At 55.7% G+C, this 95,894-nt stretch carries 101 protein-coding genes, 1 tRNA gene and 5 pseudogenes; 77 read left to right on the forward strand and 30 right to left on the reverse strand.

Features of this window, described 5'->3' with window-relative positions:
• Nucleotides 1–280: 280 nt before the first annotated feature.
• Nucleotides 281–622, reverse strand: coding sequence for a RidA family protein (locus tag AC2FHX_RS19420; RefSeq protein WP_142639802.1), 342 nt, complete (start codon nucleotides 620–622; stop codon nucleotides 281–283).
• 256 nt (nucleotides 623–878) lie between these two features.
• Between AC2FHX_RS19420 and AC2FHX_RS19425 the strand changes: the two genes are divergently transcribed.
• The 8 genes from AC2FHX_RS19425 to AC2FHX_RS19460 all read left to right on the forward strand — a co-directional run bounded on the left by AC2FHX_RS19425 (nucleotide 879) and on the right by AC2FHX_RS19460 (nucleotide 5,810).
• Nucleotides 879–1,631, forward strand: a complete 753-nt coding sequence (locus tag AC2FHX_RS19425) for an FkbM family methyltransferase (protein ID WP_271951961.1) — start codon at nucleotides 879–881, stop codon at nucleotides 1,629–1,631.
• Between the two features lie 280 nt (nucleotides 1,632–1,911).
• A complete protein-coding gene (locus AC2FHX_RS19430) occupies nucleotides 1,912–2,106 on the forward strand; it encodes a hypothetical protein (RefSeq protein WP_282022291.1) in 195 nt (64 codons plus the stop codon).
• A gap of 276 nt (nucleotides 2,107–2,382) precedes the next feature.
• Nucleotides 2,383–2,697: a 30S ribosomal protein S10 gene (gene rpsJ, locus AC2FHX_RS19435; protein ID WP_008756422.1), complete on the forward strand. Its 315-nt coding sequence runs from the start codon at nucleotides 2,383–2,385 to the stop codon at nucleotides 2,695–2,697.
• A gap of 18 nt (nucleotides 2,698–2,715) precedes the next feature.
• A complete protein-coding gene (gene rplC, locus AC2FHX_RS19440) occupies nucleotides 2,716–3,441 on the forward strand; it encodes a 50S ribosomal protein L3 (RefSeq protein ID WP_142639796.1) in 726 nt (241 codons plus the stop codon).
• Nucleotides 3,438–4,055 (forward strand): 50S ribosomal protein L4, encoded by a 618-nt coding sequence (rplD, locus tag AC2FHX_RS19445; protein WP_050605826.1) that lies wholly within the window; start codon nucleotides 3,438–3,440, stop codon nucleotides 4,053–4,055. The genes rplC and rplD overlap by 4 nt, the downstream gene beginning before the upstream one ends.
• Nucleotides 4,052–4,348, forward strand: a complete 297-nt coding sequence (locus AC2FHX_RS19450; RefSeq protein ID WP_142639794.1) for a 50S ribosomal protein L23 — start codon at nucleotides 4,052–4,054, stop codon at nucleotides 4,346–4,348. Before rplD ends, AC2FHX_RS19450 begins: the two co-directional genes overlap by 4 nt.
• 170 nt (nucleotides 4,349–4,518) lie before the next feature.
• A complete protein-coding gene (locus AC2FHX_RS19455) occupies nucleotides 4,519–5,553 on the forward strand; it encodes a fatty acid desaturase (RefSeq protein WP_496691897.1) in 1,035 nt (344 codons plus the stop codon).
• An 80-nt stretch (nucleotides 5,554–5,633) separates the two neighbouring features.
• The gene (locus tag AC2FHX_RS19460) at nucleotides 5,634–5,810 is read left to right on the forward strand and encodes a hypothetical protein (protein ID WP_496703490.1); all 177 of its coding nucleotides are present in this window, start codon (nucleotides 5,634–5,636) and stop codon (nucleotides 5,808–5,810) included.
• 143 nt (nucleotides 5,811–5,953) lie between these two features.
• Here AC2FHX_RS19460 and AC2FHX_RS19465 read toward each other — a convergent pair whose 3' ends face one another.
• A complete protein-coding gene (locus AC2FHX_RS19465; protein WP_496703488.1) occupies nucleotides 5,954–7,066 on the reverse strand; it encodes a DUF262 domain-containing protein in 1,113 nt (370 codons plus the stop codon).
• Nucleotides 7,063–7,809: an FRG domain-containing protein gene (locus AC2FHX_RS19470; RefSeq protein WP_496703486.1), complete on the reverse strand. Its 747-nt coding sequence runs from the start codon at nucleotides 7,807–7,809 to the stop codon at nucleotides 7,063–7,065. Before AC2FHX_RS19470 ends, AC2FHX_RS19465 begins: the two co-directional genes overlap by 4 nt.
• Nucleotides 7,810–8,125: 316 nt before the next feature.
• Between AC2FHX_RS19470 and rplB the strand changes: the two genes are divergently transcribed.
• From rplB to rpmD, 19 genes are all read left to right on the forward strand, one after another.
• Nucleotides 8,126–8,968 carry a 50S ribosomal protein L2 gene (gene rplB, locus AC2FHX_RS19475; RefSeq protein ID WP_271951974.1) on the forward strand — a complete coding sequence of 281 codons (843 nt, stop codon included), beginning with the start codon at nucleotides 8,126–8,128 and terminating at the stop codon, nucleotides 8,966–8,968.
• Between the two features lie 3 nt (nucleotides 8,969–8,971).
• Entirely contained in the window at nucleotides 8,972–9,250 is a 279-nt protein-coding gene (gene rpsS, locus AC2FHX_RS19480; RefSeq protein ID WP_005980699.1) for a 30S ribosomal protein S19, read from the forward strand.
• Between the two features lie 3 nt (nucleotides 9,251–9,253).
• The gene (gene rplV, locus AC2FHX_RS19485) at nucleotides 9,254–9,634 is read left to right on the forward strand and encodes a 50S ribosomal protein L22 (protein ID WP_039538267.1); all 381 of its coding nucleotides are present in this window, start codon (nucleotides 9,254–9,256) and stop codon (nucleotides 9,632–9,634) included.
• Nucleotides 9,634–10,344, forward strand: a complete 711-nt coding sequence (rpsC, locus tag AC2FHX_RS19490) for a 30S ribosomal protein S3 (RefSeq protein ID WP_037311761.1) — start codon at nucleotides 9,634–9,636, stop codon at nucleotides 10,342–10,344. The genes rplV and rpsC overlap by 1 nt, the downstream gene beginning before the upstream one ends.
• Before the next feature lie 12 nt (nucleotides 10,345–10,356).
• On the forward strand, nucleotides 10,357–10,770 hold the full coding sequence (gene rplP / locus AC2FHX_RS19495; RefSeq protein WP_085823145.1) for a 50S ribosomal protein L16: 414 nt from the start codon (nucleotides 10,357–10,359) through the stop codon (nucleotides 10,768–10,770).
• A gap of 142 nt (nucleotides 10,771–10,912) precedes the next feature.
• Nucleotides 10,913–11,533: a 2OG-Fe(II) oxygenase family protein gene (locus AC2FHX_RS19500; protein WP_142639790.1), complete on the forward strand. Its 621-nt coding sequence runs from the start codon at nucleotides 10,913–10,915 to the stop codon at nucleotides 11,531–11,533.
• 203 nt (nucleotides 11,534–11,736) lie between these two features.
• A complete protein-coding gene (locus tag AC2FHX_RS19505; RefSeq protein ID WP_010437077.1) occupies nucleotides 11,737–11,943 on the forward strand; it encodes a cold-shock protein in 207 nt (68 codons plus the stop codon).
• A gap of 171 nt (nucleotides 11,944–12,114) precedes the next feature.
• Nucleotides 12,115–12,726 carry a hypothetical protein gene (locus AC2FHX_RS19510; RefSeq protein ID WP_142639789.1) on the forward strand — a complete coding sequence of 204 codons (612 nt, stop codon included), beginning with the start codon at nucleotides 12,115–12,117 and terminating at the stop codon, nucleotides 12,724–12,726.
• A 244-nt stretch (nucleotides 12,727–12,970) separates the two neighbouring features.
• Nucleotides 12,971–13,177, forward strand: a complete 207-nt coding sequence (gene rpmC, locus AC2FHX_RS19515; protein ID WP_074736205.1) for a 50S ribosomal protein L29 — start codon at nucleotides 12,971–12,973, stop codon at nucleotides 13,175–13,177.
• Nucleotides 13,178–13,181: 4 nt separating this feature from the next.
• Nucleotides 13,182–13,412, forward strand: coding sequence for a 30S ribosomal protein S17 (gene rpsQ / locus AC2FHX_RS19520; protein WP_037311742.1), 231 nt, complete (start codon nucleotides 13,182–13,184; stop codon nucleotides 13,410–13,412).
• 76 nt (nucleotides 13,413–13,488) lie between these two features.
• Nucleotides 13,489–13,857: a 50S ribosomal protein L14 gene (rplN, locus tag AC2FHX_RS19525; protein WP_005621870.1), complete on the forward strand. Its 369-nt coding sequence runs from the start codon at nucleotides 13,489–13,491 to the stop codon at nucleotides 13,855–13,857.
• Between the two features lie 2 nt (nucleotides 13,858–13,859).
• Nucleotides 13,860–14,171: a 50S ribosomal protein L24 gene (gene rplX, locus AC2FHX_RS19530; protein WP_142639787.1), complete on the forward strand. Its 312-nt coding sequence runs from the start codon at nucleotides 13,860–13,862 to the stop codon at nucleotides 14,169–14,171.
• Nucleotides 14,164–14,724 (forward strand): 50S ribosomal protein L5, encoded by a 561-nt coding sequence (rplE, locus tag AC2FHX_RS19535; RefSeq protein ID WP_142639786.1) that lies wholly within the window; start codon nucleotides 14,164–14,166, stop codon nucleotides 14,722–14,724. Before rplX ends, rplE begins: the two co-directional genes overlap by 8 nt.
• A 19-nt stretch (nucleotides 14,725–14,743) precedes the next feature.
• Entirely contained in the window at nucleotides 14,744–15,049 is a 306-nt protein-coding gene (gene rpsN, locus AC2FHX_RS19540) for a 30S ribosomal protein S14 (RefSeq protein WP_142639784.1), read from the forward strand.
• Nucleotides 15,050–15,062: 13 nt separating this feature from the next.
• Nucleotides 15,063–15,455, forward strand: coding sequence for a 30S ribosomal protein S8 (gene rpsH, locus AC2FHX_RS19545; RefSeq protein ID WP_142639782.1), 393 nt, complete (start codon nucleotides 15,063–15,065; stop codon nucleotides 15,453–15,455).
• Nucleotides 15,456–15,467: 12 nt separating this feature from the next.
• Nucleotides 15,468–16,001, forward strand: a complete 534-nt coding sequence (gene rplF / locus AC2FHX_RS19550) for a 50S ribosomal protein L6 (RefSeq protein WP_058272374.1) — start codon at nucleotides 15,468–15,470, stop codon at nucleotides 15,999–16,001.
• Between the two features lie 11 nt (nucleotides 16,002–16,012).
• Nucleotides 16,013–16,372 carry a 50S ribosomal protein L18 gene (rplR, locus tag AC2FHX_RS19555; RefSeq protein ID WP_142639780.1) on the forward strand — a complete coding sequence of 120 codons (360 nt, stop codon included), beginning with the start codon at nucleotides 16,013–16,015 and terminating at the stop codon, nucleotides 16,370–16,372.
• A 116-nt stretch (nucleotides 16,373–16,488) separates the two neighbouring features.
• Nucleotides 16,489–17,058 (forward strand): 30S ribosomal protein S5, encoded by a 570-nt coding sequence (gene rpsE, locus AC2FHX_RS19560; RefSeq protein WP_142639778.1) that lies wholly within the window; start codon nucleotides 16,489–16,491, stop codon nucleotides 17,056–17,058.
• A gap of 12 nt (nucleotides 17,059–17,070) precedes the next feature.
• Nucleotides 17,071–17,259: a 50S ribosomal protein L30 gene (gene rpmD / locus AC2FHX_RS19565; protein ID WP_008757946.1), complete on the forward strand. Its 189-nt coding sequence runs from the start codon at nucleotides 17,071–17,073 to the stop codon at nucleotides 17,257–17,259.
• Between the two features lie 121 nt (nucleotides 17,260–17,380).
• Here rpmD and AC2FHX_RS19570 read toward each other — a convergent pair whose 3' ends face one another.
• A complete protein-coding gene (locus tag AC2FHX_RS19570) occupies nucleotides 17,381–18,394 on the reverse strand; it encodes a radical SAM/SPASM domain-containing protein (protein WP_496703483.1) in 1,014 nt (337 codons plus the stop codon).
• Between the two features lie 512 nt (nucleotides 18,395–18,906).
• Between AC2FHX_RS19570 and AC2FHX_RS19575 the strand changes: the two genes are divergently transcribed.
• The 9 genes from AC2FHX_RS19575 (at nucleotide 18,907) to rplQ (ending at nucleotide 25,511) form a co-directional block, all read left to right on the forward strand.
• Nucleotides 18,907–19,119, forward strand: coding sequence for a DUF1127 domain-containing protein (locus tag AC2FHX_RS19575; RefSeq protein WP_496691902.1), 213 nt, complete (start codon nucleotides 18,907–18,909; stop codon nucleotides 19,117–19,119).
• A 177-nt stretch (nucleotides 19,120–19,296) separates the two neighbouring features.
• Complete coding sequence (locus AC2FHX_RS19580) at nucleotides 19,297–20,124, forward strand: hypothetical protein (RefSeq protein WP_496703481.1); 828 nt, start codon at nucleotides 19,297–19,299, stop codon at nucleotides 20,122–20,124.
• Between the two features lie 153 nt (nucleotides 20,125–20,277).
• Nucleotides 20,278–20,751: a 50S ribosomal protein L15 gene (gene rplO / locus AC2FHX_RS19585; protein WP_142639772.1), complete on the forward strand. Its 474-nt coding sequence runs from the start codon at nucleotides 20,278–20,280 to the stop codon at nucleotides 20,749–20,751.
• 109 nt (nucleotides 20,752–20,860) lie between these two features.
• Nucleotides 20,861–22,225, forward strand: coding sequence for a preprotein translocase subunit SecY (gene secY, locus AC2FHX_RS19590; protein ID WP_142639770.1), 1,365 nt, complete (start codon nucleotides 20,861–20,863; stop codon nucleotides 22,223–22,225).
• Nucleotides 22,222–22,866 (forward strand): adenylate kinase, encoded by a 645-nt coding sequence (locus tag AC2FHX_RS19595; RefSeq protein ID WP_142639768.1) that lies wholly within the window; start codon nucleotides 22,222–22,224, stop codon nucleotides 22,864–22,866. The genes secY and AC2FHX_RS19595 overlap by 4 nt, the downstream gene beginning before the upstream one ends.
• Before the next feature lie 200 nt (nucleotides 22,867–23,066).
• Nucleotides 23,067–23,435 carry a 30S ribosomal protein S13 gene (gene rpsM, locus AC2FHX_RS19600; protein ID WP_142639766.1) on the forward strand — a complete coding sequence of 123 codons (369 nt, stop codon included), beginning with the start codon at nucleotides 23,067–23,069 and terminating at the stop codon, nucleotides 23,433–23,435.
• Nucleotides 23,436–23,449: 14 nt separating this feature from the next.
• The gene (gene rpsK / locus AC2FHX_RS19605) at nucleotides 23,450–23,839 is read left to right on the forward strand and encodes a 30S ribosomal protein S11 (RefSeq protein ID WP_037311698.1); all 390 of its coding nucleotides are present in this window, start codon (nucleotides 23,450–23,452) and stop codon (nucleotides 23,837–23,839) included.
• 115 nt (nucleotides 23,840–23,954) lie between these two features.
• A complete protein-coding gene (locus tag AC2FHX_RS19610) occupies nucleotides 23,955–24,971 on the forward strand; it encodes a DNA-directed RNA polymerase subunit alpha (RefSeq protein WP_281995981.1) in 1,017 nt (338 codons plus the stop codon).
• 117 nt (nucleotides 24,972–25,088) lie between these two features.
• Nucleotides 25,089–25,511, forward strand: coding sequence for a 50S ribosomal protein L17 (gene rplQ, locus AC2FHX_RS19615; protein ID WP_142639761.1), 423 nt, complete (start codon nucleotides 25,089–25,091; stop codon nucleotides 25,509–25,511).
• Between the two features lie 76 nt (nucleotides 25,512–25,587).
• On the opposite strand, the gene AC2FHX_RS19620 is transcribed toward rplQ, so the two are convergent.
• Complete coding sequence (locus tag AC2FHX_RS19620; RefSeq protein ID WP_496703479.1) at nucleotides 25,588–26,565, reverse strand: TAXI family TRAP transporter solute-binding subunit; 978 nt, start codon at nucleotides 26,563–26,565, stop codon at nucleotides 25,588–25,590.
• A 145-nt stretch (nucleotides 26,566–26,710) separates the two neighbouring features.
• Here AC2FHX_RS19620 and AC2FHX_RS19625 point away from each other — a divergent pair, with 145 nt between their 5' ends.
• From AC2FHX_RS19625 to AC2FHX_RS19665, 9 genes are all read left to right on the forward strand, one after another.
• Nucleotides 26,711–28,096 (forward strand): trypsin-like peptidase domain-containing protein, encoded by a 1,386-nt coding sequence (locus tag AC2FHX_RS19625; RefSeq protein WP_496703477.1) that lies wholly within the window; start codon nucleotides 26,711–26,713, stop codon nucleotides 28,094–28,096.
• Between the two features lie 4 nt (nucleotides 28,097–28,100).
• Complete coding sequence (locus tag AC2FHX_RS19630; RefSeq protein WP_496703475.1) at nucleotides 28,101–29,414, forward strand: replication-associated recombination protein A; 1,314 nt, start codon at nucleotides 28,101–28,103, stop codon at nucleotides 29,412–29,414.
• A gap of 108 nt (nucleotides 29,415–29,522) precedes the next feature.
• Nucleotides 29,523–30,566, forward strand: a complete 1,044-nt coding sequence (locus AC2FHX_RS19635) for an RluA family pseudouridine synthase (protein WP_496703495.1) — start codon at nucleotides 29,523–29,525, stop codon at nucleotides 30,564–30,566.
• A complete protein-coding gene (locus tag AC2FHX_RS19640; RefSeq protein WP_496703473.1) occupies nucleotides 30,563–31,234 on the forward strand; it encodes an HAD-IA family hydrolase in 672 nt (223 codons plus the stop codon). Before AC2FHX_RS19635 ends, AC2FHX_RS19640 begins: the two co-directional genes overlap by 4 nt.
• Nucleotides 31,235–31,238: 4 nt before the next feature.
• Nucleotides 31,239–31,946 carry an ATP12 family chaperone protein gene (locus AC2FHX_RS19645; RefSeq protein ID WP_496703472.1) on the forward strand — a complete coding sequence of 236 codons (708 nt, stop codon included), beginning with the start codon at nucleotides 31,239–31,241 and terminating at the stop codon, nucleotides 31,944–31,946.
• A 206-nt stretch (nucleotides 31,947–32,152) separates the two neighbouring features.
• Nucleotides 32,153–33,169, forward strand: a complete 1,017-nt coding sequence (locus AC2FHX_RS19650) for an amino acid ABC transporter substrate-binding protein (RefSeq protein ID WP_142639749.1) — start codon at nucleotides 32,153–32,155, stop codon at nucleotides 33,167–33,169.
• Between the two features lie 127 nt (nucleotides 33,170–33,296).
• Nucleotides 33,297–34,565, forward strand: a complete 1,269-nt coding sequence (locus AC2FHX_RS19655; RefSeq protein WP_496691910.1) for an amino acid ABC transporter permease — start codon at nucleotides 33,297–33,299, stop codon at nucleotides 34,563–34,565.
• A 1-nt stretch (nucleotide 34,566) separates the two neighbouring features.
• Nucleotides 34,567–35,871: an amino acid ABC transporter permease gene (locus AC2FHX_RS19660; RefSeq protein ID WP_142639745.1), complete on the forward strand. Its 1,305-nt coding sequence runs from the start codon at nucleotides 34,567–34,569 to the stop codon at nucleotides 35,869–35,871.
• A 12-nt stretch (nucleotides 35,872–35,883) separates the two neighbouring features.
• Nucleotides 35,884–36,675, forward strand: coding sequence for an amino acid ABC transporter ATP-binding protein (locus AC2FHX_RS19665; RefSeq protein ID WP_142639743.1), 792 nt, complete (start codon nucleotides 35,884–35,886; stop codon nucleotides 36,673–36,675).
• Nucleotides 36,676–36,722: 47 nt separating this feature from the next.
• On the opposite strand, the gene AC2FHX_RS19670 is transcribed toward AC2FHX_RS19665, so the two are convergent.
• The 12 genes from AC2FHX_RS19670 to rpmH all read right to left on the reverse strand — a co-directional run bounded on the left by AC2FHX_RS19670 (nucleotide 36,723) and on the right by rpmH (nucleotide 47,221).
• Nucleotides 36,723–37,220 carry a SixA phosphatase family protein gene (locus AC2FHX_RS19670; RefSeq protein WP_271951999.1) on the reverse strand — a complete coding sequence of 166 codons (498 nt, stop codon included), beginning with the start codon at nucleotides 37,218–37,220 and terminating at the stop codon, nucleotides 36,723–36,725.
• Nucleotides 37,217–37,891: a ferredoxin gene (locus AC2FHX_RS19675; RefSeq protein WP_496703470.1), complete on the reverse strand. Its 675-nt coding sequence runs from the start codon at nucleotides 37,889–37,891 to the stop codon at nucleotides 37,217–37,219. The genes AC2FHX_RS19670 and AC2FHX_RS19675 overlap by 4 nt, the downstream gene beginning before the upstream one ends.
• A 20-nt stretch (nucleotides 37,892–37,911) precedes the next feature.
• Nucleotides 37,912–38,775 carry an acetylglutamate kinase gene (gene argB / locus AC2FHX_RS19680; protein WP_142639737.1) on the reverse strand — a complete coding sequence of 288 codons (864 nt, stop codon included), beginning with the start codon at nucleotides 38,773–38,775 and terminating at the stop codon, nucleotides 37,912–37,914.
• 60 nt (nucleotides 38,776–38,835) lie between these two features.
• Nucleotides 38,836–39,489, reverse strand: a complete 654-nt coding sequence (gene yihA / locus AC2FHX_RS19685) for a ribosome biogenesis GTP-binding protein YihA/YsxC (RefSeq protein WP_142639735.1) — start codon at nucleotides 39,487–39,489, stop codon at nucleotides 38,836–38,838.
• A complete protein-coding gene (locus tag AC2FHX_RS19690; protein WP_496703467.1) occupies nucleotides 39,486–40,223 on the reverse strand; it encodes an MOSC domain-containing protein in 738 nt (245 codons plus the stop codon). Before AC2FHX_RS19690 ends, yihA begins: the two co-directional genes overlap by 4 nt.
• Nucleotides 40,220–42,049, reverse strand: coding sequence for a membrane protein insertase YidC (gene yidC, locus AC2FHX_RS19695; protein ID WP_496703465.1), 1,830 nt, complete (start codon nucleotides 42,047–42,049; stop codon nucleotides 40,220–40,222). The genes AC2FHX_RS19690 and yidC overlap by 4 nt, the downstream gene beginning before the upstream one ends.
• 123 nt (nucleotides 42,050–42,172) lie before the next feature.
• Entirely contained in the window at nucleotides 42,173–43,717 is a 1,545-nt protein-coding gene (locus AC2FHX_RS19700; protein ID WP_496703463.1) for a putative bifunctional diguanylate cyclase/phosphodiesterase, read from the reverse strand.
• Between the two features lie 73 nt (nucleotides 43,718–43,790).
• On the reverse strand, nucleotides 43,791–44,684 hold the full coding sequence (gene ttcA, locus AC2FHX_RS19705) for a tRNA 2-thiocytidine(32) synthetase TtcA (RefSeq protein ID WP_281973743.1): 894 nt from the start codon (nucleotides 44,682–44,684) through the stop codon (nucleotides 43,791–43,793).
• Nucleotides 44,685–44,728: 44 nt separating this feature from the next.
• Nucleotides 44,729–46,336, reverse strand: coding sequence for an acyl-CoA dehydrogenase family protein (locus AC2FHX_RS19710; RefSeq protein WP_281973742.1), 1,608 nt, complete (start codon nucleotides 46,334–46,336; stop codon nucleotides 44,729–44,731).
• A gap of 66 nt (nucleotides 46,337–46,402) precedes the next feature.
• Nucleotides 46,403–46,639: a membrane protein insertion efficiency factor YidD gene (gene yidD / locus AC2FHX_RS19715; RefSeq protein WP_281973741.1), complete on the reverse strand. Its 237-nt coding sequence runs from the start codon at nucleotides 46,637–46,639 to the stop codon at nucleotides 46,403–46,405.
• A complete protein-coding gene (rnpA, locus tag AC2FHX_RS19720; RefSeq protein WP_496703460.1) occupies nucleotides 46,636–47,061 on the reverse strand; it encodes a ribonuclease P protein component in 426 nt (141 codons plus the stop codon). The genes yidD and rnpA overlap by 4 nt, the downstream gene beginning before the upstream one ends.
• Before the next feature lie 25 nt (nucleotides 47,062–47,086).
• Complete coding sequence (gene rpmH, locus AC2FHX_RS19725) at nucleotides 47,087–47,221, reverse strand: 50S ribosomal protein L34 (protein WP_005632162.1); 135 nt, start codon at nucleotides 47,219–47,221, stop codon at nucleotides 47,087–47,089.
• Between the two features lie 296 nt (nucleotides 47,222–47,517).
• Between rpmH and AC2FHX_RS19730 the strand changes: the two genes are divergently transcribed.
• From AC2FHX_RS19730 to AC2FHX_RS19745, 4 genes are all read left to right on the forward strand, one after another.
• The gene (locus AC2FHX_RS19730; RefSeq protein ID WP_271952047.1) at nucleotides 47,518–48,249 is read left to right on the forward strand and encodes a TVP38/TMEM64 family protein; all 732 of its coding nucleotides are present in this window, start codon (nucleotides 47,518–47,520) and stop codon (nucleotides 48,247–48,249) included.
• A 2-nt stretch (nucleotides 48,250–48,251) separates the two neighbouring features.
• Nucleotides 48,252–49,670 carry a dihydrolipoyl dehydrogenase family protein gene (locus AC2FHX_RS19735; RefSeq protein ID WP_496703459.1) on the forward strand — a complete coding sequence of 473 codons (1,419 nt, stop codon included), beginning with the start codon at nucleotides 48,252–48,254 and terminating at the stop codon, nucleotides 49,668–49,670.
• Between the two features lie 18 nt (nucleotides 49,671–49,688).
• A complete protein-coding gene (locus AC2FHX_RS19740) occupies nucleotides 49,689–51,071 on the forward strand; it encodes an ATP-binding protein (RefSeq protein WP_282022302.1) in 1,383 nt (460 codons plus the stop codon).
• Between the two features lie 64 nt (nucleotides 51,072–51,135).
• A tRNA-Arg gene (locus tag AC2FHX_RS19745) sits at nucleotides 51,136–51,212 on the forward strand.
• Nucleotides 51,213–51,978: 766 nt separating this feature from the next.
• On the opposite strand, the gene AC2FHX_RS19750 is transcribed toward AC2FHX_RS19745, so the two are convergent.
• Entirely contained in the window at nucleotides 51,979–52,866 is an 888-nt protein-coding gene (locus AC2FHX_RS19750; RefSeq protein ID WP_496691936.1) for a LysR family transcriptional regulator, read from the reverse strand.
• A 122-nt stretch (nucleotides 52,867–52,988) separates the two neighbouring features.
• Here AC2FHX_RS19750 and cuyA point away from each other — a divergent pair, with 122 nt between their 5' ends.
• Together cuyA and cuyB are read left to right on the forward strand one after the other, a co-directional pair.
• Nucleotides 52,989–54,002 carry a D-cysteate sulfo-lyase gene (gene cuyA / locus AC2FHX_RS19755; RefSeq protein WP_496703456.1) on the forward strand — a complete coding sequence of 338 codons (1,014 nt, stop codon included), beginning with the start codon at nucleotides 52,989–52,991 and terminating at the stop codon, nucleotides 54,000–54,002.
• Nucleotides 54,003–54,005: 3 nt separating this feature from the next.
• A complete protein-coding gene (cuyB, locus tag AC2FHX_RS19760) occupies nucleotides 54,006–54,707 on the forward strand; it encodes a cysteate racemase (RefSeq protein ID WP_496703454.1) in 702 nt (233 codons plus the stop codon).
• A gap of 61 nt (nucleotides 54,708–54,768) precedes the next feature.
• Here the strand turns inward: cuyB and AC2FHX_RS19765 are convergent, their stop codons facing one another.
• Nucleotides 54,769–55,668 (reverse strand): LysR family transcriptional regulator, encoded by a 900-nt coding sequence (locus tag AC2FHX_RS19765; RefSeq protein WP_496703452.1) that lies wholly within the window; start codon nucleotides 55,666–55,668, stop codon nucleotides 54,769–54,771.
• Between the two features lie 254 nt (nucleotides 55,669–55,922).
• Between AC2FHX_RS19765 and AC2FHX_RS19770 the strand changes: the two genes are divergently transcribed.
• The 4 genes from AC2FHX_RS19770 to AC2FHX_RS19785 all read left to right on the forward strand — a co-directional run bounded on the left by AC2FHX_RS19770 (nucleotide 55,923) and on the right by AC2FHX_RS19785 (nucleotide 60,265).
• The gene (locus AC2FHX_RS19770; protein WP_142639707.1) at nucleotides 55,923–56,888 is read left to right on the forward strand and encodes an ABC transporter substrate-binding protein; all 966 of its coding nucleotides are present in this window, start codon (nucleotides 55,923–55,925) and stop codon (nucleotides 56,886–56,888) included.
• Between the two features lie 67 nt (nucleotides 56,889–56,955).
• Nucleotides 56,956–58,011 (forward strand): quaternary amine ABC transporter ATP-binding protein, encoded by a 1,056-nt coding sequence (locus AC2FHX_RS19775; RefSeq protein WP_142639705.1) that lies wholly within the window; start codon nucleotides 56,956–56,958, stop codon nucleotides 58,009–58,011.
• Nucleotides 58,008–59,549, forward strand: coding sequence for an ABC transporter permease (locus AC2FHX_RS19780; protein ID WP_142639703.1), 1,542 nt, complete (start codon nucleotides 58,008–58,010; stop codon nucleotides 59,547–59,549). The genes AC2FHX_RS19775 and AC2FHX_RS19780 overlap by 4 nt, the downstream gene beginning before the upstream one ends.
• Nucleotides 59,546–60,265, forward strand: a complete 720-nt coding sequence (locus AC2FHX_RS19785) for an alpha/beta fold hydrolase (RefSeq protein ID WP_496703449.1) — start codon at nucleotides 59,546–59,548, stop codon at nucleotides 60,263–60,265. The genes AC2FHX_RS19780 and AC2FHX_RS19785 overlap by 4 nt, the downstream gene beginning before the upstream one ends.
• Before the next feature lie 354 nt (nucleotides 60,266–60,619).
• Here AC2FHX_RS19785 and AC2FHX_RS19790 read toward each other — a convergent pair whose 3' ends face one another.
• Nucleotides 60,620–61,381, reverse strand: coding sequence for an IclR family transcriptional regulator (locus tag AC2FHX_RS19790; RefSeq protein WP_496703447.1), 762 nt, complete (start codon nucleotides 61,379–61,381; stop codon nucleotides 60,620–60,622).
• Nucleotides 61,382–61,453: 72 nt separating this feature from the next.
• Between AC2FHX_RS19790 and AC2FHX_RS19795 the strand changes: the two genes are divergently transcribed.
• The 12 genes and pseudogenes from AC2FHX_RS19795 (at nucleotide 61,454) to AC2FHX_RS19850 (ending at nucleotide 72,631) form a co-directional block, all read left to right on the forward strand.
• Complete coding sequence (locus tag AC2FHX_RS19795) at nucleotides 61,454–62,809, forward strand: selenium-binding family protein (protein WP_496703445.1); 1,356 nt, start codon at nucleotides 61,454–61,456, stop codon at nucleotides 62,807–62,809.
• Nucleotides 62,806–63,174, forward strand: a complete 369-nt coding sequence (locus AC2FHX_RS19800) for a 2Fe-2S iron-sulfur cluster-binding protein (RefSeq protein WP_142640391.1) — start codon at nucleotides 62,806–62,808, stop codon at nucleotides 63,172–63,174. Before AC2FHX_RS19795 ends, AC2FHX_RS19800 begins: the two co-directional genes overlap by 4 nt.
• On the forward strand, nucleotides 63,175–63,639 hold the full coding sequence (locus AC2FHX_RS19805; RefSeq protein WP_142640390.1) for a CoA-binding protein: 465 nt from the start codon (nucleotides 63,175–63,177) through the stop codon (nucleotides 63,637–63,639). It begins immediately after the preceding gene.
• Between the two features lie 121 nt (nucleotides 63,640–63,760).
• Nucleotides 63,761–64,123: a rhodanese-like domain-containing protein gene (locus AC2FHX_RS19810; protein ID WP_496703443.1), complete on the forward strand. Its 363-nt coding sequence runs from the start codon at nucleotides 63,761–63,763 to the stop codon at nucleotides 64,121–64,123.
• Between the two features lie 63 nt (nucleotides 64,124–64,186).
• Nucleotides 64,187–65,050 carry an MBL fold metallo-hydrolase gene (locus AC2FHX_RS19815; protein WP_496703441.1) on the forward strand — a complete coding sequence of 288 codons (864 nt, stop codon included), beginning with the start codon at nucleotides 64,187–64,189 and terminating at the stop codon, nucleotides 65,048–65,050.
• Nucleotides 65,051–65,057: 7 nt separating this feature from the next.
• Nucleotides 65,058–65,858, forward strand: a complete 801-nt coding sequence (locus AC2FHX_RS19820; protein ID WP_496703439.1) for an enoyl-CoA hydratase — start codon at nucleotides 65,058–65,060, stop codon at nucleotides 65,856–65,858.
• Nucleotides 65,855–67,042: pseudogene (locus AC2FHX_RS19825) on the forward strand (AMP-binding protein); the annotation flags it as partial. The gene AC2FHX_RS19820 and the pseudogene AC2FHX_RS19825, both read left to right, overlap by 4 nt.
• The gene (locus AC2FHX_RS19830; RefSeq protein WP_496703493.1) at nucleotides 67,040–67,465 is read left to right on the forward strand and encodes an AMP-binding enzyme; all 426 of its coding nucleotides are present in this window, start codon (nucleotides 67,040–67,042) and stop codon (nucleotides 67,463–67,465) included. The pseudogene AC2FHX_RS19825 and the gene AC2FHX_RS19830, both read left to right, overlap by 3 nt.
• Nucleotides 67,466–67,494: 29 nt before the next feature.
• Complete coding sequence (locus AC2FHX_RS19835) at nucleotides 67,495–68,649, forward strand: glycine cleavage T C-terminal barrel domain-containing protein (protein ID WP_496703437.1); 1,155 nt, start codon at nucleotides 67,495–67,497, stop codon at nucleotides 68,647–68,649.
• A 277-nt stretch (nucleotides 68,650–68,926) separates the two neighbouring features.
• Nucleotides 68,927–69,652: pseudogene (locus AC2FHX_RS19840) on the forward strand (IS5 family transposase); the annotation flags it as partial.
• A 302-nt stretch (nucleotides 69,653–69,954) separates the two neighbouring features.
• Complete coding sequence (locus AC2FHX_RS19845) at nucleotides 69,955–71,592, forward strand: hypothetical protein (RefSeq protein ID WP_496703433.1); 1,638 nt, start codon at nucleotides 69,955–69,957, stop codon at nucleotides 71,590–71,592.
• Between the two features lie 205 nt (nucleotides 71,593–71,797).
• Nucleotides 71,798–72,631, forward strand: a complete 834-nt coding sequence (locus AC2FHX_RS19850; protein WP_496691949.1) for a class I SAM-dependent methyltransferase — start codon at nucleotides 71,798–71,800, stop codon at nucleotides 72,629–72,631.
• A 271-nt stretch (nucleotides 72,632–72,902) separates the two neighbouring features.
• Here the strand turns inward: AC2FHX_RS19850 and AC2FHX_RS19855 are convergent, their stop codons facing one another.
• Nucleotides 72,903–73,745: an SDR family NAD(P)-dependent oxidoreductase gene (locus AC2FHX_RS19855; RefSeq protein WP_496691950.1), complete on the reverse strand. Its 843-nt coding sequence runs from the start codon at nucleotides 73,743–73,745 to the stop codon at nucleotides 72,903–72,905.
• A gap of 36 nt (nucleotides 73,746–73,781) precedes the next feature.
• Nucleotides 73,782–74,594 (reverse strand): SDR family oxidoreductase, encoded by an 813-nt coding sequence (locus AC2FHX_RS19860; RefSeq protein WP_496703431.1) that lies wholly within the window; start codon nucleotides 74,592–74,594, stop codon nucleotides 73,782–73,784.
• A 158-nt stretch (nucleotides 74,595–74,752) separates the two neighbouring features.
• On the opposite strand from AC2FHX_RS19860, the gene AC2FHX_RS19865 reads away from it, so the two are divergent.
• The gene (locus AC2FHX_RS19865) at nucleotides 74,753–75,643 is read left to right on the forward strand and encodes an AraC family transcriptional regulator (protein ID WP_496703429.1); all 891 of its coding nucleotides are present in this window, start codon (nucleotides 74,753–74,755) and stop codon (nucleotides 75,641–75,643) included.
• Nucleotides 75,644–76,188: 545 nt separating this feature from the next.
• Here AC2FHX_RS19865 and AC2FHX_RS19870 read toward each other — a convergent pair.
• On the reverse strand, nucleotides 76,189–76,554 hold the full coding sequence (locus tag AC2FHX_RS19870; protein WP_496703427.1) for a hypothetical protein: 366 nt from the start codon (nucleotides 76,552–76,554) through the stop codon (nucleotides 76,189–76,191).
• A 12-nt stretch (nucleotides 76,555–76,566) separates the two neighbouring features.
• The gene (locus AC2FHX_RS19875) at nucleotides 76,567–77,199 is read right to left on the reverse strand and encodes a hypothetical protein (RefSeq protein ID WP_496703425.1); all 633 of its coding nucleotides are present in this window, start codon (nucleotides 77,197–77,199) and stop codon (nucleotides 76,567–76,569) included.
• Between the two features lie 105 nt (nucleotides 77,200–77,304).
• On the opposite strand from AC2FHX_RS19875, the gene AC2FHX_RS19880 reads away from it, so the two are divergent.
• From AC2FHX_RS19880 to AC2FHX_RS19895, 4 genes and pseudogenes are all read left to right on the forward strand, one after another.
• Nucleotides 77,305–79,992: a hypothetical protein gene (locus AC2FHX_RS19880; protein ID WP_496703423.1), complete on the forward strand. Its 2,688-nt coding sequence runs from the start codon at nucleotides 77,305–77,307 to the stop codon at nucleotides 79,990–79,992.
• 343 nt (nucleotides 79,993–80,335) lie between these two features.
• Nucleotides 80,336–80,539 (forward strand): annotated as a pseudogene (locus AC2FHX_RS19885) (IS6 family transposase); the annotation flags it as partial.
• A gap of 572 nt (nucleotides 80,540–81,111) precedes the next feature.
• Entirely contained in the window at nucleotides 81,112–83,172 is a 2,061-nt protein-coding gene (locus AC2FHX_RS19890; protein ID WP_496703421.1) for an adenylate/guanylate cyclase domain-containing protein, read from the forward strand.
• 514 nt (nucleotides 83,173–83,686) lie between these two features.
• Nucleotides 83,687–84,148 carry a hypothetical protein gene (locus AC2FHX_RS19895; RefSeq protein ID WP_142640399.1) on the forward strand — a complete coding sequence of 154 codons (462 nt, stop codon included), beginning with the start codon at nucleotides 83,687–83,689 and terminating at the stop codon, nucleotides 84,146–84,148.
• Nucleotides 84,149–84,328: 180 nt separating this feature from the next.
• Here AC2FHX_RS19895 and AC2FHX_RS19900 read toward each other — a convergent pair whose 3' ends face one another.
• The 3 genes from AC2FHX_RS19900 to AC2FHX_RS19910 all read right to left on the reverse strand — a co-directional run bounded on the left by AC2FHX_RS19900 (nucleotide 84,329) and on the right by AC2FHX_RS19910 (nucleotide 86,723).
• Nucleotides 84,329–85,405: a DUF2652 domain-containing protein gene (locus AC2FHX_RS19900; protein WP_496703419.1), complete on the reverse strand. Its 1,077-nt coding sequence runs from the start codon at nucleotides 85,403–85,405 to the stop codon at nucleotides 84,329–84,331.
• 201 nt (nucleotides 85,406–85,606) lie between these two features.
• Complete coding sequence (locus tag AC2FHX_RS19905) at nucleotides 85,607–86,020, reverse strand: ester cyclase (RefSeq protein WP_496703417.1); 414 nt, start codon at nucleotides 86,018–86,020, stop codon at nucleotides 85,607–85,609.
• 124 nt (nucleotides 86,021–86,144) lie between these two features.
• The gene (locus AC2FHX_RS19910) at nucleotides 86,145–86,723 is read right to left on the reverse strand and encodes a TetR/AcrR family transcriptional regulator (RefSeq protein WP_496703415.1); all 579 of its coding nucleotides are present in this window, start codon (nucleotides 86,721–86,723) and stop codon (nucleotides 86,145–86,147) included.
• Between the two features lie 775 nt (nucleotides 86,724–87,498).
• Here AC2FHX_RS19910 and AC2FHX_RS19915 point away from each other — a divergent pair.
• Nucleotides 87,499–89,016, forward strand: a complete 1,518-nt coding sequence (locus tag AC2FHX_RS19915) for an AMP-binding protein (protein ID WP_496703413.1) — start codon at nucleotides 87,499–87,501, stop codon at nucleotides 89,014–89,016.
• A gap of 211 nt (nucleotides 89,017–89,227) precedes the next feature.
• Here the strand turns inward: AC2FHX_RS19915 and AC2FHX_RS19920 are convergent.
• A pseudogene (locus AC2FHX_RS19920) lies at nucleotides 89,228–89,857 on the reverse strand (tyrosine-type recombinase/integrase); the annotation flags it as partial.
• A gap of 145 nt (nucleotides 89,858–90,002) precedes the next feature.
• Nucleotides 90,003–90,860 carry a LysR substrate-binding domain-containing protein gene (locus AC2FHX_RS19925; protein ID WP_496691959.1) on the reverse strand — a complete coding sequence of 286 codons (858 nt, stop codon included), beginning with the start codon at nucleotides 90,858–90,860 and terminating at the stop codon, nucleotides 90,003–90,005.
• A gap of 85 nt (nucleotides 90,861–90,945) precedes the next feature.
• Here AC2FHX_RS19925 and AC2FHX_RS19930 point away from each other — a divergent pair, with 85 nt between their 5' ends.
• Complete coding sequence (locus AC2FHX_RS19930) at nucleotides 90,946–91,968, forward strand: permease (protein WP_496703411.1); 1,023 nt, start codon at nucleotides 90,946–90,948, stop codon at nucleotides 91,966–91,968.
• Nucleotides 91,969–92,689: 721 nt separating this feature from the next.
• On the opposite strand, the gene AC2FHX_RS19935 is transcribed toward AC2FHX_RS19930, so the two are convergent.
• Entirely contained in the window at nucleotides 92,690–93,259 is a 570-nt protein-coding gene (locus AC2FHX_RS19935; protein WP_496703409.1) for a hypothetical protein, read from the reverse strand.
• A gap of 112 nt (nucleotides 93,260–93,371) precedes the next feature.
• Between AC2FHX_RS19935 and AC2FHX_RS19940 the strand changes: the two are divergent.
• The 3 genes and pseudogenes from AC2FHX_RS19940 to AC2FHX_RS19950 form a co-directional block, all read left to right on the forward strand.
• Nucleotides 93,372–93,671 (forward strand): annotated as a pseudogene (locus AC2FHX_RS19940) (Tn3 family transposase); the annotation flags it as partial.
• Between the two features lie 179 nt (nucleotides 93,672–93,850).
• The gene (locus AC2FHX_RS19945) at nucleotides 93,851–94,270 is read left to right on the forward strand and encodes a hypothetical protein (protein ID WP_496703407.1); all 420 of its coding nucleotides are present in this window, start codon (nucleotides 93,851–93,853) and stop codon (nucleotides 94,268–94,270) included.
• A gap of 434 nt (nucleotides 94,271–94,704) precedes the next feature.
• On the forward strand, nucleotides 94,705–95,715 hold the full coding sequence (locus AC2FHX_RS19950; protein ID WP_496703405.1) for an autotransporter domain-containing protein: 1,011 nt from the start codon (nucleotides 94,705–94,707) through the stop codon (nucleotides 95,713–95,715).
• Nucleotides 95,716–95,894 lie beyond the last annotated feature (179 nt).

Raw genomic sequence — 95,894 nt, forward strand, 5'->3', positions numbered from 1 at the left:
GGCGTTGTGTCGAAAATCGTCGAGTAATTCGCGCAAGCGAATGATCAAATGGAAAGGGCGCCCATCCGGCGCCCTTTCTCGTTTGATCTCGACAAGCCCGCGACGCGCCCATGTCGTACACCAAAGAGTGTTGAGTGATCGGAGGCGGTGATGAGATCGTTCGTCGAATAGTCTCAGACCTAACCGTCGAAACAAAAAAAGCCCGCCCCAAACGGGGCGGGCTTTTTCTGTTTGAATTTGGTAGTTCAAGACGGGGGAATTCCTAAAGAAGCAGCATGCTTCAGTCGTATGCGGCGTCCACTATGAATTCCACCTTCAGTTCGGGCCGCGCTAGTTTTGCTTCGCCACACGCCCTCGCAGGTGCGTATCCTGCAGGAACCCAAGCATTCCAGACCTCGTTCAAACCAGCAAAGTCCTTCATATCGGCCAGCCAGATGGTCACACGCAGCATCTTTTCCCGTGATGAACCTGCGCGCTCTAGCAGGTCGTCAATTTTCCCAAGGCAAATACGCACCTGTTCCTGAATGGTATCACCTTCGGCGACTTGCCCGGTCAAATAGGCCACACCATTATGTTTAACGATTTTGGACGATCTCTCGCCGGTTTCGATGCGTTCTATCATTGGAGTGATCTCGCTGTTTCCTGTTTGATGCACGCGTTCATGGTCATAAGATGCCCCGCATGGCAAACGGAAACCGCTTGAGTAACTTTCAGAAAAGTTGAACTGGTCGGGGACGGCCCGGGTCGATAGCATTTCGCCACGCCTAGGCTAGCTTGCCAGCGACACAGTATACCAGATTGCGCTTTTGCCGTTGAAGTGCTCTCTAGTTGGTTTCAGTGGATTGCATCGGGCGAAACCGCAAGAAGGATACTTCGACATGGACGAAACCGTAGAACGACTGTCCAAACGCCTGAAGCGGCGAGGATATCAGGTTTCGCCAATGAAGGAGACGGGTGCCTATATCGGTAATCTGGGTTTTGAGGTCGAGACAGTATTCGATGTCGGGGTGGCCTCGGGAACCGAGCATTTGTACGAAGCTTTCCCTGCAGCCAAGTTTGTGTTGGTTGAGCCCATTTCGGATTACGAAACCAAGGTACGGAAAAACTGGGGCGACAAGATCGATTTTGATTTCCATGCTTGCGGAGTTGGTGCCGAAAGCGGACAGACGACTCTTCGAATTCCAACAGTTGGCGATCGTTGGCTCGGCACACGGGCAACGATGCAGGAGTTTGACGAAGCGGCAATCCAGCACACCTCGCAAGTTGAAGAGCGACAAGTCCCGGTAAAAACACTGGATGAGATTGCGTCTTCCTACAAGGAACCTTTCGGATTGAAAATCGACACGGAAGGTTTTGAAATCGAGGTTATTAAAGGTGCATCGGAGATGCTGAAAAAATGCACCTTTGTATTGGCTGAAGTCTCTGTACGGCGCCGGTATCACGGCGGTTATAGGTTCAGCGATTTTGTCGCCGCGATGGCAGATCACGGGTTTGAGCTACACGAATTCGTCAGGCCACCGTCTGCAGAAGCGACCGATTGCGATGCCATTTTTGCCCCATTCGAAAGCTCAGTGTTCGACTATCAGGATACCAGACTGTCTCGTATGGCGGCACGGGTAGCCAAGACATAGTCTAAGGGCATCTTTCCGCATGCAACGCGAGTTGTGTTGCCCGCGAAGGCGTTGAGCCAATCGCGCTGGGAGACGCCCCGCTTTTCGCTATCCGTGAAAGTGGCCGCTCCTCAAAGGACGGCCTTTACAGAGGTTCGGATCGAGATGAGGTTACTCTGCGCCCACAAATCTGAAAGAGGTCGTGCAAGCCTCAAACAATTTGAAGTTAGAAACATGTATCGCCTCAGTTGCACTGATGACATATCGAACGTTACGAACAAGGGCAGAGTGAAGACACACGATGGAAGCAATATTCATCCTCTTGTTTTTGGCCTTTTTGCTCTGGGCGATCTGGCAACTGTTTGCGCTAGTGGGGGATATGGCAGAGCGGCGCGGACAAAATCGATTACTTTGGCAAGTGGCAGCACTGTTTATCAACCCGTTTGGGGCAATTATCTTGCTTTGGCTTTTTGTGTCTGTCCAAGAAAATCCCTAAGCATTCAGTACAGGAATCTGGTGGACCATTTTAGATTGAGTTGATCTTGTCACGACACCCAAATTCAGAAAATCTACGCATAGGGTATGAGCCAGGTGAGCGCATTCGACTTGTTTGAACTTCCCCCCTTGCCAAACCCCTCACACCCCTGTAGATCGCGCGAGTTCTCTATAAGAACATCAAGGCGGGGTGATTCCCGCCTTTTGGGTTCGATGAGGGTTGGCGATGCGCGCTTGTCCTCCTCTCAACCTCAACGCCTGATAAAAGGCTGTTATTATGCAAAGCCAAAATATCCGTATTCGGCTGAAGGCATTTGACTATCGCGTTCTGGATGCCAGCACGCAAGAGATCGTCAACACTGCCAAGCGGACCGGCGCGAACGTGCGCGGCCCGATCCCGCTGCCGAACAAGATCGAGAAGTTCACGGTTCTCCGTGGCCCTCACGTTGACAAGAAATCCCGCGACCAGTTCGAGATCCGCACGCACAAGCGTCTGCTCGACATCGTTGATCCGACCCCCCAGACCGTTGACGCGCTGATGAAGCTCGACCTCGCTGCTGGTGTGGACGTCGAGATCAAGCTGCAGTCGTAAGATCGGAGGGTATAGATTATGCGCTCTGGTATTATCGCAAAAAAAGTCGGCATGACCCGCCTGTTCATGGAAGACGGCAAGCAGATCCCTGTGACCGTTCTTCACCTGGACAACCTGCAGGTTGTTGCACAGCGCACGGACGAGAAGGACGGCTATACTGCTGTTCAGCTGGGTGCCGGTGCTGCCAAGGCAAAACGCACCTCGAAAGCCATGCGCGGTCACTATGCCGCTGCCAAGGTTGAACCCAAGCGTAAGCTGGTCGAGTTCCGCGTCTCCGAAGATGGCCTGATCGAAGTAGGTGCCGAGATTTCGGCAGAGCATTTCCTGGAAGGTCAGAAAGTTGACGTTTCGGGTACTTCGATCGGTAAAGGCTTTGCCGGTGCAATGAAGCGCTGGAACTTCGGTGGTCTTCGCGCCTCACACGGTGTTTCGATCAGCCACCGTTCGCACGGTTCAACTGGCCAGTGTCAGGATCCGGGCAAGGTTTTCAAAGGCAAAAAGATGGCCGGTCACATGGGTGCTGCCCGTGTAACCACCCAGAACCTGGAAGTCGTCAAAACCGACGCCGACCGTGGTCTGGTCTTCATCAAAGGCGCCGTTCCCGGACCGAAATCCGGTTGGGTTACCGTCAAGGACGCCGTCAAGAAGAAAGCACCGGAAGGCCTGCCTTTCCCGGCTGCTGTGAAATCGGCTGCAACTGAAGCACCTGCGGAAGAAGCTCCCGCGGAAGGTGGTGAAGCATGAAACTTGATGTAATCAAACTGGACGGCGGCAAAGCCGGCAACATCGAGCTGGATGCGGACCTGTTCGGCCTGGAGCCGCGCGCGGACATCCTGCACCGTGTGGTCCGTTGGCAGCGTAACAACGCGCAGGCTGGCACCCACAAGGTCAAGACCCGCTCGGAAGTGTCCTACTCAACCAAGAAGATCTATCGCCAAAAAGGCACCGGTGGCGCACGCCACGGCGCCCGTTCGGCACCGATCTTCCGGGGTGGTGGCGTTTACAAAGGTCCGGTCGTACGTTCGCATGGTCATGACCTGCCGAAAAAGTTCCGTAAACTTGGTCTGCGCCACGCGCTGTCTGCCAAAATGGCAGCTGGTGAACTGGTCGTGATCGAGAACGCCGAAGCCGAAGGCAAGACCGCCGCTCTGGCCAAGCAGGTTGCAAACCTGGGTTGGAAACGCGCTCTGGTCATCGACGGGGCGACCGTGAACGAAGGGTTCCTGAAGGCGTCGCGCAACATCGAAGGTCTGGATATCCTGCCGTCGATGGGTGCAAACGTTTATGACATCCTCAAGCGTGACACTCTGGTGCTCACCAAAGCGGCTGTCGAAGCACTGGAGGCTCGACTGAAATGAGCGCGAAGGCAGAACACTACGACGTGATCCGCAAGCCGATCATCACCGAAAAGTCGACCATGGCGTCCGAAAACGGCGCGGTTGTCTTTGAGGTTGCGATTGACAGCAACAAGCCACAGATCAAAGAGGCCGTTGAGGCACTGTTTGGTGTGAAGGTCAAAGCGGTGAACACCTCTGTGACCAAAGGTAAGGTCAAGCGGTTCCGCGGCCAGTTGGGCAAGCGGAAAGACGTCAAAAAAGCATATGTGACCCTTGAAGAGGGTAACACCATCGACATTTCCACCGGTCTTTGATCGGGCCTGTCTTTGGACAAACCATTAAGACCCCCGCGAAAGCGGGGGTTTTTCTTTAGGTAGTGACACCAAAAGTTGAGCGCCATTCCCAGCGTCTCGAACAGAAAATGATTGCTATGCCGGTGGGGTCGTCTATCCGGTATGGAACAAACAAACGATATGGCAGGCGCATGACCCAATCCACTCTCTCGACCCGGGACAACCCGGATGTGACTGTCGCGCGGGACTGGGTGTCGACGCTGGCCAAATATCGGGAGCCAAGCCAACCGCGTAGCTGGTTCGAGCTGGGGGTTACCTGTGTTCCCTTCATAGCGCTTTGGGCCTTGGCTTGGATGTCTTTGTCGGTGAGCTATTGGCTAGCGCTTGCGATCTCGGTTCTGAACGCGGCCTTTCTGCTGCGCCTGTTTGCCATTCAGCATGATTGCGGTCACGGGGCATTTTTTACGAACCGGACGGTCAGTGACTGGGTCGGTCGGGGGCTCGGGGTGCTGACGCTGACGCCTTACGATGTTTGGCGGCGCACACATTCCTCGCATCACAACTCATCTGGCAATCTGGATAAGCGCGGGATGGGAGACATCCATACGCTGACTGTGGCCGAATACCGGGCGCTGACGCCCTTGAACCGGTTGTTTTACCGGCTCTATCGCCACCCGATCACCCTGTTTGGCTTTGGGCCCGGCTATCTGTTCCTGTTTCAAAACCGCCTCCCGCTTGGCTTGACCGGTATTCCGAAATTCTGGGTCAGCGCGATGGCGACGAACCTGGCCATTCTGGCCGCACTGGGGGCCATCTACTATTTTGGTGGCCTGATGCCGGTTCTGCTGATTTTCCTGCCTTCGACCCTGATCGCTGCAACGGCTGGCGTCTGGCTGTTCTACGTCCAGCACCAATTCGAAGAGACGCAATGGGATCCGGATCAGGACTGGCAACTGCACGAGGCCGCCCTGCACGGCAGCTCGCATTACATCCTGCCATCCGTATTGCAGTGGTTCACGGCCAATATCGGCATCCACCACGTACACCATCTGTACAGCCGTATCCCGTTCTATCGCCTGACCGAGGTGCTGCGGGATCATGACGAGTTGGCCAACAGCAACAGGATGACCATCCGCGAGAGCCTCGCCAACGCGCGGCTGCACCTGTGGGATGAGAAAAACCGCCGCCTGTTATCCTTTGCCGAAGCGCGCGCGCTGTATGGGTGACGGGATCGGTCAGAGGGTGTGAACGATAGCCGGAAATCCGGTCGTTGCCCCCGGCGTGTGATGCGGATACGGTCGCTCTTATGAAACATGTCCCCAAAGAAACGACAGATGAGGCCCTTATTCAGGAGTTCCTGGATAAAGGAGGCAAAGTCAGCGTTGGAAAAACCAAACCCGCGCCCGCTGAGCTGGGTTTGAGCAACAACGTCTGGAACAACAAGCTGACCAAAGAAGAGAAAGCCGCGCGCGACAAGAAGTGATCGTGCGAGGCCAGTTGGGCAAGCGGAAAGACGTCAAAAAGCAAATGTGACCCCGGAAGAGGGGAGCGCCATCGACGTGTCCACCGCTCTCTGATCAGAGGCGTCTTTGGAGAGAGATAAAGGCCTCCACGAAAGCGGGTTTTTCAGTCTGTGACTTGCTCTCTAGTTCTGAATATTGACTTGTCTGGTTCTAGTCCGAGGTAGTTGCTTAGGATTAAATAGCGCTCTTTGATGCTGCTAGCATCATTGGTTCCTTGCTGGTTAAGGCGATCAAACTCAAGTAACTCAAAGGATGCGTTTTCGTAATCTTCGGCGGCGCGGTTACGATTGTCAGCAAGATCTGTGCGAAACCTGCTTAAGCCCTGCCGTGTTATTCGATCAATTTCGTCTGACTGAAGTGCCGTTCTAAAAATCAGGTAATAAACACCTTGGATACCTTGAGCGCTCAACAAGTCGTCTTTATCGGCGAACTTTGATGCCATAGCTTCGAGCACGGTTCCCACTGAGGAAGTGAGATGTTTGATCTTCTCAGAATGGCCGTCTTTGTAACGTTTTGCTAGGCCATCTAGGTATTCTCTTTTTGTGTCAACTAGAGGCAACCCCGACTGCAGCGCATCTTCTAGTAGCAGAATACGTGCTGCAACTTCTCGATGCCTGTATCGTGAGTCGGTAAATTTTACCTTCTCTGTAAAATATGGAGCCTTTGAGATTGAGTTAATAGCCGAAACCAAGTCTCCGCCGATGGCATTTCTTTTTTCGGCAGCATTCAAGGGTACCGCCTCATTCAACCTACTGAACATATCCTCGATTAGGTCTAAATCGTTATCTGTTGTTGTTACCGTCACAATGGGTAGTACGAATGAATCGAACTTTATTCGAATCTTTGGGTACTTCTGGGCTATGTCCTCGTATTTGAACCCCTCCATCTCGACGGTTTTGTCACGCTGATACTCGAAGTCTTGAGACAGTGCGAATTTCCCTTCGATGAAGTTCCATATAGTTTCCAAGCGTTGCCTTCCGTCTATTACTGCGTATCGAAAACCACTTTCTTGGACGTCTTTCTGTGAAAGCTGATGGAAATATAGCTTGGGTATGTCGTAGTCATTCAAAATCGAGTCGATTAGCAACCTACGTTTGGAGAGAGTCCAAACTCCGCCGGATCGTTGGTAGTCGGGGTTAAGATCGATTTCTAATTTTTCGGCATGAAGCAACATAATGGTCGCGTTTTTTAGCGCTGACGTTTCAACGTAGCTCATTCGACCAACTCCTTCAAAGTGCTGCCAATACTCTCAAGTTCTGGGAACAGCGAAAATCGATTTACTCCTAAGATCGCCAATTCCTCGGAGATGTTTTGTCTGCTGTTGTTTGGTATTCTAACCCTGAGTACATGAGAACCGTTGCCAACTTCTTCAATCGGAACCGACTTGTTGTGGTGGATGGTGAAGGTGCCTAGTTGCGCCTGAATCCGTGGGTTGTTTCGGGTAGCTATGGTGGCGATTGGGAAAAGCTCCAATCTGGCTTGTTGCCGTACTGCTTCTGTTTTGTAACCTTGAACTTCATCGTCGTCGAAAGAAGGAATGTAATCTCCTTCGTCTTTGTCCACAATATTTGCATTCTTGTTCAACTCGGCAGGTGACAGAACCCAAAAGGCTGAGTCAGAACCGTTTTCAGGCGGTGAGTTGATTGCAAAGAAAAGCGCGGCCAAGGGGCTTTCCGACCAATCCAATAATCGTGTGGGCACACCATAGTGCTGCATCAGGAACACCCAATCAAAGGAGTTTTCGGGGTGTTTGTCAGCGAGCATAGCAGCGCTTTGTTTAAACCGATTGAGCAGGGTGGTTTCCGAAACGTGGGTCTCTTTTCGCATCAACCCAGGAAGCAAGCGCCACTCTATATCGGCCTGACCTCGAAACCAAAGGGTTCCAGAGGTCGTCTCCTTCAATGACTTAATAACTCCTACTAAATCCCCAACGCTTTCAACTTTATGCTCTTCATTCATAATGGCTTCCGTCTAATGTGCCCTGGCGCCAGTTTTAGAGAATGCCCACAGGCATTCAACCCATGATTGCAGTTTTTAATTAGATCCAGCCTTATGTCTGTCCTGCCGCATGCTATGCAATACATATTACGTCGCTCCCCTATAGACACCCACCCCCAACACAGCTATATGCACCCAATCTTACGGCCTCGGATTCGTTCCGGGGCCTATGATATTTGAAACCGGGGACCTTCGGGGCCCTATACCCTTGGCACCTACGGGGGCCTATCACATAGCGGGGCACTGCCTCGCACTTGCTAAACGGAAGACAGAAAGCATGGCACTCAAGTCGTACAAGCCGACGACGCCGGGCCAGCGCGGGCTGGTGCTGATCGACCGTTCGGAGCTTTGGAAAGGACGTCCGGTCAAGTCTCTCACTGAGGGTTTGACCAAATCGGGCGGCCGGAACAACACCGGACGGATCACTTCACGCCGCCGCGGCGGTGGCGCAAAGCGTCTCTACCGGATCGTTGACTTCAAACGGAATAAATTTGATGTCGCGGCAACCGTTGAACGGATCGAATATGACCCGAACCGGACCGCGTTCATCGCACTGGTAAAATACGAAGACGGCGAGCAGGCCTATATCCTGGCTCCGCAGCGTCTGGCTATTGGTGACAAGGTTGTGGCTTCGGCCAAGGCCGACATCAAGCCGGGCAACGCAATGCCGTTCTCGGGTATGCCTATTGGTACCATTGTCCACAACATCGAGATGAAGCCTGGTAAAGGCGGTCAGATCGCACGTGCGGCCGGTACTTACGCGCAATTCGTAGGCCGCGATGGCGGTTATGCTCAGATCCGTCTGAGCTCGGGCGAGCTGCGCATGGTTCGTCAGGAATGCATGGCCACCGTTGGTGCCGTGTCCAACCCCGACAACAGCAACCAGAACCTCGGTAAAGCCGGTCGTATGCGCCACAAAGGCGTACGTCCGTCGGTTCGTGGTGTCGCAATGAACCCGATCGATCACCCGCACGGTGGTGGTGAAGGCCGTACCTCGGGTGGCCGTACACCGGTTACGCCTTGGGGTAAGGACACCAAGGGTAAGCGTACTCGCAACAAAAACAAAGCGTCCCAGAAGCTGATCATCCGCTCGCGGCACGCCAAGAAGAAGGGACGTTAATCCATGTCTCGCTCTGTTTGGAAGGGTCCTTTCGTCGATGCTTACGTGCTGAAAAAAGCCGAAGCAGCGCGCGAGTCGGGCCGCAACGAAGTCATCAAAATCTGGTCGCGTCGTTCCACCATTCTGCCCCAGTTCGTGGGTCTGACCTTTGGTGTGTATAACGGCCAGAAGCATATCCCCGTCAACGTCTCGGAAGACATGATCGGTCAGAAGTTCGGTGAGTATTCACCGACTCGTACCTATTACGGTCACGCCGCTGACAAAAAAGCGAAGCGGAAGTAAGTCATGGGCAAGGAAAAGAACCCCCGCCGCGTGGCTGAAAACGAAGCAATGGCGAAAACGCGCATGCTCCGTACCAGCCCGCAGAAACTGAACCTGGTTGCGCAGATGATCCGCGGCAAGAAAGTTGAGAAGGCCCTGACCGACCTGACTTTCTCGAACAAGCGTGTCGCGCAGGACGTCAAAAAGTGCCTGCAGTCCGCAATCGCCAACGCTGAGAACAACCACAACCTGGACGTCGACGAGCTGATCGTTGCCGAAGCATGGGTTGGTAAGAACCTGGTCATGAAACGCGGTCGCCCCCGGGCCCGTGGCCGTTTCGGCAAGATCATGAAGCCGTTCTCGGAGATCACCATCAAGGTGCGTCAAGTTGAGGAGCAAGCCTAATGGGTCATAAAGTAAATCCGATCGGCATGCGCCTTCAGGTGAACCGCACCTGGGACAGCCGCTGGTACGCCGACACCAAGGACTACGGTGATCTTCTGCTGGAAGATCTGAAGATCCGTGAGTTCATCAACAAAGAGTGCAAGCAAGCCGGCATCGCTCGTGTGATCATCGAACGTCCGCACAAGAAGTGCCGCGTTACGATCCACACTGCACGTCCGGGTGTCATCATCGGCAAGAAAGGCGCGGACATTGAAGTTCTGCGCAAGAAAATCGCCCTGATGACAGACAGCGAATTGCACCTGAACATCGTCGAAGTGCGCAAGCCCGAGCTTGACGCGCAGCTGGTTGCCGAGTCTATCGCTCAGCAGCTGGAGCGCCGGGTTTCGTTCCGTCGCGCGATGAAGCGGTCTGTTCAGAACGCCATGCGTATGGGCTCTCTGGGTATCCGGGTGAACGTCGCTGGCCGTCTGGGTGGCGCCGAAATCGCACGGACCGAGTGGTACCGCGAAGGCCGTGTGCCTCTGCACACGCTGCGCGCCGACATCGATTACGCACAAGCCGAAGCGATGACTCCTTATGGGATCATCGGGATCAAGGTCTGGATCTTCAAAGGTGAGATCATGGAGCACGATCCGCAGGCACGTGACCGTAAAGCACAGGAACTCCAGGACGGCCCTGCACCTCGTGGTGCTGGTGGCGGTCGTCGCTAAGGAGGGAAAGATATGCTTCAACCAAAGCGTACTAAATTCCGCAAGATGCACAAAGGCCGGATCAAGGGTGAAGCCAAGGGCGGCTCTGATCTGAACTTTGGCACCTATGGACTGAAAGCTCTTGAGCCTGAGCGTGTAACTGCACGCCAGATCGAAGCTGCACGTCGTGCCATGACGCGTCACATGAAGCGTCAGGGTCGCGTCTGGATCCGCATCTTCCCCGACACTCCGGTTACGGCTAAGCCGATCGAAGTTCGTATGGGTAAAGGTAAAGGTTCGGTCGACCGCTGGGCATGCAAAGTCAAGCCTGGCCGCGTGATGTTCGAAATCGACGGCGTCAATGACGACATCGCCCGCGAGGCCCTGCGCCTGGCTGCGATGAAGCTGCCGATCAAGACTCGCGTCGTGGTTCGCGAAGACTGGTAAGCGACCCGGGGGCGACCCCGCTCGCGACAAGATTGACCCCCGTCGGGAAACCGGCGGGGTTTTTTGGTTTGATGGCGTTGCTCCGCCACAGCCTCGCAAAACACCCATCGCCTTCATCGAGAGGCTGGTTTAAGACAGACCCATGGCACAGATTGAATCACTTTTTGTCACCCGTCTCTATCGTGCAGCTTTGTCCGAGTTTGATCCCAAGATCGACCCGGAGGAGCTGGAAAGCTCCTGTCTTGTCATCGCCGAGGATGATGAGGCCGGGCAGGACTGGTGTGAAGAGAACGGGTATCCCGGCTACACCAGCTATGCCTCGCTGACCGATCTGCCCTGGCGGTTTCCGATCTTTGCCGATCTGGTTAAGGTGCTGGACCAGCACGTTGCAGCTTTTGCTAAGGATCTGGAGTTTGATCTGGGTGAGGGTGAACTAAAGCTTGAAGACCTTTGGATCAACATTTTGCCCGAGGGCGGAATGCACTCCAGCCACCTGCACCCACACAGCGTGATCTCGGGCACGACTTATGTTTCGATGCCCGAAGGCGCTAGCGCGCTGAAGCTTGAAGACCCGCGCTCGGGCCGCATGATGGCAGCGCCCACGCGTATGAAAGGGGGGCGTCGGGACCTGCAGCCATTCATCTATGTGAAGCCTCAGGTTGGCGATGTCTTGCTATGGGAGAGCTGGTTGCGCCACGAGGTGCCGATGAACATGGCCGAGGATGAGCGGATTTCCGTCAGCTTTAACTATAAATGGGACTAGCACGGTCGTTTAAGGGACTCTGATTCAAAGGAATGTGTGAAAAGTTCTTGCATTGTGTCGTCAGATAAACGATGTGGGGGGCGCTTACGTTTTTCTTTTTCGACCACTGTCTCCCGAATATCGGCGTTCAGTCTTTCGATCCAGACCGACAACGCCGCGCTGTCGCAATTCCGCGGACAGCAATTTACTAGGAGACTACGGATATGGCCAACGGCACCGTAAAATGGTTCAACACAACTAAAGGTTTTGGCTTCATCGCACCGGAGACCGGTGGCAAAGACGTGTTTGTACACATCTCTGCTGTCGAGCGCTCGGGTCTGACCGGCCTGGCCGACGACCAGAAAGTAACGTTCGACATCGAACCCGGCCGTGACGGTCGTGAGTCGGCTGTGAACATCGCTCTGGCGTAAGTCACTCAGACTTAGACAGTTGAAGACGCGGTCTCGTGCAAACGAGGCCGCGTTTTGCGTTTGTGAGTGGGATGTCTACATGCTGTAATGGCTGGTGCATTCAACGCACCTGTCAACGAGGCCTAGGGTGGCGGGATTAATGCCAGCTTTTCTATTTTGTGGGAGTAAACCATGGGCGCGCCAAAACCAGCAAAGGTTGTACTAGCGGTTTCACTTTTTTTGGCGTTGGCCGTCGCACCTGCACTTGCGACGTGCCCAACCCGTGTAGATGTCGGTAAAGGCGTCTGGTTGGACTATGGCGGAACATGGCTTTTACGAGTTCAAACCGTTGTTGAGACGGGGTTTGTCGTTGAGTTGAGAACCGAAGACTCTAGGCGCATAGGTTTCGCTAGCCACTACGCGCATCCTTTGCTGTTCGGCGAGACCTTTATGAAGTTCACCGCCTCAAAGCGTTCATACGAGCAATCAGTTAGTTCCTTAGATGACCTAGAGCAGCAAAAAGAGTGGCAGTCAGGCTTCACGATACAAGATGGCGATAAAGAAGCCTTACTCGGCACTGTAACGGTTGAGTTCCAGAAAAATCGAATTGAACGGGTTGGAACGTGTAAATACAAAGTTTGGGAAGTTCTGGTGCGTGAGCATGTATCAGGGGATGACGAACGAACGGTAAAGGTGCTGTATTCTCCAGAGCTAAAGATAGTTTTGAAGCAGGCGCATATGCTGCCGAACTCTGGATTGGTTTGGGGAAGAGGTTTCGATGGAATTCGCTCCAAGAGCGAATAGGCTTCCAAATTCGGTTCAAACATCTCGTGCCCGCCGCTGGTTGCTCAAGTGAGCAGAGCGCTAAAAACGGCCTCTCGATCAATCCTCCATACTTTCCCTTGCCACCCACCCCAGAACCCCCTATAGAGCGGCATCTTGCGTTCCCCCGGCCGAGTCGGGGGATTCGTATGTCTATCATTCATCCACCAGGTCAAAGGTGACCCTGCATAGGGGCCTTCTGGTGTTTTGAGCAAAGGAAAAGGCGATGAACGCCCAAGAACTGCGTGACAAGACCCCTGACCAGCTCCGCGAGGAACTGGCCAACCTGAAGAAAGAAAGCTTTAACCTGCGCTTTCAACAGGCAACCGGTCAGATGGAAAGCACCGCTGGCATCAAAGCGGCCCGCCGCAACGCCGCCCGCGTTAAAACCATCCTGAACGAAAAGGCCGCTGCTGCGGCATCGGAGGAGTAATCCTATGCCTAAGCGTATCCTTTCCGGCACCGTAACGAGCGATGCCAACGCACAGACTGTAACCGTATCCGTCGAGCGCCGCTTTACGCATCCGGTTCTGAAGAAAACCATCCGTAAGTCCAAGAAATACCGGGCTCACGATGAAAAGAACGCCTTCAAGGTCGGCGATACAGTTCGCATCATCGAATGCGCGCCGAAATCGAAGACGAAACGTTGGGAAGTTCTGGAAGCGTAAGCCTCCGGGATTTTCCCATTTGTCGAAACCCTGGGGGATCTAACAAGACCAGCCCCCACAGGTCGGGAGAAACCACATGATCCAGATGCAGACCAATCTGGATGTCGCTGACAACTCCGGCGCACGCCGAGTTCAGTGCATCAAGGTCCTGGGTGGTTCCAAGCGTAAATACGCCTCTGTAGGCGACATCATTGTCGTCTCGGTGAAGGAAGCCATCCCACGCGGCCGCGTAAAGAAAGGTGACGTCCGTAAGGCCGTCGTCGTACGCACCGCCAAAGAAGTCCGTCGCGAAGACGGCACCGCGATCCGTTTCGATCGCAACGCCGCCGTCATTCTGAACAACAACAACGAGCCCGTAGGTACCCGTATCTTTGGCCCTGTTGTTCGTGAACTGCGCGCGAAGAACTTCATGAAAATCATCTCGCTTGCTCCGGAGGTGCTGTAATCATGGCTGCTAAACTCCGCAAAGGCGACAAGGTCGTCGTGCTGGCTGGCAAGGACAAGGGCAAAGAGGGAACTATCACCTCGGTCGACCCGAAAGCCGGTAAAGCCGTTGTTGATGGCGTGAACATCGCCATTCGCCACACCCGCCAGTCGCAGACCTCGCAAGGTGGTCGCCTGCCTCAGGCAAACCCGATTGAGCTGTCGAACCTGGCTCTGCTGGACAAAAACGGTAAAGCAACCCGCGTTGGCTTCCGCATGGAAGGTGACAAGAAGGTTCGTTTTGCCAAGACCACGGGGGACGTGATCGATGCTTGATACCGCAACCTACACCCCGCGTCTGAAAGCTCAGTACGCTGAAACCATCCGTGCCGCTCTGAAAGAAGAGTTCGGTTACAAGAGCGATATGCAGCTGCCCAAGCTGGAAAAGATCGTTCTGAACATCGGTTGTGGTGCAGAGGCCGTCAGAGACTCGAAGAAGGCGAAAGCCGCTGTTGAAGATCTGACCGCGATTGCAGGCCAAAAGGCTGTTGCAACACTGGCGAAGAAGTCGATCGCGGGTTTCCGCGTCCGTGAAGACATGCCGCTGGGTGCGAAAGTTACCCTGCGCGGTGACCGGATGTATGAATTCCTGGATCGTCTGATCACCATCGCGCTGCCGCGCGTTCGTGACTTCCGCGGTGTTAAGCCTTCTTTCGATGGTCGTGGCAACTTTGCCATGGGCATGAAAGAGCACATCGTGTTCCCGGAAATCGACTTCGACAAGGTCGACGAGGTCTGGGGCCTGGATATCGTAATTGCCACCACAGCGAAAACCGACGCTGAAGCGAAAAGCCTGTTGAAAGCGTTCAACATGCCGTTCAACGCTTAAGCGCCGGGAGGATTGAGACATGGCTAAAAAAGCAATGATCGAACGCGAGAAGAAGCGCGAACGCCTGGTGGCCAAATATGCCGCAAAGCGTGCCGAGCTGAAAGAAATCGCGAATGACGAGAGCAAGCCGATGGAAGAGCGTTTCAAAGCGCGTCTGAAACTGGCGAAACTGCCGCGCAACAGCTCGGCAACTCGTCTTCACAACCGCTGTCAGCTGACAGGTCGTCCTCATGCTTACTATCGTAAGCTGAAGGTCAGCCGTATCATGCTGCGCGAGCTGGGTTCTGCAGGTCAGATCCCCGGCATGGTGAAATCGAGCTGGTAAGGGAGACATAGATATGAACGATCCTATCGGCGATATGCTCACCCGTATCCGCAACGCGCAAATGCGCGGCAAGTCCACTGTAAACACTCCGGCGTCGAAACTGCGCGCTTGGGTTCTGGACGTGCTGGCGGACGAAGGTTACATCCGTGGCTACGAAAAGATGACCGGTGAAAACGGTCATCCGGCCATCGAAATCAGCCTGAAATACTACGAAGGCACCCCTGTCATTCGCGAGTTGAAGCGGGTCTCCAAGCCCGGTCGTCGCGTATACATGGGCGTCAATGACATCCCGCAGGTCCGTCAGGGTCTGGGTGTGTCGATTGTCAGCACTCCGAAAGGTGTGATGTCGGACCAGAATGCACGCTCCAACAATGTTGGCGGCGAAGTGCTCTGCACCGTCTTCTAAGGAGGTCTGTCAATGTCTCGTATTGGTAAACGTCCGGTCGAACTGCCCAGCGGTGTAACCGCCTCGGTTTCCGGCCAGACCATCGAAGTCAAAGGCCCGAAAGGTGCCCGTAGCTTCACTGCGACTGATGACGTTACGCTGTCGGTCGAAGACAATGTGGTTCAAATCAACCCGCGTGGCATGTCCAAACGTGCCCGTCAGCAATGGGGCATGAGCCGCACCATGGTTGCCAATCTGGTAACCGGTGTGACCGAAGGCTTCAAAAAAGAGCTGGAGATCCAGGGTGTTGGTTACCGGGCTCAGATGCAGGGGAACACCCTGAAGCTGAACCTGGGCTACAGCCACGACGTTGATTTCGTTGCTCCGGAGGGTGTCACCATCACCGCACCGAAGCAGACCGTGATCATTGTGGAAGGTAACGACCAGCAGCAGGTGGGCGAAGTCGCGGCGAAAATCCGCGAATGGCGCCGTCCCGAGCCGTATAAAGGCAAGGGTATCCGCTATAAGGGCGAATTCATCTTCCGCAAAGAAGGCAAGAAGAAGTAAGGACGCAAACAATGGCAAACAGCAAAAGAACCCTGTTTCTGAAGCGCCGCCTGCGCGTTCGGAACAAACTTCGCAAGGTCAATGCAGGTCGTGTACGCCTGTCGGTTCACCGTTCGAACAAGAACATCAGCGCTCAGCTGATCGACGACGTTCGTGGCGTGACCCTGGCCTCGGCCTCGACCCTGGAAAAAGATCTGGGTGTAGTTGGCACAAACAACGTCGAAGCGGCTACGAAAGTGGGCGCAGCCATCGCCGAGCGTGCCAAGAAGGCAGGCGTCGAAGAGGCTTATTTCGATCGTGGCGGCTTCCTGTTCCACGGCAAAGTGAAGGCTGTCGCCGACGCTGCGCGTGAAGGTGGTCTGAAGATCTAAGACTTGCGGGCAGCGCCTCAGCTGCCCCGATGATCCGGGGGCCTCGGCAATAGTCGAGGCTCACTTGGATTGAAACAACGGCGCCGCAATGCGCCACATGAGAAAAGGGATGCCAAATGGCAGAACGTGAAAACCGTCGGGGCCGTGGCCGCGACCGCGACGAAACTCCGGAATTCGCAGACCGTCTGGTCGCGATCAACCGCGTGTCGAAAACCGTAAAAGGTGGTAAGCGCTTTGGCTTCGCCGCTCTGGTGGTTGTCGGCGATCAGAAGGGCCGCGTCGGCTTTGGCAAGGGTAAAGCAAAAGAAGTACCCGAGGCCATCCGTAAGGCAACTGAACAAGCCAAGCGTCAGATGATCCGCGTGCAGCTGCGCGAAGGTCGGACCCTGCACCACGATATCGAAGGCCGTCACGGCGCCGGTAAAGTGGTTATGCGCTCGGCACCTGAAGGTACTGGTATCATCGCCGGTGGTCCGATGCGTGCTGTGTTCGAAATGCTGGGCGTCAAGGACGTTGTGTCCAAGTCGTTGGGCTCGCAGAACCCGTACAACATGATCCGCGCCACCATCAACGGCCTGCAAAAAGAGCAGAGCCCGCGTTCGGTTGCACAGCGTCGCGGCAAGAAAGTTGCTGACATCCTGCCCAAGCGGGACGAAGCGCCTGTTGCTGCTGAAGCAGAAGCATAAGGAGAGCGACCCATGGCAAAAACCATCGTCGTCAAGCAGATCGGTTCCCCGATCCGCCGCCCCGCCGAACAGCGCGCGACCCTGATCGGTCTGGGCTTGAACAAGATGCACAAAACCCGTGAGCTGGAGGATACTCCTTCGGTCCGCGGCATGGTCAACAAGATCCCGCATCTGGTAGAGATCATCGAAGAACGCGGCTAATCGCGAGTTCTTTGAAGACTTAAAAACGCCTCCGATCTGATCGGGGGCGTTTTCTTGTTTGGCCGGTCGTTTTTTTCCGGCTCGTCTTATGGTGCTGTTCAGTGCCTCGGCGCAAACTCGGCTATGACCCGAGCGCCTTTTTTTCTGCAAACTCAATGTCGACTTCATGGCGCAACGAAGGTTCTCTGCCTGGCTTTTCGTACAGCCTGGGGCATCCATCGCAAAAACTGGCTGCTGCCTCGCGTTTGGAATGAGCACGCGGGTTCCAGACCTGCCGGCGCAGAGCTTTGTATTTTTCGTTGTTCCAGATGGTTTCAAGTGGTTCGTCGAAAACATTTCCCAACACATGCGGATCACGGTTCTTGTCGGAAACATATTGGCGGCCGGATCGCCAGAGACAGCAGGGAATCACATCGCCATCAAAGCGAATGACCGTGCTGCTGTGGGGCCAATGGCACCTTGGGGTGAGGGATGATGACAGGGGCGGGCCATTTTCAATCCGATCGGGATCGTCGTCTACGACGTTGTACAGATCTCCATTTGCATCGAACCGTAGCCCTTCAAACGTGGTAAAGGCGTCGATACCAATCTCGTCTACGATGGCCTTGACCTGATCCAGTTCATCCACGGCGTGATGGGGGAAAGAGATATGCTGTATTTCTACGAACGGAGATTTCAGACCCTTCCTCTTTTTATAGCCAGCCAGTAGTCGCAGGTTGTTCAGAACGAAATCCAGGCGTCCGCGAACACGGGTAACCTGAAAGCTTTCCTGCGTCGCGCCATCAACTGAGATTGTGATATGGCTAAGCCCGGCATCGACCAGGTCATGAATCCTCTCGGCTTTTAGCCGATAGCTGAAATGGGTGGTGATATGGCTTTCCAAACCGGCTGCGGTCGTGGCCCGGATCATGTCGTTGAGGTCCGGGTGTGCCAGAGGATCGCCATAGTAGAACAGGCTTACACCAAGCGCGCGATCTTTGATCTGGCCAATGATATGCCGGTACTGCTGAAGGCTGAGTTTGTCCTGCTTTCCGAAATTCTGATCGCTGAGTAATGGCCGGTTGCGTCGGGACGGGTTCGCATGGACGCAATGTGGACAGGCTAGTGAGCACAGCGGCGAAATATCAATTTTCACCAGAGACGGCAGCGGGGCGGCTTGTTGAGAGTGAAGAAGATAGCCCCGAACGTTGCGCAACAGGTTTGCCGATTGCTTCAAGGAAGGACGGCGCTGAATCCAGCGCAACCTTCTAATAACGCTTGAAACCAAAGGCATGGAGTATCCTCATTCATGAAGTCGAGGACGCCCTAAACGTGCGAGGCGAAAATGGTAAAACAGGCCGAAATAGCCCGATAGTTCACGGATATGTGATAGAATAGTGAAAATATGGGTCCGTAAAAGAAAAAAGATATTAAAATATATAAATTTGATAGATCTTATCTTTAGCCGAGAAATCCACAGGTCTATTTCAACGAAAGCCTGTAGTGGGATGTCTAAACAGTGTTTTCACTGCCATTCCCCCAATGCATACCGGCCAGACCGAATCTTCTGTTGTTAGCGTTATCTGGCGTTCTTATTTGAGCTTTGTCCCAAATAGGAACGCAAACGAAATCTGGAGAATACGCTCCGGTTTAGAAAGGAATATAGAAATGGCAAACACAGCAACTTTTTCCCGCGAAGGCTTTGGTCTGACCGCCCGCATCGCAACTCTGATCGCACGCGTGAAAGAGGCCTATGCCCTGCGCGCCGAATTCGGCCGCACCTATTCAGAGCTTCAGAACCTGACTGATCGTGAACTGAACGACATTGGTATCCGCCGGTGCGATATAAGTGATATTGCGCATAAGCACGTCTACTGCTGAGAACCTGGCAGGCTGAACAACACCGAGGCGCCATTTGGCGCCTCTTTTGATTCTGCGTGCTTGAAAGGCACAGGCACGGTGAAATTGGTCGCTCTGCATTGTGGATCGTTTGGAAATTTTCCATGAGAATTATTCGAGGGGGCTATGTCCCAATAACGCGATGACGAGGCTGACACAGTGCGAGACTACCAGATCGGCATGTTGTGGGTGGATGGCCCGCTGAGCTTTCTCGAGCAGCTCTGCATCAAATCCTATCTGGATACCGGTCAATCCGTTCGCCTCTACACCTATGGGAATGTCTCCGGGATACCTGAAGGTGTGGATACCCGCGATGCGCGCGATGTGATGCCTGGCACAGAATTCATTGCGCATAGCCGTACTGGTAGCCCGGCGCCGCATTCGGACAAGTTCCGATACCGCATGTTGGCGCAGGAGCCCGATTTGATATGGGCGGATACGGACGCCTATTGCATGCGTCCTTTCACAACGGAGACCGGGCATTTTTACGGAATGCTCGAAGGAGAGATTGCGATCGGCGTATTGGGCATTCCGTCAGACAGCCCGGCGCTGGATCTGCTCATCGAATATACAACGGACCCGTATCGGATTCCGCCATGGCTGCCCAAACGATATCAGGAACCCCTTCGTGCGGCACAGGATGCAGGTGATCCGATCAATGTGCCCTCGCAATATTGGGGCGCATGGGGTCCGTCAGCCTTTGCCTGGGCTTTACGGCAAACCGGCGAACACCAATTTGTTCTGCCTGAGCATGTGTTCTATCCGGTGAACTTTACCAGACGGCGCGCTTTGGCACGCCCAAACGCCGATTTATCCAGGTTCTTCCACGAGGACACAGTTTCCATTCACTTTTATGGTCGCCGGATGCGTTCGATCCTTAGGAACAGGTATAATGGCCTGCCAGATCCAGATAGCCTGGTGGGTAAGCTTCTGGCCAAACACCGGATTAATCCACTGGACGCGCCAATCCAAAATGCTGAAGGCTAGACAGTTTGGGTGTTGTTCACTTCAAAACTTGCATCCTCAGCCACAAAGCTGTATCGGGCTCCGGTGGCGTACTGCGCCGCAAGAATCAAAACCAAGAAATGCCGTGTTTGACCCATCACGCTTCGGGGTCATTTCCGGCGAAGGAGAAGCGAAATGAAACTGAATGAATTGCGCGACAACCCAGGCGCCACACCGAAACGGACCCGCGTCGGCCGTGGTCCCGGTTCCGGTAAAGGTAAAATGGGTGGCCGTGGTATCAAAGGTCAGAAATCCCGTTCGGGTGTGGCCATCAATGGCTACGAAGGTGGCCAGATGCCGCTGTACCAACGCCTGCCCAAGCGTGGCTTTAACAAGCCGAACCGCAAGGCGTTTGCCGTTATCAACTTGGGCCTGATCCAGAAATTCGTCGACGCCGGTAAGCTGGACGCCAAAGCCGCGATCACCGAGGACGCACTGGTTGCATCCGGTCTGGTTCGCCGTAAACTGGACGGTATCCGCGTTCTGGCCAAAGGCGAAATCAGCGCCAAGGTGACCCTGGAAGTAACTGGTGCTTCGAAAGCTGCCGTTGAGGCAGTCGAAAAAGCGGGCGGTTCACTGACGGTCACAAAAGCCGCTGCGGCAGAGTAAGCGCTTGTGAGCGGGCCAAGACCCGCTTACATAGACCTCAGAGTTTTCCAAGACGCCGCCCGAGCCGGAAAACGGTTCCGGGCGGTGTTTTCATAAGAGAGACCGATTTATGGTATCAGCAGCAGAACAAATGGCAGCCAACACTAGCTGGGCTGCTTTGGGCAAAGCCACCGATCTGCGCAACCGCATCCTGTTCACACTGGGTTTGTTGATCGTCTATCGCCTTGGCACTTTTATACCGGTGCCGGGGATCGACGGACAGGCCCTGCGTGAGTTCATGGAGCAAGCGGGGCAGGGCATCGGCGGTATGGTTTCGATGTTCACCGGCGGGGCGCTTGGGCGGATGGGTATCTTTGCCCTCGGCATCATGCCTTACATCTCGGCCTCGATCATCATTCAGCTGCTGACCTCGATGGTTCCCGCGCTCGAACAGCTCAAGAAAGAGGGCGAGCAGGGTCGTAAGAAGATCAACCAATATACCCGTTTCGGCACCGTGGCGCTGGCCACCGTTCAGGCCTATGGCTTGGCCGTTTCGCTGGAGTCGGGCGATCTGGCGACCGATCCGGGCCTCTATTTCCGTCTGTCGACTATGATTACACTGGTTGGCGGCACCATGTTCCTGATGTGGCTGGGTGAGCAGATCACCGCGCGCGGCATCGGCAACGGTATCTCTCTGATTATTTTCGTTGGCATCATCGCCGAGGTTCCGGCAGCGTTGGCTCAGTTCTTCGCAAGTGGCCGCAGCGGCGCAATCAGCCCCGCAGTGATCATCGGAGTGATTGTCATGGTCATCGCCGTGATCACCTTTGTGGTGTTCATGGAGCGCGCTTTGCGTAAGATCCACATTCAATACCCGCGCCGTCAGGCCGGTATGAAGATCTATGAGGGCGGCTCGAGCCACCTGCCGGTCAAAGTGAACCCGGCCGGCGTTATCCCGGCGATCTTCGCCAGCTCGCTGCTGCTGCTGCCGGTCACGATCTCGACCTTCTCGTCGGGCGCCACCAACGGTCCGGTCATGTCCTGGCTGCTGGCCAACTTTGGTCCGGGTCAGCCGCTGTACCTGCTGTTCTTTGCGTCGATGATCGTGTTCTTTGCCTATTTCTACACGTTCAACGTGTCGTTCAAGCCGGATGACGTGGCGGATAACCTGAAAAAGCAGAACGGTTTTGTGCCGGGTATCCGTCCGGGCAAGAAAACCGCCGAGTATCTGGAATACGTGGTCAACCGCGTTCTGGTTCTGGGTTCGGCTTATCTGGCGGCGGTTTGTCTGCTGCCTGAGATTCTGCGGGGCCAGTTTGCCATTCCGTTCTATTTCGGTGGTACTTCGGTTCTGATTATCGTCTCTGTGACCATGGATACGATCCAACAGGTTCAGAGCCACCTGCTGGCGCATCAATACGAAGGGCTTATCGAAAAGTCCCAACTGCGCGGGAAGGGTAAGAAACGCGGCAGGAAGGGACCCGCTCGTCGATGAACATCATTCTTCTGGGCCCCCCGGGGGCGGGTAAAGGAACGCAAGCGCGTCATCTTGTTGAAACACGCGGCATGGTGCAGCTGAGCACCGGAGACATGCTGCGCGAAGCCAAAACCTCGGGCACCGAGATGGGCCTGAAGGTTGCAGCCATCATGGATGCCGGCAAGCTGGTCACCGATGAGATTGTCATCGGCCTGATCGAAGAGAAGCTGACCACCGAAACCGGTGCCGGTTTCATCTTTGACGGTTTCCCCCGCACATTGGCACAAGCCGACGCATTGGCGGCTCTGCTGACCAAGTTGGGCCAGTCACTGCACACTGTGATCGAGATGCGGGTGGATGACGATGCCCTGGTGGATCGGATCACCGCACGTTCGACCTGTTCGGGCTGTGGCGAAGTTTATAATGACAAGACCAAGCCGATCCCGGCAGATGGTCGCTGCACCAACTGTGGTGAGCAAAAAGAGTTCACGCGTCGCGCCGACGACAACGAAGACAGCCTGCGCACGCGGTTGATGGAGTACTACAAAAAGACGTCGCCGCTGATTGGTTATTACTACGCCAAAGGCGATCTTCGCCCGGTCAATGGGTTGGCCGATATCAAGGAAGTGACTGCGTCGATCGAGGCCGTACTCGGCTAGCTCCAATATGGCCTTGACGCCAAGCGCAAAAGCCCATATCGACCCCCATCCCTAAAGGGAATCAAGATCGCAGGCGGGATTCGTCCTAACTGCCCCAACCACCTCGAATAATACTGGGCCCTCTGGCGTCACTGCCACGGTCAAGTGTTGTGAAAAAAGGTTCCGGAGCTACGGAACCGCAACAAAAAGGAAAGTGACACGTGGCACGTATTGCCGGCGTAAACATCCCGACTGCAAAGCGGGTACCTATCGCCCTCACATATATCACCGGTATCGGCAACACCTCGGCGCAGGCCATCTGCGAAGCCGTAGGCATTGAAGCGCACCGTCGCGTCAATGAGCTGTCGGATTCCGAAGTTCTGGCCATCCGCGAACATATCGACGCAAACTTCACCGTCGAAGGTGACCTGCGTCGCGAAGTTCAGATGAACGTCAAGCGCCTGATGGATTTGGGTTGCTACCGCGGTCTGCGTCATCGTCGTAACCTGCCCGTTCGCGGTCAGCGTACCCATACCAACGCTCGTACCCGCAAAGGCCCCGCAAAGGCCATTGCTGGCAAGAAGAAATAAGGAGGGTCTGACCGATGGCACGCGAAAAGACTCGTACCAAGAAAAAAGAGCGCAAGAATATCGCATCGGGCGTGGCCCATGTGAATTCGACCTTTAACAATACCAAGATCCTGATCTCAGACGTGCAAGGCAACGCCATTGCATGGTCGTCGGCCGGGACCATGGGGTTCAAAGGGTCGCGTAAATCTACACCGTATGCTGCTCAGATGGCTGCGGAAGACGCAGGTAAAAAGGCGCAGGATCACGGCGTCAAGACGCTGGAAGTCGAAGTTCAGGGCCCCGGTTCGGGTCGTGAATCGGCTCTGCGCGCACTGGCTGCAGTGGGCTTCAACATCACGTCGATCCGCGACGTGACGCCGATCGCTCACAATGGCTGTCGCCCGCCGAAACGCCGCCGCGTCTAAGCGAATTAGAATTGAGCTGGGGCCCGCATTTTCGCACGGCCCCAGCACGTCATTTTGAACCTCGGGCGTCTGCACCTTGTTGGTCATGGGGCGCGGACAGGAATGGAGGGATTACATGATCCACAAGAATTGGGCAGAATTGATCAAGCCAACCCAGCTGGAAAGCAAGCCGGGCAACGACCCTGCGCGCCAGGCAACGCTGGTTGCAGAACCGCTGGAACGTGGCTTTGGTCTGACACTGGGCAACGCCCTGCGCCGCGTTCTGATGAGCTCGCTGCAAGGTGCGGCCATCACCAGCGTTCAGATCGACAACGTCCTGCACGAATTCAGTTCGGTTGCAGGCGTGCGTGAAGACGTCACCGACATCATTTTGAACCTAAAGCAGGTCGCCCTGCGCATGGAGGTCGAAGGCCCCAAGCGTCTGTCGATCAATGCAAAAGGACCGGCAATCGTCACCGCAGGCGACATCAGCGAAAGCGCTGGCATCGAGGTTCTGAACCGCGATCACGTCATCTGTCACTTGGATGATGGTGCCGACCTGTTCATGGAACTGACCGTCAACACCGGTAAGGGCTATGTCTCGGCTGAAAAGAACAAGCCAGAAGATGCACCTATCGGCCTGATCCCGATCGACGCGATCTATTCGCCGGTTAAAAAGGTCGCCTATGATGTTCAGCCGACGCGTGAAGGTCAGGTTCTAGACTATGACAAGTTGACCCTGAAGATTGAGACTGACGGTTCGATCACCCCCGAGGACGCGTTGGCCTATGCTGCGCGCATCCTGCAGGATCAGCTGTCGATCTTCGTCAACTTCGATGAGCCGGAAGCGGCTGGTCGTCAGGACGAGGATGATGGTCTGGAGTTCAACCCGCTGCTGCTGAAGAAAGTAGATGAGTTGGAACTGTCGGTCCGTTCGGCAAACTGTCTGAAGAACGACAACATCGTCTACATTGGCGACCTGATCCAGAAGACCGAAGCCGAGATGCTGCGCACCCCGAACTTTGGCCGCAAGTCGCTGAACGAGATCAAAGAAGTGCTGTCCGGCATGGGTCTGCACCTTGGCATGGATGTCGAGGATTGGCCGCCCGATAACATCGAAGATCTGGCGAAGAAATTCGAAGACGCGTTTTAAGCGCGTCTTCCCCAATGCCCGGGCTGCCGGGGAATCAAGGGCGATCTTGCCCCAAGGAGAGTCGGTGACACGCATCGCCGGCCAGACAAAGCAAAACGCTAAAGAAGGAACTAGAAAATGCGTCACGCACGTGGTTACCGCCGCCTGAACCGTACTCATGAGCACCGCAAGGCTCTGTTTGCGAACATGGCTGGCTCGCTCATCGAACATGAGCAGATCAAAACAACTCTGCCCAAGGCAAAAGAACTGCGCCCGATCGTTGAAAAACTGATCACTCTGGGCAAGCGCGGCGACCTGCACGCCCGTCGTCAGGCCGCATCGCAGCTGAAAGAAGACAAAGACGTCGCAAAGCTGTTTGAAATCCTGGGCCCCCGTTACGCCGAGCGTCAGGGCGGTTATGTCCGGATCCTGAAAGCAGGCTTCCGCTATGGCGACATGGCCCCGATGGCGATCATCGAATTCGTTGACCGCGATCTGGACGCCAAAGGCGCTGCAGACAAAGCGCGTACCGCCGCCGAAGAGGCCGCAGACGAAGAATAAGAAAGCTTGGCTTTCATGTGAAAACCCCCGTGTCTCGGACGCGGGGGTTTTTCTTTTTCACAACTCTATCTCTGGCCTAGTTGATCCAACCGCGCTCTCGATAATATCGGGCCGCCCCTGGATGGAGAGGTGCTGGCATGCCATCGCCGATCATGTCAGTTGGTTGCAAACCTTTCAGCGCCGGGTGTCCGACCGCCAGTTGCGGCAGGTTTTCAAAGGTCGATTTCACAAAGGCATAGATATCGTCATCGGGTACGTTGGCACGGCTTAGAAGACTAGCCTTATAGCCGAATGTTCTGGATGGTGACGTCACCCCTGTATAGGTATTTGCAGGGATGGTCACTTTGCTGAGCGCCTCGGAGCCGGAAACCAGACGGTCGATATCGCGCCCGGAAAGTTCGACCAGTTGAATCGCGCATGTCAGGGCTGTTTTTTGAATCAGGCTTGACGGATAGCCGACGACACTGGCGACGACGTCAATCTCGCCCGCGCACAAAGCCTTTCGCTGGAGGCCCATCTCTCCGAGTTTGATCGTGCTAAATCCCGAGATGTCCCAGCTTCCGGCATAGGGAAGCTTTCTGACCAAGCTGGATGCCGATCCTCCCAATCGGACACGCTTTCCATCCAGTTTATCAATGGAACTGATTCCGGACCCTTTGCGTACAACAACTGTCAGGGGTGCACTGTGGATCGAAAATAATGAGCGCAGAGTTGTGTCCGGCCCTTTGCCTTCGAAATAGGCTGCCCCCAACAGCGCGTCATTGACCCAGTCGGACCGCGCCACGACGATGTCGAACTTGCCACTGCGCAGCTTTGGAAGGTTTTCCTTCGGGCCACCTGTTGGCCGTGCGCGGCATTTATTACCGCTCGTCCCTTTGATAAATGATTTGCACAGCAGCTTGCCGACGTTGAAATAGTACCCGGTTTTACCTCCGGTCCCCATGGTCAGTTTGGTATCCGCCTGTACCGCCGGGGCGACTATCCCAAGGGTTATGATCAACGCGAGCGAGAAAAGCCGCCCGCGCGACAGGCATTTCAGAGTGAATGACCTCAAAACAATTTTTCCTTCAAATGCAATTTGTGTTTGGCGGACATTCCCAGCCCGTCCGCCCCAAGTCAACGCGCCCTGTGCCTTAACATGCTTGCAATCCCTGCGCGGGCCTCGCATATCCGAAGGGCGCCCAATAGACGGATGGATCATGCGGAAAGTCTTGTGTTCACTCTTGCTGACTGTTGCTGCGGTTTCAGCCAAGGCCGAAACAAAAGTACCTCAAACGCAGGCCGAAATCAGCCTTGGTTTTGCGCCCGTCGTGAAACAGGCCGCGCCGGCGGTGGTGAATATATACGCCAAGATTGTGCGCGAAGGGCGCTCGAACTCATTGTTCTCTGATCCGTTCTTTCAGGATTTCTTTGGCGGCGGCTTTGGCGAACCGCGACCGCGCGTTCAGAATTCGCTGGGGTCGGGTGTGATCCTGACGGATGACGGTTATGTGGTCTCTAACTATCATGTTGTTGGTTCAGCGACAGAAATACGGGTCGTCACGACGGACCGGCGCGAGTTTTCGGCCGAGGTGGTTCTGGGCGATCAGGAAAGCGACATCGCCATTCTACGTCTGAAAGATGCCGAGGCGTTGCCTTCGATCGACATGCGGGATTCCGATTTGGTTGAGGTGGGTGAATTGGCTCTGGCCATCGGCAACCCGTTCGGCGTCGGGCAGACGGTATCATCGGGCATTATCTCGGGGCTGGCGCGGACCGGTACGGCGACGGGCAATGCGCGGGGCTATTTCATTCAGACGGACGCGGCGATCAATCCCGGCAATTCGGGCGGGGCGCTGATCGATGTAAACGGTGATCTGATTGGCATCAACACCTCGATCCTGACACGTTCTGGCGGATCGAACGGGATCGGCTTTGCCATCCCTGCCAATCTGGTTGCTGAATTCCTGCGGCAAGCGCAGGCCGGCAATGACAGTTTTGTCAGCCCTTGGGCCGGAATGGCCGGGCAGCACATGAGTGCGGATATCGCTGAGTCTCTGGGCTTGGTTATCCCGCAGGGTGTGGTGATTTCGGATCTCCATGCGCTCAGCCCGTTGGCCGAGGCAGGGTTGCAGGTTGGGGACGTCGTGACCCATGTCGACGGGGATGAGGTGAACTCGCCGGCAGAGATGAAATTCCGCATGTCAGTGGCCGGTGTGGGCGGCACGTCGGTGGTGACGCGGCTGCGCGGCGAGGACCGAGCTGAACTTGAGGTCGCTTTGGTCAAAGCGCCCGAGGTTCCGGCAGCGGAAATGACGACGCTGAACGATGAAACCGTGATGCCAGGCCTGACCGTGTCGCGGATCAACCCTGCTGTTATCGCGCGGCTGGGGCTTTTGCTGTCGCAGACGGGGGTGGTTGTGGTCGACGCCGGCCGCTATGGCGGTCGGTCCGGGCTGCGTCCGGGCGATGTGGTCGATGGGATAAACGGCGCGCGGGTCGAGCGACCTGCTGATGTCGTGAAGGCGCTGACCGATCCGGGGCGTCGGATCAATCTGGATATCCTCAGGGGCGGGCGGCCGGTTTCCCTGCGGTTCAGGCTGTGACCGGATGAGTGACCTTTTCGATACCGGGTCATCTGACCCTGCGCCGCCTGTACATCGCCCGCTGGCCGACAGATTGCGCCCGCAAACGCTGGCCGAGGTGATCGGGCAGGAACAGGTGTTGGGCCCGGATGCGCCTTTGGGCGTGATGCTGGCCTCGGGCAGTCTGTCGAGCCTGATATTCTGGGGGCCGCCCGGTGTCGGCAAGACCACGATCGCGCGGCTTTTGGCGCAAGAGACGGACCTGCATTTTGTGCAGATCAGTGCCATCTTTACTGGTGTACCCGACCTGAAGAAAGTGTTCGAAGCTGCGAAGATCCGGCGTCAGAACGGGCAGGGGACGTTGCTGTTCGTTGACGAAATCCATCGCTTCAACAAGGCGCAGCAGGACGGGTTTCTGCCGCATATGGAGGATGGCACGATCCTCCTGGTCGGGGCGACCACGGAAAATCCATCGTTCGAGCTGAACGCCGCTGTGCTCAGCCGGGCACAAGTGCTGGTGCTGGAACGGCTCAGCCCTGCCGATCTAGAACGCCTGACGCAACGTGCTGAAAAAGAATTGGATCGCGCGTTGCCACTGGACCCGGCGGCCCGAGCTGCGCTGCAAGAAATGGCCGATGGCGACGGGCGCGCGCTGTTGAACCTGATCGAACAGGTGGCCGCGTGGAAAGTGGATGGCCTGCTAGACACTGACGCTTTGTCGACCCGGCTCATGCGCCGTGCTGCGAAATACGACAAGTCGGGGGATGAGCATTACAACCTGATCTCGGCCCTGCATAAATCGGTGCGGGGGTCCGACCCCGATGCCGCCCTGTACTGGTTCGCGCGAATGCTGACGGGAGGCGAGGACCCAAGATATCTGGCGCGCCGGATCACGCGAATGGCGGTCGAGGACATTGGTCTGGCGGATCCGCAGGCGCAGGCGATCTGCCTGCAATCGTGGGAAACCTACGAACGCTTGGGCAGCCCCGAGGGCGAGCTGGCGTTGGCGCAGGCGCTGGTCTATCTGGCGTTGGCGCCGAAATCGAACGGGGCCTATGTGGGCTATAAGGCGGCGATGCGTCTGGCCAAGCAATCGGGCAGCGAGCCGCCGCCCAAGCATATCCTGAACGCGCCGACCTCTTTGATGAAGGATCAGGGCTATGGCGCGGGCTATGCCTATGATCACGATGCCGAGGATGGGTTTTCCGGCCAGAACTACTTTCCCGAAACCATACCGCGCCCGGTTCTGTATCAACCTGTTGAGCGTGGGTTTGAACGTGAGCTGAAGAAACGGCTGGACTACTTTGCCAAGCTGCGTTCGCAACGGAAACCAGACTAGCCCGGCTTGACTCTTTGGCCGATGCGCGCGACAGACGCGCATGTTTTCTGGGACAATGTTTACAGCGTGGTCCGGGCGGGTCTGCCGCGCGGCGCAAGGGGCAATGGCATGAGTGGCGTGCAGATGATAACGGTTGCGGATGGGGATGGCGATCAGCGGGTGGACCGCTGGCTGCGGCGCCTGTTTCCGCATGTCAGCCAAGGGCGCATCGAAAAAATGTGCCGCAAGGGCGAACTGCGTGTGGATGGCGGACGGGCCAAGGCCTCGACCCGGCTTGAGGTCGGCCAGGTCGTACGCGTGCCACCTCTGCCGGATGCGGACCACAAACCGGTCGAGGTGAAACCGCGGATCACAGATGCGGATGCCAAGATGATGCAGGCTTGCGTGATTTATCGCGATGATCACGTGATCGCGCTGAACAAACCGCAGGGCTTGCCGGTGCAAGGCGGCAGCGGCCAGACCCGCCATGTGGACGGCCTGTCCGAGGCGCTGCGCTTTGGATATGACGAAAACCCGCGATTGGTGCACCGACTGGACAAGGATACCTCGGGCGTGCTGTTGCTGGCCCGCACACGCGAGGCCGCCAAAGCACTGACCGCCGCATTCCGTCACCGTGACACGCGCAAGATCTACTGGGCTCTAGTCGCTGGGGTGCCGACCCCTTATCTGGGCGAGATCAAGACCGGTTTGGTCAAGGCCCCGGGCCATGGCAGCCAGGGCGAGGGCGAAAAGATGACCCCCGTTCATCTTAACGAAATCAACGACACGCCAGGCGCGAAGCGGGCGCATACGCTCTATGCCACGCTCTACCGCGTGGCCGGACGCGCCGCCTGGGTCGCGATGGAGCCGATCACCGGCCGCACCCATCAGCTGCGTGCGCATATGTCCGCGATTGGGCATCCGATCATCGGCGACGGGAAATACGGCGGCTCGGGTCAAGAGAACCTGGGCGATGGCTGGGGTGCACAGCTGGGCGGCGTGATCAGCAAAAAGCTGCATCTGCATGCACGGCAAGCGTCGTTTCAGCACCCGGTGACGCGCAAGAAAATCACGGTCACCGCACCCTTGCCTGATCATATGAAACACAGCTGGGACACATTCGGATGGGCCGAAGACCTGGCTGCGGATGATCCGTTCGAGTCTCTGCAATGAGCAGACCCTTGCGTCTGGTACTATTTGATGTGGACGGTACCCTGGTCGATAGCCAGGGCAGCATTATTGCGGCCATGACCGCCAGCTTTGATGCCTTGTCTCTTCCGGTACCGGATAGGGCGGGGATCTTGTCCATAGTCGGATTATCTCTGCCACAAGCCATGGCACAGTTGGTGCCCGAGTGTTCTGCTGTGGATCAGGGGCGGTTGGTAGAGGGCTATAAACAGGCCTATCACGCACATCGGCTGGAACAGGGAATGGCCAGTTCGCCGCTCTACCCCGGAGCCCGTGAGGTTATCGAGGCACTGCATGCAATCCCCGAGATGTTGCTGGGCGTGGCGACAGGCAAATCGCAACGTGGTCTGGATGCTTTGATCGAAGGTCACGGTCTGCAGGGCTATTTCGTGACCCGGCAGGTCGCAGATCACCACCCGTCAAAACCGCATCCTTCGATGATCGACACGGCAAGGGCCGAAACCGGCGTCGATGCGGTTGATACGGTCATGATCGGGGATACCCGATTCGACATGGATATGGCCGCCGCCGCCGGTGTCACCGGAATTGGCGTAACCTGGGGGTATCACGAACAGCCTGCCTTGGCCGCTGCCTCTCGTATTATCGAAACGTTTGACCAGTTGCCGGGCGCACTGGACGATATCTGGACCTGAAGACATGAGTGACTGGAAACCGAAACGATTTTGGACTGCATGTCAGGTGGTAGAGGCCGATGGCGGATTTACGGTCGAATTGGACGGTCGTAGGGTCAAAACACCTGCGCGGGCCGGACTTATCCTGCCGACCTTGCCGATGGCTCAGGCCATTGCGGCCGAATGGGACGCGCAGGAAGAACAGGTTGACCCAGGGACGATGCCCTACACGCGTTCGGCCAATGCAGCCATCGACAAGGTACAGATTCAGCACGCCGAAGTTGCAGACATGCTGGCCGATTATGGCGATTCGGATTTGCTGTGCTATCGCGCCGCTCACCCGCAAGAGTTGCAGCAGCGGCAAGCTGAACAGTGGGACCCGGTGTTGGACTGGGCCGCGGAAGCCATGTCGGTTCGCCTGCGGCCCGTCACAGGTATCCTGCATCAGCCGCAAGACGTGGCGGCGCTGGATCAGTTGCGCCGGCGAGTGCATGATTTCAACAACTTCCAACTGGCTGCCTTCCACGACCTGGTCAGCCTTTCGGGCTCGTTGATCCTTGGGTTTGCGGCCACTTCCGATTGGTGTGATGCGCAAGAGATCTGGCGGATTTCGCGGTTGGACGAGCTGTGGCAAATCGAACAATGGGGCCATGACGACGAGGCGCATGAAGCAGCCGAAGTCAAACGTTCTGCCTTTTTACACGCTAAACGCTTCTACGACGTCTCTGATTGATCTTAGATTTCTGAATTTTTACCGCTCTGATGGACATCTGTGAGTTGATCCATCGTTTTCCCTGATCCGACCCTTGACGTTTGTTTATGAATGCGACCAAACTCGTGCGCACTAAAGGGGAGACACCTTTGGGGAAACCTTTCTGGTACCTGAGGTGCCGGATAGAACCGTCCCTGAACGGGATGGACAATCAGGAAGAGGTAAAAATGAAAAAATCCGTAATCTTGGGCGCGGCCACAGTTGCCGGTCTGGCCGCAGGCGCAGCCATGGCGGGAACCGTGGACGACGTCAAGGCGCGCGGTAAGCTGAACTGCGGTGTGACCACCGGTCTGGTCGGCTTTGCCGCGCCCGACGCAAATGGTGAATGGCAGGGCTTTGACGTTTCGTTGTGCCGCGCCGTTGCCGCTGCGGTTCTGGGTGACGCAAGCGCCGTTGAATTCGTTCCGACCACAGGTAAGACACGCTTTACCGCGCTGGCTTCGGGCGAAATCGACATGCTGGCCCGGAACACCACCTGGACCTTCAGCCGCGACGTAGACCTGAAGTTCGAATTCGTCGGTGTAAACTATTACGACGGTCAGGGCTTTATGGTTCCCAAAGCGCTGGGCGTAAGCTCGGCCAAGGAACTGGACGGCGCGACTGTCTGCATCCAGACCGGCACCACCACCGAGCTGAACCTGGCGGATTTCTTCCGCTCGAACAACATCAGCTACGAGCCGGTTCCGATCGAAACCAACGCAGAAGCGCAGCAGCAGTATCTGGCTGGCGCATGTGACGTCTATACCACCGACGCATCGGGCCTGGCCGCAACGCGCGCCACGTTCGAAAACCCCGGTGATCACATCCTGCTGCCCGAAATCATCTCGAAAGAGCCGCTGGGCCCGCTGGTCCGTCATGGCGACCACGAGTGGGGCGACGTTGTTCGCTGGACACTGAACGCACTGGTTTCGGCTGAAGAGCTGGGTGTGACCTCGGCGAACATCGACGAGATGTCTGCTGGCACCGACAACCCCGAAGTGAACCGTCTGCTGGGCAGCGAAGGCACTCTGGGTGAGATGCTGGGTCTGGACGCACAGTGGGCAATGCGCGCTATCAAGGCGGGTGGTAACTATGGTGAGGTCTTTGCCAAGAACATCGGTGAAGAAACCCCAATCGGTCTGGCACGCGGCCTGAACGGTCAGTGGACCGATGGCGGCCTGCTGTACTCGCCGCCGTTCCGCTAATATCCATTGAAGAGGGCGCAGTTCATCCTGCGCCCTTTTTCAATCCATAAGAAACAGTCCCGGTTAGATTGAACAGAGATCAACTCTGTCTGCGAATAACGGGATGACACGGGGATATACATAGGTCATGTCGACTCTCACTGACCCGCCAAAGGAGCAGTTCCGGCTGTCCATGCTCCTTTACGATACGCGGTACCGATCTGCGACCATCCAGGTCATTGCAATGATCGGTTTCATGCTTTTGGCAGCCTGGATCATTTCCAACACCATTCAGAACCTCGAAGCACTTGGTAAACCCGTAGAATTCGGGTTCTTCGGCGAACCTGCAAGTTACGATATCAACCAACGCCTGCTGGAATACGATTCTCGAGACAGCCACTTGCGTGCTGGGCTTATCGGATTGCTAAACACACTTGTTGTTGCAGTTCTCGGCTGTATCACGGCGACGATTATCGGTGTTTTCGTTGGTGTATTACGGCTTTCAAACAACTGGTTGATCGCGCGGATCATGACTGTTTATGTCGAGATGTTCCGTAACGTGCCTGTGCTGCTTTGGATCGTTCTGGCTATGGCCATTCTGATCGAAGGTTTACCGGCACCCAATGCATTCCGAGGTGAAACCCCGACGGCCACGATGGATTTTTTCAACTCTGTCGCCGTCACCAATCGCGGTGTCTATATCCCAGAGCTCCTGTTTTCACGCAGTCTTGGCGATATCCACTTGTTTGGTGCGTCCAGCTTACGCTTCGACATTTCATTGGATCTGGTCGCCTTTCTGGTCGTTTTGGCGGGCAGCATTTTTGTGATGCGCAAAGTATCCGCTAATGCCGCTGCAAAACAGGAAGCAACTGGTGATCGCCCAACCATCTGGCACATTCAGTTGGGTATACTGTTTGTGCCGATGTTGATCCTGCTGACTGCGTTGGGATTCCATTTGGGATACCCGGAACTGAAAGGGTTCAACTTCAAAGGCGGCACCCATTTGCGGAACTCGCTTATCGCATTGTGGTTGGCCCTGTCCCTTTACACTGCAGCTTTCATCGCTGAGATCGTGCGGGCCGGAATTCTCGCCATTTCCAAGGGGCAGACCGAGGCCGCCGCAGCGCTGGGTATACGCCCGAGCCGGATTATGCGTCTGGTGATCCTGCCGCAAGCGTTGCGCGTGATCATCCCGCCAATGATCTCGAACTACCTGAACCTGACCAAGAACTCGTCTCTGGCGATTGCGGTGGGATATATGGATATCACAGGTACCCTGGGTGGCATCACCATGAACCAAACCGGCCGCGAGCTGGAATGCGTTCTACTGCTGATGCTGGTCTATCTGTGCATCTCGCTGAGCATCTCGGCAGTGATGAACTGGTACAACAATAGTGTCAAATTGGTGGAGCGGTAATATGAGTGATGTTTCATTTGTCCGCGCGGAAATGTTGCCGGAGAAAGCGCCACCAGCGTCCGAAGTGGGAATAGTAGGTTGGGTTAAGCACAATCTGTTTTCTGGTTGGTTCAATTCGATCCTGACTTTGGTTTCGCTCTATGCGATCTACTATGTGTTGTCGGGCGTTCTGCCATGGACGTTCCAATCCGTCTGGAATGCCAATTCACTGACTGAGTGCCGTGAGATCATGATGGCAACCTGGGGAGACACCCATGGTCATGCTTGCTGGGCTGTCATCAATGATCGCTGGCTGCAGCTGTTGTTCGGATTCTACCCGAGCCATCTGTACTGGCGGCCGATTCTGGCGCTTGTTCTGTTGCTGGTTGCTCTGGCACCAGTGCTGTATTCGGACCGTGTTCCGAGCAAGTTGCTGATCTTTAGCGCGATCTACCCCTTCCTGATGCCTTGGTTGATGTGGGGTGGTACCATCTGGGGGCCATTGTCGGCGGCACTTGGATTTGTTGCCGGCTGGGCCGTCTACACCGTCGTCAGCAAGCAACAAAGCGAATTGCTCGGGATGATCGGTGGTGCAGTGGCTGCGTTGATCTGGTGGCTGTTTCTATCTAGCTACTTCGTTGGTGCCATGGATTCGATCCTGCCGATCGGTATCGAAGCCGTGCAAAGTCGTCAGTTCGGTGGTTTCATGCTGGCGATCCTGCTGGGTGTTGTGGCCATCGGTGTCTCGCTGCCGATTGGTATCGTGTTGGCGCTGGGCCGTCAGTCGGACCTTCTTATCGTCAAATACATGTGTGTGGGCTTTATCGAGTTCATTCGCGGCGTACCGCTGATCACGCTACTGTTCGTGGCCTCGCTGCTGTTGAACCTGTTCCTGCCACCAGGCACCAATTTTGACATCATCCTGCGGGTGATGATCATGATGACCCTGTTCTCAGCCGCCTATATGGCCGAAGTGATCCGGGGTGGCCTGGCTGCATTGCCACGCGGTCAGTACGAGGGCGCCGACAGTTTGGGCCTGAACTACTGGCAGGCACAGCGTTTGATCATCATGCCGCAAGCCCTGAAAATCTCAATTCCGGGCATCGTGAGCACATTCATCGGGATCTTCAAGGATACGGTTCTGGTGTCGATCATCGGACTGTTCGACGTGCTTGGCCTTGCCAACGCGATCCGCGCTGATACCGCTTGGAACGGCATCTACTGGGAACTGTTCGCTTTTATCGGCGCGCTGTTCTTCGTCGTCTGCTTCTCCATGTCCCGTTATTCCATGTATCTGGAGCGCAAGCTTCAGACTGGCCATCGTTAAGGAGTTCAACACATGTCTGAACTTGCAATAGACCGCGAAATCGACCGATCCAAGATGCAGGTGAGCGACGAGGTCGCCATCGAAATCAACAACATGAACAAGTGGTATGGGTCTTTCCATGTGCTGCGCGACATCAATTTGACCGTCAATCAGGGCGAGAGGATTGTTATCGCGGGGCCGTCAGGGTCGGGTAAGTCCACCCTGATCCGCTGTCTGAACGCGCTGGAGGAACACCAGCAAGGTACGATCATGGTGGATGGGACGGAACTGTCGAATGACCTGAAAAACATCGACAAGATCCGGTCCGAGGTCGGGATGGTGTTCCAGCACTTCAACCTCTTCCCGCATCTAACCATTCTGGAAAACTGTACGCTGGCCCCGATCTGGGTGCGCAAGACGCCCAGGAAAGAGGCTGAAGAGCGTGCGATGCACTTCCTAGAGAAGGTGAAAATCCCAGAACAGGCCGACAAGTATCCTGGCCAGCTTTCGGGTGGTCAGCAGCAGCGTGTTGCGATTGCCCGTTCGCTCTGCATGATGCCGCGGATCATGTTGTTCGACGAACCTACATCGGCGCTGGACCCTGAGATGATCAAAGAGGTGCTCGACACTATGATCGAGCTGGCCGAAGAAGGCATGACCATGCTTTGTGTGACCCACGAGATGGGTTTTGCCCGTCAGGTCGCCAACCGCGTGATCTTTATGGATGCCGGTCAGATTGTGGAACAGAACGAACCAGAAGAGTTCTTCAACAATCCGCAAAGCGAGCGGACCAAGCTGTTCCTGAGCCAGATTCTGGGCCATTGATCCCGATCGGAAGAACCTTGAAAGGCGGGGTTTTTGCCCCGCCTTTTTTATTCCGGCAACTCGCGTGGAATGACGAACCCCAAGACATCCCCACTGTGCCACCGAAGCGCGGCCCAGGAGTTGATCTCGAACTGTATGACTGTTGTTGCGCAGGTCGGGTAGTCATCGAAACGGCCGTGATCTGGCGCCTGCCGCACAAGCTGTCTGGCGAATTCAGCGATCCCGGGGTTGTGGCCCAGCATCAGCACGGTTTGGCCAGAAGCCTGTGATAGGGCCCGCATCATAAGATCGGGACCGGCCAGATACAGCGAGCGTTCGAACTGGATCAGATCAGCCTGCAGCCCCATTCGATCCCACGTCTCGCGGGTTCTGAGGGCGGTAGAGCTGAGCACCTCATTCGGTAGCCAGCCATTCCTGAGTAGCCAGCCGGACACAGCAGGTGCGGAGCAGCGTCCACGTTTGTTCAGTGGCCGATCATGATCGCTGAGCGTCGGCTCATCCCAACTGGATTTGGCATGGCGGGTCAGGATCAGGGTGCGAGTCATGACGGGTGAAAAGACCTCATGTGGTGGGCGGATTGTTCTGGGTCCCGCCCGGCCCCGGGGCTGAGAGGGCAGGCCAGGCGCGCAAGGCAGCCACCGGTCATGCAGGTTTGGCCCTGCTCTGTGTTCAGATGCCCGTGGCAGGCCTCAACGTCATAGAAGCTGTGGGTGTTCAGGGCCCCGACTGGGCAGGTCTGAGCGCAAGGGGCATCGCATGTAACACAGGGCGATGAGTTATGGGCACCGGGAATCTCGAATTCCTGATCAAAATGCAGCGCGCCGCGATACGAGATCATCATACCGACCGTGTCATGCACCAAGGCGCCAACAGGGCTGCTGAATGTACGCCCCGATTTCAGCGCCCAGTCGATAAACGGCACATAGGGTGGGCCACCGAATGGGAAATAGGCTTGCGCCCCCAAATCCTGCGCCATCTGATTGACGACGCGGTACGACCACCGGTCAACAGGGTCGGGACCTTGCCATTCAGGGGCTGATTTCAAAACAGGCCAGAACGTAGGCCCTGCACCTAGCAGGATCAGGGTGCCGCTGTCCAAGTGCTTGGCATTAGCGCGCCCAGGATGCAATGCACCCATCACGATAAGCCCAACCTCAGCTGCCGCGCTGTCGACACGTTGATAAATGTTCGGGGAAGGTGCGGTTTGTTCTGTCATGTCACCTCCGTCGCAGTCGATCAATCGGGTCGGATCAGCGACCCAGCTCCGTGTTCGGTGAACAGTTCCAGTAGCACCGCATTGGGCGCGCGCCCATCCAGTATGACTACGGCCCGTACCCCACTATGTAGTGCGTCCAGCGCCGTTTCGGTCTTGGGGATCATTCCGCCTGCGATGGTCCCGTCCAGGGTCATCTCGCGGATCTGACCGGCTTTTAGCTCGGTCACGACCTCTCCGGCAGCGTTCTTGACGCCTGATACGTCGGTCAGCAACAGCAGACGGTCTGCCTTCAAGGCCGAGGCGATGGCACCGGCGGCGGTGTCACCGTTGACGTTGAACGTCTCACCTTCGCGCCCAGCGCCCAGAGGCGCAATTACCGGGATCACGTCATGCGTAAACAGATCGTGCAGGATTTCGGGTTTCATCTCGGAAGGAGAGCCAACAAACCCCAGCGAAGCATCGGTTTGATCACAGATCATCAGGTTGGCGTCCTTGCCCGACAGGCCAACCGCAGTCCCTCCCTGTCCGTTGATGGCCTGAACAATGCGTTTGTTCACGAGGCCGGACAGGACCATCTCGACCACTTCGACAGTCGCCTTGTCCGTCACACGCTTACCGTTCACGAAATCGGATTGGATATCGAGCTTATCCAGCATCGCGTTGATCATGGGACCGCCGCCATGTACCACAACCGGGTTGATGCCCACCTGGCGCATCAGAACCACGTCACGGGCAAAGCTTTCCATCGCTTCATCGCTGCCCATGGCGTGTCCGCCCAGCTTGATGACGACAATGGCCCCGTCATAGCGCTGCAGATAGGGCAGTGCGCTGTTCAATGTGGCGGCGGTGGCGATCCAATCCCGGTTCATATCTCTTGTCTTCATGGCTAAGGTCCCTCTGGCCCACCGTGTTAGGGCCTTTGAAAGGTGCTGCCAAGGGCCAAGCTATTCCAGATGCGTGATGATCGAGCGCAACGTTGGGATACCATCCCCTTTTTCGGACGACGTCAGCACGATTTCGGGGAAAGCGGCGGGGTGTTTTGACAGGGCCGAGCGGACCTGGTTCAGAACCTTTTCGCGTTCATTGGCCTTGACCTTGTCTGCCTTGGTCAGCACGCATTGAAAGGTTACGGCACTGGTGTCCAGCAGCTTCATAATCTCGGCATCAACAGGCTTTACCCCATGGCGCGCGTCAACCAGGACAAAGGCCCGGCGCAGGGTCTGTCGGCCACTGAGATATTGTTTCAGCAACCGCTGCCACTTTTCCACCACCTTAACCGGCGCATTGGCATAGCCATAGCCGGGAAGGTCGACCAGATATAGCTCTGGGCCCTGGGTGAAAAAGTTGATTTCCTGCGTGCGGCCCGGCGTGTTCGATGCACGCGCCAGCCCCTTGGTGCCGGTCAGCGCGTTGATCAGGCTGGACTTGCCAACATTGGAGCGGCCCGCAAAGCAGACCTCAAGCCGGTCAGGGTCGGGCAGCCCACTCATGGCGACGACACCTTTGACAAACTCGGACGGGCCCGCAAACAGCTTGCGCCCGCGCTCCAACGAGAATTCATCGGGATCTTGGGCCAGAGGGAAGGGTAGGGTGCTCATAACGGTATCACCTTGTCACCGACCGAGATTACCCCGCCGCGAACCACTTCGGTATAGATGCCGAAATCCTGATGGCCCCAGCTGTTCAGCGCGCCCAAAGTGTCGGCATCGCGGTCGCCGGTATCCGGGTTCGCAGTGGTCGCCAAACAGCGCACAATCCGCTCGCGGACGCGGAACACGGCCTCACCGATTTGCAACTCGCGGTCGAGCCAGTCGAATTCTTCCCATAGGGGCAGGCCATCGAACCAGATGTTACCGCGCCAGCGTTTGATTGACAGGTCATGCCCCAGTTTTTGTTCAACCGCCCGGTGAGAGGCCATGTTGCACAGACTAATTGACGGGAAATCGCTGTCTGTCATCCCACGCCCTGGTATCCGAACGATCCGGGCAGATGCCGCCCTGTCCGCGGGCATCAGCGGGCGCACCCAATCCAGAAAAACGTCCTGTTCCCGATCCGGGTCAAAGGTTAGATCGGGGCGATCGGGATGAGTCAGGGTCAGCAGATTCGCGTCCAGATTGGCGGAAATGGCCATCAGGTTTGGGGCTTTTGACCCTCGGCTGAAATTGACGCAGGGTACCCATTTCGTGCCATCGGCTTTTGACGCTTCGTGCGCAACTGCCCAAACGCGATCCCCGGGCATTGTCTGCCCGGGGGTCACTGTCACGGTCTGCACGGCTTCGTGGCCGTGGCTTTTCATAGGATGCCGCCAAATATGGGTGACTTCAGCCGTCATTTGTCATCCGTCTTAGCGGCGCGCTTGAAACCGGATTTGATGTTGCCAAATACATCCGGTTTATAACCCTGGCTGCGCATGATCAGATACTGTTGGGTAAAGGTGATCGTGTTGTTCGCGATCCAGTACACCACAAGGCCGCTGGCAAACCCACCGAGCATGAACATGAAGACCCAGGGCATCCAGGCAAAGATCATTGCCTGTGTCGCGTCTGTTGGTGCCGGGTTCAGCTTCTGCTGCAGCCACATCGAAATCCCCAGCAACAGTGGCAGGATGCCGATGAAGATCAGCGCCATAAGGGTGTCAGGTTGCGGCCCGGCCCAAGGCAGCCAGCCGAAGAAGTTCATGATTGACGTTGGATCCGGTGCGCTGAGATCCTGAAACGGGCCAAACCACGGTGCTTGACGCAGTTCGATGGTGACAAAGATCACCTTATACAGCGAGAAGAAGATAGGGATCTGCATCAGGATCGGCAAACAGCCCGCGGCGGGGTTAACCTTTTCCTTCTTGTACAGTTCCATCATACCTTGCTGCATTTTCTGACGATCGTCACCAGCGGCCTCTTTCAGGGCCTCCATCTGCGGCTGCAGTTCCTTCATCTTCGCCATCGAGACATAGGACTTGAACGCCAGCGGGAACAAGATCGCCTTGATGATCAGGGTCAGGCCGATGATCGACCAGCCCATGTTGCCGATCTGGGCGTTAATGTTGTGCAGCAGCCAGAAGATCGGCTTGGTCAGGAAATAGAACCAGCCCCAGTCGATGCTGTCGATGAACTTTTGAACGCCTTCGGCCTGATATTCACGAATGGTTTCCCATTCTTTGGCACCGGCAAACAGCTGGGTTGTGACCTCTTCAGTAGCCCCAGGTGCGACAAGCAATGTCGGCAGTACAGTTTCCGTCTGATAGATCTTGCGACGGGCATCGTATTTGGCTGCTGCCTTGAAGGTCGTGCCCTCAGCCGGGATCAGGGTGGTCATCCAATAGTGATCAGTAAAGCCGACCCAGCCACCGTCTTTGACCTGAAAGACCTCGGCTTGCGCCCGTTCGTTCGGATCAATATCAAAGTCGCGCACATCGCCATAGTCGATTTCATCCAGAACACCGTCGGCCATGACCATCACGCCTTCATGCAGGATGAAGAAATTCTTCAGTCCGGGCAGGTCGCCATCTTCGCCGATGCCATGGCGGGCGAGGATGCCATATGGCGCCATGCCGACCTCGGCTTGTGTGTTGTTTTCCACCGCTTGTGTGACTTCGAACATATAGTTCTCGTCTACCGAGATGGTACGGCGGAAGGTCAGGCCATTGCCATTCTCCCACTTCAACGTAACTGGAGCGTTCACCCCAAGTGTTTCACCATTTTCGACGATCCAGACCGTGTTCGGCCCGGGTACGTCCGTGCCGGTGACACCAGCGCCAGGCGCCCATCCGTAGAGCGCATAATATGCAGATTCAGATCCGACCGGAGAGAACAGTTCGACAATCGGTGCGTCGTCCTGGATCGAGACTTTATAATCCTTCAGGTACAATTCATCGATGCGGCCACCGGACAACGACAGGCTGCCCTCAAGGCGGGGCGTGTCGATCTTGATCCGCGCGGCCTCGGACCCGGGCAGCGTTTCTTCTGCGCTCGCCGTGGCTTCGCCTACGGTGCCCGCGCTCGAGGCGCTGGGGGTCTGAACCTCATCGCTTTCGATGGCGCTGATTTCAGCCTGATCAGTAATGGTGGTCTGCTCGGGCGGTGGAAACAGCACGAACCAAACCAGGATCACGACAAAGCTGAGCGCGGTTGCGAGGATGAGATTCTTGTTCTGATCGTCCATCTGGGACAGCCACCTTAAGCAGTGAAACACACCCGGTGGGTTCAACAGAGTGCAGCCCCAAAGGTCAAGCGGATTCGCCCGCCTTATGGTTCCAGATTGGGCTTTTGTGGTGAAAACCTGCGATCAGGAACCCGCTTGCCTTCCAATCTTGGGAATGCCTTTGACTTTGTTCTGGTGTGCCGAGATCCAATCCATGGTCTTTTCGAACGGCATGGGCTTGCCAATGCCAAAGCCTTGAACGTGGTCACAACCAAGCTGTGCCATCAACGCGTGCTCACCGGTGGTTTCAACACCCTCGGCGAGTGTTTCGACATTCAACCTTTCGGCCATAGTCAGAATTGCACTGACCAATTGTTGTTGCGATGCATCACTGTCCGCCTTGGCCACAAAAGTTCGGTCTATCTTGATCCGCGTCACATCAAACCGTTTGATCGAGGCGATCGAGGCATGTCCAGTGCCGAAATCATCCAGATCGATACAACAGCCAAGTGCTGCAAGGCTGGTCACGTTGCGGGTAATCACATCGTCCGGACGTCGCGAAAACACGGTTTCCAGAATTTCGACAGCCAGTCGGTCGGGCGTCAGGTCGTTTTGGTCCATTTCCCATTTCAATCGGTCCAGCAGAGCGGGGTCTCGTAGCTCGTCCGAAGAAAAGTTGATTCCGATTCGTGGGACGTGAATCCCGTTCCGGCCCCAGTCGCACATCGCGGAGAATGCATGATGCCGCATCGTCTGGCCAAGCCTCTCCATCAGCTCGGCCTGTTCGGCAAAAGGCAGAAATATCTGTGGGTTCAAGATGCCTTTTTGCGGGTGCTCCCAGCGGGCCAGGGCTTCAAACCCCGTAACCCGCCCTGTATCTGTGGAAACCTGAGGCTGAAACCAGGGGCGGATTTGTCCGTTGTCCAGCGCAGCCTCGAACTCTTTGCGAAGGTTGGCCCTGATATTGGATCTACGGCGGGTTTCGTTTGAAAAGGCGCGGATCGTTGAGGGCCCATTACGCTGAGCTTCGCATAGCGCAGCAGATGCGGCATCAATCCAATTTTCAAACCCGGATCCGCGAGTTGCGGATTGCAGGCAAAAACCGATTGAACACGAGACATAGGCAGTGGTGCCGTTTAGGGTGATCGGCTCTTCAACGGCGGATTGGATGCGGCCCGACATCTGAATGCAGGCTTCGAGATCGAGATGCTGTGACGGGCGCAGGCCGATAGCTATTCTGCACTCGTCTAATCGTGTCGCAATATCGCCGGTTCGAATGACCGAGAAGATGCGGTCACAAAATTGGCTGGACAGATGGGTCGCGGCCGCATTTCCGTGCAGGTCAACAAATTCTGTGAACCCGTCTAAGGCTATAATCATACAAGCCGATCCCATGTTATCGTGATCGGTACGGTCAAAGAAATTCTCAAGTTCGGCGGCAAACTTATCCGTTGGCGCCAGTCTTCCGTGTTGGTGCAGTGGAGAGATGCGTGCAGTTTGCGTGCGTCTGACTGAGGCGAAGGCGACGATCAGCAACGGTAGGCTCAGTGCCACAACGACAAGCGCACGTTCTCCACCGATCCAGAAAGCCGCAAGCGAAATGGCGGGAGCAAAGGCCAGCACCGGCGGGCCACTCAGATACGTGGTGAGAGTATCGAGAAATTGATCAACGGAAACAGATTTCCTCATCGGTTCGTCTTCGCCTTTACCCTGAGCATCTTGCGCTCAGGTCAAACCGTAGAAAATCAGTCTGAGTCACTCGTTAACGCAGCTGTGGAATATCATCCGTTTTTTCAGTTTTTTCGCTCGAACTGATGGAAAGATTAACAAAATCAAACAATTTCGGGTCCAAAAGGTGCGAAGGGCGCGCATTGGTTAAGGCGCGGAACATCACTTGCCGCCGTCCGGGGCTGTTTTTTTCCCACTGATCGAGAATCTGTTTGACCTGCTGGCGTTGTAACCCGTCCTGGCTGCCGCACAGGTCACAAGGAATGATCGGGTAGTTCATCGCATTGGCGAATTTCTCGCAATCCGCCTCGGCGACATGGGCAAGGGGGCGAAAGACGAACAGGTCGCCTTCTTCGTTCACCAGCTTTGGCGGCATCGTTGCTAGACGGCCGCCGTGGAACAGGTTCATGAAAAACGTCTCAAGGATGTCGTCACGGTGATGACCCAGCACCACGGCCGTGCAGCCCTCTTCCCGCGCGATGCGGTACAGGTTGCCACGGCGCAGGCGCGAACATAGCGCGCAAAAGGTGCGGCCTTGGGGAACCTTGTCCATGACGACTGAGTAAGTGTCCTGATATTCGATGCGGTGCGGTACACCCATGCGTTCCAGAAACTCGGGTAGGACGGTAGCGGGAAAACCCGGCTGGCCCTGATCCAGATTGCAAGCCAGCAGATCGACCGGTAGTAGGCCGCGCCATTTCAGCTCGTACAGAACCGCTAGCAAGGTATAGCTGTCCTTACCGCCTGACAGGCAGACCAACCAACGGGGTGGCTTGCCGTCTTTCTCATGCGCGGACGGGTCCACCATGCCATATTGTTCGATGGCTTCGCGGGTGTGGCGCACGATGCGTTTGCGCAGCTTCTTGAACTCGGTGGTCGAAGGCGCGCCGGCAAACAGCGGATGGATATCGTCAGCTTCGTCAAACATGCGCTGCCCCTACAGCAGATGGCGTATCCGGGCAAGTGTGCGGGTCAGCCCAACCGCGCAAGCAGGGCACCAGTATCCAGCCCGGACACCGAACCGGGGATGCGGCCATTGTTACCTGTCAGCCGAGACGCCACAAATCCATCAGCGACCGGCCCGGGCGCTTGGCGTATCAGTTGAGAGGCCGTCAGCAGTTGTGCGGTGCGCTCCGCAAACCAGCGCGCCTCGGCTTCGGGTGGGATATTGGTCCAGCGGGCGCGGTGGTCCCTCAGCGCCGCATCATAGTGGCGGTTCACTCCGGTTGCCGCCTCAAGCTCAGCCTGCAGGACCTGGGCGGCCAAGGGGTCGCGGGTCAGGGTGCGCAGGATATCCAGACAGATCACATTGCCCGAACCTTCCCAGATGCCATTCAAAGGGGCTTCACGGTAGAGCAGGGGCAGGGGGGTGTCCTCGACATAGCCAATGCCGCCCAACACCTCCATGGCTTCGACCACGACGACTGGACAGCGTTTGTTGTTGAGGAACTTGGCGAGTGCAACAGCGATGCGGGCAAAGGCTTTATCCTCGGGTGTATGACCGTCATAAGCCTGCGCCACACGCATTCCCAGTGTCAGCGCCCCCTCCCAGTCCAGCACGAGATCGGCCAGAACGATGCGCATCAGGGGTTGGTCAATCAACCGGCGCTGAAAGGCGCTGCGATGGCTGACCCAGTGATGCGCTTCGCTGAGGGCCGCCCGCATCAAACCTGCCGGGGCCATCGCAGTGTCGAGCCGTGTGTGATGCACCATCTCCAGGATTGTGCGCACACCCGCGCCCTCATCTCCAAGCTGATAGGCCAGCGCATCATGGTATTCAATCTCGGCCGAGGCGTTGGACCGATTGCCCAGCTTGTTCTTCAGCCGCATCAGGTGGATTGCGTTGCGTTCGTCGTCCAGCCAGCGGGGCACAAGGAAACAGGTCAGACCGCCGGGGGTCTGGGCAAGTGTCAGGAAACCGTCGGACATCGGGGCCGAGCAGAACCATTTATGCCCGCGCAACCGCCAGTGATCTCCGTCGCGTGTGGCCGTCGTGGTATTGGCGCGAATGTCCGAGCCGCCCTGTTTCTCAGTCATCGCCATGCCTAGCGTGGCGCTTTTTTTGGAGGCGATAGGAGCGATAGAGGAATCGTGGTTCCATTCCGTCAATCGGGGAACCCAGATCGAGGCAATCTCTTCATTCGCCGCAAGTGCTGGAACGGCTGCGTAAGTCATGGTCAGCGGGCAGCAATGTCCGGGTTCGACCTGACTGGCAAGGTAGACCATGGCGGCGTGGGTGGCGTGACCATTCGGTAGGTCAGACCAGGCAACGGCTGCGTATCCGGATGATTGACTGAGTTGCATCAGGTGATGGTATGAATGAGTGAAACGCACTTCATCCAGGCGGCGTCCACCTTGGTCAAACAGAACAAGTTCTGGGGAGTGGAAATTGGCCTCGCGCGCCATGTCTCTCACTGCAGCACGCCCAAGGTCTGCACCATAGTTGCGAAGAATAGAGCTTCGCGCGCCTGCCACATTTTGCAGTACTGGGTCAGAGGCCCAAAGGTCTAAATCTCCGCGCACAGGCGGCTGGTTCAGAACGTCATGCGTGGGTAGGGAATGGCGCGCGTCAGATGTCATCTGGCCCTCGAATTGAACAGCACAACTGTTCAGCGAAGGTGCGCTCCGGTCAAGTCCGACGACGGGTCAGGAGGGATCTTCACGGTCCGGAACCGGATCATACCCGTCACCACCCAAAGGGTGGCAGCGCCCAATCCGTCGTGCGGCCAGCCATGTGCCTTTGATGGCACCGTGTTTTTCCAGTGCCTCCAACGCATAGGCCGAGCATGTAGGCTGATAGCGGCAGTTGAACCCGACCCAAGGGCTGAACAGCAACCGGTACGCCCGAATGGGTAAGGCAAGGATATGCGAGAGCAATGTCATTTTCGCGCAGCATGCACTTTACGCAGAGCATAGCGCAAATCATCCAGCAGCGCCGCATAGGGGCGTCCGTCTGTGACATCGGCGCGACCGATCAGCACGTAATCCCAGCCGTCCTGCCCCTTCTCAGGCAGTACCGCGCGCGCAGCTTCGCGCAGGCGTCTCTTGGCCCGGTTGCGAGCCACGGCATTGCCGACCTTTTTGGAACAGGTGAAACCGACGCGAATCCCGTCCGCCTCGCCCTTGGCGCGTTTGCGCGCCTGCACCATCATTGATGATGTGCCCTGCCGACGCGCACGCGCGGCGTTCAGGAAATCGGATCGTTTCCTGAGGATGATCAATGTTTTGGATGCGCAAACGGACGCCGCCGGGGGCGTATCCCCAGGTTGGTTCTTACCATCCTCAGGGGCCTCCGGCGGCGTCATGTTCATAACCTGATCGGTGAGCGGTTTATGCGCTCAGCGACTTGCGGCCACGTGCGCGGCGCGAGTTCAGGATCTTGCGGCCGGCCTTGGTGGCCATGCGCGCGCGGAAACCGTGGCGGCGTTTGCGAACCAGGTTCGAAGGCTGATAGGTGCGTTTCATCGCTCCGTCTCCAATCTATTCGGTCGGGTGCAGCGCGGATTCGCCTGCCCGTGGTGTTCGAAGCCCGTCCTCTACTGCCAAGCGGGGGGTAAGTCAAACCCCTTGGTGGGGGTTTTGCAGCCTTTTGCAACAATTCTATAATCCCGCGCGTTAAAAGATTTCAAAAATACGGATTTTAGGCACAAAACCCTCACATTCACTGTCGAAAAGATCAAGGCAGCGTGAGGCCCCTGTTGCCCGGGCGCGTGACGTCGCATGTTGAGGCCAGAATGAGACGCACAAAACCGGACACCATTATGAGCGATACAACTCAGGCCCCGCGCAGCGGGCTTGCGCGACATATTCCTTTGCTGGTGATTCTTGCCGTAGCCGCTGTGGGTTACTTTACACTGGGTGAATACCTGACTTTTGAAACCCTGCGCGACAACCGAGAGGCCCTTTTGGGTTGGCGTGATGCCAATTACTGGGCAATGGCAGGTGCGTTCATAGCGATTTACATTGCCATCGTTGCGTTCTCGCTGCCCGGCGCTGCGGTGGCATCGATGACCGGAGGGTTCCTGTTTGGCCTTTTCGCAGGCACGGTCTTCAACATTTTTGCAGCAACCATCGGCGCCTCGGTGATCTTTCTGGCGGCGCGCTGGGGGTTGGGGGCGTCCTTGACGGCGCGTCTTGAGGCCTCGGAAGGCACGATCAAAAAGCTGAAGGACGGCCTGCGCGAGAATGAGATCTCGGTCCTGTTCCTGCTGCGCCTTGTCCCGGTGGTTCCGTTCTTTGTGGCCAATCTGGTGCCGGCGCTGGTGGGGGTGAAGTTCCGCAACTTTCTGTTCACCACGGCGCTGGGCATCATTCCCGGTGGCATCGTTTATACTTGGATCGGCGTCGGGCTGGGCGGTGTATTCGACCGAGGTGAAACGCCGGATGTCTCACTGCTGTGGGAGCCTTTTGTCATCGGCCCCATCATCGGCTTGTGTGTGCTGGCGGCTCTGCCCATTCTGATCAAAACGCTGCGCGGCCAAAAGGACAGCTGATCATGCAAGAACTGAAATCCGATATCCTGGTGATCGGGGCCGGGTCAGGTGGGCTGTCGGTCGCCGCGGGGGCGAGCCAGATGGGTGCGGATGTGATCCTGCTGGAAGGTCACAAGATGGGCGGCGATTGTCTGAATTTCGGCTGCGTCCCGTCCAAGGCCCTGATTGCCAGCGGCAAGGCCGCCTATGGGCAGGCGCATGCCTCGGCGCTGGGTGTGGCGGATGTGGTGCCACAGGTGGATTACGCCGCCGCCAAAGACCACGTGCATGATGTGATTGCGCAGATTGAGCCGATGGACAGCCAAGAGCGGTTCGAAAGCTTTGGTGTCAAGGTGATCCGGGAATTTGGCAGCTTCGTCTCTCCGACACAGGTTCAGGCGGGGGATCACCTGATCACCGCGCGGCGGGTTGTGATTGCAACAGGTTCATCCCCCTTGGTCCCGCCGATACCCGGTTTGGACAAGGTGCCGTATTATACCAACGAGACCGTCTTCGACTTGCGCGACAAGCCCGATCATCTGCTGATCATCGGCGGTGGCCCCATCGGGATGGAGATGGCACAGGCGCATATTCGGCTCGGTTGCAAGGTCACAGTCATCGAAGGGCAAAAGGCGCTGGGCAAGGATGACCCCGAGGCGGCAGAGGTCGTGCTGGACAGTTTGCGCGCCGAGGGCGTTGCGATCCATGAACAGGCGATGGTGGCACAGATTCGCGGCTCCGATGGCGCGGTTGAAGTGGTGACCGAGAACGGCGAGATCTTCTCGGGCACGCATCTGCTGTTGGCTGCGGGGCGAAAGGCCAATACCGACCGCCTCAACCTTGCCGCTGCCGGGATCGAGCCCATCCGAACCGGCATCAAGGTCGACGACACCCTGCGCACCACGAACCGCAGGGTCTATGCGATCGGAGATGTCGCGGGTGGGCTGCAATTCACTCATGTGGCGGGCTATCACGCGGGGATTATCATTCGTTCGGCGCTGTTTGGGCTGCCCTCCAAGGCGAAAACCGCACATATCCCCTGGGCGACCTACACCGACCCCGAGCTGGCGCAGGTTGGCCTGACCGAGGTGCAGGCGCGCGCCGAGCATGGCGATAAGATGGAAATTGCGCGGTTTGACTATCACCACAACGACCGCGCCATTTCCGAGCGTAAAACGAATGGTTTCATCAAGGTCATGGTCGTCAAAGGCCGACCTGTGGGTGCCACAATTGTTGGCCATCAGGCGGGTGAGCTGATCAACTTGTGGTCGCTGGCGCTGGCCAATAATCTGAAGATGGGGCAGGTTGCCGCCATGGTTTCGCCCTATCCGACGATTGGAGAGCTTAACAAACGGGTGGCGGGCGCTTATTTCTCTCCAAGGCTGTTTGAGAATCAAACGGTTAAACGCGTAGTCAGGTTCGTCCAGCGCTGGATGCCCTGACCTGGAAGGGAGAGCAATGTGAACTCGCTGTCAGGCCGATTTCTGATCCTGACGACGGTCTTCGTGATGTTGGCCGAGGTTCTGATTTTTGTCCCTTCGATTGCGCGATTCCGCGAAGATTTCCTGCTGAACCGGCTGGAGCGCGCTCAGATCGCATCGCTCGCTTTGTTGGCCGATGATATGCTGGCCGAGGACCTTGAGGCTGAACTGCTGGCCAATGCGGGCGTCTATAACGTGGTTCTGCGGCGAGACGAGATGCGTCAGTTGATGCTGTCCTCTCCTATTCCAGGGCAGATCAGCAAGACCTATGACCTGCGTGACGCGCGACCATGGGTTTTGATCCGGGATGCTGTCGTGCGGTTGTTCACGCCGGAAAATGAAGTCATCCGGGTAATTGGCGAGCCTGTGAAAGGCGCAGGTCTGCTGATTGAGGTGACGACTGACAGCATGCCTTTGCGTATGGCGATGACGGATTATGGGTTACGCATTCTGGGCCTGTCATTTGTGATTTCGATCATCACGGCTTTTTTCCTGTTTCTTGCGGTTCGGGTGGTTCTGGTAAAGCCCATCAAAAGCGTTGTCGGATATATGCAGCGCTATGCCAGCGCCCCCGAAGATGCCCGTGGAATCATCTCACCGGATTCCAAAGTGACCGAGCTGCGCGAGGCCGAAGAGGCGCTGAAACAGTTGCAAACCGAACTGACCCAGGCCCTGAAACAGCGCGAGCGTCTGGCGCAGCTGGGCGGGGCTGTGGCCAAGGTGAGCCACGATCTGCGCAACATCCTGACCTCGGCCCAGCTGTTTACCGACCGGATCGAATCCAGCGAAGACCCGTTGGTGCGTCGCATGGCCCCTAAGCTGGTGAACTCGATCACCCGAGCGGTAACCCTGTGCGAAAGCACATTGGCATTTGGCCGCGCTGAAGAACCTGCACCGTCGCTTACACTGGTTCCGCTCCGCATTGTGGCCGAGGATGTGGTTGCTAGCGAGAAACTTGCCGTTGCCGATGCCTGTGTCGAGATCATCAATGATGTGCCGGAAGAGTTGGTCGTACGAGCTGATCCTGAACAGATTTTCCGTGTCATGATGAACCTCGTTCGAAATGCCCGTCAGGCGCTGGTTGCATCAGGAAAGCCCGGTCGGATCACCCTGTCCGGGCAAGAGCAGGACGCCAACTGGTGTATTCAGATCAGCGACACAGGGCCGGGCCTGCCGGCCAAAGCGCGTGAAAATCTGTTCACACCCTTTCAGGGTGGCGTCCGCAAAGGCGGGTCGGGTCTGGGCTTAGCGATCTCACAGGAACTGTTGCGGGGCCATGGGGGTGACCTTGTTCTGACCGAGACAGGGTCAACAGGTACCACCTTTGAAATTCGCCTCCCGCGGGGCGATGGGGCTTTTTGAATTATTTTTACAGAATCGACTTGCACGTCCCGAATGCCGGGTCTACATAGCGCCTCACCAACGCGGACCGATAGCTCAGCTGGATAGAGTACTTGACTACGAATCAAGGGGTCGGGGGTTCGAATCCTCCTCGGTCCGCCACTGGTTTCCTGTTGAACGTCACACGAACCTGACCCAACTGTCATAGTTGGACCAGAAAAGCAGTGAATGTTCGACATCAGAAGGCGCTCCCAACGTTGGACATCAGTTGAATTTGACCTTTGCGTCATCAACTAGCACGCCGCCCCCATTTCATACTCCCGCAGACAGTTTGGTTTGATCTGATCCCCCCTCTTGGAAAATCAGAGCTGATTTGTAGGTCTGACAGCGAAGCTGCCTGTTCCTGCTAATCTGCCACGTGGCGAACGCGGGAAGGTGCGAGGCAATGCTATTCGACGGGGGTGGCGCGGCCCGCAGGTACAGCCGAGGACACGGTTCTGTCTAATAGGGTTGCCCGAGGGGGAAGGCAGCGTCTTTCCCCTGATGGCCAGGGGCGTTTGGCTAGTCCAAATCCCGCTGGCCCCAAGACAAGTGCGACGGTGTGGGCTGCGCCGTAACTCGTTGCGCCAGAACACGTTGTTTTTCTAAAAAATGGGCGGGAAGCAGACGTTCGCCGCGTATTCGAATTTCAAAAACCACAACAGTCAAAGTGGCCACTCGCTTGTATCGCTTCTTTGGCAGCTGGGCACGTTCGAGAGACGACTGCTGCCAGGATCAGGTGCTTAGGATGTAGCAGTTTTTTGCGATAACGAAGCGTTTTGCGTGTGGGCTTTGTTTTTTTCGGTCTGGCGAAGGGTGTGTAAGGGAAAATCAAGCCCTTCTGATTAGGGGCGGCTTGCCATTTGGGATAGAGGGTGCTGCGGGAAAACTAGAAACTGAAAATGTCTTCAAGTTGTTTCCATATTTGCTCTGCATGATCTGGCTGAGATTCTGCCAAGCGGACTACTCTGATTGCCAGAAGCTGTGTGGGCAGCACATCGTCAATGCACACAAGCGCGCCCTCAGAAAGGTGGGTCGCCACTAGAGAGTGGGGCAACCACGCGATGCCGATTTCATTCAAGGCGTATTGTAGTATGGCCAACGTAAGTGCGGTTTCAGCTCTGGGTACTGCGGTTTTACCTTCAGGTAATCGCGGCGCAATCATCCTGGAATAGACCTGCCCGAGAAAGACTTCGGGCGGGTAGCTGATTGTAGGAATTACGTCTTCCGTCACTTGCGTGCGCACAGTGGGCGCACAGACCGGAATCAAAGTATCCATCCCGAGCGTTTTGGTTTCAAACGCGTTAGCGGGTTCTTGAATACTGTCATCGGGCACCGCATACATGATGGCAAAATCAACTTCTTTTGAAATCAGATGCATCAGGCACTCGTCTTGATTTCCTGAACGCACGCGAACCGAGATTTCGCCACCTTCAGTTAAAACACGAACAATTTCGGGCGAAATTGTCGTGGTGAGCGCGTGTTGGCAAACAAAAGACAGCGATTTGCCTGTCTGATCACTCGCTGTCTTTAAGGTGTGTCGAAGCCTATGCAGCCGGGTGCTGAGCTCACGTAATTCAAATTCCAGTTCCCGCACGCCTGGCATCAAAGAGACTGGCTTGCGGCGGCGATCAAACAGGGTTGCGCCGATGTTGTCTTCGATAAGCCGCACCCGCCGAGTAAACGCGGATTGCGTCAGCAATCGCTTTTCAGCGGCGCGGGCGAGAGAGCCGCTATCAAGCACGGCTAATATGTCATCGATCCACTCAAGACGCATGGCGGATCGATAGTGCAGTTCGTGACAACATGCAATTCCTGCAATTTATGTACCGAAGTTCGAATTAGGAATGCGCCTCAGCGCGTAGTAAGTTGACAAAAGCAAATATTAGGAACCACTACATGCACCTTGCCCGTTTTCCCCGCCTGCATCTTGCCCATCTTCCAACACCGCTTGAACCCATGACTCGATTGTCAAAGGAGCTGGGGGTCGAAATATGGATCAAACGCGATGATTGCACCGGTATGTCGACCGGTGGCAACAAGACGCGCAAGCTTGAATTCCTAATGGCTGAGGCCGAGGCGCAGGGCGCCGACATGGTGATGACCCAAGGGGCCACGCAAACCAACCACGGTCGGCAGACGGCTGCATTTGCCGCCAAGCTGGGGCTTGATTGTCACATCCTTTTGGAGGATCGCACCGGTTACCAAAATGGAAACTACAATACGAACGGCAACGTCCTGCTAGATCATTTGCATGGCGCAACCACCGAGAAGTTTCCCGGCGGCCACGACATGCCGGGTGAGATGGAAAAGGCAGCGGAAAAGAAGCGCGCTGAAGGGCACAATGTCTATGTCATTCCTGGCGGCGGATCGAACCCGACCGGCGCGCTTGGCTATGTTAACGCGGCCTTTGAACTGTTGGCACAAGCAAATAACAGGGGTTTGCAAATTGACAGATTGGTGCATGCAACCGGTTCTTCAGGAACGCAGGCCGGATTGGTGACGGGCATGTGTGCCATGAATGCGCAGGTGCCCGTGCTGGGCATCGGCACAAGGGCGCCTCAGCCCAAGCAAGAACAGATGGTTTTTGACCTCGCCTGCAAAACTGCTGAAAAACTGGGCTGCGCAGGTGTGGTCAAGCGCGAAGACGTGAAGGCCAATACTGACTATGTCGGCGAGGGTTATGGCCTGCCAACGACAAGCGGCATAGAGGCGATCCAGATGTTTGCAGAGCTCGAAGGCATCCTTCTCGATCCGTGCTATTCCGCCAAGGGTGCAGCCGGTCTGATTGATCTTGCACGGAAGGGTGAGTTCAACGGCGAACGGATTGTGTTCCTGCACACAGGGGGTGCCGCAGCCCTTGGGGGGTATGATTTTGCCTTTGATCATCAAAACCGCTGGGTGACTGTCTGAACCATGACACTGCGCCCGGTTGGAATTCTTGGCGGTATGGGCCCCGAAGCGACGATCCTCCTCCAGCGCAAGCTGGTGGCGGCCGTACCCGCAACTGATGACCAAGACCACATACCTTTGTTGATCGACATGAACCCGCAGGTGCCGTCGCGGGTTCGTCATCTGCTCGAGGGCGTCGGAGAGAATCCGGGGCCGACGCTTGCCGCTATGGCGCGTCGGCTTGAAGATGCTGGAGCCTTAGCGCTGGCGATGCCGTGCAACACCGCCCATCACTATGCCAAGGCGATTACGGACTCCGTGGAAATACCCTTGCTGAACGTGGTCGAACTGACGGCTGATCATGCGGCTGGGACGCTCGGATCAGGGGGATGTGTCGGGATGCTTGCCTCGCCCGCCGTACGACATACGCAGCTATTCGAGACAGCGTTGCACAGGCGCGGGCTGTCGGTGGTTTGGTCCGCAGGTGATGAAAAGATGCTTGCAGCGATCCGGAAAATTAAGACGGACGGTCCGTGCGAAGAGGCGCGCGAAACACTAAGAGTTGCCTCGAAAGAACTTGTTGCCGCAGGAGCAGACCTGCAGCTTGTGGCTTGCTCAGAATTCTCGCTTATCGCTGATAGTGTTGCGGCCGAGGTCAATGCCATTGATACGATTGACCTGCTTGTCCAGGCGATTGTCGAATTTTCCCACGCAGGGCAAGTTTAGGCGATTGAATAAGTGCGCCACAGCGTTCGGAGGCAATCTGTAAGTCAACAGATACCTTTGTTCATAATTGGTCCCAAAGCTGTTGCGCTGTCTGATCTAAGGTCGCCGGATTGGCAAATGCGGAAATCGTCAAGATGGCACACCACGCGTCATCGCCGATTGGCACCAGCAATCCTGCGTCCAGCTCTGGCGAAATCGCAGTTTCGGGCATCCAGGCAAAGCCGCTTCCGGTAATCAGGCGTCTCTTGATTGTCTCAACCAGACTATCAACATAAATCGTCTCGGCGTTCAGGGGTTTGCGGTCTATGGTATTTTCTACAACCATGCCCAAAAACGAAGAACGGTCATATGCCAGATAGGGGATGGGTGGGCCATCCTGCTCTGCGAGGCTCCAACCCATGGCACGCACTGAATCAGCTGTAGCCACTGGCACCAGACGATCCTTTAACAGGTCTTTTCGCTCAAATGCGGTTTCATCAATCATCGGTGAAACCGAGTGGTGATTGTAACACAAAAGAATGTCCACTGCGCCCTCGACCAACAGGTCACAGCAGGTGCTTAGGGAATCGGACAATACTCGAGTGCGCAGATCGGGAATTTGCATCTGCAACTCTTCGATGCGACTTGCCAAAAAATTAACCGCGATCGTGTGGAGGACCGAAAACCGGATGAAACGGCTATCCCCACGATCGGCATCCCGCAGCGATTGACGGGATTCTGACAGTTGTGAGATCGCCGCCAGCGCGACCGGTAAGAATTGTTGACCTGCTTCTGTCAATTGAACAGGATAGGTGGCGCGATTGACCAGAGGCAGCCCGACCCAGCTCTCCAACGCTTTGATTCTACGACTGAATGCGGATTGTGTGATGTTACGTTCATCGGAGGCTCGGGTGAAGTTCAGTGTCCGGGCGAGGCATTCAAAGTCGCGCAGCCAATTCAAATCCAATGTGTGTACCTGCATTTCCAAGGAAGCATTGGTCGAGCATACTCAAAACTATGCATTACGGGAATAGTTTGATGAAATGTTCGAATTGGCCCTCAGAAAACCTCATGCTCTAGACTTTAAGCTAGGGCCTGGCGGTTTGTCCCCCTTTTCCCCTTCCGTCCGAAGTCGCAGCCCGAGACGACTTTGTACGACACCGCCGAGTGATGGGAATGAGATTGACTAAAAAAAACGACGCCAAAATACGGCGCAATTCAACAGAGGAGACTATCATGAGAAACAAGCTAAAGGCATTTGGTATGGCAGCGGCGGTAGGTATCTATGCGATGCCCGCATTCGCGGCGGAAGAGGTTAAAATCGGTGTGCCGTCTTGGACCGGGGCGCAGGCAATCGCTCATCTTCTGGGTGCCGTTGTTGAAACGCGCATCGGCGGGACGGTTGAATATGTGCCCGGTAACAATGCAACCATCTTTCAAGCCATGGATCAGGGCAAAGGTGACATCGACGTGCATCCAGATGTGTGGCTGCCCAATCAGGAGAGCTTTACCAAGAAGTATGTCGACGAGGCCGGTACGGTAACATTGTCCTCGAACCCCTACGAAGGCAATCAGGGTTTTTGCGTCAGCAAGGACTTTGGTGAGGCCAACAATATCACCGACATAGCTGATCTGGGCCGCCCAGATGTCGCCGCCCTGATGGACAGCGATGGCAACGGCAAGGGTGAGATGTGGATTGGCGCCCCCGGCTGGGCGTCGGCCAATGTGAACGAGGTGAAAACGCGCGACTACGGTCTGCTTGATTTCATCGAGCCCGTGCGTGCAGAAGAAAGCGTGAAGACCGCGCGTATCAAAGACAGCATCGCCAAAGGCGAGGGCTATGCCTTCTATTGCTATAAGCCACACGCGGTCTGGTACATGTTCGACGTTCAAATGCTGAGCGAGCCGACGTTCGACCCGGCAAAATACGTGATGGTGCAGCCATCGGACGATCCGGATTGGTATAGCAAATCCAGTGTAGCCACCAAAGACGCCCTGAAGAACGTCCAGATCGCATGGTCTAATACGTTGCCAGACCGCTCACCTGCGATTGCAGATTTCTTCGCGAATTTCGCATTGACTGCAGATGATGTCAGCGGTTTCGCCTATGAGATCAGCGGCAAAGGTCGCGATCCGGCAGAGGTTGCCCGCGAATGGGTCGAAGCGAACCCGGATCGCGTCGACGCTTGGCTGGGTCTCTGATCCCACTTCCAGAAACAGGGTGGCGGCATCTGCTGGCGCCACCCAAAAGCAGATCTCTGGAGGACCTATGAGCGACGACACCGTTATCGAAATTTCGAATGTCTGGAAAATTTTCGGAGGCAGACCCGAGGTGGCGCTGCAGGCGATCCGCGACCGCGGGTTGGACAAGTCCCAAGTGCTGGCCGAATACAACTGTGTTGTCGGTGTCGCTGATGTCAGCCTGTCGGTAAACCGGGGTGAGATTTTTTGCATCATGGGTCTGTCAGGCAGCGGTAAATCCACCCTGGTTCGCCATTTCAACCGACTGCTGGAGCCGACAGCTGGTAAGATCGAAATCGAAGGCACTGATGTCATGGCCTTGGGGCCAAAAGAGCTTCAGCAGTTTCGCAACAACAAAATAGGTATGGTGTTTCAGAACTTTGCGCTGATGCCGCATCGGTCGGTGTTGGATAACGTGGCAATGCCACTGGAAATCCGACAGGTCAGCAAGAATGAACGCATGCGTCAGGCTGCTGCTATTCTCGATATTGTCGAACTGGGCGCCTGGGGGTCAAAGTTCGCACACGAGCTGTCCGGTGGCATGCAACAACGTGTGGGTCTGGCCCGCGCTTTGGCCGCCAACCCCGACGTGCTTTTGATGGATGAACCGTTTTCGGCCCTTGATCCGCTGATCCGGCGACAATTGCAGGATGAATTCATCCGGCTGAGCAAGATTCTCAAGAAGACTACAATCTTCATTACCCATGACCTTGATGAAGCCGTCCGCATCGGCAATCGGATCGCCATCATGCGGGACGGCAAGGTGGTGCAGATCGGGACAGCCGAAGACATCGTCATGAACCCCGCTGATGACTATGTGGCTGATTTCGTTGCAGGTATTTCGCGCCTCAAAGTGGTGCGCGCCCATGCGGTCATGCGGCCAATTCCAGAACATATTGCGGCCCATGGACCGCTACCGTCGGATGCCCCGCGCGTGAATGAAGACGAAAATCTGAGCACGCTGATCAATCTGGCGATCGACAACAGTAGCGCAATCCTTGTGGAGGACGGCGGCGTGGATGTTGGCGTCATAACCCGTGCCGATCTGTTGCGCACCGTGATCGAAGGGACCGAAGTGTCATGAGCATTTCTGATGTGAACCCGCTGGAAGATACCGAAAGCGAAGCGGCCCTTGCCTATGCCGAAGAGCGGCGTGAAAACATTCGCACATTTGTGCGCACCAGCCCTGACTACTACATCCGTAATTTCGACAAGATTGGTGCATCGTCCCGCTTTACACCAACTTTCAATCTGATGGCCGGATTGTTTGGTCCGGTCTGGTTCGGTGCGCGAGGTCTGTGGTCATGGGCGTTACCATTTCTGATCCTCGAAACAATAGCCTTTGTGCAGATTGCGCGAGGGTTGTTCGGCGATCTGGCAGCCGAGGCAATGGAGCGTATTGCATCGATTGAAGGGACGCTTGAACTGCGCCGTCAGCAATTGGCGGCGGCTATCGAAAACAATTCGGACAAGATCGATGTCTATCAGCGAACGGTGGACTCGCTTGAAGAAAACATAGGGGGTATCCGTGCCGAGGCCGAGGCGATGGCAGCTGAAGGTCCTTACATCATTCTAACCGGCCTGATCATACTGATCATCATCAAATTCATACAGTCACAGGTGGCGAACTGGGCGCTTGAGGCGCGTTTCTCGGAGTGGCTATCGGATCGTTCGATCCGTTCGGCCATGCCGGTGTCGCAGATCGTGTTCAGCGCAATCTTCATGGCGTTAATCGTCGCCGCGGCAATGTTGCATTACAGCTTCCCAGGGCGCTTTTCACTGCTTAGCCATTTTCCGACAGACCCAAACATCCGCCTGACCAGTATCACTTGGGTAGAAGATTTCATCGCCTGGTGCGTACGCAACAGCGAGACCTTCTTTGATGGGCTGACATTCGGCATCCGCACTCTGTTGGATGCGCTAGAGGTCATACTGGTTCAGACGCCATGGATCGTGATTGCGAGCTTGATTATTCTGCTGACCTGGCTGACAGCGGGCATCAGCACGGCGATCTATTCGGGCGCATTTCTGGCCTATATGGGCCTGCTGGGTTTCTGGGAAGGTGCCATGACGACGCTGGCCTTGTTGGGGACAGCGGCGTGTCTGTCGATTGTTATCGGAATTCCGCTCGGCATGTTTGCTGCCCGTCGCCCACGGTTCTATGCGTTTATCCAGCCGATCATGGATTTCATGCAAACCATGCCAGCCTTCGTGTTCATGGTGCCTGTGATTGCGTTCTTCGGCGTTGGAAAGCCAGCGGCGGTTGTGGTCACGATGATTTTTGGCGGCACACCGGTGGTACGATTGACCGTTCTTGGTCTGCGTGGTGTACCAGAAAGCGTGCGCGAAGCAGCTATTAGTTTCGGTGCCAATAAGTGGTACTTGCTCACTAAGGTAGATCTTCCATTAGCAAGCCCATCGATCCGCGCGGGGATCAACCAGACGATTATGTTGTCGCTGGCGATGGTCGTCGTGGCCTCGCTGATTGGCGCCAAGGGGCTGGGTGAGGACGTGCTGGAAGCGTTGCAATATGCCAATGTGGGCCAAGGCATCCTCGCCGGGTTTGCGATCCTTTTCTGCGCCATGATCCTTGATCGCATTGTACAGGGTGGGCGCAAATGACACCTGTCGTATTCGTCCATGGATTTTTGGGCGGCAGTCGGCATTGGTTGGGGCAAGTCGATGCTCTGGCCGGTTTCAATGTCGTGGCCCTGGATCTACCAGGATTTGGTGAAAACGCACATCTCGAGGCCCCCGCCAGTATTGCGGGCTTTGCCGAGTGGGCGCTGAGAGAATTAAGCGCGCGTGGGATTGAGCGGTTTATCCTGATCGGCCATTCAATGGGCGGGATGATCGTTCAGGAAATGGTTGCCCGTGCACCCGACCGCATCGACCAGTTGGTGCTGTACGGAACCGGAACAATCGGCATTTTACCCGGCCGGTTTGAGACAATCGACACCTCAAAGCATCGGGCCAATACAGAAGGACCAAGAGCCACGGCCAGACGTATTGCGGCAACCTGGTTTCTTGATCGGGGAAAAGCTGCGGCCTATGAGGACTGTGCTATGATTGCAGAACAATGCAGCCTGCAAACCATGCTAATTGGGCTCGACGCAATGGAAAGTTGGAGCGGCGCCAAACATTTGGCGGATATCATGACCCGTACGTTGGTGATTTGGGGTGACCGGGATCGGACCTATCCATGGAGCCAAACCGAACAATTGTGGCAATCAATTCCCGACGCCAACCTCGCCGTGATACCTGGATGTGCTCACGCGACGCATTTAGAGAAGCCGGGGCTCTTTAATTCGATACTGCGAGATTTTTGTACCGCCTGACAGCTTGTCTGCAGCCAAAATGTTAGAACGACCGCTGTCGTGACCAATACCGGTCAATCCCGGATAGTGTAGATTTTGCTGCGAATGGGTATGCACGGGCAGCAAACGCCGGTATGCAACGCTGTATTTCAGTAATCCGCTCGGGTGTAGAATGTCTCTTATGGGCCGTTCTGCCACGATGCTAGTTCTGCGAAACTGGCAGATGCCGCGCCGCATCTGAGGTCGGCTCTGAGCCCTTACTGACTGATGCTGCGAGACGTTCGAACGTCCGGCGTTGCTTTTTTTGTTTGTGTGGAGCGGAGGTCAGTTCAGATCAGATTCAGAAGAGGCCCACATTCGAAGACCACCTAAAAGTTAGCCTGATATTTTGGCATCCTGCGCCGCGTCCCAACCCAAATTTGCAGACATTTCACGCGCAATAAGGGAGATCTGGGGACCAAGTTTTTCGCGGAACGCTGGCGTAAAGACCCGTACCGATCCGGTTGCACCGATGGACATCGTGGAACCTGGCCCGCTTGGCGCAAGGGGAGCTGCCACCGAACACATGCCGCGCTCAATCTCTTCCACGCATTCTGCGAAGCCGCGATTGCGAATGGTGTCAAACTCGGCTTCCAAGTCCTGCACGTTTGTCAGGGTGAATTCGGTGTAGGCGCGCAGCCGGCCTTCCATTTCGCTGGTCAAAAACAAGTCGGGTGAGAATGCAGCAACGGCCTTAGAGCAGGAACAGGCATGCAAGGGTCGTTTCCCCAAACCGGGATGGAGATAGGAGACCCCAGTGTCAGGTGTTTCAACGTGAATAATTTCCACGGATTTTCCGCGCAGACGGGACAGGAAAAATGCGGTGCCATATTGTTTAGCGGCTTGCTTTAGCGCAGGCGCAATCACCTCTAGCAGTGCACGGTCAGAGTGGTCACTTTTCGTGATCCGCTTCAGGCGGGAGCCGATTGTGAATGTACCACGGGCAACAGGTTCCAGTAGACCCACACCGACGAGGTCCTGCACCAACCGGTAGGCAGACGGCTTAGGCAGGTCAGAATGAGCGCAAATCTCGGCCACTGTAGCCTCGCCCTTTTGTCCAACAACTTCGAGGATGAATGTCAGGCGTTCCAGATGCATATTTTTACCTTGCGAGAATCTTTTTATCGATTTACGAGAATCTTCAAATGATCGCAAGGGAGGAATGTGAAGATGGACGGAGCATGTTGTGGCCCGGGGTATGCAAGCCCTGCCGAGGCGATCAAAGCGCCGCGTGAAAAACTCTTGTACACAATTGCCATCTACACCGGCACCGGCATTCAAAAGCCGGACTACCTAGCCACCGTGGACGCCGACCCGGAAAGCCCGACCTATTCACAAGTCATCCATCGCTTAGAGATGCCCGGCATCGGGGATGAATTGCATCACATGGGCTGGAATGCCTGTTCTTCCTGCCACGACGACGCGGGCATGAGCCGTAAATACCTGCTGGTGCCAGGCGTGCGGTCCAACAATATCCATGTGATCGACACCGCGACGGACCCGTTTGCTCCGCGCCTTCATAAGGTGATTGACGGGGCCGAGATCAAGTCAAAAACCAATCTGAGCGGCCCACACACCGTGCATTGTTTGGGCTCTGAGATCATCATTTCCTTCTTAGGTGACGCACAGGGCGAAGCGCCCGGTGGTTATCTGCACCTCAACAAAGAATTCGAGATCGTTGGTCGTTGGGAAAACTCAATGGGCGATATCCCGTTTGGTTATGACTTCTGGTACCAGCCGCGCCATAACGTGATGGTCAGTTCCGAATGGGCCGCACCCAACACATTCATGCCAGGGTTTGATTTGGAAGAAGTGGGCCACCTGAAATACGGTCGCCGCCTGCACATCTGGGATTTTGAGAAAAAGGTGCCGGTCGGGACGATGTATCTCGGCGAAGACGGCCTGATCCCGCTGGAGGTAAAGTTTCTGCATGATCCTGACAGTACACATGGGTTCTGCGGTGCCGCGCTTAGCGCCAATGTCATCCATTTCTGGAAGTCCGAAGCTGGGAAATGGGAATGGGAAAAGATCATTGATGTGGAGAATGAACCGCATCCCGAATGGCCTATTCCCGTGCCCGGTGTGATGTCGGCCATCCTTGTATCGATGGACGACAAATACCTTTACCTCAATAACTGGTTGCACGGCGATATGCGCCAGTACGACATCTCTGACCCGCATAATCCTGTTTTGACCGGGCAGGTTTGGATGGGCGGGCTTTTGGGCAAAGCGCCCGAGGTCAATGGCGTCAAAGTGGCAGGCGGGCCGCAAATGTATCAGCTCTCGCTTGATGGCAAACGGCTTTATGTCACGACCTCGCTGTTCTCGACCTGGGACAACCAGTTCTATCCGGAAATTCGCACCCAGGGCGGTGTCATGCTGATGATCGACTGTGATGTCGAAAACGGCGGTATGAAAATCAACGAAGATTTCGTTGTTGATTTTGGCAAAGAGCCAAACGGACCAAGCCGCTGCCATGAAACCCGCTATCCCGGTGGCGATTGTACAAGCGACATCTGGCTGTGAGCGAAACCCGCACAATCACAATCGCCAACCGCGATGATGCGACCTATCAGGTCGACGCCCGCCGTCCGTTGCTGGACGCTTTACGCGAACAGGGAGTCGATCTGCCCTATGGCTGCAAATACGGCGGCTGCATCACCTGTGCGGCCAAACTGACCGCTGGCGAAGTGGATCAGCGCAGGCAAGTGGCGTTGAACAATCGCCAGATCAACAATGGCTATGTTCTGCTGTGTGTGGCCCGCGCGGTGAGCGATTGCATATTGGAAATCGGCGTCGAAAGCCACGACAAACTTTATCGCAACCCCTTCCTTGATCCGCTGGAGCCGCATGAGCTGAAGGCGGATATCGCGACCCCTAAGGAGGCTTAAATGCCCGAAGCTGACATCGATCACCTGTATGATTACGCGCCCGAATATCTGGCGGACATCCTGCGTTCGGTCAAAACCATTGCGATGGTGGGGGCCAGTGGCGACAAGACCAAGTTCAGCTATGGCGTGCTGCGTGTGCTGCACGAAACGGGCTATGACATGATCCCTGTCAATCCAAACCCAAAGCTGATCGAAATTCGCGGCATACCTGTCGTTCATTCGCTGGAAGAGATCGACCGGCCCGTGGATATGGTCGAGGTCTTCCGCCCGAAAGAGGAACTTTACGCGATCACCGAGAAAGCCATTGCAATCGGCGCCAAGGTGCTTTGGGGCCAAATCGGCGTTTATGATGACCGCGCGGCCGCGCTTGCCGAAGAAGCGGGGCTGAAGGTGGTGATGAACCGCTGCCCCAAGATCGAGCTGTTCCGCCCGTTCTGGAAGCCCCGTCTTGATCTCGCAATTTGACTGAGAGCGGCACAGAAACTCATGTGGCCTCTGCCTGCGCATACGGCTGTAGCGGTGCCATAAATTGGCCGCTCGACGCACTATTGGACTGGCTCAAAACCAATCGAAAATGAAACCAAACATGGCTCAGACGATCACCAAAAGCGCGAAAGACATCGCAAAGGTGGCTACGAAAGCGGTGCCTGCGATCAGTGCCGAAGAGGCATTGGCCTTGGAAGGTTCGCCCGATCACGTTTTTGTCGATCTGTGCGATGGTACGGAACAGGCCAAAACCGGCGTCATTGAGGGTGCTGTCGCATCGTCGCGCGGCATGATGGAATTCCACATCGACCCGGAAAGTCCTGCGCACAAGCCGGAGTTCAGTCAAGATAAGACTTACGTGTTCTATTGCTCATCGGGTGGGCGTTCTGCCATGGCGGCGGTGGTGGCCATGGATATGGGACTATCGCCCGTTGTGAACCTGACCGGAGGCGTTGGTGCCTGAAAAAAGGCCGCGGGCGCGCTGGAATAAATCATGGAACCTTCAACAAATTTCCCAAATCTCAATATGGCAGCAAAGCCTAAAGTCGAAGGGTTCTTTGATCCTGCCAGCAACACGATTTCTTATGTCGTGAAAGACCCCGCATCTAACGCCTGTGCAATAATCGACAGCGTTCTGGATATGGATTACGCCGCCGGGCGGATCACTTACGACAGTGCCGATCGCTTGATCGACGCCATCCAGTCACAAGGCTTGTCGGTAGAATGGATCATTGAAACCCATGTCCATGCCGATCACCTGTCTGCTGCACCCTATATTCAGGATAGGCTGGGTGGCAAAATGGGCGTTGGTGCAGGCATCATCGAAATTCAGGACACCTTCGGCAAAATCTTCAACGAAGGCACGGAATTTCAACGCGACGGGTCGCAGTTTGATGCTTTATTCGAGGATGGTGACACCTACACCATTGGCGAAATGACAGCCTTTGTGATTGCCACGCCGGGCCACACACCAGCCTGCATGGTGCATGTGGTTGGCGACGCCGCCTTTGCCGGTGACACGCTCTTTATGCCTGACGGCGGCTCAGCCCGCGCAGACTTTCCGGGTGGTGATGCAGGGCAGCTTTACGATTCTATCCAAACCGTGCTGAGCCTGCCGGGCGAGATGCGCCCGTTCATCTGCCACGACTATGGCCCCGGTGGGCGCGCCATCGCGTGGGAGACCACAATTGGCCAGCAACGTGCCGACAACATCCATGTGGGTGCTGGCAAATCGCGCGAAGATTTCATCAAGTTCCGAACAGAGCGTGACGCGCAACTGGCGATGCCCAAACTGATCATTCCGTCCCTGCAAGTGAACATGCGGGCCGGCGAAATCCCGTGCGACGAAAGCGGCGCACCTATGCTGAAAGTTCCACTCAATGACCTATGAGGGCGAAATGCAAAACGATGATTTGATCCTGCGGGCTGACATCGATGGCGTTACCGTTCTGACTCTGAACGCGCCCATGTCGATTAATGCGTTGTCAGAGGCGATGCTACGCGCTCTGTCTGACACATTTGACGAAATCGCAGAAGATCGCAGTGTCAAAGCAGTGATCTTGCGTACCGGCGGCAATCACTTTTGCGCGGGTCATAACCTCAAAGAAATGTCGGCGCGCCGGGCGGATGCCGACGGTGGATTTCAGTATTTCCAAGACCTGTTTGCGACGTGTTCGGCGATGATGCTTCGGGTGGTGCGCTTGCCGCAACCTGTAATCGCCGAGGTCAAAGGGATTGCCACAGCGGCGGGGTGTCAGCTTGTTGCGTCCTGTGATCTGGCGGTGGCCGCCGACAACGCAACTTTCGCAACATCGGGCGTGAATATCGGGCTATTCTGCTCAACCCCGATGGTCGCGCTTTCGCGCAATGTGCCGCGCAAGCTGGCGATGGAAATGTTGCTTTTGGGGGAATTCCTGCCCGCAGCCCGCGTCGCCGAAATGGGGTTGGTCAACCGCGTGGTGCCCTTGGCGGAACTGGAAGCGGCATCCACAGAAATGGCTAGGATCATTGCCTACAAATCGCCGTCCGCCGTCAAGATCGGCAAGCGTGCCTATTACGAACAGCTCGAAATGCCGCTGGAAGAGGCCTACGCCTTTGCCGGTCGCACGATGGCGGAAAACATGATGGCCAAAGATGCCGAGGCCGGTATCGGGGCCTTCACCCGCAAAGAACCGATGCCTGAATGGACCGGGGAATGATCTACGAGGGCCCGGAGCTTGCCCGTAATGCAGCGAACCACACCGCCCTGTCACCGGTTTCGATCCTCAAACGCGTCGAGCGCGTGCATCCAGAGCTTCCGGCGCAAATCCGTGGCCGCATCCGGCGCAACTGGGGCGAGGTCGCGGAACGTTGCAAACGGCTGGCCTCTGCCCTGGCCAAACGCGATATCGGCAAGGGCGATACCGTCGCCCTGATTGCGCCGAATATCCCCGAGGCGCTGGAATGCGCGCTGGCTGTGCCCATGTTGGGCGCGGTTCTGAACGCGAACAACACGCGGCTGGACGCGGGCACGATCGCTTATATTCTGGATCACGGCGACGCCAGGGTTTTGTTGGTCGATACCGAATTTTCCGATCTGGCCGCTGAGGCCGTCGCCCAATCGGGCCGTGACCTGTTGGTCATCGATATCGAGGATAGTGAAGGCCCGGGCGGCGAGAAAATCGGCACGTTGACCTATGATGCGCTGCTGGCGGAAGGCGACCCGGATTTTGCCTATTCCTTGCCGGAGGATGAGTGGGACGCACTTGCTCTGAACTATACGTCAGGCACCACAGGACGGCCCAAGGGTGTTGTCTATTCCCATCGTGGCGCCTGGACCAACGCGGTCAACAATGTCGTCACATGGGAAATGCGGCATCATCCGGTTTACCTGTAGACGTTGCCGCTGTTCCACTGCAATGGCTCGTGCTTTCCCTGGACAATCACCATGCTGGCCGGGACGCATGTGTTCCTACGTGCGCCAAGGGCCGACGCGATTTATAACGCCTTCGCCGATCATGGCGTCACCCATCTTTGCGGAGCGCCGATCATCATGTCGATGATCTCGGGCGCAGAGGAAAAACGCGACTTTCCGCAAAATATCAATATGATGACCGCCGCCGCCCCACCTCCGGCCAGTGTGATTGCAGGAATGGAGGCGATGGGCATCTCGATCACCCATGTCTATGGCCTGACTGAGGTCTATGGCCCCGCGGTGGTTTGCGCGGAAAAACCCGATTGGGCAGCACTGCCAGCGGAAGAACAGGCAAGCCCGAAAGCCCGTCAAGGCGTCGCGTATGAATTGCAGGAAGACGTGCTGGTCCTGAACCCCGACACATGTGCGCCCGTGCCATGGGATGGTGAAACGCTGGGCGAAATTGTTTTTCGCGGCAACATCGTCATGAAGGGCTATCTGAAAGCGCCCGAGGAAACCGCCAAAGCCTTCAAGGATGGCTGGTTCTGGTCGGGTGACATCGCCGTGCAGCATCCCGATGGCTATATCGAGATCCGCGACCGGTCCAAGGACATCATCATCTCGGGCGGCGAAAACATTTCGTCCATCGAGGTGGAAAAGGCGCTTTATTCGCATCCTGCGGTCAGCCTCTGTGCCGTCGTGGCGATGCCGAATGAGAAATGGGGCGAAGTGCCTTGTGCCTTTGTGGAGCTTTCCGGCGAGGCCACCGAGGATGAGCTTCTGGCGCACGCCAAAGCCCGTCTTGCGGGATACCAGCGGCCAAAGAAGGTGATCTTTGGTGAGCTGCCCAAGACCAGTACCGGAAAAATCCGCAAAAACGAACTCCGAGATTTGGTCCGCGCAAATAGCTGAACTCCCACACAATTAACTGGATACACGTCATGTCCCATGAACTTAGCTTTGCCCAATTCAGCTTTGGAACACAGGTCCGAAAATCCCCTTACTCCGACGCAGCCTTGCGTTGGGGGGCCAAAGGATTTTCCGTCTACAACCACATGTACATCCCCCGCGATTTTGGCGATCCGAGGCAGAATTTCTGGAATCTGGTCAATGAGGCGATCCTGTGTGACGTCTTTGTCGAGCGTCAGGTCGAGATCAAAGGACCGGACGCGGCAAAATTCACCCAATTCCTCAGCTGCCGTGATCTTTCGAAATGTGAGGTCGGACAATGTAAATACGTACTGATTACCGACCAGAGCGGCGGGATCATCAACGATCCGATTCTTCTGAAACTGGCCGAGGATCATTTTTGGCTGTCTATTGCGGACAGTGACGTCCTGCTCTGGGCGCGCGGTATTGCGGTGAATTCCGGCATGGATGTGGAGATTTCCGAACCCGACGTGTCACCGTTGCAGCTGCAAGGCCCCAAATCCCGCGACGTTCTGCGCGCAGCCTTTGGCGATGCCCCGACCGAGCTCAAATACTACCGGTTCATGGAATTTGACTGGGACGGCGTGCCTTTGATTATTTCACGCACCGGATGGTCAAGCGAGCTTGGTTACGAGATTTTCCTGCGCGACGGATCACAAGGTGACCGGCTTTGGGAACATCTGATGGTCGTTGGCACTCCTTTGGGTCTCAAGCCCGGCCATACATCGAGCATTCGCCGGATCGAGGCGGGCATGTTGTCGTATCACGCGGATATGAACCTTGCGAACAACCCCTATGAGCTGGGTATGGGGCGTCTTGTCGATCTGGACACGGAGGCTGATTTTGTCAGCAAGGCGGCCTTAACCAAGATCAAGGAACAGGGCGTGTCGCAACAGCTAGTCGGTCTGGAAATTGACGGTGATCCTTTTATCGGATCCAATGATTTCTTTTGGCCCATTATCAAGGGTGGCGTGCAGGTCGGCGCGGTCACGTCTGCGATCTATTCCCCAAGACTGGAAAAGAACATCGCACTTGCGATGATCAGCATCGACTACGCAGCATCAGGCGGGGTCCTACAGGTAGATAAGTTGAGCGAAATGCGTATGTGCACTGTCGTGCCGATCCCGTTTTACGATCCCAAGAAATCACTTGCCTCAGCGAGCTGAATGGGCCGCTGCATAGGTTTGGTCGCCTGTGCAGCGAAGCGTTTCCCCTCGATGTAATCCGCGTAAAAGAATACGGAGCATAAGTGAATTCCCTGACTACGATCATAGAAAACGACGGTTTCGTATTGCCGAATTGGAAGCAGACATTGAACAGCCTCATCTGACTGGTCTAAGTTGATTGTTAGGGTCAGGATCCATTAATTTCCGTTTTGCGGCGTGATTCACGGTTCAAAAACGAGCGGTGAACATGTCTGATTTCTTCTGACTTACGGATGCGCAAATGGCGCGTCTGGAGCCGTTTTTCCCGAAGCCCCACGGCAAGCCGCGCGTCGATGACAGGCGTGTGTTGAGCGGGATTATCTTCATCAATCGGAGGTTTGCGGTGGTGGGATGCCCCTGCCGCCTATGGACCGCACAAGACGCTGTACAATCGATGGAAACGGTGGAGCGACAAGGGCATCTTCGCGCGAATGATGGCCGGTCTGGCCGCCGAGCACGGCGAACAGAAGACTGTAATGATCGACGCGACCTATCTGAAGGCTCATCGGACAGCGACCAGCATGGGCGTCAAAAAGGGGGGCGTGGACGCCTGATTGGCCGAACCAAGGGCGGCTTGAACACCAAACTGCACGCCATCTGCGACAGTCAGGGACGCCCGCTGAACCTGTTCATAACCGCAGGACAGGTCAGCGACTACATCGGTGCTCGGGCTCTGTTCAGCGGCATACCGAATGTCGATTGGCTACTCGGAGATCGCGGGTACGATGCCGATTGGCACCGAAAAGCGTTGCAAGACAAAGGGATACGCGCTTGTATCCCCGGTCGGAAGCAGCGCAAGACAACGGTGAAGTACGACAAGCGCCGATACAAACGCCGCAACCGGATCGAGGTCATGTTTGGCAGGCTCAAGGATTGGCGCCGTGTGGCAACCCGTTACGACAGGTGCCCGAAGGTCTTCCTCTCAGCAATCGCCCTCGCAGCTCTCGTCATCTATTGGCTATGAGTCGTCAGCAGAGAGTCCAAAGCGGCCTTTATCTATCTACGCCTATATCGGAGAATTGGGTTTTCTGGGCCGATCACTCGAAATCACCATTTTGGGTCATCAAAAGCCAACTTCGCGCATGTCAATTCCGGCTGGGTGTTGGAAAATGGGACCGAGAAATGTAATCTCTGCTCATCTCCATTGATTGGAGATGAAGTGGCCTGCACGCCGCTAGACCGTTCAGAAGGACGTCGAACGCGATCGTTCGAAATTTGACGGTTTTGAATAAGATGTTCATTTTCAAATGCTTGGGGGGGGGACGCATGAGCTATTTCGACCTTGGGACCTATTCACGGCCCGGCGCATCCGCATCAAATGAAGCGCAAACGTGGTTCGACCGCGGTCTGAACTGGACCTTTGGCTTCAACCACGAAGAGGCGGCGGATTGTTTTCGCAAGGCGATTGCAGCGGATCGCGCCTGTGCGTGGGCCTATTGGGGGTTGGCCTTTGCGATTGGTCCAAACTACAACAAAGAGTGGGATTTTTTCGAGCTTGAGGAGCGGATCTCGGTCCTGAAAGAAGCGCACGAAGCCCTGTCGACGGCCAAGGCGCAAGCAGGCATCAACACAGTCGCCGCGGCGATGATCGAGGCGCTCACGGCGCGGTATCCGACCGACCCGGAAGTCGAGGATTTCGGTCCGTGGAACGACGCATTCGCTGATGCGATGCGCCCGATCTACGCGGCCCACCCGAACGACCTTGAGGTGGCGACAGTGTTTGCTGAGGCGCTCATGAATCGCACCCCCTGGGGGCTTTGGGACATTGAGAAAAATCAACCTTCAGACGGCGCGTCGACAGAAGAGGCGCGAAACGTTCTCGAAACCGCATTCTCAAACAACGCTGGTGCTTGGGACCATCCGGGGTTGTTGCACCTCTATATCCACCTAATGGAGATGTCGCCCTGGCCCGAGCTGGCCCTGTCGCATGGGGATCGCCTGCTGGATCTTGTGCCGGATTCCGGGCATCTGGTGCATATGGGGACGCACATCGACGTGCTGTGTGGTGACTACCAGAATGTCATTTGGCGAAATCACCGGGCCGCGGAAGTTGACGAAGCATATGAAGCCTACGCGGGAGCCCAGAATTTCTATACTGTCTACCGTTTGCATAACATCCACTTTGAGGCCTACGGCGCGATGTTCATGGGGCGAAAGTCGCAGGCGCTTGCCGCTGCAACGCGGCTGCAGGAAGTCCTGCCGCGCGAAACGGTCGCGTACCTTCCCGTATTGTTTGAAGCCTTCTGGGGTATGCGTATTCACGTGTTGGTGCGGTTCGGCATGTGGCAGGCGCTGTTGGATGAGACGCTTCCTGAAGATCAGGCGCTCTTTTGCTTCACTACCGCGCTGACCCTTTACGGGCGCACCGTCGCCCTGGCCAACCTGGGGCGCATCGACGAGGCCCGCGCGGCATTTGCGGAATTCCGTGCTGCACAGGATAAGGTCGGCGAGGATCGCTTCATGTTCAACAACGAAGCCCGCGACGTCTTGAAAATTGCGGCGGCTATGGCCGAAGGTGAGTTGCTATACAAATCAGGCGAGGTTGAGAACGGCCTTCTACGTCTGGAGGCGGCCATCGCTGCGTCTGACGGGCTGGTCTACGATGAACCCTGGGGCTGGATGCAACCACCGCGGCATGCGTTGGCTGCCCTGCTGATGGATCAGGGCCGGTTCGCCGAGGCCGAGCCGATCTACCGCGCAGATCTGGGTCTAGATGATACCCTGCCACGCCCGGTTCAACACCCGCGCAACGTCTGGTCGCTCCACGGGCTGCACGAGTGCCTCGAGGCCCGCGGAGAAGAGGTTGAGCGGCGCCACGTCGCGGAGTTGCTTGACCAAGCGCTGGCTAGGGCAGAGGTCCCCATCCGAGCATCGTGTTATTGCAGAAGCGCTGCTGCAGAATAGATGCGATGGAAGTTAATTTAGTCCGACACGCTGTACAATTCACGAAGCGAACCAAAAAATGGGGTTTTGATACCGCATCAATCGACTGCTTTGCACCCAAAGCAACCTACCCGCAAATGACGGCGAATGCCCATTTCATTTGGCGAACTTGACAATTTGCCCCTTTCGGCGGTCCTCCGAAACGTGGCGACTGAGGAGATGTTGGATGCCTGACAATCAGGAACAGGACACATTTGCCGCCCTCGAAAGGCGCGAATGGGCCAAGTGCGATGTGGCACAGTCCTATGCCGAGGTGTTTGCCAAGGCGGCGGACATGGTTGTCCCACACCTGGTCGCTGCGGTTTGTGCTGGACCGGACACTCGTGTGCTCGATTTGTGCTGCGGACATGGCAATGTATCCGCAGGCCTTTTCAACACAGGTGCTCGCGTAACGGGCCTTGATTTCTCACCCGCCATGCTTGAGATGGCGCGGCTGGCGGTGCCACAGGCTCAGTTCGTTGAAGGCGATGCGATGGCCTTGAGCTTTGAAGACAATACGTTTGACGCTGTAACAATTGGCTTTGGGATGCCGCATATGCCGGACCCCCCGAAAGTGTTGGCAGAAGTTCGCCGTATTTTGCGCGACGGCGGTCGGCTGGCGTATTCGGTGTGGTGCGGGCCCGAAGTTGACACTGCACTGGGGTATGTTTTTGGCGCCATTGAGGAACACGGGTCGCCAGAGATTGCCTTGCCACCGGGTCCCGGGGCAAATGATTATGCCGATCCGACTATCGCCTTTCCCGTACTCGCCAAGGCCGGTTTTTCAGATTGCCATCAAACCTTCGTCGCGTCGAAATGGCAGGTTAGTGATCCGGGCGCACCGTTCGATTTCTTTCTTGAAGGAACGGCCCGAGGTGGCGCCCTTTTACGCCCTCAACCTACAACGAATTCGGCCGCAATCCGAGCGGCGGTTGTGGCCAAAGTTCTGGCAAAGCACGGTACGGGTCCTGAATGGGACGTGCCAATTCCGTCTGTCGTGACCTCGGCGGTCGTTGCCTAGCCGATCGGAACGATGTGCTGAAATGCGCGTCGTCGCCATTCATCCAAGTGTCCGGATTGTCCCGCGTTTTGTCTGTTCACACGCGTGCCGCAAAAGTCGTTTCGTACCAGAGCGGCCCTCGGTGCAAGTCGCGGCATAGGTTTAAGGAGAGCCCGAAGTCTCAGTTGCCGCGCTTCGTACGAATGTCCGCTAGGTATTTCGACGAGGTGTAAGCCTTGTGATTTGGATAGCAGTTTTGTTGGCTCCATTTACGGCCGCACTTATGGAGCGGCTATTCCGAGACCTCGTGGGCGGCAAAGGCATCCGCATAGCCAGGATGCCAGCGCGACAGCGCGGGCCGGTTATGGATAATATCACCCAAGGCCCATTCGACGCGTTTCCTGTCGCGGGCTTCTGAGACATCGTTGTCGGGGCAGAGAATATAGAAATCTCCGTTCGACATGCGCTGCAGCAGATAGTCGATCGCCTCGTCGCTTGACCATGCCGCTGCGGGCTTTTCGGGCATGAGCTTCTGGATCATGCCCGTGTAGGTAAAGCCGGGCACAAACAAATGGGCGCTGATCTCGGCACCCGCCTCGCGCAGCTCGTGGGCCAGCATCTCGGTCATGACCTTCACAGCGGCCTTGCTGGTGTTATAGGCGGCGTTTCCGGGCGGCGTGGTGATCCCCTGTTTCGAGCCTGTGTTGATGACCACGGCAGGGCGCGCTGTGGCGATCATCCGCGGCAGGAAGGCGTGCACTCCGTTCATGACGCCAAACAGATTGACCTCTATCAGTTTCCGCCAGTTCTCGCTGTTTTCCCAACTGCCGGTCGGCAACGCAATCCCGGCATTATTCATCAAGACAGCCACTTCTCCGAGTTCAAAGACCTGATCGGCGAGATCCGTCATGGCTGCGGCGTTGGTCACGTCCGCGGGTATCGCCCGAACCGTCTGGGACGTATCCGCCAGTTCGATCAAATCCGGCTCGGCTTTGTCCAGCGCCTCTCCCGGAAGATCGACCAGCACAACACCCAGACCCGCCTGCAAGAACCGTTTGGCCGCAGCGAAGCCCACGCCGCTTGCCGCCCCGGTGACAACAGCCAGGCCGCCTTTATCGATTGCTTTTTGGTACATGTTGTTCCCTCTCTTGATGACGGGTCACGTCGTGTTTCAGGGCGCCATCTTTTGTTTAATGCCCCCGATAAACGCCGCATCGTCTTGTTGTTTGCGGGCATCCAGCAAAGCCTCGGCATCAGGTCCTGCGCGATACCGCAAACGGTCGCCGGTGTCGTTGGCCGCGTCCCAAATCATCTCGGCAACCGTCTCTGGCGCAGAAGGGTTCGATGCGAGTTTGCCGAACAGGCGCCCCATAGCTTCGGCCATCGGCACGTAGTCTGACAGATTTTCATCCATCGCAAAATCGAACGAGCTGCCGCCGAAATTCGTTTGGATCATGCCAGGCTGAACAATACGCACCCGTATGCCCAACGGTTCCAACTCGTAGTGCAGGGCTTCGGACAGACCTTCCACCGCAAACTTGGTACCGTGATAAAGCGCGCCCAGCGGGAAGGTGATCTGCCCACCGATAGACGAGATATTGATCACCGTGCCGGAACGGTTTTGACGAAAGTGGGGAAGCACCGCTTTGGTCACCTCCATCAAGCCGATCACGTTGGTGTCGAACTGGCGTCGGATGCGGTCCATCGTAAAGGCTTCGAGCGCGCCATAGGCCCCATAGCCTGCATTGTTCAGCAAAACGTCGATCTGTCCAAAGCGTTCGATGCCCCCTGCCACGGCCGTCGCGATTGAGTCGGCATCCGTCACGTCCAGCCGCGCCAGGTGGACGTTCTCCAAATTGGCAAGATCCGAGCCGCCGGTAGGGGTCCGCATCGTGGCAACGACGTTCCATCCCTTGGCCTGAAAATACCGGGCCGTTGCCGCGCCGATACCGGACGACGCGCCGGTAATTAGAATGGTCTTCATATCTTTGATCCCCTGATGCCTTTGCGCATAATACTCAAGAATTCTGTGGGAATCTTTTTCTATTCTCCAAAAAATTAGCACATTTCTCCAGAAACGGAGTTTTTTTAAGAAATAAGACTGCGCCCATGCTAAAGGAGGACAAACCAAGGGAGGCGGACATGGAACCCCAGGATTTGTTGGGCTACGTTTCGACACTGCTTGACCAGAAAGGGATCGGCCAGGGCGTTCTTCAGCATGAAGAAAGCGGGACGGTGTTTCTGACCCATCCGACGCCAACCCAACAAGAGGCCAATGTCTACCGTCCTCTTTTGTGTGCGGTGCTGCAGGGCGCAAAGGAGGTTGGCACCAGCACGAGAATCCTGACAGTTGGGGCTGGGCAATCAATGATCGTCAGCAATGCCTTGCCCGTGGTCTCGCAGGTCACCAATGCAACGCCCGAGCATCCCTATGTCGCACTCGTATTCCCTTTGGATCTGGATGTGATGCGCGCCTTGGCGTCGTCGCTGCCACCGTCATCTGGTGCCCGTGTATCGGACCCGTTTTCGATTTGCCTCGCAGATACGGATGATGCGTTACAGGACGCGCTGTTGCGCTATTTCCAACAGTGCGAAACCGATGAGACACGGTGCATGCTCGCCCCCATAACAGCGCGGGAAATCCATGCCCGCCTGTTGATTGGCAAGCATGGCGGCACGCTTCAGAAACTGGTGTGGCATGAAAACGTGGCCAGCAGAATCTTTGTAGCGACACACGAAATCCGCTCTGATCTGGGTCGGTCACTGAGTGTTCCCGAGCTTGCCGGGCGTGTTGGTATGAGCAACTCGGCCTTTTTTGAGCAGTTCAAGGCGGTCACTGGAACGTCTCCCTTGCAATACCAAAAGGACCTGCGGTTGATGCAGGCCCGCAACGAGCTGCGCACAACCGGGTCGAAAGTGTCCGAGATTGCCTATGGCGTCGGATACGAAAGCTCGGCCCAGTTTTCGCGGGAATATGCACGCAAATTCGGATGCTCCCCAAGACACGATCGAGTTTCTATGGCCGTCCAATAAGGCAAAAAGTAACAAATTCAAACGTCACAGCTCTATTACGGACAAGAGCCTTTCAGCCCGGCCAATTTCCGAAAGCAGCCGTAGGCGCATTCGCAGCGAAAGTCGGCTGCGTCCCGCAATGTGTGAGTTCGAGCAGCGCCAAAGTTTGCACTTGCAGCGAATGACCGAAATGCGGGCTGCGTCCGCAGAATGCCAGCGGGGTGTTGAATGCTTTTTATGGGCCGCTCAGTGCTTTTTGGCCGCGTGCGCGGTAAAATTGCACAATAACCAGTTCTTCACGTCAGAGCTGTGCGGCATTTTGCACTTGGCACCGTGCGGAAGGAGTGCGGTGTTCATTGCTGTTAATGCCTCCGAGCGGCGACGCCCTAGGTGGCACCTGATTGACATTTTGGGTATTTTGGCGCAAAATAAAGGCATATTTAAACAGCATTAACACTATTCCAAATTTGCAAATCACACTTGGTCGAGATTGGTGTAAAGCGTCCTATTTGGCGCAATTCCCAAGAGAAATTGACAGAAGTTCATTTTTAAAACGGAGGCTTACTTTAGCTATGTCCAGTCTTATTCAATCTGTTTTCGGTCGTGTCACCCAACAGGAGAACGGTCAGCCCGTACACGGTATATTGGTCAAGATTCAGGCGGTATTTGGGGATGGCTGGCGCAAGCGAGACGGCTGTAAGATCGATCTTGGATGCGTCCTGACGGCCGCCGATGGCCGATTTGTGCTCATAGTGGATTCGTCGAAAATACCCGAAGACTGTCGATGTGCAGGTCCGATGGAATTGCGGATAAAGCTGCGCGACCGCGATGGCGTGCGCATCCATAAAGCCCGGCTCAAGATTGAGGATTGTTCCTGCACCGACGATATTAAAATCGACGTCGCCATCCCGGCAAAGAAGCTGGCGTGTCACCTGAGGCGCCCGTTAAGCTGGGCTGCACCGGATAAGCCGTTTTTGCCAGAAAGCGTTCTTGATGACATTGAGGAAGCGCTTGAGCTTGCGGATGCTGATCGGTTGCTGCGCAAGCGCACTCACTTCTTTGAGTGCATCCGCCCGACGCTTGCGATTTTTGACAACTCGCTTAGTGATGCCTGGAGTGTTCTGAACGGAGACGTCGCTGCCAAGGGGCGCTATGTGGATGTCCTCAATGCTCTTTGTGCCACGTCGCCAACAGGCTGCGGCTGTGGCGGCGCATCCGGGGATGATGCAGGCGGTATCTTGCAGGACATTTTTTCCGACGACTGCAATGATGACAGCTGTAGGCCCATCAAATCCAAACCCAACCCGGTGTGCTGTTCCGACCATGTCTGCCCGACCGGTAAGTCCCTGATCGCTGACAAAGACATGAGCTTGATGGTCTTTGCGGCCATGCATGTATCCTGTGGTCACAGACCAACAATGATCAAATACGTCGGCGCGCTGCTTGAACAACGTTGCCGGTTCCAGGTGTTGACCGCGCTTCATGAAGCAGCTGTCAACCTGATTTGCAAGAAGCCGCACGCAGGGCGTCATTTTAAGGATCTGCTCGAATATGTGATGTGCATCTGCACCGGTCAAACCTCTTGTGGACAAGTGCCTTGCTGTCAAACTTGTGTCCGCCAGCCCATCCTGGATTGCATCACGGATGCATATAGAAACTGGTGCAGTATCGAATGCTACACCGTGACCAAGATCAACCCAGAGCGTGCCTGCCCCGGTGACACGGTTGCGATCTGCGGGTGCGGGTTTGGCGATATTGCGGGGCAAGTGCAGTTCACCCAGCATGGCACGATGAACCCCGGTCCGATCGCTGTGCCGACCTCGTGGTCAGACGAACGCATCTGCGTGATCGTCCCGTCCAGTGCAGGATGTGGTTTGGCGATCATTCCTCCGACCCAAACGATCAGCGTCTGCGATCGTTTCCTGGACTATCGAAAAAGCGGCACGATGTTGGCTGAGTTCGAAGGCACAAGCGCTGACATTCTCAAGTTTATCGTCAAAGGGCATCAGAACGACGACTGCCTGTTACCCGGCGAGGTTCTGAAAATCCGCTGGAAGGTCTGCGCCGCTGACTCAGTGACTGTGCGCATCGTCAATACAGACACCGGCTCTGCCATTGCGCAGATTTCACCGGCCCCCGATCTGGGACGCTGGGACTTCGATCAGACTGACTTCGACCAAACGACCCGAGTGCGGGTCGAAATCGTCGTGACCGGTAAATGTAAACCTCCTACAGTAAGTCAGGGCTTAGACCTCGTTTTCCAGAACCCGCCGGATCTATCCATCGACGGGGTCGAGGTAACGCAGGCGATTCAGTATTTCCGTGCCAACCAGCATCTGACTGATCCAGCTGACCGCGGCCCGGACAACTCCCTTCAACTTGTTGCCAATAAATCGGCCTGGGTGCGGACATATCTGCGCAGTGGGCAGGATCCGAATTTCGATAATGGGCAGCTCGGCAATGTCAGTGGCACACTTCAAGTGGAACGCCGGGTTGGTGGGATCTGGTCCACGGTAGCCAATATCGTTCCGACCAATGCCCCGGTGACAGCGCAGGACAGTTTCTCGAGCTACGACGCAGAGAGACGCGACATTGATGCGACGCTGAACTTCATTATCCCTGCCAACGTGATGACCGGGCTCTTGCGCCTTTCTATCACTGTCTCGTCGCCAGACGATTGCTATGGAGGCAGCGGCACGGCCCAACAGCTTGTTGATGTCGATCTTGAGCAAGAGTTGCGCGTTGCAGCCGTCACAATTGGCTATAACGGTCCACCGATGGGCGGCGGCGCCAATATTACTTTGCCTGCCCCCAACGCAGCGCAAGTTGCCGCTGATACCAGCTTTGCGCTTCGGGTTTTCCCGGTAGGCAGTACGCCCAACGTGCGGATCATCGACAGTCAGACAACAACACAAGGTCTGACAAACAACAATTTCCCAGCGGGGGGATGCGATCCCAACTGGACGCCGATCCTGAATTTCGTGGCTAACGCGCGCACGAATGACGGTAATCAGGGCGATTGGCTTTACTATGGACTGGTCAATGCGGCGATCCCGCGCTCGCATGGCAACACAGGATGCGCCAGCGGCGGCAACGGCGCTGGCTTGTCCGGTAGCCCGGTCACGTTGGCGCATGAGTTGGGCCATCAGGCGGGTTTACCACATGCCCCATGTGGCACGGTCGGCACGCCAAACGCGAGCTACCCGCTTTACGAGCCTTACGATACCGGCATGACAACGACCGATAGCAATGGCAACACTGTCTATTCGGATGCGAGCATCGGCGAATACGGCCTCGACACAAATGACGGGACAATACACCGGCCAGCCAACAGTGAGGATCTGATGGGTTATTGCGGCCCCCGGTGGGTCTCGATCTTTACGCATAACTATATGCTGAACCGCGCCGAATTTGACCCGGTGGCGCTGGCAACAGGCGTGTCTGGCGGCAATTCGGTGGGGGCAGGCGCCATGGAAGTCGACAGGCAAGACCAGATGCGTCCTTTCGTGACGATCGTGGGAGAGGTCGGCAAAGACATGCAGGTCTCGGTCGCAAGCCTCGTACGGGTTCCAACCCGGCCCTTGCGTATGTCTGGCGCGCGTACCGATCTAGTTTTGCAGTTGATCGGGGACAAGGACGAGGTGATCTCATCTGCGCCGGTGTTCACAATGGATAATCACGACGCCAATGGCGATGGCTGCGGTTGCGGCGGAGGCGATAAAAAGGATCCGCCTAAACCGCCGTATAGTTTCATTGCGGCAATGGGCGATGTCGGCTCTGGAATTGCTATCCGCATCTGCCAGGGGGACGCAGTCATATGGGAGCGCAAGCGACCGACACGGCCGGTTAAATTGGCTTCGGCTGAAGCCAGCATTGGCAAGTCTGGTCTAAAGGTTTCCTGGAAAACGACCGGGGCCAAGCGTAGTTACGATCCCGATATTTGGCTGCAATGGTCTTCTGATGGTGAACGCTGGAACGGGCTCAGGGTTGGTGCGAGAGGTAACAGCGTAGAGATCGACCCCAACACCATTCCGGTCGACAAGGTTTGGATTAGGGTCCTTGCTCATGACGGTTACTTCACCGCAACGGCAGACACCAAGCAAGTTAAACTGCCACCAGCGCCACCCGAACTCGCCATTATTCACCCCTCTGAGGGGCAAGTGGTGCGCCCGGACCGACCGCTGCATCTCTGGGGTACATTCACTGGCCGCACCGAAGCAAAATCTGTTGAATGGTATCTGGACGGCAAGAAGGTCGCCAAAGATCTGGATGCTTGGATCGATGTACCCAAGCTAGGTGAGCATGTGGCGGAGCTGCGCGTCAAAGGCGCAAACCCGGTAACTGTCAAGTTTTCTACAGGAGCGCGCTAGATAGCTGGCTTCGATGTGCTGAAAGGGAACTCGATCCAATGCTAGCATCCAGGGCTGACGCCTGAGATCTGGCAAGTGTTAGCCCACAACGCACCCTTCAGGTAGCAGCCGCCGCCGTCTAGAGATCAGATTAGATGTCGTTCGCCATTCCCTGGTGCGGTTTGTTTGCGCGACGGGTGAAAAACCAATGCTTTGCCCATTCGGCACAAAGGCCACGTTTATAAAGAGGCGCCCTTATATACTTGGATTAGTAGTTGGCGGTACTGGTTCTCAATAGACTTAATTATTCTGTCACTGGAGAAAACAACATTTATGACCAGCCCAAAATTGACAGGAGCATCCGGTGACGATCTCATTCAAGGGCTCGCATTTCCCAAAAGATGTGATCTTGCACGAGGTGTTTTTCTATCTGCGCTACTCAGTGTCGTATCGGGATCTGGAAGAAATCCTGGCTGAGCGCAGAGTTAAGGTTGATCACGCGACGCTGAACCGTTGGATCGTCAAATATGCGCCATTGATTGCCGACAAGGCACGTCGCCAGAAGCGAAACTGCGTCCGCCTCTGCAACGCTCGATGGGATTGAAGTTGCGCAGATGATCAGGAAGGGTCAGTTCGGAGTCGGAATCTGCCCGTTCAAGCAGTTTGCGAACCTAACCGCTTGAACTTAATAAATTCCAACCAGCCCTCACACTTCAGAGAATTTTGCGACAAAGCCGCTAAGATCATACCGAACTTGCGAATTCGGACCAACGGTGGCTCTTCCCGCAATATGCGGTCGGAAGGGCAGAGTAGATGAACGGCAGATTCCTTTCGCGAGCTGTTAGTTCGTAGACCTGCCGATTTCGTGGCTGCGGCGAATGTCTCCTTTGATGAGCTGCAGCGCAGTGGTGGGACAAATCTGCCAATGGCGGGTTCGGGCCGCCCGTTCATTTGCACACAGCGTCTGGAAAAATCGCAAAGGTTAGCTACAGTAGTCAGTGTTCAAGCGTCCGCTTCAACACAATGCTTTGCTGCTACCTAACAGTTGCGTGAGATTTCGGGATAGGTCTAAGAAAGTTATGCCCTCCTAGCAATCTCAATTCAATACTGAAGAATATGAATTATTTGGCGGAGATTTAAGTGCGACTTAGCGTGGGCATCGCTGTGTCAATTCTGGTGGCTGTGTCTATCGGAGTGTCGACCTTTATTGTCCATTCCCTATGGTGGACGACTGCGCGCGACAATAGCCGCATGCTTGCAGCTGAAATCAACGGCCAGATCGCGAACACTGTCCGCATCGAGGTGGGGGTGACGCTTAGGTCGGCCGAAGCCGCCTGGGCAGCCGTTCGCACGATCTTTGTCCAGAACGTCATCGCGACGCGACAGGCCGACAAGCGCGAGTTTGTTTTTCTGTCGCAACTGCAGGCGCAGCCGAATATCTCATGGATGTTCTTTGGCTGGCCCGATGGCAATTTTTTCGCGTCGCACCGTTTAGGTGACGGCGGGCTTGAGATGATTGAAATCGACAAGGGAATCCGCGATCGAATGCTGCGGAAGGATCGCTACATCTTTATCCCGGGTGACATTCAGTTCGAGGAGCGGACCTTTACTGAAACATCCTATGATCCGCGCGAACACGCCTGGTTTGAAAACTTCATGGGGCTCAGCTCTGCGGGGTGGATCGAAACGCGCGACCTTCCGGACAGTAAAAAAACCGTTTACGCTTTTGCTGGTCCGATAGACGTCAACCGAACGCGGCAAGGTGTTCTGGCCGTTGCAATCGAAACGGATCGTTTGTCACGTTTTCTCGCCACGCTTGCGCCCGGCGAATTCGGCGCGGCATTTATTCTGAACGCTGACGGCAAAGTTATTGCGGTACCTGATGCAGAAGCGGATGAGATTACCCCGGCGCGCATGGGCGAAGGGAAGCTTTTTGAAGTTGCCATGATCTCAGGCGAAAGGTTGTTGGCAGACCCCCAAGCGAATGCCCAGGGCACGTTGACGAAACGTGTCGTCATCGACGGCGTGCCTTATGCGGTGGCGCTGACGCCACTGGGGTTTTACGGCTGGCGCGTTGCCACGGTCATACCCGAAGCGGCGTTTCTGTCGAGCATCGATGAAGCGCTGATAAACTTGATATACGTTTTGATCGGTGTGGTGGTCGTCGCAACCGGGCTGGCGATCTGGCTGATCCGAAGCATTGTCGCAAATCCGTTGGCACGCATCGCCGAAGATCTTGGCAAAATCGAACGCTTTGACGTCGAACGCATTGAGCGCAGACCCTCCAGACTGTCTGAGCTTGCCAATCTTTCTGCGGCAACCGCGAGCATGGCCGCTGGTTTGTCCGCTTTCCGAAAATACGTGCCCACCGATCTCGTGCGTATGCTGGTTGCTGAGGGCATCAAGATACAGCCGGGCGGAGAAATGAAACAGATCTCTGTGTTGTTTTGCGATGTAGCGGGTTTCACAGGGCTGTCCGAAAAACTTGGCCCAAATATTGTCCAGCTGATGGAGCCCTTTTTCAGCGCAGCCTCTGCGGCCATTACTCAAAACGGTGGGACGATCGACAAGTTTATTGGCGATGCTGTGATGGCGTTTTGGGGGGCGCCGCGTAAAGATGCCAACCACGCTGAAAATGCTTGCCGCGCAGCGCTGGACCTTGTCGCTGCCGTGGGCGCGTCCGGAATTGAAGATGAGGCCGGCAACCCCCTACGCGTCAGGATCGGGGTGAACAGCGGCGAGGCTCTGGTCGGAAATATCGGATCAGAGCAGCGGTTGAACTACACCGCGATTGGTGATGTCGTGAACGTTGCCAGTCGGTTAGAAGGGGCCAACAAAGACTATGGAACACTGATCCTGGTCGGGCCGGAAACGAGGCGACAGGCCGCTGACACAATCGTGGTCCGTGAGTTGGACACGCTTACCGTGTTTGGACGTGTTGAAGAGCTGGTGGTCTACGAACTGATCGCGATGGCGGATGGGCGTGTTGGATCATTTGCCTGGATAGAGGCTTATGAACAGGGCCTTACACATTATCGGACAGGGCGGTTTGAAGAGGCCGTTGCCGCCTTTGCGGCCGCAGACCAGGCGCGAAACGGAGACCCCGCCTCAGTCGCCATGATGGCCCTCGCCCAAGACCTGTTAGACAGGCCGCCAAAGGAAGGCTGGCGTGCGGTTACTAGCACCAACAAGAACCAGTAGGAAACTTCCGTTAAAGTTAAGGGGCTTTGGGAACGTCCGACAAGTCTTGCGTTGTGTGTGCTCAGCGCGCCGGGGACTTCGCTCTCGCAGTGAATGTCCGGAAAGTGGGTTGCGACCGCAGCATCACCACCCGGTAGCCAATGTCCGGTTTGGGCCGTCTAGGAAAACGACCCTGTGGCTCTAAATTTCAAAAAGCTTCCGCAATGGCCAATGTGTCCTCCAACTCTAGGCCAGGATACCGTACCGTCCTATCCATTTTTGTATGTCCAGGCAAAAGTCGCTTATTGCGCAGATTGTCAATGTTTCTGCAGATCTGAGTAACCTTGGTTCACCTCTTAGAATGCGTTCCGTTGGTGCTCGCCTCAAGGTTTATGGGCTTCACCCATTCCCGGACAATCCGCACATACTGGCGGGTCGAGACGAGCGGGCGCTCATGAATAGCCGAAATTAACATGCCCGTCGTTTGCTAATGTCACTAATACTCTTAAGGTGAATGGAGCCTTAGGAGGCCTTAATGAAAAACCTAATTTTGATTTCGGTCTTGGCCGCTACTAGTACTGCGACCAGTGCCGAGGAGCAACGCATCGAGCTTAATAATTTCTATCCGCTTTCTCAGGAAAACTTTGACCTTGGTGATCATATTTTCCACATCGCCGACAACAAAGGAGGATTTGAAGTTATCGAAGGTCCTGTTGACGGCGGGCTTGCTCGATGCCTTGGATCGGGGTTCGGTTACCAAGATGGGACCAACTCAATCTCCGGAATATGCATTTTTGGTGAGGGCGAAGACACTTTCACGATGCGTTGGAAAGCAGGTGAAAAAGGCGCGGCTAACTCTTGGGAAATTATCGTCGGAACCGGGCGCTATGATGGAATGACTGGCGAGGGCATAGCCACGACGGACATTGTGTCGATGTACCAAGCACTACCTTTGAGGCGAACCCACATAGTAGGAACCGTGGAAATCCCTGAGTGAAATGTTGTCCCTGAGTTTATGACGGGTAGGGCCGTTGGATTGATCGTGGGAAGCAGGGCATGGGAAAACGTTACTGTTGCTCCAATGTTCGGTAGGCGATGGCGTCAGACATCATACACATCACAGAGAGCAGCATTTCGCGGTTGCCGACGCAATATAAGCCGTCCCAACAAAGCGCTCTTACTTCGAGGCCTTGAGTTGTTCGTCCAGATCAGAGAACGATGCGGCCCAGAATTCTGCCAGGAACGCTGAAACCTCCTGTTCTGAGATTTCCGACCTATTGCCCTCGGCATCCGTCGCTTGACCCATTGTGTATCGCAAGTCGGTGCCGGTGTTCGTTTGCGTCAGCTGATATGTCTCGGGCAGGCTTACTCCAGTGCGCGCCGGATCCTGGATGCAGGTCGAGAAATAGTCGAACGGCTCCCAATCAGTGATGCGATAGAAAAAGTCCGCCAGTTCGTGAGAGCAATGATATCCCGACCCGTTGCCGAGGCGCCCTTGCGGGCTGTCGACGGTGATTTTCTGTACGCGGTTCATCCATTTCAGCTTTAGTTCCGGCGCGACCAATGCCTCCCAAACCACCGCGATTGGCGCATCGAAGTGATGGAAATATGTCCAAACGCCGTCTTCTTCGGTCAGGAAATGACGCTCGCGGTTTGCACGCAAACGTTCCCACGATTTTGCCAAATCGTAGACCTTCATCGAAACCTCGCCAAAATGTTCGATGTCCTGTGAAAACGGTTCCACTATGCCTTTGATATCCATGGCGTTTGCAGCGGCCTCGCTGAACAGCGCGTAACTGCGCACACCGGTGGCTTCAACAACGTTCGTCTTGGCCATTCGGTGGACCAGAATAACGTCGGTGCCGGAAAAGTCCGTTACCGGGCCAAGTTGCATTTCTTCGAACTGGCCATGGTGGGCGATAACCTTCAAATCCAGCCCTCCGACATTGGCACACGCGTTGCAGGTACAGGTTGTGTTGGCAATTATGTCCTGCCGACGAAGAGCAAATGCGTTGTAGAGATTTTCGCAGATGGTCAGGAAGGTCTCGCCGGAGGGGAAATCCTGCCGCGTCGAATATGCCAGAACGGCATCGCCTTCGGTTTTCCAGAAATGGAGCGGATCACCCACCTGTTCGATCAGTACGCCCAGCAAGGATTGCAAAATCGGATTAGCGTGATCCATTTCCGAAGTGGTCAGAAACTGTGTGTATCCGGAAATGTCGGCGATCAACAGATATCCAGTTTGTGTTGACATGGCACGCTCCCCAAAAGAGTGTTTGGCGTGGTTATTTTGACCTACAAAGGGTTCAAAACCACTTTGGGTCCAAATGCGCCTTAGACGGTCATCTTGATGTGTAGGCTGGAGCTCAGACGGAAAGTTGCCGGTGAGAGCCCGAAGTGGTTACCAAGTTCCGCAAAACAGCCCCTAAATGGCGCCGCCGCTATAGCGACGTCACTACGCCCATCCGAGTTGTTTTAGAGAGTGCCCATCATTCCAGATTTTGGTCATTCGGGCGATCTTATCACCTTCAAATTCCATAACGTAGGCATAGTTGGTTGCGATTTCTTTGCCGGTGGCAGGAACTGGTCCACCGTCACCGGTTTGTTTGCCGCTGAATACTGCTGTGGCCGTTACGATGTTGCGTTCGTGATCAGTCGAGAATGAGGTGATGTCGTAACTGCCATCTGGGATTGGGGTCAAAATTCCGGCGGTCCAAGCTGTATAGCCTTCGATTGTCGAGATATCGGCCAATGCGTCGGCTTCACATGTAAAAGCGGCACCGTCCTGACAGTATGACTTGCAGACGTTCCAGCCTTTGCCTGTTTCGCATGCATCAAAGAAGGCCATGGCCGTTTCGGAAATACTCATCGTGTTTCTCCTATCCCTGTTTCACTAGCGTCCAGCACGTCGTTGCCTTCAATTCCGTCTGGATGGGATAGTTTTAGAACATTTATTTTAAAAAATCAATTTTAAAATAAATATGGGATGAAATTCACCCGCGAATTTCCCTCATGATCAAGTCGTAAAAGTTTGGTATCACGTGCTTTTTTTCGTCGTGCCGCCCATACAAGACGGTCCCGTGAACGCAAAAAACCACAAAGCTCGCAAGCTGCGCCGTGTCCTTCTCCGCCCCGATATCTCCATCCGCCTGGGCATTACGAAGAGCAGTTTCAACCAATGACTCGACTTCTGCGCAGAACGCGCCCACCTGTTCAGCGGCCTCAGGACTTATCACATGCTTTTGTGCAAGGTGGTTCATCATCAGGCAGCCCTTGTATTCCGACTTGGCGGCCCCCACAAAAACGTTTCGGAGAAACATTTCGACGCCCTCTAAGTTAGGGTTGTCGATCAAAATACGATAGCGCGGCCCGATAACATGATCGCGGTAATGATCCAAAGCTGCTGAAAACAATCCTTCCTTGTCTCGAAACTCCTTGTACATGCTGGCCGTGTTCAGCCCGGTTTCGCGGACAACGTCACTTATCGATGCAGCTTTGTAGCCGTTTTGCCAAAAAACACCCATGGCTTTTTCAACTACAGCTTCGCGTGAATATGATCTTGGTCTACCCATCGGAGCATATTAAAATGATCATTTAAAAATCGCAACACGTACCGTCTGAGCAAGATCATGAAAAACCGTTACGCAGGGTAGAATCTTCGTGAACTGCCACGTTTTGCATGGTGCGCTCTTAATTTCCAACTCGCAGGCAAGTAGTTGACTTGTTATTGCTCCGTGTAGCGAGAATGCTCCCGCGTTTTCACAAATCGATGTCAGTATTGACCGCCTTTTTTTATTGTTCAAACCAACTGCAGAAAATGCGCGGCTCAATTTTCGCATCCCAGCGCGGCCTTCAATGACCGGTTCGATGAAATTCGCTGAGAGGCAAAGTTCCGATGGTCGAACGAGCCTGCCCTGACCTAGACCATTTGCACGAGCAATGCTGCATGATTTACAGCCTGGTCGCGTATCCCCGAAAATGTGAATCCTGACGCGTTTAGGTATCTCTGTAACGAGCGTCGGCTCGCTCCCATTTCATTTGCCACGCATTGGACCGTTGGCCTACCGTCTCGTGCCAAACCGAGCCTTGGCTCGGGACTGAATGGACCACTCGTGGCGCGCTGATGTTCGCGTAATCTCCAACGTGGAAATTCGACCTATTTGAGTGCAAGGTAATTACGGGCTGCATTTGGAGGAATCCGTTTTGATGGAATCGAATTCTGACTCTGGGACTTCCCCAGAATACTCCAAAACGCTGGAGGACTTTGACCTGGACCTCGCAAAGTCTGTCTTTTTCGGCAATTTCAGCGACGGAATCAATGCATGCGTAGAATGTTGTGATGCCCATTTGCAGGGCAATCCCCTGGCATTGAACTGGATTGCATTGGACGGGCACCATGAGACCCGCAACTTTGTAGAGTTGCGCGATGAAGCTGCGTGCTTCGCCAATTTGCTGAAGAAACAAGGCATCCGACCCGGCGATATCGTGGCGGGTCTGTTGCCGCGCACCCCGGATCTTGTGACAGTTGTTCTCGGCGCCCTCCGGGCAGGTGCGGCCTATCAACCTTTGTTTACAGCCTTTGGGCCCAAGGCCATTCAGGACCGTTTGACCATGAGCGGCGCGAAGATGGTTGTGACTGACGCCGCGAACCGCAAAAAGCTCAACGAAGTGGAAGGTTGCCCGCCTGTCGCGATGATTGCTGACACGCGACAAGAGGTTGTTGGGGGAGACATTGATTTCCGCCGGGCAATGGCCTCGCAATCGCCTGAGTTCGTCCCGGTATTGCGGAACGGCGATGACCTGATGTTCATGATGGCGACATCTGGAACTACAGGTCCCGCAAAAGGAGTTCCCGTGCCCCTAAAAGCTCTGCCTGCCTTTAGATCTTACATGATCGAAGGGATCGGTCTGCGGCATGAGGATGTTTTCTGGAACATTGCCGATCCGGGCTGGGCCTATGGTCTATACTATGCGTTGATCGGCCCGCTACTATTGGGTCATGCAACCACTCTGGTCGAGGGACCATTCACAGTGGACAGTACATATGACGTGATTTCGAGATTGAATGTGACTAACTTTGCAGGCGCGCCTACTGCGTTTCGACTAATCATCGCCGCCGGAACCGAGCGCGCGTCACAGCTGCGCGATCAGATCCGGTGCATCAGCAGCGCAGGCGAGCCGCTAAACCCCGAAGTCATCCGCTGGTTCGAGGCCGAAATGAATGCGCCGATTAAAGATCACTATGGGCAGACCGAAACGGGTATGCTGGTGAATAATCATCACGGGCTCGAACATCCGGTCCGTCCGGGATCGGCCGGCTATGTTATGCCGGGATACAGGGTCGAGGTTCTGGCCGAGGATGGCAGCATCGCCGATTTCAATGAGCCTGGTCAATTGGCCGTCAACATCGCGGATTCACCTCTCTTGTTCTTTAGCGGCTACCTGAACAAGGGCAACAAATCGATCGAGAACGGATACTATCTTACCGGGGACACGGTGGAGCGGGACGAACACGGATGTATCACTTTCGTAGGGCGGAACGACGACGTCATCACCTCTTCGGGGTATCGCATCGGACCGTTCGACGTTGAAAGCGCCCTGATTGAACACCCTTCTGTGACGGAGGCGGCAGTCGTAGGCGTGCCGGACAAGGAACGGACCGAAATAGTGAAAGCGGTAGTCGTACTGGCGGAAGGCACAGAAGGTAGTGAGGCGTTGGCTGCAGAGCTGAGGGATTATGTCAAACAGCGCCTTTCTGCACACGCCTATCCTCGGCTTATCGAATTCGTCAAAGAACTGCCGAAGACACCCAGCGGCAAAATTCAAAGGTTCCTGCTCCGAGAAGCGAGTGTCGGCGCCACTTGATCTAGCCTCTCGAAGGCAAGCTTCGTCGTTCAACTACATGGCAATTCTGCTGGGCAGCAACCGGCAGCTTCGTCCCGCGTTCTGTGAGTTCGCTTGTGTTGAGATATTGCTGTCGTAGCGAATGACCGCAAAGTGGGCTGCAACCGCAGCATCGTGAAGGCATGTCGAGTGACCGGTAAGGGCCGACCGTGTAGGTGGCCCAGAGATGTTTGATTTCAATAGCTTCAGCAACGGCCAAGGCACCCTCAAGTTCAACGCCAAGATACCTGACTGTACTGTTCATCTTTGTGTGCCCGAACAGAAGCTGAACGGCGCGAAAGTTGCTAGTCTTCTTGTAGATCTGAGTGACATTCGTTCGCCGCATCGAATGCGTGCCCTATGCACTGACTTCCAGTCCGATCGACGTGACCCAGTCCCGAACAATCCACGCATATTGACGTGGCGATATGTGAAGGCGCTCATGAGAACGGCCTAGCCAAAGATACTCTGATCCGACCATCAATTCGTATTCCATCCATTTCTCGACGGATGTGCGGGTGCCTTCCGATATCTCAAACCGAACTGACTTCTGCGTCTTGTTCTGCAGCACTGAGGCGCGTTCCCTGATCTGGCCTGACGCCAGCACATCCACAACTTTCCTCTTCACAAGGTCGCAGCCGCGAAGCTTGCTGTCGATTGCCATATTGAACAGAGCAAGATCACGATGGTTCTCTGCCAATTCAAGCCGCACCCGGATTGCCCAGACATGCTTAGGTTTCAGTGGCCGCTTCTGACCGACAATGCGGCCCTTGTTCCAGGCTAGCCGAAGTGCGCGAATGGCAGGTAGGATTGGTATTTTCATGACTAATCCTCCGATCCGCCATGCCCTCCCAAAACGACAACCCGACGTTGACACAAACGTCATACCAGAGGATGCCGCGCCGCCTCCGATGTCAGGAACCGAGTCCGACCTGCCCATTCGACAGAACGCAGTGAAAGTCAGTTTTTTATGGCTTGGCCATAAATGCGGCTCGGATCGCCTCCTTCATAGCGTCTTGAGGCCCTTGTTCTTTCGGCTTGCTGGATGCCATCACCAGCTTGGAGGCAGGTGTGTTTCCGAAGCCCAATGCGTCGTTCACCACCGATAGACCTGCGTGAAGCGACGAGCGACCAAGTAGACCTACTGCAATCCCAGCCTCAACCGCTGCGATCACGCCAGAGACGCTCTGGCTGGAATATACAAGGCGATATGGCTCTCCGCGGGCTTGCAAGGAACTGACTGCCGCGTCGCGCCACCAGCACGCATGATCGAATAGGGCCACCGGAAGGCTTTCATCGATCTGAAAATTCCGGCGCGCCGACGACACCCAACAAGTTGGGTCTTCATAAAGAACTTCCTCTTGGCTGGACGGGTTTTCGACCTCATAGACCGCAAGGTCCAGCGAACCTTTGTCGAGGGCCTCGGGAAAACTTGTGCTCAGGGCGCAGGTGACATCCAGTTCGACTTTTGGGTGATGACGGGTGAAGGACGCAATGATCTCGGCGAGTTTGGTTCGCCCGTGATCGTCGGGTATCCCCAAACGTAGTTTCCCGCTTACAGTGTTCTGGGAAATCTCCCGTAGTGCCGCGTCGAGACGTGCCGTCACCTCCTGCGCGACTGGAAATAGCTTTCGTCCCGTGTCGCTCAGGACCACCCCGCGGCCATGTCGGTCAAAGACCGGCTGACCAAGAATCCCTTCAAGGCGCTTGATTTGAAGGCTTGTTGCGGACTGCGACCGGTGGATACGAGCGGCGCCTTCTGTGACGCTTCCGGCATCAGCCACGGCGACGAAGGTTCGCAGAAGATCGCTATCCAGGTTTTCCATTTGTTTTTCCAATATCGGAAATTGAAACTATGCGTTTCACAGATGCCTCGCGCCGCACTATTTTTCAAGGTCAGAGGAGTATCCCATGTCCGATCAGACAGCTGCCAACCGACCATCCAACCGGAAACCCTTAGTGTGGGGCCTGTTTCTGCTTCTGTTGGCAGGTGTAGGTTTTGCTTGGCCGGAACACGCCGCAAACGCAGCAAGGTTCGTCCTATGGGGTCTAATTGTCGTTGCCCCCATTGTCATTCCGGGCATCATACTAGCAGCTTGGATCATCGCCAGCGGCGCGGATACCCACATCGCTGGCGCGTTCGAGGGCAGGACGCTGAGAGCGGTTTTGGCTGCATCGCTCATCGGAGCCATCACGCCGGTCTGCGGTGTGACGGTGCTGCCCTTAATGGCCGGATTGCTGGCAGCGGGCGTGCCACTCGCTCCGATCATGGCATTCTGGCTGTCCTCCCCAATAACTGATCCGGCGATGCTCGCGACAACAGCCGCGACACTGGGTTTGAGCTTTGCGATCGGCAAAACACTCGCAGCTTTCGGATTAGGCGTATTCGGGGGCGTGATCACAGGGCTATTCGCCAAGACACCTTGGGCAATGAGCGCGCTTCGAGACAATGGTCTTGCGCGCCAATTGAGTGCCGCACGATGCGGCAGGGATCAACCCTTTGATCCATGGGTATGGCGGTCTGAGGCACGAAGGCATTCTTTCAGCAGACAGTTCTGGGCGACCACGCGGCTGATCCTGATCTGCCTGATCCCGGCATTTGCCGCCGAGTATGCCTTAAACGCCGCACTGACGCCGGGCGTACTGGCAGCATATGTTGGCGAAGACAAATGGTGGGCCATACCCGCCGCTGTCTTTGTCGGTGCCCCGGCCTATATCGACGGTTACGCTGCGCTCCCGCTGACACGCGGGTTGATCGACAACGGCATGTCCGAAGGCGCGGCGATGGCTTTCCTTGTCTCGGGCGGTGTTGTCAGCATCTGGGGTGCGATGGCCATTGCACCGGTGCTCAAAATGCAACCGTTCATGCTCTATCTGTTGCTTGCAGTTCTGGGGTCGCTCGGGGCGGGGTATGTCTTTGGGTGGATTGTCTGAGATTCAGCGTTAACGGGAAGCAGATGTTCAGCAACAGGCAGCTTTGTCCGCTCTGTGTGAATTGATCGTTCCAGCCTCGCTGCGCGCTGCACCAATGGCCGGTTTCATCGCCGCGTCACAGCGCCAGATTTCGAGCGCATGCAGCGTTTCTTCCGTTGCGAGCCTGCGCCGCGAAAAATCACAATGACCGGGTTGGGCAGTTCGTATCCATATCGATAATGGGAGCCATTATCGTTATTGGTTTGCACTCGCAAACTTATCATTCACCTGCACGCAGTGCTGTAATAAGCGGTCGGCTACGGCAACTTTTGAGGTATCGAGGTGGCGCACATGTTTCGCAAGGGCCAATTCACGCCCGGACTCTGTCCATTCAAACAATTCGCAGAGCTGACCGTCTAGCTCCGATCTGATCGTTAAGACAGCTGGTCGGGCTCAAATCTTTGCAACAAAACCGGCAATGTCCAGGTCGGTGAGTGACTTCGGGCTGCAATCTGTTTTAGTAGCAAATCCCGAGCCTGCCGTCTCGTGAATGGGCTCTAGGTTTCAGCCGACATATCGGCTTCCACCCAGAACACCCCAGCATGATCTCCCTGACGGAGTAGCCCCTGAAGCGTCTCTTGTGAGCCGGCGCAGGGGTTTGGGTCATGGTCGGTCCATACCGTGGTGATCTTCCCACTATACCGGGTGGCCTTTCAGTATTGCAGCGCAGCAGTTACCGGAACTACATCGCAGCCGGACCTAATTCTCCCGCATTCCAGAATTGGTAGCATTCAGCTGGGCCAAGATTGCCACGTGGGCAAGCGATATCATAAATAATTTCCGCAAAACCCTCGATGATAACCCCAAACCCTGCCGCGACAATGATCACGGAACCAATGAGGTATCGACCATCTTCTTCAACTTGACCAAGCATTTGGTTTTCTTGATTTGGCCCCCAATTCAGGTGAATACCGTCTTCGATCGCGTATCCACCAGTATCAGTTCCGATCACATCAACATCGGACAAATCCAAGCTCCAATTCGGGTCTATTGCGGGATATTGCAGAGTGGCGGGCAGGTTATATTGACCCAGATGACGCTCTGAAGGCAAATCGAAGCTAAAGCCGGACGAATTGGTGGTTTGGTAGGTATTGGCCATCCCATCAGTGTGGTTGACTGTTTGCGAAACTGATGAGTGAACTTTGTGCGCAAACCCGCGTTGGCCATGGTCGCGCAACGGACCAGCCGTGGACGTTCCGGCACTCAGGACAATGGCGAATGCGGTGACGGATGTAATAAGTGTCTTTTTCATTTCTTGGTCCCTCTAGGTTGAGCCTGTCTGATACGCTGTAGGTGGACCCAACTTGGAAGTTTGCGGATTCTATTTATTGCGCTGACAGGTCAAGGTTTTGAGAAAAGGCTTCAAGTTGACGCCTATCCCCGCCAGGCATGAACTTGCCTTCGCCTTGCGTAAAATCGGCAAGATGGAACGGACGCTGTTTGTCATCCACTGGTTGCTCGATGCCGATATGCAGCGCCGTGCACAGATTAGGCTGAACAAGGGCGAGGCGCATCACGCCCCGAAGAACGCCTTGAGAATTGGTCTACAGGGTGAAATCCGCGACCGTACTGCCAAGGACTAGCACTATCGGATGGCAGGCCTTGTCCTCTTGGCCGCTATCATCATCCACTGGAACACCAAGCATCTGAGAAGAGCGGTCACCGCTTATGATACAATCCTGCCCCTTACCGGAATCCATCCCAAACACGCTGCTAACAGGCGCTAGCTTGATGACTTTTCTCAAAACCTTGACTTGTCAGCGCAATAAATCTGAACCGCGGTTTGCCAGATTGAGTGCACACACAGCGTTTCAGATACGCTCGGCTGAAAAGGAACCAAACGATGAAAAAAGTACTGATTGCCTCCACCACAGTGTTCGCGATTGTTGCAAGCGCCGGAATGTCCATGGCTGGTCCGGTGCGTGATCAAGCCCAGCGTGGGTTTGAGAAGAATGTCCACACATCCGTTTCACAAGCAAACAACCACGCTGGGAAGAAAGCCAACAACCATCAAACCACTCAGATGATTGGCGGCGGTTCTGGTTTGACGTCAAAGCACGATCTGGGTCAAAAGAACCAGTCCTTAACTCAGGAGAATAGCACATATGGCGCCGGAGGGGGCTCGCAGCTTTCCAATGCTCCCCTTATCGGCGGCATTACCGTTTATTTCCTTGAAGTGCCTGAATTCGACTTTGATGCAAGAAGGCTTAAAAACGTTTTTGACATTGATGCTGGTACAGTGATCAAACGCAGGAGACGCTGAGGCTAAGATGCTGAAAGAGACCAAGCTGTGAACAGCGAGGCGAGATTTACCGGTGATCAACTCCAGCTGGTTCGCTCCTTTTGCTGGCTGGACGTTGTGATGCAACGGAGCTTCCAAGACCCGCTAAATTCCTAGATCACAAACCGATCATGTGCTTTGCCATTACGCGCACCCAGTGACCATTCGTTTAAACTAGACCAACTACGGAATGAGTGCGCTTGTCGGCTTTAACCTGATCAATCCGGCGCGGTTGTCGCTAAGCCAGTGTTTACCTGACAGAGAATGCCCCACTGCCAAACACGCCGCAAACAGGCGTTCGTTTGATGTATTTTCTCAAAACCTTGATGTGCCAGCGCAATCAATCTGAGGCGCAGATCGCCAATTTGATTGCATACACAGCGTGCCAAACACGCTTAGCTGAAAGGCGCGAAAAGATGAAAAAGGCAATGTTCACATCCGCAACAGTATTCGTGCTTGTCGTAAGTGCCGGAATGTCTATGGCCGGTCCTTCGCGTGGCAACCTAAGCGGGTTTAAACAGGGTGTTCGCTCATCAGTTTCGCAAGCACACAACCGCACTGAGACGCAAAGCAACGGTTCCAAAGCCTTCACCGCCAGCCAGGTGCTGATTGATTTGACCACAACCGCCGGACCATTGTTCTGGTTTGAGTCCCAAAGTGAACGCGACAGCTATGATGTCGGTGAAGGCGAGTTGACGACGAACAACGGCACTCTGCGATATGGCGCGAATTTGCCTTTGGGTGAGATCGCGGGCGGACAGCTGTTTGGCGGGCTGGAATTTGGCATCGGCAGCCTGTCATCGAACGTCGGCACCAGCCTGGCCAGTGCCAATATCTCGACCGAAGCCTACGATGCAACCCTGAGCGCGCTTTGGGTTGCGGACAGTCTGTTTTATGTCGAGGGCCAGCTTCGCTATGGGTATTTCGACAGCCAGATACGTCCGGATGGCAGGGGCGCAGTGGATGCCGATGGCAGTGGGTATGAGGTATCTGTTGAAGTTGGCAAGCCCTTCACGCTGCTGAACGAATGGACGCTCACCCCGCAAGTGCAGATCATGTACAGCGATATCGACATGGACGATGTCCCAGATCGCGTCGGGGACAGTCGGATAGGATCGCTGGTGGATGGTGAAACATTGACGGCTCGGGTCGGACTGCGTGCTGAGCGTGCCATTGCAAACAATTCGATGCTGTATGGTCAAATCGACGTCTATCATACGTTCGACAACGCAACCTCGTTGGTGTTTGGGCAAAGTACAGTGTTCACCGAGCGCGGTCAGGACACAGCGGCCCTGACCTTTGGCGGTAATTTCTCCCTGTCAGATCGCTCTTGGTTCTATGGTGAGATCACTACTGAAACTGGATTGGGAAGCAGCTCGGACGACTACGCCTTCAGCTGGAGCATCGGCGTAGAGGTGCAGTTTTGAATCGTAACGGGGTTCAGACGCCAGCTCGATGTTTTTTCTCAAAACCTTGATGTGTCATCGCAATAAATCTGACCGACAGATCGCCAAATTGAATGCACACATAGCGTTTCAAACACGCTCAACCGAAAGGAACCAAGAAATGAAAAAGGCACTGATTTCCTTCGTCACCGCGTTCGCCA

The organism is Ruegeria sp. CDSC042 (assembly GCF_059610745.1).

Bases quoted from the DNA above. Each gene is read 5' to 3' on its own strand.
- AC2FHX_RS19420 (WP_142639802.1), bottom strand. From the start codon at position 622: ATGATAGAACGCATCGAAACCGGCGAGAGATCGTCCAAAATCGTTAAA.
- AC2FHX_RS19425 (WP_271951961.1), top strand. From the start codon at position 879: ATGGACGAAACCGTAGAACGACTGTCCAAACGCCTGAAGCGGCGAGGA.
- AC2FHX_RS19430 (WP_282022291.1), top strand. From the start codon at position 1,912: ATGGAAGCAATATTCATCCTCTTGTTTTTGGCCTTTTTGCTCTGGGCG.
- rpsJ (WP_008756422.1), top strand. From the start codon at position 2,383: ATGCAAAGCCAAAATATCCGTATTCGGCTGAAGGCATTTGACTATCGC.
- rplC (WP_142639796.1), top strand. From the start codon at position 2,716: ATGCGCTCTGGTATTATCGCAAAAAAAGTCGGCATGACCCGCCTGTTC.
- rplD (WP_050605826.1), top strand. From the start codon at position 3,438: ATGAAACTTGATGTAATCAAACTGGACGGCGGCAAAGCCGGCAACATC.
- AC2FHX_RS19450 (WP_142639794.1), top strand. From the start codon at position 4,052: ATGAGCGCGAAGGCAGAACACTACGACGTGATCCGCAAGCCGATCATC.
- AC2FHX_RS19455 (WP_496691897.1), top strand. From the start codon at position 4,519: ATGACCCAATCCACTCTCTCGACCCGGGACAACCCGGATGTGACTGTC.
- AC2FHX_RS19460 (WP_496703490.1), top strand. From the start codon at position 5,634: ATGAAACATGTCCCCAAAGAAACGACAGATGAGGCCCTTATTCAGGAG.
- AC2FHX_RS19465 (WP_496703488.1), bottom strand. From the start codon at position 7,066: ATGAGCTACGTTGAAACGTCAGCGCTAAAAAACGCGACCATTATGTTG.
- AC2FHX_RS19470 (WP_496703486.1), bottom strand. From the start codon at position 7,809: ATGAATGAAGAGCATAAAGTTGAAAGCGTTGGGGATTTAGTAGGAGTT.
- rplB (WP_271951974.1), top strand. From the start codon at position 8,126: ATGGCACTCAAGTCGTACAAGCCGACGACGCCGGGCCAGCGCGGGCTG.
- rpsS (WP_005980699.1), top strand. From the start codon at position 8,972: ATGTCTCGCTCTGTTTGGAAGGGTCCTTTCGTCGATGCTTACGTGCTG.
- rplV (WP_039538267.1), top strand. From the start codon at position 9,254: ATGGGCAAGGAAAAGAACCCCCGCCGCGTGGCTGAAAACGAAGCAATG.
- rpsC (WP_037311761.1), top strand. From the start codon at position 9,634: ATGGGTCATAAAGTAAATCCGATCGGCATGCGCCTTCAGGTGAACCGC.
- rplP (WP_085823145.1), top strand. From the start codon at position 10,357: ATGCTTCAACCAAAGCGTACTAAATTCCGCAAGATGCACAAAGGCCGG.
- AC2FHX_RS19500 (WP_142639790.1), top strand. From the start codon at position 10,913: ATGGCACAGATTGAATCACTTTTTGTCACCCGTCTCTATCGTGCAGCT.
- AC2FHX_RS19505 (WP_010437077.1), top strand. From the start codon at position 11,737: ATGGCCAACGGCACCGTAAAATGGTTCAACACAACTAAAGGTTTTGGC.
- AC2FHX_RS19510 (WP_142639789.1), top strand. From the start codon at position 12,115: ATGGGCGCGCCAAAACCAGCAAAGGTTGTACTAGCGGTTTCACTTTTT.
- rpmC (WP_074736205.1), top strand. From the start codon at position 12,971: ATGAACGCCCAAGAACTGCGTGACAAGACCCCTGACCAGCTCCGCGAG.
- rpsQ (WP_037311742.1), top strand. From the start codon at position 13,182: ATGCCTAAGCGTATCCTTTCCGGCACCGTAACGAGCGATGCCAACGCA.
- rplN (WP_005621870.1), top strand. From the start codon at position 13,489: ATGATCCAGATGCAGACCAATCTGGATGTCGCTGACAACTCCGGCGCA.
- rplX (WP_142639787.1), top strand. From the start codon at position 13,860: ATGGCTGCTAAACTCCGCAAAGGCGACAAGGTCGTCGTGCTGGCTGGC.
- rplE (WP_142639786.1), top strand. From the start codon at position 14,164: ATGCTTGATACCGCAACCTACACCCCGCGTCTGAAAGCTCAGTACGCT.
- rpsN (WP_142639784.1), top strand. From the start codon at position 14,744: ATGGCTAAAAAAGCAATGATCGAACGCGAGAAGAAGCGCGAACGCCTG.
- rpsH (WP_142639782.1), top strand. From the start codon at position 15,063: ATGAACGATCCTATCGGCGATATGCTCACCCGTATCCGCAACGCGCAA.
- rplF (WP_058272374.1), top strand. From the start codon at position 15,468: ATGTCTCGTATTGGTAAACGTCCGGTCGAACTGCCCAGCGGTGTAACC.
- rplR (WP_142639780.1), top strand. From the start codon at position 16,013: ATGGCAAACAGCAAAAGAACCCTGTTTCTGAAGCGCCGCCTGCGCGTT.
- rpsE (WP_142639778.1), top strand. From the start codon at position 16,489: ATGGCAGAACGTGAAAACCGTCGGGGCCGTGGCCGCGACCGCGACGAA.
- rpmD (WP_008757946.1), top strand. From the start codon at position 17,071: ATGGCAAAAACCATCGTCGTCAAGCAGATCGGTTCCCCGATCCGCCGC.
- AC2FHX_RS19575 (WP_496691902.1), top strand. From the start codon at position 18,907: ATGGCAAACACAGCAACTTTTTCCCGCGAAGGCTTTGGTCTGACCGCC.
- rplO (WP_142639772.1), top strand. From the start codon at position 20,278: ATGAAACTGAATGAATTGCGCGACAACCCAGGCGCCACACCGAAACGG.
- secY (WP_142639770.1), top strand. From the start codon at position 20,861: ATGGTATCAGCAGCAGAACAAATGGCAGCCAACACTAGCTGGGCTGCT.
- AC2FHX_RS19595 (WP_142639768.1), top strand. From the start codon at position 22,222: ATGAACATCATTCTTCTGGGCCCCCCGGGGGCGGGTAAAGGAACGCAA.
- rpsK (WP_037311698.1), top strand. From the start codon at position 23,450: ATGGCACGCGAAAAGACTCGTACCAAGAAAAAAGAGCGCAAGAATATC.
- AC2FHX_RS19610 (WP_281995981.1), top strand. From the start codon at position 23,955: ATGATCCACAAGAATTGGGCAGAATTGATCAAGCCAACCCAGCTGGAA.
- rplQ (WP_142639761.1), top strand. From the start codon at position 25,089: ATGCGTCACGCACGTGGTTACCGCCGCCTGAACCGTACTCATGAGCAC.
- AC2FHX_RS19625 (WP_496703477.1), top strand. From the start codon at position 26,711: ATGCGGAAAGTCTTGTGTTCACTCTTGCTGACTGTTGCTGCGGTTTCA.
- AC2FHX_RS19630 (WP_496703475.1), top strand. From the start codon at position 28,101: ATGAGTGACCTTTTCGATACCGGGTCATCTGACCCTGCGCCGCCTGTA.
- AC2FHX_RS19635 (WP_496703495.1), top strand. From the start codon at position 29,523: ATGAGTGGCGTGCAGATGATAACGGTTGCGGATGGGGATGGCGATCAG.
- AC2FHX_RS19640 (WP_496703473.1), top strand. From the start codon at position 30,563: ATGAGCAGACCCTTGCGTCTGGTACTATTTGATGTGGACGGTACCCTG.
- AC2FHX_RS19645 (WP_496703472.1), top strand. From the start codon at position 31,239: ATGAGTGACTGGAAACCGAAACGATTTTGGACTGCATGTCAGGTGGTA.
- AC2FHX_RS19650 (WP_142639749.1), top strand. From the start codon at position 32,153: ATGAAAAAATCCGTAATCTTGGGCGCGGCCACAGTTGCCGGTCTGGCC.
- AC2FHX_RS19655 (WP_496691910.1), top strand. From the start codon at position 33,297: ATGTCGACTCTCACTGACCCGCCAAAGGAGCAGTTCCGGCTGTCCATG.
- AC2FHX_RS19660 (WP_142639745.1), top strand. From the start codon at position 34,567: ATGAGTGATGTTTCATTTGTCCGCGCGGAAATGTTGCCGGAGAAAGCG.
- AC2FHX_RS19665 (WP_142639743.1), top strand. From the start codon at position 35,884: ATGTCTGAACTTGCAATAGACCGCGAAATCGACCGATCCAAGATGCAG.
- AC2FHX_RS19670 (WP_271951999.1), bottom strand. From the start codon at position 37,220: ATGACTCGCACCCTGATCCTGACCCGCCATGCCAAATCCAGTTGGGAT.
- AC2FHX_RS19675 (WP_496703470.1), bottom strand. From the start codon at position 37,891: ATGACAGAACAAACCGCACCTTCCCCGAACATTTATCAACGTGTCGAC.
- argB (WP_142639737.1), bottom strand. From the start codon at position 38,775: ATGAAGACAAGAGATATGAACCGGGATTGGATCGCCACCGCCGCCACA.
- yihA (WP_142639735.1), bottom strand. From the start codon at position 39,489: ATGAGCACCCTACCCTTCCCTCTGGCCCAAGATCCCGATGAATTCTCG.
- AC2FHX_RS19690 (WP_496703467.1), bottom strand. From the start codon at position 40,223: ATGACGGCTGAAGTCACCCATATTTGGCGGCATCCTATGAAAAGCCAC.
- yidC (WP_496703465.1), bottom strand. From the start codon at position 42,049: ATGGACGATCAGAACAAGAATCTCATCCTCGCAACCGCGCTCAGCTTT.
- AC2FHX_RS19700 (WP_496703463.1), bottom strand. From the start codon at position 43,717: ATGAGGAAATCTGTTTCCGTTGATCAATTTCTCGATACTCTCACCACG.
- ttcA (WP_281973743.1), bottom strand. From the start codon at position 44,684: ATGTTTGACGAAGCTGACGATATCCATCCGCTGTTTGCCGGCGCGCCT.
- AC2FHX_RS19710 (WP_281973742.1), bottom strand. From the start codon at position 46,336: ATGACATCTGACGCGCGCCATTCCCTACCCACGCATGACGTTCTGAAC.
- yidD (WP_281973741.1), bottom strand. From the start codon at position 46,639: ATGACATTGCTCTCGCATATCCTTGCCTTACCCATTCGGGCGTACCGG.
- rnpA (WP_496703460.1), bottom strand. From the start codon at position 47,061: ATGACGCCGCCGGAGGCCCCTGAGGATGGTAAGAACCAACCTGGGGAT.
- rpmH (WP_005632162.1), bottom strand. From the start codon at position 47,221: ATGAAACGCACCTATCAGCCTTCGAACCTGGTTCGCAAACGCCGCCAC.
- AC2FHX_RS19730 (WP_271952047.1), top strand. From the start codon at position 47,518: ATGAGCGATACAACTCAGGCCCCGCGCAGCGGGCTTGCGCGACATATT.
- AC2FHX_RS19735 (WP_496703459.1), top strand. From the start codon at position 48,252: ATGCAAGAACTGAAATCCGATATCCTGGTGATCGGGGCCGGGTCAGGT.
- AC2FHX_RS19750 (WP_496691936.1), bottom strand. From the start codon at position 52,866: ATGCGTCTTGAGTGGATCGATGACATATTAGCCGTGCTTGATAGCGGC.
- cuyA (WP_496703456.1), top strand. From the start codon at position 52,989: ATGCACCTTGCCCGTTTTCCCCGCCTGCATCTTGCCCATCTTCCAACA.
- cuyB (WP_496703454.1), top strand. From the start codon at position 54,006: ATGACACTGCGCCCGGTTGGAATTCTTGGCGGTATGGGCCCCGAAGCG.
- AC2FHX_RS19765 (WP_496703452.1), bottom strand. From the start codon at position 55,668: ATGCAGGTACACACATTGGATTTGAATTGGCTGCGCGACTTTGAATGC.
- AC2FHX_RS19770 (WP_142639707.1), top strand. From the start codon at position 55,923: ATGAGAAACAAGCTAAAGGCATTTGGTATGGCAGCGGCGGTAGGTATC.
- AC2FHX_RS19775 (WP_142639705.1), top strand. From the start codon at position 56,956: ATGAGCGACGACACCGTTATCGAAATTTCGAATGTCTGGAAAATTTTC.
- AC2FHX_RS19780 (WP_142639703.1), top strand. From the start codon at position 58,008: ATGAGCATTTCTGATGTGAACCCGCTGGAAGATACCGAAAGCGAAGCG.
- AC2FHX_RS19785 (WP_496703449.1), top strand. From the start codon at position 59,546: ATGACACCTGTCGTATTCGTCCATGGATTTTTGGGCGGCAGTCGGCAT.
- AC2FHX_RS19790 (WP_496703447.1), bottom strand. From the start codon at position 61,381: ATGCATCTGGAACGCCTGACATTCATCCTCGAAGTTGTTGGACAAAAG.
- AC2FHX_RS19795 (WP_496703445.1), top strand. From the start codon at position 61,454: ATGGACGGAGCATGTTGTGGCCCGGGGTATGCAAGCCCTGCCGAGGCG.
- AC2FHX_RS19805 (WP_142640390.1), top strand. From the start codon at position 63,175: ATGCCCGAAGCTGACATCGATCACCTGTATGATTACGCGCCCGAATAT.
- AC2FHX_RS19810 (WP_496703443.1), top strand. From the start codon at position 63,761: ATGGCTCAGACGATCACCAAAAGCGCGAAAGACATCGCAAAGGTGGCT.
- AC2FHX_RS19815 (WP_496703441.1), top strand. From the start codon at position 64,187: ATGGCAGCAAAGCCTAAAGTCGAAGGGTTCTTTGATCCTGCCAGCAAC.
- AC2FHX_RS19820 (WP_496703439.1), top strand. From the start codon at position 65,058: ATGCAAAACGATGATTTGATCCTGCGGGCTGACATCGATGGCGTTACC.
- AC2FHX_RS19830 (WP_496703493.1), top strand. From the start codon at position 67,040: ATGAAGGGCTATCTGAAAGCGCCCGAGGAAACCGCCAAAGCCTTCAAG.
- AC2FHX_RS19835 (WP_496703437.1), top strand. From the start codon at position 67,495: ATGTCCCATGAACTTAGCTTTGCCCAATTCAGCTTTGGAACACAGGTC.
- AC2FHX_RS19845 (WP_496703433.1), top strand. From the start codon at position 69,955: ATGAGCTATTTCGACCTTGGGACCTATTCACGGCCCGGCGCATCCGCA.
- AC2FHX_RS19850 (WP_496691949.1), top strand. From the start codon at position 71,798: ATGCCTGACAATCAGGAACAGGACACATTTGCCGCCCTCGAAAGGCGC.
- AC2FHX_RS19855 (WP_496691950.1), bottom strand. From the start codon at position 73,745: ATGTACCAAAAAGCAATCGATAAAGGCGGCCTGGCTGTTGTCACCGGG.
- AC2FHX_RS19860 (WP_496703431.1), bottom strand. From the start codon at position 74,594: ATGAAGACCATTCTAATTACCGGCGCGTCGTCCGGTATCGGCGCGGCA.
- AC2FHX_RS19865 (WP_496703429.1), top strand. From the start codon at position 74,753: ATGGAACCCCAGGATTTGTTGGGCTACGTTTCGACACTGCTTGACCAG.
- AC2FHX_RS19895 (WP_142640399.1), top strand. From the start codon at position 83,687: ATGAAAAACCTAATTTTGATTTCGGTCTTGGCCGCTACTAGTACTGCG.
- AC2FHX_RS19900 (WP_496703419.1), bottom strand. From the start codon at position 85,405: ATGTCAACACAAACTGGATATCTGTTGATCGCCGACATTTCCGGATAC.
- AC2FHX_RS19905 (WP_496703417.1), bottom strand. From the start codon at position 86,020: ATGAGTATTTCCGAAACGGCCATGGCCTTCTTTGATGCATGCGAAACA.
- AC2FHX_RS19910 (WP_496703415.1), bottom strand. From the start codon at position 86,723: ATGGGTAGACCAAGATCATATTCACGCGAAGCTGTAGTTGAAAAAGCC.
- AC2FHX_RS19925 (WP_496691959.1), bottom strand. From the start codon at position 90,860: ATGGAAAACCTGGATAGCGATCTTCTGCGAACCTTCGTCGCCGTGGCT.
- AC2FHX_RS19930 (WP_496703411.1), top strand. From the start codon at position 90,946: ATGTCCGATCAGACAGCTGCCAACCGACCATCCAACCGGAAACCCTTA.
- AC2FHX_RS19935 (WP_496703409.1), bottom strand. From the start codon at position 93,259: ATGAAAAAGACACTTATTACATCCGTCACCGCATTCGCCATTGTCCTG.
- AC2FHX_RS19945 (WP_496703407.1), top strand. From the start codon at position 93,851: ATGAAAAAAGTACTGATTGCCTCCACCACAGTGTTCGCGATTGTTGCA.
- AC2FHX_RS19950 (WP_496703405.1), top strand. From the start codon at position 94,705: ATGAAAAAGGCAATGTTCACATCCGCAACAGTATTCGTGCTTGTCGTA.